This window comes from Kordia sp., assembly GCF_022447245.1.
In the GTDB taxonomy this organism is placed as follows: Bacteria; Bacteroidota; Bacteroidia; order Flavobacteriales; family Flavobacteriaceae; genus Kordia.
The window spans coordinates 1-115,343 of the sequence record NZ_JAKVBC010000006.1 but is presented as its reverse complement, the minus strand read 5'-3'; the positions used below and the strand labels follow the sequence as shown (position 1 = coordinate 115,343).

105 protein-coding genes, 3 pseudogenes and 1 riboswitch (1 of these 109 running past the window's edge) are annotated in these 115,343 nt (G+C 33.5%); of the genes and pseudogenes, 44 read left to right on the top strand and 64 right to left on the bottom strand.

The window, feature by feature from the left end:
- The 3 genes from MK119_RS06065 to bshC form a co-directional block, all read right to left on the bottom strand.
- A protein-coding gene (locus MK119_RS06065; protein WP_290671860.1) for a LysM peptidoglycan-binding domain-containing protein crosses the window boundary here: on the bottom strand, positions 1–827 show its 5' portion. Its footprint begins 1,090 nt before the window's first position; only the first 827 of its 1,917 coding nucleotides appear in the window; the start codon lies at positions 825–827; its stop codon lies beyond the left edge, outside the window.
- 16 nt (positions 828–843) lie between these two features.
- Positions 844–2,379: a glutamine-hydrolyzing GMP synthase gene (gene guaA / locus MK119_RS06060; RefSeq protein ID WP_290671859.1), complete on the bottom strand. Its 1,536-nt coding sequence runs from the start codon at positions 2,377–2,379 to the stop codon at positions 844–846.
- Between the two features lie 89 nt (positions 2,380–2,468).
- Positions 2,469–4,076, bottom strand: coding sequence for a bacillithiol biosynthesis cysteine-adding enzyme BshC (gene bshC / locus MK119_RS06055; RefSeq protein ID WP_290671858.1), 1,608 nt, complete (start codon positions 4,074–4,076; stop codon positions 2,469–2,471).
- A 132-nt stretch (positions 4,077–4,208) separates the two neighbouring features.
- Between bshC and MK119_RS06050 the strand changes: the two genes are divergently transcribed.
- The gene (locus MK119_RS06050; protein ID WP_290671857.1) at positions 4,209–6,686 is read left to right on the top strand and encodes a M14 family metallopeptidase; all 2,478 of its coding nucleotides are present in this window, start codon (positions 4,209–4,211) and stop codon (positions 6,684–6,686) included.
- Positions 6,687–7,000: 314 nt separating this feature from the next.
- On the opposite strand, the gene rimO is transcribed toward MK119_RS06050, so the two are convergent.
- On the bottom strand, positions 7,001–8,302 hold the full coding sequence (gene rimO / locus MK119_RS06045) for a 30S ribosomal protein S12 methylthiotransferase RimO (protein ID WP_290671855.1): 1,302 nt from the start codon (positions 8,300–8,302) through the stop codon (positions 7,001–7,003).
- Between the two features lie 80 nt (positions 8,303–8,382).
- Here rimO and MK119_RS06040 point away from each other — a divergent pair, with 80 nt between their 5' ends.
- Positions 8,383–9,474, top strand: a complete 1,092-nt coding sequence (locus MK119_RS06040) for a serine hydrolase (protein WP_290671853.1) — start codon at positions 8,383–8,385, stop codon at positions 9,472–9,474.
- Positions 9,475–9,495: 21 nt separating this feature from the next.
- On the opposite strand, the gene MK119_RS06035 is transcribed toward MK119_RS06040, so the two are convergent.
- The 13 genes from MK119_RS06035 to MK119_RS05975 form a co-directional block, all read right to left on the bottom strand.
- Positions 9,496–10,215: an IS982 family transposase gene (locus MK119_RS06035; protein WP_290671954.1), complete on the bottom strand. Its 720-nt coding sequence runs from the start codon at positions 10,213–10,215 to the stop codon at positions 9,496–9,498.
- A 180-nt stretch (positions 10,216–10,395) separates the two neighbouring features.
- A complete protein-coding gene (gene moeB, locus MK119_RS06030) occupies positions 10,396–11,457 on the bottom strand; it encodes a molybdopterin-synthase adenylyltransferase MoeB (protein WP_290671851.1) in 1,062 nt (353 codons plus the stop codon).
- A 7-nt stretch (positions 11,458–11,464) separates the two neighbouring features.
- Positions 11,465–12,577, bottom strand: a complete 1,113-nt coding sequence (gene thiH / locus MK119_RS06025; RefSeq protein WP_290671849.1) for a 2-iminoacetate synthase ThiH — start codon at positions 12,575–12,577, stop codon at positions 11,465–11,467.
- A gap of 4 nt (positions 12,578–12,581) precedes the next feature.
- Positions 12,582–13,355 carry a thiazole synthase gene (locus MK119_RS06020; protein ID WP_290671847.1) on the bottom strand — a complete coding sequence of 258 codons (774 nt, stop codon included), beginning with the start codon at positions 13,353–13,355 and terminating at the stop codon, positions 12,582–12,584.
- Between the two features lie 4 nt (positions 13,356–13,359).
- On the bottom strand, positions 13,360–14,010 hold the full coding sequence (gene thiE / locus MK119_RS06015; protein WP_290671845.1) for a thiamine phosphate synthase: 651 nt from the start codon (positions 14,008–14,010) through the stop codon (positions 13,360–13,362).
- Position 14,011: 1 nt separating this feature from the next.
- Complete coding sequence (locus tag MK119_RS06010; RefSeq protein ID WP_290671843.1) at positions 14,012–14,764, bottom strand: hydroxymethylpyrimidine/phosphomethylpyrimidine kinase; 753 nt, start codon at positions 14,762–14,764, stop codon at positions 14,012–14,014.
- Positions 14,761–15,372: a thiamine phosphate synthase gene (locus MK119_RS06005; protein WP_290671841.1), complete on the bottom strand. Its 612-nt coding sequence runs from the start codon at positions 15,370–15,372 to the stop codon at positions 14,761–14,763. Before MK119_RS06005 ends, MK119_RS06010 begins: the two co-directional genes overlap by 4 nt.
- A complete protein-coding gene (gene thiC, locus MK119_RS06000; RefSeq protein WP_290671839.1) occupies positions 15,372–17,231 on the bottom strand; it encodes a phosphomethylpyrimidine synthase ThiC in 1,860 nt (619 codons plus the stop codon). Before thiC ends, MK119_RS06005 begins: the two co-directional genes overlap by 1 nt.
- Before the next feature lie 15 nt (positions 17,232–17,246).
- Positions 17,247–17,450 (bottom strand): sulfur carrier protein ThiS, encoded by a 204-nt coding sequence (gene thiS / locus MK119_RS05995; protein ID WP_290671837.1) that lies wholly within the window; start codon positions 17,448–17,450, stop codon positions 17,247–17,249.
- 89 nt (positions 17,451–17,539) lie between these two features.
- Positions 17,540–17,635: riboswitch (TPP riboswitch) on the bottom strand.
- A gap of 339 nt (positions 17,636–17,974) precedes the next feature.
- Positions 17,975–19,069 carry a heparan-alpha-glucosaminide N-acetyltransferase domain-containing protein gene (locus MK119_RS05990; RefSeq protein WP_290671835.1) on the bottom strand — a complete coding sequence of 365 codons (1,095 nt, stop codon included), beginning with the start codon at positions 19,067–19,069 and terminating at the stop codon, positions 17,975–17,977.
- 15 nt (positions 19,070–19,084) lie between these two features.
- On the bottom strand, positions 19,085–20,404 hold the full coding sequence (locus MK119_RS05985) for a sugar MFS transporter (protein ID WP_290671833.1): 1,320 nt from the start codon (positions 20,402–20,404) through the stop codon (positions 19,085–19,087).
- Between the two features lie 20 nt (positions 20,405–20,424).
- Entirely contained in the window at positions 20,425–21,147 is a 723-nt protein-coding gene (locus MK119_RS05980; protein WP_290671832.1) for a LytTR family DNA-binding domain-containing protein, read from the bottom strand.
- Positions 21,144–22,196, bottom strand: coding sequence for a histidine kinase (locus tag MK119_RS05975; RefSeq protein WP_290671830.1), 1,053 nt, complete (start codon positions 22,194–22,196; stop codon positions 21,144–21,146). Before MK119_RS05975 ends, MK119_RS05980 begins: the two co-directional genes overlap by 4 nt.
- 221 nt (positions 22,197–22,417) lie before the next feature.
- Between MK119_RS05975 and MK119_RS05970 the strand changes: the two genes are divergently transcribed.
- The 16 genes from MK119_RS05970 to MK119_RS05895 all read left to right on the top strand — a co-directional run bounded on the left by MK119_RS05970 (position 22,418) and on the right by MK119_RS05895 (position 44,675).
- Positions 22,418–25,501: a SusC/RagA family TonB-linked outer membrane protein gene (locus MK119_RS05970; protein WP_290671828.1), complete on the top strand. Its 3,084-nt coding sequence runs from the start codon at positions 22,418–22,420 to the stop codon at positions 25,499–25,501.
- A gap of 4 nt (positions 25,502–25,505) precedes the next feature.
- The gene (locus MK119_RS05965; RefSeq protein WP_290671826.1) at positions 25,506–27,086 is read left to right on the top strand and encodes a RagB/SusD family nutrient uptake outer membrane protein; all 1,581 of its coding nucleotides are present in this window, start codon (positions 25,506–25,508) and stop codon (positions 27,084–27,086) included.
- Between the two features lie 110 nt (positions 27,087–27,196).
- Complete coding sequence (gene nagB / locus MK119_RS05960) at positions 27,197–29,128, top strand: glucosamine-6-phosphate deaminase (protein ID WP_290671824.1); 1,932 nt, start codon at positions 27,197–27,199, stop codon at positions 29,126–29,128.
- Between the two features lie 2 nt (positions 29,129–29,130).
- Positions 29,131–29,565, top strand: coding sequence for a hypothetical protein (locus MK119_RS05955; RefSeq protein ID WP_290671822.1), 435 nt, complete (start codon positions 29,131–29,133; stop codon positions 29,563–29,565).
- Positions 29,562–31,610: a family 20 glycosylhydrolase gene (locus MK119_RS05950; protein ID WP_290671820.1), complete on the top strand. Its 2,049-nt coding sequence runs from the start codon at positions 29,562–29,564 to the stop codon at positions 31,608–31,610. Before MK119_RS05955 ends, MK119_RS05950 begins: the two co-directional genes overlap by 4 nt.
- Before the next feature lie 52 nt (positions 31,611–31,662).
- The gene (locus tag MK119_RS05945) at positions 31,663–32,235 is read left to right on the top strand and encodes a LacI family DNA-binding transcriptional regulator (RefSeq protein WP_290671818.1); all 573 of its coding nucleotides are present in this window, start codon (positions 31,663–31,665) and stop codon (positions 32,233–32,235) included.
- 11 nt (positions 32,236–32,246) lie between these two features.
- Positions 32,247–32,558 (top strand): hypothetical protein, encoded by a 312-nt coding sequence (locus MK119_RS05940; RefSeq protein WP_290671816.1) that lies wholly within the window; start codon positions 32,247–32,249, stop codon positions 32,556–32,558.
- Positions 32,559–32,569: 11 nt separating this feature from the next.
- Complete coding sequence (locus MK119_RS05935; RefSeq protein ID WP_290671815.1) at positions 32,570–32,923, top strand: hypothetical protein; 354 nt, start codon at positions 32,570–32,572, stop codon at positions 32,921–32,923.
- 63 nt (positions 32,924–32,986) lie between these two features.
- Positions 32,987–33,436: a hypothetical protein gene (locus tag MK119_RS05930; protein ID WP_290671814.1), complete on the top strand. Its 450-nt coding sequence runs from the start codon at positions 32,987–32,989 to the stop codon at positions 33,434–33,436.
- Between the two features lie 66 nt (positions 33,437–33,502).
- Positions 33,503–34,735, top strand: a complete 1,233-nt coding sequence (locus MK119_RS05925) for a T9SS type A sorting domain-containing protein (RefSeq protein ID WP_290671812.1) — start codon at positions 33,503–33,505, stop codon at positions 34,733–34,735.
- A 75-nt stretch (positions 34,736–34,810) separates the two neighbouring features.
- Positions 34,811–36,169, top strand: coding sequence for a Gfo/Idh/MocA family oxidoreductase (locus MK119_RS05920; RefSeq protein WP_290671810.1), 1,359 nt, complete (start codon positions 34,811–34,813; stop codon positions 36,167–36,169).
- Positions 36,169–37,254 carry a galactokinase family protein gene (locus MK119_RS05915; protein ID WP_290671808.1) on the top strand — a complete coding sequence of 362 codons (1,086 nt, stop codon included), beginning with the start codon at positions 36,169–36,171 and terminating at the stop codon, positions 37,252–37,254. Before MK119_RS05920 ends, MK119_RS05915 begins: the two co-directional genes overlap by 1 nt.
- A 7-nt stretch (positions 37,255–37,261) precedes the next feature.
- Positions 37,262–38,140 (top strand): sugar phosphate nucleotidyltransferase, encoded by an 879-nt coding sequence (locus tag MK119_RS05910; protein ID WP_290671806.1) that lies wholly within the window; start codon positions 37,262–37,264, stop codon positions 38,138–38,140.
- Between the two features lie 10 nt (positions 38,141–38,150).
- On the top strand, positions 38,151–41,417 hold the full coding sequence (locus MK119_RS05905) for a VCBS repeat-containing protein (RefSeq protein ID WP_290671804.1): 3,267 nt from the start codon (positions 38,151–38,153) through the stop codon (positions 41,415–41,417).
- A 208-nt stretch (positions 41,418–41,625) separates the two neighbouring features.
- Positions 41,626–42,837 (top strand): GTP-binding protein, encoded by a 1,212-nt coding sequence (locus MK119_RS05900; RefSeq protein ID WP_290671802.1) that lies wholly within the window; start codon positions 41,626–41,628, stop codon positions 42,835–42,837.
- A gap of 161 nt (positions 42,838–42,998) precedes the next feature.
- Complete coding sequence (locus tag MK119_RS05895; protein ID WP_290671800.1) at positions 42,999–44,675, top strand: alkaline phosphatase PhoX; 1,677 nt, start codon at positions 42,999–43,001, stop codon at positions 44,673–44,675.
- Positions 44,676–44,778: 103 nt separating this feature from the next.
- Here MK119_RS05895 and MK119_RS05890 read toward each other — a convergent pair whose 3' ends face one another.
- From MK119_RS05890 to MK119_RS05840, 11 genes are all read right to left on the bottom strand, one after another.
- Entirely contained in the window at positions 44,779–45,600 is an 822-nt protein-coding gene (locus MK119_RS05890; RefSeq protein ID WP_290671799.1) for a hypothetical protein, read from the bottom strand.
- A 27-nt stretch (positions 45,601–45,627) separates the two neighbouring features.
- The gene (locus MK119_RS05885; RefSeq protein WP_290671797.1) at positions 45,628–46,608 is read right to left on the bottom strand and encodes a DUF5829 family protein; all 981 of its coding nucleotides are present in this window, start codon (positions 46,606–46,608) and stop codon (positions 45,628–45,630) included.
- Positions 46,609–46,628: 20 nt separating this feature from the next.
- Positions 46,629–47,291, bottom strand: coding sequence for a GTP cyclohydrolase I FolE (gene folE / locus MK119_RS05880; RefSeq protein WP_290671795.1), 663 nt, complete (start codon positions 47,289–47,291; stop codon positions 46,629–46,631).
- 252 nt (positions 47,292–47,543) lie between these two features.
- Positions 47,544–48,818: an argininosuccinate lyase gene (gene argH / locus MK119_RS05875; protein ID WP_290671793.1), complete on the bottom strand. Its 1,275-nt coding sequence runs from the start codon at positions 48,816–48,818 to the stop codon at positions 47,544–47,546.
- Between the two features lie 68 nt (positions 48,819–48,886).
- Complete coding sequence (locus MK119_RS05870; RefSeq protein WP_290671791.1) at positions 48,887–49,951, bottom strand: M20 family metallo-hydrolase; 1,065 nt, start codon at positions 49,949–49,951, stop codon at positions 48,887–48,889.
- Positions 49,948–50,724 carry an acetylglutamate kinase gene (gene argB / locus MK119_RS05865; RefSeq protein ID WP_290671789.1) on the bottom strand — a complete coding sequence of 259 codons (777 nt, stop codon included), beginning with the start codon at positions 50,722–50,724 and terminating at the stop codon, positions 49,948–49,950. Before argB ends, MK119_RS05870 begins: the two co-directional genes overlap by 4 nt.
- Positions 50,721–51,662 carry an acetylornithine carbamoyltransferase gene (locus MK119_RS05860; protein ID WP_290671787.1) on the bottom strand — a complete coding sequence of 314 codons (942 nt, stop codon included), beginning with the start codon at positions 51,660–51,662 and terminating at the stop codon, positions 50,721–50,723. Before MK119_RS05860 ends, argB begins: the two co-directional genes overlap by 4 nt.
- A complete protein-coding gene (locus tag MK119_RS05855; protein WP_290671785.1) occupies positions 51,659–52,786 on the bottom strand; it encodes an aminotransferase class III-fold pyridoxal phosphate-dependent enzyme in 1,128 nt (375 codons plus the stop codon). The genes MK119_RS05860 and MK119_RS05855 overlap by 4 nt, the downstream gene beginning before the upstream one ends.
- Before the next feature lie 12 nt (positions 52,787–52,798).
- Positions 52,799–53,776 (bottom strand): N-acetyl-gamma-glutamyl-phosphate reductase, encoded by a 978-nt coding sequence (argC, locus tag MK119_RS05850; RefSeq protein WP_290671783.1) that lies wholly within the window; start codon positions 53,774–53,776, stop codon positions 52,799–52,801.
- Entirely contained in the window at positions 53,773–54,969 is a 1,197-nt protein-coding gene (locus tag MK119_RS05845) for an argininosuccinate synthase domain-containing protein (RefSeq protein WP_290671776.1), read from the bottom strand. The genes argC and MK119_RS05845 overlap by 4 nt, the downstream gene beginning before the upstream one ends.
- On the bottom strand, positions 54,966–55,583 hold the full coding sequence (locus MK119_RS05840; RefSeq protein ID WP_290671774.1) for a GNAT family N-acetyltransferase: 618 nt from the start codon (positions 55,581–55,583) through the stop codon (positions 54,966–54,968). Before MK119_RS05840 ends, MK119_RS05845 begins: the two co-directional genes overlap by 4 nt.
- 687 nt (positions 55,584–56,270) lie before the next feature.
- Here MK119_RS05840 and MK119_RS05835 point away from each other — a divergent pair.
- From MK119_RS05835 to MK119_RS05825, 3 genes are all read left to right on the top strand, one after another.
- Positions 56,271–58,940 carry a TonB-dependent receptor gene (locus MK119_RS05835; protein ID WP_290671772.1) on the top strand — a complete coding sequence of 890 codons (2,670 nt, stop codon included), beginning with the start codon at positions 56,271–56,273 and terminating at the stop codon, positions 58,938–58,940.
- A 420-nt stretch (positions 58,941–59,360) separates the two neighbouring features.
- Positions 59,361–59,663: a hypothetical protein gene (locus tag MK119_RS05830; RefSeq protein ID WP_290671770.1), complete on the top strand. Its 303-nt coding sequence runs from the start codon at positions 59,361–59,363 to the stop codon at positions 59,661–59,663.
- A complete protein-coding gene (locus tag MK119_RS05825) occupies positions 59,663–61,717 on the top strand; it encodes a PepSY-associated TM helix domain-containing protein (protein ID WP_290671768.1) in 2,055 nt (684 codons plus the stop codon). Before MK119_RS05830 ends, MK119_RS05825 begins: the two co-directional genes overlap by 1 nt.
- Positions 61,718–61,817: 100 nt before the next feature.
- Here the strand turns inward: MK119_RS05825 and MK119_RS05820 are convergent.
- The 7 genes and pseudogenes from MK119_RS05820 to MK119_RS05790 form a co-directional block, all read right to left on the bottom strand.
- Positions 61,818–62,162 (bottom strand): annotated as a pseudogene (locus MK119_RS05820) (DUF4249 family protein); the annotation flags it as partial.
- Positions 62,163–62,398: 236 nt separating this feature from the next.
- Positions 62,399–62,647 carry a hypothetical protein gene (locus MK119_RS05815; RefSeq protein ID WP_290671766.1) on the bottom strand — a complete coding sequence of 83 codons (249 nt, stop codon included), beginning with the start codon at positions 62,645–62,647 and terminating at the stop codon, positions 62,399–62,401.
- A 3-nt stretch (positions 62,648–62,650) separates the two neighbouring features.
- Complete coding sequence (locus MK119_RS05810; RefSeq protein WP_290671764.1) at positions 62,651–62,857, bottom strand: hypothetical protein; 207 nt, start codon at positions 62,855–62,857, stop codon at positions 62,651–62,653.
- 282 nt (positions 62,858–63,139) lie between these two features.
- Positions 63,140–63,625, bottom strand: coding sequence for a TonB-dependent receptor (locus tag MK119_RS05805; RefSeq protein WP_290671762.1), 486 nt, complete (start codon positions 63,623–63,625; stop codon positions 63,140–63,142).
- A gap of 27 nt (positions 63,626–63,652) precedes the next feature.
- Positions 63,653–63,847 carry a hypothetical protein gene (locus MK119_RS05800; protein ID WP_290671760.1) on the bottom strand — a complete coding sequence of 65 codons (195 nt, stop codon included), beginning with the start codon at positions 63,845–63,847 and terminating at the stop codon, positions 63,653–63,655.
- Between the two features lie 364 nt (positions 63,848–64,211).
- Positions 64,212–64,562 (bottom strand): hypothetical protein, encoded by a 351-nt coding sequence (locus tag MK119_RS05795; protein ID WP_290671758.1) that lies wholly within the window; start codon positions 64,560–64,562, stop codon positions 64,212–64,214.
- Positions 64,563–64,851: 289 nt separating this feature from the next.
- A complete protein-coding gene (locus tag MK119_RS05790) occupies positions 64,852–65,208 on the bottom strand; it encodes a hypothetical protein (protein WP_290671757.1) in 357 nt (118 codons plus the stop codon).
- A 394-nt stretch (positions 65,209–65,602) separates the two neighbouring features.
- Here MK119_RS05790 and MK119_RS05785 point away from each other — a divergent pair, with 394 nt between their 5' ends.
- Complete coding sequence (locus tag MK119_RS05785; RefSeq protein ID WP_290671952.1) at positions 65,603–65,869, top strand: gliding motility-associated C-terminal domain-containing protein; 267 nt, start codon at positions 65,603–65,605, stop codon at positions 65,867–65,869.
- Positions 65,870–65,878: 9 nt separating this feature from the next.
- Here the strand turns inward: MK119_RS05785 and MK119_RS05780 are convergent, their stop codons facing one another.
- The 6 genes from MK119_RS05780 to MK119_RS05755 form a co-directional block, all read right to left on the bottom strand.
- Positions 65,879–66,496 (bottom strand): hypothetical protein, encoded by a 618-nt coding sequence (locus MK119_RS05780; RefSeq protein WP_290671756.1) that lies wholly within the window; start codon positions 66,494–66,496, stop codon positions 65,879–65,881.
- Complete coding sequence (locus MK119_RS05775) at positions 66,471–67,544, bottom strand: fatty acid desaturase (RefSeq protein WP_290671754.1); 1,074 nt, start codon at positions 67,542–67,544, stop codon at positions 66,471–66,473. The genes MK119_RS05780 and MK119_RS05775 overlap by 26 nt, the downstream gene beginning before the upstream one ends.
- Positions 67,541–68,749 (bottom strand): aminotransferase class I/II-fold pyridoxal phosphate-dependent enzyme, encoded by a 1,209-nt coding sequence (locus tag MK119_RS05770; RefSeq protein WP_290671752.1) that lies wholly within the window; start codon positions 68,747–68,749, stop codon positions 67,541–67,543. Before MK119_RS05770 ends, MK119_RS05775 begins: the two co-directional genes overlap by 4 nt.
- Before the next feature lie 165 nt (positions 68,750–68,914).
- Positions 68,915–69,886 (bottom strand): bestrophin family ion channel, encoded by a 972-nt coding sequence (locus MK119_RS05765; RefSeq protein WP_290671950.1) that lies wholly within the window; start codon positions 69,884–69,886, stop codon positions 68,915–68,917.
- A gap of 27 nt (positions 69,887–69,913) precedes the next feature.
- Positions 69,914–70,561, bottom strand: coding sequence for a peroxiredoxin-like family protein (locus MK119_RS05760; RefSeq protein ID WP_290671750.1), 648 nt, complete (start codon positions 70,559–70,561; stop codon positions 69,914–69,916).
- 3 nt (positions 70,562–70,564) lie between these two features.
- Positions 70,565–71,158 (bottom strand): NAD(P)H-dependent oxidoreductase, encoded by a 594-nt coding sequence (locus tag MK119_RS05755; protein WP_290671748.1) that lies wholly within the window; start codon positions 71,156–71,158, stop codon positions 70,565–70,567.
- 113 nt (positions 71,159–71,271) lie between these two features.
- Here MK119_RS05755 and MK119_RS05750 point away from each other — a divergent pair, with 113 nt between their 5' ends.
- On the top strand, positions 71,272–71,631 hold the full coding sequence (locus MK119_RS05750; protein WP_290671747.1) for a helix-turn-helix domain-containing protein: 360 nt from the start codon (positions 71,272–71,274) through the stop codon (positions 71,629–71,631).
- Positions 71,632–71,796: 165 nt separating this feature from the next.
- Here MK119_RS05750 and MK119_RS05745 read toward each other — a convergent pair whose 3' ends face one another.
- Both MK119_RS05745 and MK119_RS05740 read right to left on the bottom strand, forming a co-directional pair.
- Positions 71,797–74,925, bottom strand: coding sequence for a TonB-dependent receptor (locus MK119_RS05745; RefSeq protein ID WP_290671746.1), 3,129 nt, complete (start codon positions 74,923–74,925; stop codon positions 71,797–71,799).
- Between the two features lie 212 nt (positions 74,926–75,137).
- Positions 75,138–76,304 (bottom strand): FecR family protein, encoded by a 1,167-nt coding sequence (locus MK119_RS05740; RefSeq protein ID WP_290671745.1) that lies wholly within the window; start codon positions 76,302–76,304, stop codon positions 75,138–75,140.
- A 116-nt stretch (positions 76,305–76,420) separates the two neighbouring features.
- Between MK119_RS05740 and MK119_RS05735 the strand changes: the two genes are divergently transcribed.
- A complete protein-coding gene (locus MK119_RS05735) occupies positions 76,421–76,972 on the top strand; it encodes an RNA polymerase sigma-70 factor (protein WP_290671744.1) in 552 nt (183 codons plus the stop codon).
- A gap of 40 nt (positions 76,973–77,012) precedes the next feature.
- Here the strand turns inward: MK119_RS05735 and MK119_RS05730 are convergent, their stop codons facing one another.
- The 5 genes and pseudogenes from MK119_RS05730 to MK119_RS05710 all read right to left on the bottom strand — a co-directional run bounded on the left by MK119_RS05730 (position 77,013) and on the right by MK119_RS05710 (position 84,802).
- Positions 77,013–79,130 carry a phage tail tip lysozyme gene (locus MK119_RS05730; RefSeq protein WP_290671743.1) on the bottom strand — a complete coding sequence of 706 codons (2,118 nt, stop codon included), beginning with the start codon at positions 79,128–79,130 and terminating at the stop codon, positions 77,013–77,015.
- A 173-nt stretch (positions 79,131–79,303) separates the two neighbouring features.
- Positions 79,304–79,702 carry a hypothetical protein gene (locus tag MK119_RS05725; RefSeq protein ID WP_290671742.1) on the bottom strand — a complete coding sequence of 133 codons (399 nt, stop codon included), beginning with the start codon at positions 79,700–79,702 and terminating at the stop codon, positions 79,304–79,306.
- Positions 79,703–79,872: 170 nt separating this feature from the next.
- Positions 79,873–82,485: pseudogene (locus tag MK119_RS05720) on the bottom strand (pyruvate formate lyase family protein).
- A gap of 159 nt (positions 82,486–82,644) precedes the next feature.
- Positions 82,645–82,923 carry a hypothetical protein gene (locus MK119_RS05715; protein WP_290671740.1) on the bottom strand — a complete coding sequence of 93 codons (279 nt, stop codon included), beginning with the start codon at positions 82,921–82,923 and terminating at the stop codon, positions 82,645–82,647.
- 247 nt (positions 82,924–83,170) lie between these two features.
- A complete protein-coding gene (locus tag MK119_RS05710) occupies positions 83,171–84,802 on the bottom strand; it encodes an alkaline phosphatase family protein (RefSeq protein WP_290671738.1) in 1,632 nt (543 codons plus the stop codon).
- A 315-nt stretch (positions 84,803–85,117) separates the two neighbouring features.
- On the opposite strand from MK119_RS05710, the gene MK119_RS05705 reads away from it, so the two are divergent.
- The 5 genes and pseudogenes from MK119_RS05705 (at position 85,118) to MK119_RS05685 (ending at position 88,917) form a co-directional block, all read left to right on the top strand.
- The gene (locus MK119_RS05705; protein ID WP_290671736.1) at positions 85,118–85,309 is read left to right on the top strand and encodes a hypothetical protein; all 192 of its coding nucleotides are present in this window, start codon (positions 85,118–85,120) and stop codon (positions 85,307–85,309) included.
- 653 nt (positions 85,310–85,962) lie between these two features.
- A pseudogene (locus MK119_RS05700) lies at positions 85,963–86,715 on the top strand (S8 family serine peptidase).
- A gap of 26 nt (positions 86,716–86,741) precedes the next feature.
- Complete coding sequence (locus tag MK119_RS05695) at positions 86,742–87,659, top strand: hypothetical protein (protein WP_290671732.1); 918 nt, start codon at positions 86,742–86,744, stop codon at positions 87,657–87,659.
- Positions 87,660–88,064: a hypothetical protein gene (locus MK119_RS05690; RefSeq protein ID WP_290671730.1), complete on the top strand. Its 405-nt coding sequence runs from the start codon at positions 87,660–87,662 to the stop codon at positions 88,062–88,064.
- 256 nt (positions 88,065–88,320) lie between these two features.
- Positions 88,321–88,917 carry a hypothetical protein gene (locus tag MK119_RS05685; RefSeq protein ID WP_290671728.1) on the top strand — a complete coding sequence of 199 codons (597 nt, stop codon included), beginning with the start codon at positions 88,321–88,323 and terminating at the stop codon, positions 88,915–88,917.
- An 11-nt stretch (positions 88,918–88,928) separates the two neighbouring features.
- Here the strand turns inward: MK119_RS05685 and MK119_RS05680 are convergent, their stop codons facing one another.
- Positions 88,929–89,408 carry a hypothetical protein gene (locus MK119_RS05680; protein ID WP_290671726.1) on the bottom strand — a complete coding sequence of 160 codons (480 nt, stop codon included), beginning with the start codon at positions 89,406–89,408 and terminating at the stop codon, positions 88,929–88,931.
- Positions 89,409–90,554, bottom strand: coding sequence for an FAD-dependent monooxygenase (locus tag MK119_RS05675; RefSeq protein ID WP_290671724.1), 1,146 nt, complete (start codon positions 90,552–90,554; stop codon positions 89,409–89,411). It lies immediately after the preceding gene.
- Between the two features lie 72 nt (positions 90,555–90,626).
- Here MK119_RS05675 and MK119_RS05670 point away from each other — a divergent pair, with 72 nt between their 5' ends.
- The 4 genes from MK119_RS05670 (at position 90,627) to MK119_RS05655 (ending at position 92,116) form a co-directional block, all read left to right on the top strand.
- Positions 90,627–91,262 carry a TetR/AcrR family transcriptional regulator gene (locus MK119_RS05670; protein ID WP_290671722.1) on the top strand — a complete coding sequence of 212 codons (636 nt, stop codon included), beginning with the start codon at positions 90,627–90,629 and terminating at the stop codon, positions 91,260–91,262.
- A complete protein-coding gene (locus MK119_RS05665) occupies positions 91,255–91,530 on the top strand; it encodes a hypothetical protein (protein WP_290671720.1) in 276 nt (91 codons plus the stop codon). The genes MK119_RS05670 and MK119_RS05665 overlap by 8 nt, the downstream gene beginning before the upstream one ends.
- A 116-nt stretch (positions 91,531–91,646) precedes the next feature.
- Entirely contained in the window at positions 91,647–91,889 is a 243-nt protein-coding gene (locus MK119_RS05660; protein WP_290671718.1) for a hypothetical protein, read from the top strand.
- Positions 91,832–92,116 (top strand): hypothetical protein, encoded by a 285-nt coding sequence (locus MK119_RS05655; protein ID WP_290671716.1) that lies wholly within the window; start codon positions 91,832–91,834, stop codon positions 92,114–92,116. The genes MK119_RS05660 and MK119_RS05655 overlap by 58 nt, the downstream gene beginning before the upstream one ends.
- A 144-nt stretch (positions 92,117–92,260) precedes the next feature.
- Here MK119_RS05655 and MK119_RS05650 read toward each other — a convergent pair whose 3' ends face one another.
- From MK119_RS05650 to MK119_RS05640, 3 genes are all read right to left on the bottom strand, one after another.
- Positions 92,261–92,386: a hypothetical protein gene (locus tag MK119_RS05650; protein WP_290671714.1), complete on the bottom strand. Its 126-nt coding sequence runs from the start codon at positions 92,384–92,386 to the stop codon at positions 92,261–92,263.
- A 271-nt stretch (positions 92,387–92,657) separates the two neighbouring features.
- A complete protein-coding gene (locus tag MK119_RS05645) occupies positions 92,658–92,894 on the bottom strand; it encodes a hypothetical protein (protein ID WP_290671712.1) in 237 nt (78 codons plus the stop codon).
- A gap of 100 nt (positions 92,895–92,994) precedes the next feature.
- Positions 92,995–94,704 carry a helix-turn-helix domain-containing protein gene (locus MK119_RS05640; protein ID WP_290671710.1) on the bottom strand — a complete coding sequence of 570 codons (1,710 nt, stop codon included), beginning with the start codon at positions 94,702–94,704 and terminating at the stop codon, positions 92,995–92,997.
- 317 nt (positions 94,705–95,021) lie between these two features.
- On the opposite strand from MK119_RS05640, the gene MK119_RS05635 reads away from it, so the two are divergent.
- The 8 genes from MK119_RS05635 (at position 95,022) to acs (ending at position 102,930) form a co-directional block, all read left to right on the top strand.
- Positions 95,022–95,216, top strand: coding sequence for a hypothetical protein (locus MK119_RS05635; protein WP_290671708.1), 195 nt, complete (start codon positions 95,022–95,024; stop codon positions 95,214–95,216).
- Positions 95,217–95,499: 283 nt separating this feature from the next.
- A complete protein-coding gene (locus tag MK119_RS05630; RefSeq protein WP_290671706.1) occupies positions 95,500–95,676 on the top strand; it encodes a hypothetical protein in 177 nt (58 codons plus the stop codon).
- 203 nt (positions 95,677–95,879) lie between these two features.
- Entirely contained in the window at positions 95,880–96,875 is a 996-nt protein-coding gene (gwsG, locus tag MK119_RS05625; RefSeq protein WP_290671704.1) for a grasp-with-spasm system ATP-grasp peptide maturase, read from the top strand.
- A complete protein-coding gene (locus MK119_RS05620; protein ID WP_290671702.1) occupies positions 96,853–97,080 on the top strand; it encodes a hypothetical protein in 228 nt (75 codons plus the stop codon). Before gwsG ends, MK119_RS05620 begins: the two co-directional genes overlap by 23 nt.
- Positions 96,995–98,098, top strand: a complete 1,104-nt coding sequence (gwsS, locus tag MK119_RS05615; protein ID WP_366512774.1) for a grasp-with-spasm system SPASM domain peptide maturase — start codon at positions 96,995–96,997, stop codon at positions 98,096–98,098. The genes MK119_RS05620 and gwsS overlap by 86 nt, the downstream gene beginning before the upstream one ends.
- A gap of 691 nt (positions 98,099–98,789) precedes the next feature.
- Positions 98,790–99,050 (top strand): DUF4212 domain-containing protein, encoded by a 261-nt coding sequence (locus MK119_RS05610; protein ID WP_290671698.1) that lies wholly within the window; start codon positions 98,790–98,792, stop codon positions 99,048–99,050.
- 27 nt (positions 99,051–99,077) lie between these two features.
- Entirely contained in the window at positions 99,078–100,850 is a 1,773-nt protein-coding gene (locus MK119_RS05605; protein WP_290671696.1) for a sodium:solute symporter family protein, read from the top strand.
- Between the two features lie 172 nt (positions 100,851–101,022).
- A complete protein-coding gene (gene acs, locus MK119_RS05600; protein WP_290671694.1) occupies positions 101,023–102,930 on the top strand; it encodes an acetate--CoA ligase in 1,908 nt (635 codons plus the stop codon).
- Between the two features lie 74 nt (positions 102,931–103,004).
- Here the strand turns inward: acs and MK119_RS05595 are convergent, their stop codons facing one another.
- The 8 genes from MK119_RS05595 to MK119_RS05560 all read right to left on the bottom strand — a co-directional run bounded on the left by MK119_RS05595 (position 103,005) and on the right by MK119_RS05560 (position 109,908).
- Complete coding sequence (locus MK119_RS05595; RefSeq protein WP_290671692.1) at positions 103,005–103,403, bottom strand: heme-binding protein; 399 nt, start codon at positions 103,401–103,403, stop codon at positions 103,005–103,007.
- A gap of 117 nt (positions 103,404–103,520) precedes the next feature.
- Positions 103,521–104,360, bottom strand: a complete 840-nt coding sequence (locus tag MK119_RS05590) for a helix-turn-helix domain-containing protein (RefSeq protein ID WP_290671690.1) — start codon at positions 104,358–104,360, stop codon at positions 103,521–103,523.
- An 83-nt stretch (positions 104,361–104,443) separates the two neighbouring features.
- Entirely contained in the window at positions 104,444–104,893 is a 450-nt protein-coding gene (locus MK119_RS05585; protein ID WP_290671688.1) for a GNAT family N-acetyltransferase, read from the bottom strand.
- On the bottom strand, positions 104,890–105,375 hold the full coding sequence (locus MK119_RS05580; protein ID WP_290671686.1) for a hypothetical protein: 486 nt from the start codon (positions 105,373–105,375) through the stop codon (positions 104,890–104,892). Before MK119_RS05580 ends, MK119_RS05585 begins: the two co-directional genes overlap by 4 nt.
- A gap of 234 nt (positions 105,376–105,609) precedes the next feature.
- A complete protein-coding gene (locus MK119_RS05575; protein ID WP_290671684.1) occupies positions 105,610–106,992 on the bottom strand; it encodes an exonuclease domain-containing protein in 1,383 nt (460 codons plus the stop codon).
- Positions 106,993–106,997: 5 nt separating this feature from the next.
- The gene (locus MK119_RS05570; RefSeq protein ID WP_290671682.1) at positions 106,998–107,762 is read right to left on the bottom strand and encodes a LexA family transcriptional regulator; all 765 of its coding nucleotides are present in this window, start codon (positions 107,760–107,762) and stop codon (positions 106,998–107,000) included.
- A 257-nt stretch (positions 107,763–108,019) separates the two neighbouring features.
- On the bottom strand, positions 108,020–108,436 hold the full coding sequence (locus MK119_RS05565; RefSeq protein WP_290671680.1) for a lysozyme inhibitor LprI family protein: 417 nt from the start codon (positions 108,434–108,436) through the stop codon (positions 108,020–108,022).
- 119 nt (positions 108,437–108,555) lie between these two features.
- The gene (locus MK119_RS05560; protein WP_290671678.1) at positions 108,556–109,908 is read right to left on the bottom strand and encodes a DEAD/DEAH box helicase; all 1,353 of its coding nucleotides are present in this window, start codon (positions 109,906–109,908) and stop codon (positions 108,556–108,558) included.
- Between the two features lie 222 nt (positions 109,909–110,130).
- Here MK119_RS05560 and MK119_RS05555 point away from each other — a divergent pair, with 222 nt between their 5' ends.
- Complete coding sequence (locus tag MK119_RS05555; RefSeq protein WP_290671676.1) at positions 110,131–110,472, top strand: hypothetical protein; 342 nt, start codon at positions 110,131–110,133, stop codon at positions 110,470–110,472.
- 7 nt (positions 110,473–110,479) lie between these two features.
- Complete coding sequence (locus MK119_RS05550) at positions 110,480–112,021, top strand: peptidoglycan-binding domain-containing protein (protein WP_290671674.1); 1,542 nt, start codon at positions 110,480–110,482, stop codon at positions 112,019–112,021.
- Here the strand turns inward: MK119_RS05550 and MK119_RS05545 are convergent.
- Together MK119_RS05545 and MK119_RS05540 are read right to left on the bottom strand one after the other, a co-directional pair.
- The gene (locus tag MK119_RS05545) at positions 112,011–112,349 is read right to left on the bottom strand and encodes a hypothetical protein (protein ID WP_290671672.1); all 339 of its coding nucleotides are present in this window, start codon (positions 112,347–112,349) and stop codon (positions 112,011–112,013) included. The genes MK119_RS05550 and MK119_RS05545 overlap by 11 nt on opposite strands.
- Positions 112,350–112,684: 335 nt before the next feature.
- Entirely contained in the window at positions 112,685–113,923 is a 1,239-nt protein-coding gene (locus MK119_RS05540) for an SH3 domain-containing protein (protein ID WP_290671670.1), read from the bottom strand.
- A gap of 490 nt (positions 113,924–114,413) precedes the next feature.
- Here MK119_RS05540 and MK119_RS05535 point away from each other — a divergent pair, with 490 nt between their 5' ends.
- Complete coding sequence (locus MK119_RS05535; protein ID WP_290671667.1) at positions 114,414–114,584, top strand: hypothetical protein; 171 nt, start codon at positions 114,414–114,416, stop codon at positions 114,582–114,584.
- An 87-nt stretch (positions 114,585–114,671) separates the two neighbouring features.
- Here the strand turns inward: MK119_RS05535 and MK119_RS05530 are convergent, their stop codons facing one another.
- Positions 114,672–115,289 carry a hypothetical protein gene (locus tag MK119_RS05530; RefSeq protein WP_290671665.1) on the bottom strand — a complete coding sequence of 206 codons (618 nt, stop codon included), beginning with the start codon at positions 115,287–115,289 and terminating at the stop codon, positions 114,672–114,674.
- Positions 115,290–115,343 lie beyond the last annotated feature (54 nt).

Genomic DNA, 115,343 nt, shown 5'->3' with positions numbered 1-115,343 from the left:
AACTTATCTACCACAACAGCATCTACTACTTCGAGTGTTTCTGTTTTTTCGACAGGCAGTTTTAATACCATTCCTGCTTTTAAACCATCTTTTAACGCTGGATTCAAGTGAATCAATTCATCTTGAGAAACACCAAATTTTCGTGTAAGCGTATACATTGTCTGCTTTGGTTTTACATCGTAAAACACATATTTTTCTGTACTTACTACTTGAGGTTTTTCAGAACGAAGCGGCAATTTGATTTCTTGCCCAATTTGCAAACCATCTTTGATTTCTGGGTTGATCGCTTCTAATTCCTCAATGGTAAGTCCATAACTATGTGCAATTCCCCACTTAGTTTCCTTAGCTTTTACCGTGTAGATTTCATAAGAAGGTTCTTTTGTTGTTTCCTCTTCTTTCGATTCTTCGGTTTCTTTTACCTCAACTGGTTTATTTTTAAACTTTGGAATTGCTATACGATCTCCTTTTTTCAGACCTTCTTTCGCTACTTTTTCATTGTATTTAAGAATGTCTTCTTGCGTAACGCCATATTTTTTTGCAATTCCAAATAATGTTTCTTTGCGTCGTACTTTATGATTTGTAAATGTTACCGCTACATCTGAAGTAGTTGTAATAGATTCGGAAGGAATAATAAGCATACTATTTTTGCGTACGCCTCTTCGTGCTTCAGGATTTAATTTGATAATATCATCCGGGCTAATATTGTATCGTTCGGCAATACTTTCCACCGTTTCTCCTCTAGATACTTTATGATTTTTATACTGTTGCGCAGTTGCTACACAACTTGTCATCAGTACCATTAAAAAAAATCCTAAAAACTTCTTCATTCTTTATGCTAATTAATTATTCCCATTCTATAGTGGCTGGCGGTTTTGAGCTGATGTCATATACTACTCTATTAACGCCTTTTACTTTATTTATTATATCGTTTGATACTTTTTGCAAAAATTTATATGGTAAATCTACCCAATCAGCAGTCATACCATCTGTACTTTCTACGGCGCGTAATACTACTACTTTTTCATACGTTCGCTCATCACCCATGACTCCTACTGAGTTTACAGGTAATAAGATAGCTCCTGCTTGCCATACTTTATCATACAAATCCCATTCACGTAATCCGTTAATAAACACGGCGTCAACTTCCTGTAAGATACGAACTTTTTCGGCAGTAATGTCTCCCAATATTCTGATTGCCAATCCTGGTCCTGGAAATGGATGACGACCTAATAATTGTTTGTCCATTCCCATAGAAGCTCCAACTCTTCGAACCTCATCTTTAAACAATGCTTTTAAAGGCTCTACGATGTTCAATTTCATAAAATCTGGCAAACCTCCTACATTGTGATGGCTTTTTATGGTAGCACTTGGTCCACCTGTAGCACTTACACTTTCAATGACATCTGGATAAATAGTTCCTTGTGCCAACCACGTTACGTCTTGTATTTGTGCTGCTTCATCATCAAACACTTCAATAAATACGCGACCAATTGCCTTACGTTTCTTCTCAGGATCGCTCTCTCCTGCAAGCGTATCCAAAAAGCGTGCCGAAGCGTCTACACCTTTTACGTTGAGTCCCATACCTTCGTATTGTTGCAATACGCTCGAGAACTCATCTTTTCGAAGTAAACCATTGTTTACAAAGATGCAGTACAAGTTTTCACCAATAGCTTTGTGCAATAACATTGCTGCTACACTTGAATCTACGCCGCCAGATAATCCTAAGACAACTTTATCATTTCCAAGTTGCGCTTTTAAGTCAGCTACTGTTTCATCTACAAATGCGTTTGGTGTCCAATCTGGTTTTACTTCTGCAATGTTTACTAAGAAATTTTCTAGCAATTGTTTCCCATCTGTTGAGTGATATACTTCTGGATGAAATTGGATTGCAAAGGTAGTTTCACCTTCTATTTTGTAGGCAGCATTTTCTACATCGTGCGTACTTGCCAATAGTTTTGCGTTTGTTGGTAATTTTTTGATTGTATCACTATGACTCATCCATACTTGACTTCCTGAAGAACTGCCTGCTAAAAACGGTTCATTTTCTTGTACAAAACTCAGATTTGCACGTCCGTATTCACGTGTGTTTGATTCTGCTACTTGTCCGCCAGAAAAATGCGCTAAATATTGCGCACCGTAACAAACACCTAGCAATGGTTTTACGCCTCGAATGCCATTTAAATCTGGATGAAAAGCATCTTCAGACCTTACAGACATTGGGCTTCCTGAAAGAATCACAGCTTTGTAATCGTCTAAGTTAGTTGGAATTTTGTTGAATGGATGAATCTCGGAATAGATGTTCAGTTCTCGAACTCTACGCGCAATTAGTTGTGTGTATTGCGATCCGAAGTCTAATATTAATACCTTGTCGTGTTGCATGCGCAAAAGTACTATTTAGATTTCAAATTTCAAGAAATTCAAAAAAGATTTTTTTACAGGATATTCACAATGTTTTGTCCTGTGATTTTTTAAAGTTCCAATACCAAAAATTCTCCTTGTAAAGGTTGTAAATGTTTTACTAATGTTGGAATTAATGTTTCACCATATTCTAAGTATAGTTCAGAAAAGTTCAGCCTTCTTTCTTGTAGTGAATTGTTTGGAAATAATGCTTCTCGCAATTTCTCACTCCTAGACACTTTGTCTTTCAACACTATTTTTTGCGCTTTTAGTAACCGTTTTTCTAGATGTTGTAAACCTTTGAGTTGCTTTTTTTCTTGTGCTGCTACTGCTCCAACAAACGACTTATCTGTATGATCTGCCAATTCGTATAAGTGTTTGAATTGTTGTTGTAAATGTTCTTTTTGAGTTGAGAAATCAATGTCTATCTCACTTAGTTCTTTTACTTTTTGAGCAGCAAAAGCATCTTTTTTCAAGAACATGTCGCGATTGGAAATATTCAATTTTGCCATCTTTTCAGATTGCTTATCTGTTTTTATAACTACAGAGTTTCGCAACAGCAACATTGGAAATGTTACATTAACAGCTTCAAAATAAGATTTTAATTCTAGCCAATATGCTAATTCTCCGCCTCCACCAATGTAACAAAGGTTTGGCAAAATGATTTCTTGATATAATGGGCGTAATAGTGCATTTGGTGAGAAACGTTCTGGATGTTTGTGAACCTCCTGTTTTATTTGCTCCGAGTTCCATCTCACGGAAGTGTTATTTACCGTAAATACACCATCAGTTTCAATGATACGTTCGCGGATTCCGTCGTTTATATAGAATAGATTTATTTCCCTTGGATTGACTTGAATTTTATATAAATTATTAGCTTCCGTTAATTTTTGAGCAGTTTTTAGTACTTCTTTGTGTGCTGTTTGCTGAAACAATTCATTTTCTAAAAAAGGAACAAAAAGTTGTTTTAATGCAGCATCGTTTCCATCAACAATGACCAATCCGTAAGACTTAAACAACTCGTTAGCAATGTAACGTGTAGCATCGGTTAGATTTCTGTGTTTTACATATCCGTCTTCAAAGAGTGCTTGTAAGTATTTAGCGTTGTTGCTGTTTCCTAGTTCTTTAGCGAATACTTCCAATACTTCTGCTAATCCTTTTGTAGATAATTCTCCTACTGCACCACTTGCTTCCCGATCCCAACGTATTTTTTTGCCTTTATAATTGAAAAAGCAGATTTCTTCAAAATCATGATCTTCCGAAGCCATCCAATAGATAGGTACGAAATCATAGTTAGGATATTTCTCTTTTAAGGTTGTTGTTAAATTAATGGTAGAAATAATTTTATATAAAAAGTACAAGGGTCCTGTAAAAAGATTCAACTGATGTCCCGTTGTAACCGTCAATGCATTTTCAGTAGCTAGTTTTTCAATATTCTCCAAGGTTTTTTTAGGAGCCGATACATTTTTGTATTGTGCTTGTATCGCTTTTGATAAAACAGCTCTTTGTGAAGCATCTGTTAAATTAGATTGTTGTTTTTCCAGAATTTGTGCTTCAAAGTTTTCCAATTTCGGAAAGCGACTGTAAAATGCTTGTAATACTGGGGCTTCATCTAAGTAATCACACATTAACGGAGAAAAATATCCAGTTTCTTGGTACGAAATACATTCAGTTGGCATAGTTGGTCATGAGGATTTTAAAGTTGCAAAGATAAAGCTATTTGAAATGGAATTTTCTCAAAATTTCGTTAAGATATTCTTTTTTAAAATTATATTAGTTAGCTTTGATGTCTATCTAACTTATCATTTGTAATGAGACGACATATTTTTACTTTACTTTCATTTTTTATTATTTCAACTTCATTTTTTGCGCAAAATATTCAATCGCCTGACGAGTTTTTAGGCTATGAGTTGGGAACACGCTTTACGAACCATTATCGTGTGGTGGATTATTATCAATATTTAGCAAAAGCTTCTAATATGGTTCAATTGGAAGAATATGGTAAAACTAATGAACATCGTTTGTTACAAGTAGCCTACGTTTCTTCTCCTGAAAATTTAGAAAATTTAGAAAGCATTCGAAGTAATCATATAGCAAATACTAAAATTAGCTCTTCTGAAAATACTGCCGATAAAGCAATTGTTTGGTTGAGTTATAATGTGCATGGAAATGAATCTTCTGGAACAGAAGCTTCTATGAAAACAATTTACGAACTGATTACTTCCAAAAAAGCTTGGTTGCAAAATACGGTTGTGATTATGGATCCGTGTATCAATCCAGATGGACGTGATCGATATGTGAATTGGTACAATCAAGTAGCTAGTTTTCCGTATAATTCAAATCAGAAAGCCAAAGAACATGATGAACCGTGGCCAGGTGGAAGACCGAATCATTATTTGTTTGATTTGAATAGAGATTGGGCTTGGGCAACACAAGTAGAAACACGTCAACGCTTAAAAGTGTATAACAAATGGTTACCACATATTCATGTAGATTTTCATGAGCAAGGCATTAACGAACCGTATTATTTTGCACCAGCTGCAGAACCTTTCCATGAAGTGATTACTGATTGGCAACGTGATTTTCAGACGCAAATAGGAAAAAATCATGCAGGTTATTTTGATAAAGAAGGCTGGTTGTATTTTACCCGTGAGCGTTTTGATTTGTTTTATCCAAGTTATGGAGATACATATCCAACGTTCAACGGAGCTATTGGAATGACGTATGAGCAAGCTGGGCATGGACGTGCTGGTTTAGGAATTATTAATGATGAAGGTGATTTGTTGACCTTGAAAGATCGTATTGCACATCATCACACAACAGGATTATCTACCGTAGAAATTTCTTCTAAGAATGCTGATAAGCTAAATTCAGAGTTCAAAAAATATTTTAGTAATAAAGACTTCACTTATAAAAGCTATGTATTAGAAGGAAATAAATATCGTATTAAAAAGTTAATGAGGCTTTTGGATAGACATGAAATTCAATATGATTTGACTAGTAACACTGTAAAAGGTTTTGACTATCAAAGTGGACAACAAACTTCAAGAAAGGTAAAAAATGCATTATTAGTAAGCACCAATCAAGCAAAAGCCAATATGGTAAAAGTATTGTTTGAACCTAAAGCCAAATTGAGTGATTCGGTTACTTATGACATTACTGCGTGGAGTATTCCATATGCGTACGGATTGAACACTATTGCTTCTAAAACCATTGTTCCTTACGATAAAATTACTGGTTTTGATATTCCACTAAATGTTCCGCAAAAAACAAATGCGGTTGCCTATGTAACTGATTGGAAAAATGTTGCAGATGCTGCATTTTTAGGGCAACTACTACAAGCTGGAGTTCGCGTACGATTTGCAGAGAAGACTTTTACAGTTAATGGAAAAACGTTTGATCGTGGTTCTTTGATTATCACCAAAGGCGATAATAAAAATGTAGCGAATTTTCATGATACTGTTTTTGATATCGCGATTGAGAATTATATCCAATTATCAAGTATAACTTCAGGATTTGCAGATAGCGGTGTCGATTTAGGTTCACCAGATATTAAGGAAATTAAAATGCCAAAGATTGCAGTGATTTCTGGAGAAGCAACAAGTTCCTTAGCTTTTGGGGAGCTTTGGTACTTTTTTGAACAAGAGTTAAAGTTTCCTGTAACGAATATTAATTCTGATAGTTTTTCTTCTGGCACACTAAATTCATTTAATATTTTGATTTTACCTGATGGAAGTTACAGAGATATCTTCGATAGTAAACAATTGAAAACCTTGAAAAACTGGATTTCTCGAGGCGGAAAAGTAATTGCTATGAAAGGTGCATTGCGAACTTTTGATGGAAAAGAAGGGTTTGGAATTTCTAGAAAACAACCTGAAGACAATGGTGGTAAAAATGAAATCATTTCGTATGCAAAAAGCGAACGCCAAAATATTTCTAACTATATCACAGGTGCTATTTTTAAAACAAAAGTAGACACTACGCATCCGCTAGCTTTTGGTTATGATGATTCTTATTTTACATTGAAGTTAGGTAGCGATGCGTATGATTATTTAAAAGGTGGTTATACGGTTGCATACTCGGAAGATAACAAAGTAGTTTCTGGTTTTGCAGGTTATAAAGCTGTGAAAAATATTAAAAACACCTTAGTTTTTGGAGAACATAGAATTGGAAATGGAAGTATGATTTATATGGTAGACAATCCAATGTTTCGTGCTTTTTGGGAAAATGGAAAGCTGTTTTTTGCCAACGCTGTTTTTATGGTGAATAATAATTCGTTTGAACTGTAGCTTCGACTACACTCATCTAATTTATTTGGATACGCTTTCGCTTTTGGATCGCTGACGTTGTTAGGTATTATTAGATCGCTATCGCTCTAAAACTCCTGAACGCTTCGCTTTTAGATTTTTCAATCAAACTAATTCTTAAGCTTATTAACGCTTCAGCATATATTTTTTGATTCGTAGATTTGTTTGTTTGAAATTTATGCGATTTAGCAATAAGTTTCTAATTTAAGGAGAAACAGACTACTTCGTCATAAACTCTTGGTAATGACGTATCAATTACTTTTACATTAAAATTTTAGCATTTGGCGTTTTGAGTTCTAAACAGGTTCTCCGTACAAATCAAAATCAGCGGCATCTGTGATTTTAACGTCTACAAATTCACCTTGTTTTACGTAGAATTTTGAAGCATCAATTAAGACTTCATTGTCTACATCTGGAGAATCAAATTCGGTACGACCAACGAAATAGTTTCCTTCTTTACGATCAATGATACACTTAAAAGTTTGTCCAATTTTCTCTTGATTCAATTCCCATGAAATTTGCGACTGAATTTCCATAATTTCATTCGCGCGTTGTTGCTTTACTTCTTCTGGAACATCGTCTTCTAAAGTGTATGCATGCGTGTTTTCTTCGTGTGAATAGGTAAAGCATCCTAAACGTTCGAAACGCATTTCTTCAACCCAGTTTTTAAGTGTTTGGAAATGCTCTTCCGTTTCTCCTGGATATCCAACAATCAGTGTCGTACGAATAGTCATTTCTGGAACTGCAGCTCTAAATTCTTTCAACAATTTTGTTGTCTTCGCTTGATTCGTTCCACGGCGCATAGATTTTAAGATATCATCTGCAATGTGTTGTAATGGAATATCTAGATAGTTACAGATTTTTGGTTCTTCTTTCATAACTTCTAGTACGTCCATTGGGAAACCTGCAGGAAACGCGTAATGCAAACGAATCCATTCAATGCCTTCTACTTTTACCAAGGCACGTAATAATTCGGCTAGGTTTCGCTTTTTATATAAATCTAATCCGTAATAGGTTAAATCTTGTGCAATTAAAATGAGTTCTTTAACTCCTTTTGCTGCTAATTTTTCTGCTTCAGTAACCAATTCTTCAATTGGTGTAGATTTGTGTTTTCCTCTCATTAAAGGAATCGCACAAAAAGAACACGGACGATCGCAACCTTCTGCAATTTTAAGATATGCATAGTTTTTTGGTGTTGTTGTAATTCGTTCACCAATTAACTCATGTTTATAATCTGCTCCAAGAGCTTTCAATAATTGTGGTAATTGTGTCGTTCCAAAATATTGGTCTACATCTGGAATTTCAGCTTCTAAGTCTGGCTTATAACGCTCACTCAAACAACCCGTCACAAAGACTTTATCAACTTCTCCATCTTCTTTCTTTTGAACATAGTCTAAAATCGTATTTACACTTTCTTCTTTGGCATTATTGATGAATCCGCAGGTGTTGATTACCACAATATTTCCTTCTTCCTCATGTGCTACTTCTTTGCCATTTGCCTTTAGTTGTCCCATCAAAACTTCAGAATCGTATACATTCTTAGAACATCCAAGTGTAACTACATTGATCTTATTTTTCTTTAACGTCTTTGTTCTCATATCAAAAAAATCAGTGGACAAAGATACAATCTAATTTAAACCTTTGGTATTTTTATGAGTCTTAAATGAAAATCTAAAAGATGAATCGTCCACTTTTTTTTGCTACACTCTTTTTTTTAGTACTTTTTTTAAACTGTTCTTCGGAAGCTGTCGACGAAATTCTAGAAGAAGAAAGACCTACTATTGTTGATGACTCTCTGTATTTTCCTCCTCTAAATTCGAGTACTTGGGAAACGAAAGCCATTGCAGAATTAAATTGGAACACAGATCAATTACAACCACTTTTAACTTATCTTGAAGAAAAAAACACCAAAAGCTTTGTCATTTTACACAAAGGAAAAATAGTAGTTGAAAATTATTTTGATGAACATACAGAATCATCACCTTGGTATTGGGCTAGCGCAGGAAAAACATTGACAACCGCAGTTGCAGGAATTGCACAAGAAGAAAATCTTCTAAACCTCAACGATAGAGTTTCAGATTATATTGGCAACAATTGGACAAGTGCCGCCTTAGAAAAAGAGAATTTAATCACTTGCCAAAATCTATTGTCTATGACTTCTGGTTTGGATGATGGTTTAGGAAGTGGCATTTCGCCAAGCGATTTAGAATATCTTTCCGATGCTGGTTCACGTTGGGCATATCATGGTGTTTTTTTAAAAATGCAAGATGTTATTGCCGCTGCAAGCAATCAATCTTGGGATAGCTATTTTGAAACGAAACTAAAAAATAGAATCGGAATGACTGGCGCGTGGATTCAAACGGACAATGCAAATGTATATTGGAGTACAACGCGAAGCATGGCACGTTTTGGTTTATTAATTGCTGCGAATGGCACATGGAATGATGAGCAAATTATTCCAGAAAGTTTTTTGAATGAAGCTACCTCTACTTCTCAAAACATTAATGAAGCCTATGGTTATTTATGGTGGCTCAATGGAAAAACGAGTTATCGTTTGCCACAAACGCAATTGGAGTTTAGCGGTGAACTCGTTCCAAATGCACCACAAGATATGTACTGTGCTTTAGGAAAAAATGATCAGAAAATTTATATCGTTCCAAGTAAAAACTTAGTGATTATCCGAATGGGAAATGCTGCTGACAACGCCAATTTTGCACTTTCTGACTTTGATAATGTCCTTTGGGAAAAGATTAATCTGTTGATAAACTAGTTAACCCAAGTTTCCTATAAATTAGATTACATTTTTGATTTGAAATGCCATTACAAATAGGATGAGTTTAATAATGAATCCTTTTGCAGTAACAGCATTTATATGTCTAGGCATAAGGCCAGTAATTTGACTAATAAATGTTTCAATTATTTTTCTCATAGCTTCTTTGATGTAAGCTTTAAAGGGTTCATCCTTTCTTTTTGAGTTTTTCTCTCTAGCGATTTGTAAATGAACTTGTTCTGTCTCTTTAAATAGGTCTTCAAGCTCATAATCAGTATAGCCACTATCTCCATATAGTGAGCTCTCTGCTTGTAAATCATGATACATTCGTTGTGATATTTGTGAGTCATGTTCTTTGCCTTCTACAAAATACATTTCTACAGGAATCCCTTCTTTAGTGGTAATCAATTGCACTTTAAATCCATAAAAGTACTCCCGTTTTGAAGCATTATAAGCTCTATATTCTTCTCCTTTGACTAATTTACAACGCTTAATGCGCATGTTATGACATACTTTTACAGGAAATGAGTCTTTAATATATTCCATTTCACAATGGATATATTTGAAGATCCTACCAATACTAAAGAAAATACTCAACAATAATTCTTTGAGTTTATGTAAACGTTTGGTAAATCCACTTTTATTGAGGATTTTGTCAAATATATGACTCCACATATAAGAAAGTGCTGTAGTTTGATTCCCTGCAAAAAACATAGCAGAAACTATAGCTACAGTGAGCAGTTGACTATCGCTACATTTTCTATTGTTATGTTCTTGATGTTACATTTGTTTTAAAATATCATCTATAGTACAGTATATCTATATAACTTTGTCTTGGTGCATCTTGAGTGATTTTTTTGTCTTGCTATTTCAAAAATATCAAAACTTAATTTGCTCCGTTTTTTTTTTGGGAAACTCGGGTTAATTATTTATATAGCTTAAGGATAAACTCAAAAGTTGTTTGCTAAAGCCTGATTCCCTTAAAAACTCAATCGCAACAACACTACGCAAACCAGTTTCACAATAAACAACCAAATCTTTATTTTGCGGTATTTCATGAGCCCTAAATGCTAATTCTCCAAGAGGAATATGTTGTCCGCCAATATGGTGTTCTGTTCGTTCCCAAGTCTCTCGAACATCTAACAAATTATAGTGTTGTAAATTCTTTTCTAAAGTGGCGAGTGTTATTTTTTTAGAATGCTTTGGGATTCCGCAAAAGGCTTCATAATCTTCAGAAAGTTCTGTAATTGTAATAGTATTGTTTTTTTTCAAATTCAATACCAATTGTTGAGAATTCAATGCATTGTAGGTAAGTAGTTTTCCTGATAAGACCGTTCCGATTTCACAGATAATTTTTAATACTTCATTGGCTTGAAAACATCCAATAATTCCAGGTAAAATACCCAAAACGCCTATGTCAGAACAGTTAGGAACTTCATTAGATTTTGGAGGTTTAGGAAATAAACAACGATCGGTTGGACCATTTTTGTAATTAAAAACACTTACATGTCCTTCAAACTTAAATATAGAACCGAAAACGACAGGTTTATTAGCTAAAATTGCTGCATCATTGATTAGATAGCGAGTAGTGAAATTGTCACTTCCGTCAACAATAATATCATATTTATTGAAGAGATCAATTGCATTTTCGTGCGACAAACGTTTAGCATACGTAGTAAAATTTACTAAGGGATTTAATCGTTGCAAACGTTTAGCGGCTGCGTCCGTTTTTAAAATTCCAAGATCATCGTACGTATATAGAATTTGACGTTGCAAATTACTTTTGTCAACAATATCATCGTCAATAATTCCAATAGTTCCAACACCAGCGGCAGTTAAATACTGAAGTACAGGACAACCCAAACCACCTGCACCAATTACTAAAACACGAGCTTTTTTTAGTTTTAATTGTCCTTCAATTCCGATATCATTTAAAATCAGATGACGATTGTAATGTTGTTGTTCTTCCTGAGTTAGTTCCATTGTATTTTTACTGCCAATTATTTGCCCAATCTTTCCAAACGACTTCCAAACCTTGATTTTTTAACATCTGTGTTATTTCCTCTGTAGAGCGTTCGTCCGATATTTCAAATTGTTCCAAAGATTGTTGCTCAACTGCATAACCACCAGGATTTGTTTTAGATTCAGCACTGATAGAAGTAATGCCTAAATTGACAATATTATCTCTGAAAACTTCACTTTCTCTGGTGGAAATTGATAATTCAACATCTTCATCCAACAATCTATAAGCACAAATTAGCTGAACTAAGTCTGCATCTGTCATTTCTACTTTTGGCTCTAAGCCTCCTGAGTGTGGACGAAGTCTTGGAAATGAAATTGAGTACTTAGTTTTCCAATACGTTTTCTGTAAATACTTTAAATGCAATGCCGTAAAAAAACTGTCAACTCTCCAGTCTTCCAAACCAAATAAAGCGCCTAATCCTATTTTATGAATCCCAGCTTTTCCCAGTCGATCAGGAGTTTCCAATCGATAATCAAAATTAGATTTTTTCCCTTTTGGATGATGCTTTTTATATTCGTTTCTGTGATAGGTTTCTTGATAAACTAAAACCGCGTATAATCCATTTTCAATCAATAATTCATATTCATCTTGATCGAGTGGTTGAACTTCTATCGTTATATTAGAAAAATGAGAACGAATAAGTTGTATGGCGTTGTTGATATACGGAACACCAACCGTTTTATTAGCTTCTCCAGTAACTAAAAGAATGTGATCATAACCTTTCGACTTTATGAATGCAACTTCTTTTAAAATCTCGCTATCCGTTAAAGTTCTGCGTGGAATTTTATTCGTCAAACTAAAACCACAATACGTACAAATATTTTGACATTCATTACTCAAATACATTGGAGCATACATTTGTATGGTATTACCAAAACGTTTTTTAGTGAGTTGTCTACTGAGTTGTGCCATTTCTTCTAAATACGGTTTAGCTGCAGGAGAAACCAATGCTTTAAAATCTTCTAAAGTACATTTGGAGCTTCTCAAAGCTTGTTCAACGTCCGCAGTAGTTTTGTTTAAAATACTGGTAAGTGTTGTGTCCCAATCATATGTATCAAATATGTCTTTGAATGTACTCATGATGTTAGTTCAAAAATGAGGTTAAAGGACTACTAGCTTCCGCTTTTTTATGGACTATTGGTGCTAGTTTTGCTTCATAGGCGATTCTTCCAGCTTCTACAGTTAGTTTAAATGCTTTCGCCATTTCTACAGGATGTTGAGAAACAGCAATAGCAGTATTTACTAAAACCGCATCAGCTCCTAATTCCATAGCATGTGCAGCGTGACTGGGACTACCAATTCCTGCATCCACAATAACAGGAACATTGCTCTGATCAATAATAATTTCTAGAAACTCTAAAGTTTTCAATCCCTTGTTGCTACCAATTGGAGCGCCTAATGGCATTACGCATTGTGTACCGACTTCTTCCAAGCGTTTGCATAAAACAGGATCGGCATGAATATATGGCATCACTACAAATCCTAACTTTACCAATTCTTCCGCAGCCTTTAATGTTTCTATTGGATCAGGTAATAAATATCTAGGATCGGGATGAATTTCTAATTTAATCCAATTCGTTTTTAAAGCTTCTCTAGATAATTGTGCCGCAAAAACCGCTTCTTTTGCATTTCGGACACCAGAAGTATTTGGTAATAAATTGATTTTAGGATGTTGTAAGTGCGTTAAAATGTCATCTTGCTCGTTTTGTACATCAACTCTTTTTAATGCAACAGTAATTAATTCACTTTCAGAAGCTAATAGCGCTTCTTTCATTAACTGGGAAGAGCTAAATTTTCCAGTTCCTGTGAACAATCGAGAGTTGAATTCTTTGCCTGCTATGTTAAGTATGCTTGCCATGCTATTATTTTTCATTAGGTACTTTCCAAACTTGTTCGTTGGTTGAAGGACCTCCGAGTAGTTTATTAAATTTTGAGATGTTATTGAAATCGTTGGTAATCGCTCCAGAAACTGCAATTCCATGAATGCCCGTTATCATTAGAGGTTCCGTGTCGTTTACTGTAATTCCACCAATAGCGATAATTGGGATTGTTGTTTTTAAAGCTTCTATGATGGTTAAGTAGGCATTTTTACCTAGCACAGGACTTAGATTTTCTTTCGTGCTGGTAAAGCGAAACGGACCTAAACCAATATAATCTACTTGTTTTTTTATGAGTGCTTCACAATCTTGAAAAGTATTGGCTGTTCCACCTATAATTTGCCAAGAAGCCAGTTCTCTCCTTACTTTTAGTGGACAAGCGTCATTTTTTCCCAAATGCACTCCATCAGCTTTTATAGCGATTGCTATTTTGTAATGATCATTGATGATGAGTCGCGTTTGAAAATAATCTGTAATGTCTTTTGCTTTTTGAGCAGTTTCAAGTGCTACTACTTCATCTAAATTTTTGAGACGTAATTGCACCCAATCGGCGCCTGCAATACATGCACGTCGTATATGTTCCAAATGTGCTTCGGGAGTTGCTCCTTGAGATATATAATGTAGTTTTGAGATCATGTTAATTCTTTGAATGATATCCTAATAAGGTTGAATTTGAGCTTAAAAAACGTTCTGTGTAACGCTTTCCTCCATAACAAGCTTTTAAGAGTGGAAATCCTAAAGCTAAATAGCTTGTAATTGCGGATGATAATACACAGCCGCTACCATGTTTTTCTGTACAATTAGATGATTTTGGATTCAGGTTAAATTGTTTTCCTTCAAGAGTGAAAAGTGTATCTTGTCCAACGTTATCAGTTTTATGTCCGCCTTTTAAGAATAGATTGGTTTTAGATGAAATATACTGAATGGCCTGCTCGATATTTTTATCAGAATACAACTGCTTTATTTCATCATAATTTGGTGTAAGCAGATAGATTTTGTCCAAAATTTGATCAAAAAAAGCTTCATCTGTAGAATGAAATGTAAAATTAGAGCTTGATCGTAAAACGGGATCCAATATAATTTTAATATCCGGACTTAATTTTAATAATCGATCTATAATTTTTGATAAAACTTGCCAATCTTCAACAATTCCTATTTTTACATACGCAATGTCAAATCGTTTAAAAAGTAGTGATATTTGTTCAAGAATCACTTCAATAGGTGTCCAGTAACAACTATGAAATTCAATATCATCTTGAATCGTATTCGCAGTACAAACAGCCAAACCATAGCATTTTAAGGCTTCAAATGTTTTAATATCTGAAGTGAATCCAGCTCCGTTTGATGGATCAAATCCAGCAATGGTTACTATGTGAGGTCTTTTTTTCATTTTATTTCACCTTGCGAATAAGTATCGTAATGCTGTTTTATATGTTGAAAGCTTTCCATAAGATCAATTGTATTCCACACGCCGCCTAAAACACCAATTCCAGTATATCCTAATTTAAAGGTGTCTGCTGTGGTTTGTGTGTTGATTCCTCCCATACCCACAATTTTTTTATCAATATGACTTACATCAAAACCTCTTCCTTCATATCCTTTTTTAGAAATAGAAGAAAAAACAGGACTCAATAAGTGATAATCAAAATCTACTTGGCAAGAAGCCAATACCTCAGGTTCGTGGAAAGAACTGCTAACTATGAAGTTGTTAATTTTAAAACGATTCACATATTTTTTTAAATCATTGCCTAAATCTAACCGAGGTTGTTCTTGAATATGTATTCCTTTCAAATTGAATTCTTCACATAAATGATGATATTCGTGAAGCATGATTCGATTGTAAAACTGAGCTTCTATTTGTTGTAATAAAGAACGATATGCTTCTTCTTTAAAACTCGGTTTACGTAAATGCAAAACTTCTAAACCAGCATTGAATAGTTGGTTTAAAAGCTTTGCTTCATTGGTGATTTCTTGTTCTGATGTAAGTACAATAAACATTACAGATATACTTCGCTTCCTTTTTCTTTAAATTCCTTTGATTTTTCCTCCATTCCTTTAGCGAGCACTTCATCTTCTTTGATTTCATTCTCAGCAGCAAAATCACGTACTTCTTGAGAAATCTTCATAGAACAGAATTTTGGGCCACACATGGAGCAGAAGTGTGCAATTTTTGCGCCTTCAGCAGGTAACGTTTCATCGTGATATTCACGTGCTAATTCAGGGTCTAGTCCAAGGTTAAATTGATCTTCCCAACGGAATTCAAAACGTGCTTTACTCAAAGCATCATCTCTATGTTGCGCTCCGGGATGTCCTTTTGCCAAATCGGCTGCATGTGCAGCTAATTTATAGGTAACAACTCCTGTACGCACATCATGTTTATTAGGTAAACCTAAATGTTCTTTTGGTGTTACATAGCAAAGCATAGCTGTACCATACCAGCCAATCATGGCTGCTCCAATTCCGGATGTAATGTGGTCGTAACCTGGCGCAATATCTGTTGTTAATGGTCCTAAAGTATAAAAAGGAGCTTCGCCGCAAGCTTCTAACTGTTTGTCCATATTTGCTTTGATCATGTGCATTGGCACATGTCCTGGTCCTTCAATAAAAGTCTGAACATCATGTTTCCAAGCAATCTTAGTCAATTCTCCTAAAGTTTCAAGCTCGGCAAATTGAGCTTCATCGTTAGCATCTGCAATACATCCTGGACGCAATCCATCTCCTAAAGAAAACGCTACATCATAAGCTTTCATAATTTCACAGATTTCTTCAAAATGTGTATATAAAAAGCTTTCTTTATGATGTGCTAAACACCATTTTGCCATGATAGATCCACCACGGGAAACAATTCCTGTAATTCGTTTTGCGGTCATAGGAACATAACGTAAACGAACACCTGCGTGAATAGTAAAATAATCTACACCTTGCTCGGCTTGTTCGATTAAGGTATCACGGAAAATTTCCCATGTTAAATCTTCTGCAATACCATTCACTTTTTCTAAAGCTTGATAAATTGGCACTGTTCCTATGGGAACTGGTGAATTACGAATAATCCATTCTCTAGTTTCATGAATGTTTTTACCCGTAGATAAATCCATGATGTTATCAGCTCCCCAACGACATGCCCAAACGGCTTTTTCTACTTCTTCTTCAATGGAAGAAGTGGTGGCTGAATTTCCAATATTCGCATTAATCTTCACAAGAAAATTTCTTCCTAAAATCATAGGTTCTGCTTCCGGATGATTGATATTAGAAGGAATTACAGCACGCCCTCTGGCGACTTCTTCTCTGACAAATTCAGGAGTGATTTTAGCAGGAATACTAGCTCCAAAATCTTGCCCTGGATGTTGTTTAGATAAACGTGTCATTTCATCAATACGTTGGTTTTCACGAATTGCTACGTATTCCATTTCTGGAGTGATGATGCCTTGCTTGGCATAATACATTTGCGAAACATTTTTCCCTTTTTTAGCTCTTTTCGGTTTGTGTTTTAAATTGAATCGCAAATGATCTAAGCTAGAATCGTTGAGTCGTTCATTGCAGTATTCAGAAGAAAAAGAATCTAATTCTTTAACATCTCCACGGTCTAAAATCCACTGTTCTCTTATGCGTTCAATTCCATTATGCACATTTATTTCTTTGTTTGGATCAGTGTACGGACCAGAAGTATCGTATACAGTTACAGGTTCGTTTGGCGTACGTTTTTTGGTCATGGAATCTACCGTGTCACTTAATGTTATTTCACGCATAGCGACATTAATATTCGGGTGAATTTTTCCCGGAACATAAATCTTTTTAGAGTTAGGGAATGGATGCCTTGTAACTCCGTCTTGCTTTGGTGCAGTATCTTTTTTCTTCATAATAAAATAAAAGCTTTAACCTCCTTGAGTTGCAGTAATAATTAAAATATCATCTCCTTGATGCAATTTTTGAGCATCCCAGTTTTCTTGAGCAATAATATTTTGATTAATGGCCACGGCAATACCTTGGGTAGTAATGTTTAGTCTTACTAGCATCTCTTTAAGGCTAGAGTTTTCTGTGGTTTGGTGTTGTTTTTGGTTTATGTTTACAGTAATCATTTTTATTAAAATATGATAATGAACAGATTGATATATCAATCATGTATATAACGTAAACAATAAAGTAGTAGAAATATAAAATTGCAGTAGTGTATACCGTGACTTTTCCCTCCGTTGGTATTAACCAAATCAGGTTCTAAGGATATGTCTCAAACTAGAAATTCTAGCTACTCCTAAAGTTTACGATGCAAATATAGTGAATTTATAAGTATACATGCTAAACTTTTAATTCGCTCAAGTAGCTTTATAATTTAAATATTTTTAATTTAAAAATTAAACCAATAGGAAATACTATGATTATTGAGTTTAGTTATGATAATGGTATATATGGTAAAGAAAAAGCAGAAAATATACCTCCGAATTTTTTAAAAACAATCAAGTATTTTATCAAAAAAACGATTGAAAGTAAGCACTAAAAATAGTAAGAAACAAAGGTTTAAACATTTAAATCTAGTGAATGGACTCAACATCAAAGTGTTCAGTATTTACTGAGTTTTTTGCTAGGTTACTTGCGATATTTTAAATTAAACTTTAATAATAATTTTCTTTTTGAATAAAATATACCCAAGAAGTATATAAAACAATACAACAGCTAGCGCATAAAGCAGTGAAGACATTTGATCACTCAAAAAAGAATGAACAAATAAGTTATTGTAAAGCGATGAGTGTATATTGTCATTTTCTCCAACTTTAGTCAAATAAAATACTTTAGAGATAAAACTGGACAAGAAATAAATGGTAATTGCGTTGGTACCAACATATTTAAAAACGGCTCCAAATTTTAAATGTAGTACGTCAGTTATAAAATAAATTATTGATAAAGTTAAAACTGCCCAGCCACAAGTAACTAACACAAAACTGCTAGTCCACAACGCTTTGTTTATAGGAAACCAATAGCTAAAAATATATCCGATTGCAAGCAGACCTATCGCGATTAAGAAAAGTAACGCTTCTTTTCGATGTAGATAACTCATCAATATTTTACCAATTAAAATACCTAATACACAAGTTATGATAGAAGGAATAGTACTCAAAATACCTTCAGGGTCATAATCTGGTTTCCATGTGTGTTGTCCCAACAGACTAAGATCTATATAATTTACCCAATTATTTGGAGCTCTGTCAAAAGTTGGTAGGGTTCCATCAGAAAAAGGGAAGAACCCTAAAAAACTCCAATAAACCACTAAAGTAACTATTGATACACCTAGGAGTGTTTTCCAATTGCAATGCAGGTATAATATGGCAGAAATACAAAACACAATCCCAATACGTTGTAAAACACCTGGTATTCGCATGGTTTCCAAATCTGTGATGAATGGTAAATACGGTACAAATAGGTTGAGAAATAATCCCAACCCAATAAGTTTTAAACTCCGAATAAAAATCTTTTTATAGGTTAATACCGTTTTAGGTTTGTTTTTATAGGCAAATGCTATAGAAATTCCGACAATGAATAAAAAGAAAGGAAATATCAGATCAGTTGGTGTTAAGCCATGCCATTCTGCATGTAATAACGGAGGATACACATGTGACCAAGTCCCGGGAGTATTGACCAGAATCATTGCTACTACAGTAATTCCTCTTAAAATATCAACGGAAGCAATTCTTTCTTTTCTCATATGACAAATGCATTACTATTTTTTAAGTCCCACTTTATGTCCCCAAAAAGCATAGTATAAAATAATCACATAACACGGCAATAATATCCAATATCCATAAGATGCTGCTTCGGCTGTAGCTACTATTTCTTCAACTCCGTCAGTGATCAAATATTCTTTTTTACTATCTACTAATGCTCCATACAAAGGAGGCAACACAGCGCCACCAGAAATTCCCATAATTAGCAAAGCGGAAGCTGTTTTTGTAAATTCCCCTAATCCTGTTAAGGCTAAAGGCCAAACTGCTGGCCATACCAACGCATTGGCAAATCCTAAAGCAGCTACGAAAAGGACAGAAGTAAACCCGCTCATAAATACTATGGCTATTGAAAGTGCAATTCCTAAAAATGCACTTGCTTTTAAGGCAAAAGCCTGACTTATATATTTTGGAATTAAAAAGACACCTAAAGCATAAGTAAATACCATTGCCATAAGTGTCAGCAATGTAAAGAATTTTGCCTGATCGGCAGGAATATCTAATGCAATTCCATAGGCAATAATGGTATCACCAGCAATGACTTCCACACCTACATATACAAACAATGCTAAAACACCTAACCACAAATGTGGAAACTGAAAAATACTGGTTTTTGACTTTTCGCCATCTTTTGGTTCTTCTAAAGGAGCTGCTTCTACATTTGGCAAAGGCGCTTTTCTAATTAAAACACCTAAAATAACAAGTACAATTGCCATGATAATATATGGCATCACAACACCATCTGCAGTACTATTTAATAATTGATCTTTTTCTACCTCACTAATGGTGGTTAATTTTTCTTTTACATCATCTATACCTGTTAATAAAATAGCTCCAAAAATAACAGAACCCAAAGCGCCTGCTACTTTATTGGCAATTCCCATAATAGCAATTCGTTTGGCTCCGCTTTCTATAGGTCCTAATATAGTGATGTAAGGGTTAGAAGCAGTTTGTAATAAAGTCATACCGATTCCTTGAATAAAAATAGCGACTAAAAACATCCAATAGGTTCTTGCATTTGCTGCTGGAATAAAAATTAAAGCACCAACTGCCATAATTAATAAACCTAATGACATGCCTCCTTTAAAACCTATTTTTTTAATAATATTAGAAGCCGGAAGTGCCATGACAACAAAAGAAATATACGAAGCTGAAGCTACTAAATATGATTGAGAGTCGGTTAGCTCGTTAATGGTTTTCATATAAGGAATTAGCGCGCCATTAATCCAGGTAACAAACCCAAAAACAAAGAATAAACCTGCGATGATTACAATAGGAACTAATGTTGACTTTTTTGGTGTATCGGAAGTTGTAGACATTTTATAATATTGGAGATTAGTTAATTTTTAGTATCGTCATTAATATTGAAAATGCGTTGTTTGGTGATTTTAAGATAGTTTCTGCCAATAGGTATTTTTTTGTTTAAAATTTCAACTGTATTCCCCTCTAAAGCGGTTATCTTGTTGATCGATATTGTATAAGATCGGTGTATTCTTAAGAAGCTAGATTGCGGTAATTCTTCTGTAATGGCAGAAAGCGATTTATGTACTACATAGTCGCCAATAGTCGTATTTACTTTGATATAATCTTTTAGACTTTCTATGAATAAAATATCACTGAAATTTACTTTGACCAATTTCTTGTTGACTTTCAAAAAAATGTGTGGTTCTTGTTGTAATCCTACATCTGAAGTAACATTATTCATGTACACTTGTTGATATATTTTATTGATCGTTTTTAAAAAGCGATCAAAAGGAATAGGTTTTACCAAATAATCCAACACATTCAGTTCAAAGCTTTTTACAGCATATTCTCTGTAAGCAGTTGTAATAACTATGAGTGGTTTGTAGCTTAAGTTTTCTATAAACTTAAAACCTGTCATTTGTGGCATATTGATATCTAAAAAGATCACATCAATTTTTTCCTGTTCTAAAATCGGATATGCCTTTAGCGGATTGTTAAAGGTGGCTATGACTTCAACATGATCAAAATTCTTTAAATGATTTTCGATAACCTGAATCGCCAAATGTTCATCATCTATTATAACGCACTTAATTTTCATAGTACTGGAATCTTTAAAAATAAATTGTATGTGTTATCTTCTACATGAGTCTCTAAAACAAAATCATTGTCATATAACAACGTTAATCTTCTTTCGGAATTCATAATTCCTATTCCGTGATTTTCTTCTTCTTTGGTATCAGCATTAAAATTGTTCACGAGCTTAAATTCTAAGTGATTTTTCTTTGTAATTTCAAAACTGATATCAATATTGATTTTATCAACTCCTTTTAATCCGTGTTTAAAACAATTTTCTACAAATGATAAAAATAGTAACGGAGGAATTTCAACATCATCAATATTTCCTGTAATATTCATATTGGATTCTATACGATCATTGAATCTCATTTTTTCAATATCTATATAATTATTAATATGATTTATCTCTTTTAATAATCCAACTTTTGATCCTTTGACTTCATATAAAGCATACTGCATCATGTCAGATAATTTCAAAATTACACGCGGTGTATCTTCCGATTTATTAATAGCCAAGGCATATAAACTATTGAGCGTATTAAAGAAAAAATGTGGTTGAATTTGAGATTTTAAAAGATTCAATTCTGTTCGCATTTGTACTTCTTTCAATCGCTCTGTTCTTTTTCGCTCAAAAATCCAATCGGTCGTTAATTTTAAAGTAGTTACTAATGCTACATCATAAATTCCAATCATAAAAACAACTATAATATGATTAAAAGAATATGCTTTTTGAGGTGTATCAGATTCTGGCCAAACATTTTCGTTAATCAATGCATAAATCAACTCAGTTCGTATGATGTAAAAAATACTCAGTGTCAGAAAAAAATAAAATATATAGCTTGCGTACTTTTTATTTAAAATAAACTTTGGGAATAAAAAATAAATATTGACATATACCAGCACAGCTCCTATAGATACTGTTAATAAATTTGATTTTAAAGAATACCAATAATCCTGATAATAGCTTCCCCATCTTATAAAATTAAGTGTAAAATAACCTAGCCAAAAAGCAATATGATACTTTCTTGGTATGGTATGATTGGAACTTTCTTTAAAGACAGATGTGAGCACGTTTTTGAAAAATTTTGATAATGAATCCTTGATTTTATATGACAATTTTAATGATATAATAATTAATTAACAATAAATTTGATTATTCTTTATTTTGAGAAAATCGTTAGTCTTTAATTCGTTGTCGTCTATATGTAAAATGATGTTGTTTATATATTTTTTTTCCAAATTATTTTTGTTTGAAATACTTTGGGGTCATTAAATTGTAAATAACCAACATTATGAAACAAAATTTACGAGTGTTATTTTTGTTTTCTTTTTTTCTACTGTCTGTGCAATATTCTTTTGCTCAGGAAAAGGAGATTACTGGTACAGTAACTTCCAAATCAGATGGTATGCCGCTCCCTGGAGCTAATATATCAGTTGAAGGAACTACAAAAGGAGCACAAACAGATTTCGATGGAAAATACTCTATCAAAGCATCTCCTGGAGATGTACTTACATTTTCTTTTATTGGAATGACTACAAAGCAAGTAATTGTTGCGAATTCAAATGTCATTAACGTAGAACTTGAAGATAACCAAGAAGCATTAGATGCTGTAATTGTTACTGCACTTGGTATCAAGAAGGAAAGAAAAACACTAACGTATGCCGCACAAGATGTGAAAGGAGATGATTTAACTCGCGTGAAGCAAGTAAATCCTATTAATAGTTTATCTGGAAAAACTGCTGGATTGGCAATTACCAGAAGCTCATCAGGAGCAGGTGGATCTACGAAAGTTGTGTTAAGAGGTAATTCTTCTACCACTAATAACGATCCTTTATATGTAATTGATGGTGTGCCAATGCTTAATAATGGTAATGGTGCGCAGCCTGGAGGAGATATTTTTGGTAGCCAAATTGGTAACAGAGATGGAGGAGACATTACTTCACTTATCAACCCTGATGATGTAGAAAGTATTTCTGTGTTAAAAGGAGCTTCTGCAGCTGCTTTATATGGTAGTCAAGGTGCCAATGGTGTAATTCTTATTACAACTAAAACTGGAAAAGAAGGTAAGATCAATGTAAATTTTAGTTCAACCTTAACTATTGATGATGTTGTTTCATTGCCAGAATTACAAACTGAATATCAGTCGTTATCAGTAGGAGAACCAATTGCAGAAAACGGAAGAGTTACCGATCCTAAATCTTGGGGGCCAAGAGCAGGAGGTTTGTCAAATACAGTTGATGACTTTTTTGAAACAGGTGTAACTTCTATTAATGCTATTTCTATAAGTGCAGGAAACAAAAAAGCACAAACGTATTTTTCATTTGCCAACACCAATGCAGGTGGAGTAATGCCAGGAAATAGGTTGAATAGAAATGTATTGAATCTAAGAGAGACAGCAAGTTTCCTAAATGACAAAATACAGGTTTCTGCAAACATAAACCTATCTGATCAAAGAATATGGAATAGACCTACAAACGGATTATATTCTAATCCATTAACTGGTTTGTATCTCAATCCAGTAGGAATAGATTTGAATGCATACAAACAATTTGAGTATTTTAATAATGCAACAAATATGATGGATCAATATGCAACTTCTTTTGATGAAAATATTCAGCAAAACCCATATTGGTTAATTCATCGTAATCCAAGTAAAGATATTGCACAAAGAGTGTTAGCAAGTGTAAGTGTAAAATATCAAATAAGCGATAACTTCTCACTGCAATCAAGAGGGAGTTTTGATAAGTCATTCTTTACGTTTGACAAAAGAATGTACGCAGGAAGTGATTTAACGTTTGTGCCAGACACAGGAAGATACATTCTTGAAAAAACAGAAAACACTCAGCAATATGTTGACTTAATAGGAAGCTATACAAAACAATTCTCAGAAGATTTTGATTTTGGTGTTACTTTCGGAACAAGTCTTACTAAATATTCTATCGGTGACAGAGTAACTTTAGATTCAGGTACAAACGGAGGTTTACGTTTTCCTAACGAATTTACTATTGCTAACTTTGTACAAACCAACAATATCTCGCAAAGTGTAACCAACAGAGAAGTACAATCTGTTTTTGGTACAGCCAATCTTGGTTATAAAGGTATGTTATACTTAGATGTCACAGGAAGAACAGACTGGTCTTCAACTTTAGTGAACACGGCATCTAGTTCTTTCTTTTATCCTTCTGTCGGACTTACAGGTATTTTATCAAACATGTTTGAAATGCCAGAATATATCTCTTTCGCAAAAATTAGAGCATCATATGCAGAAGTTGGTAAAGACATTCCTGCGTATGCAACAGTTCCTTTAAGAACTATTAGCAATACAGGTTCTGCTGACCAAGCAACATTTGCACCTAGAGAAGGAGAAACCTTAGAGCCAGAAAATCAAAAGTCGTTCGAAATTGGAACAGAGTGGAGATTCTTTGGAAATAGATTAGGAATCGATTTTACATACTATAGTTCTACTACAGAAAATCAAATATTCTTTATCGCTGCACAACCAAATATTCAAGGATATACCCAAAATATTGTAAATGCAGGTGAAATCACAAATAAAGGTATTGAATTGATTGTGAATGCAAAACCGTATGTAAGTGACAACTTCAACTGGAATACAACCTTAAACTATGCGTCCAACAAAAACGAAGTAGTTTCTGTACATCCATCATTGGATAATGGAGAGGCTATTATCACTGCTCCAGGGGTAAATGGATATGGATATTCATTAATTGCTGGAGAAGAATTCGGAAGCATCCGTGCGCGTTCTGTGGTTAGAAATGCTGCTGGATTACCTGTAGTGACTGACGATGGAAGTGGAAACTTAACCATTGAAGCTACCGACTTCGAAACAGTAGCACAAGCACAACCAGATTTTACTTTAGGATGGAGCAATACATTTACTTATAAAGATTTTACCTTAAACTTTTTAATTGACGGAAAATTTGGAGGAGATGTAGTAAGTGTTACTGAAGCTGTAAATGATTTCTATGGAGTATCGCAAGCAACTGCCGATGCAAGAAACAACAATGGCGGAATGATCAATGTTGTAGATACTAACGGAAACCAACTTCAAATGACTGCGCAAGATTATTACACAAAAACAGGTGGTAGAGCAGGTTTATTAGGAGAATATGTATACGATGCAACCAATGTTAGCTTACGAGAATTATCGATAGGATACAAAGTGCCAATAAAAAGCGAATTCTTTGAATCCGTTAGCTTATCCGTAATTGCAAACAATCTTTTCTTTATATACAAAGATGCTCCATTTGATCCAAATATTGCTTCAAGTACAGGAATAGGATTACAAGGTGTTGATATATATGGTCAACCTTCTACACGAAGCATAGGTTTAAACATTAATGTAAATTTCTAAGAAAATGAAGAAAATAGTTATAAAATACTCGCTTGCCATTTTAGCGGTAATGAGTTTATCAAACTGTACGGATGACTTTCAAGACATCAATACAGATCCAAATGGGATAACTGAAGAAAGTCTAACCCAAATGAACAATAATGTAGGGAATGAATTTCAGCCTATGTTCCTAAATGTATTTAACGCAACTCCAGCTTGGAACTATCAATTACAACAAGGTCTTATTGGAGATGTGTATTCAGGATACATGACACCACCAACGCCTTTTGCTGGAAATGTAAACAATATGACCTATTCGCTTGTTGACGGATGGAATGGTTTCCCATGGGCAGATGCCTATCAAAATGTAATGCCACAAGCATTGAATATTAAAAATGCTGTAGCCTTGTCTGGAGATGACAACGCTATCAAATTTGTGCATTTAGCAAACATTATCAAAGTAACAGCAATGCATCGTGTGTCTGATATATACGGCCCAATACGTTATACAAAGTTTGATGATTTTGCAACCACAGGAGAATATGACGCTCAAGATGTAGCTTATCAAGCATTTTTTGATGATTTAGGTGCTGCAATCGATGGTTTAGAAGCTTTTACAGCAGATGTTCAATTTGTTCCTTTTGACAAATCAACCTTAGCGGGAGATATTTCAAAATGGAGACAATTTGCAAACAGCATACGATTACGATTAGCAATCCGTATTTCAAAAATAAACCCAACACTTGCCAAAACACAAGGAGAATTAGCTTTAGCTAGTAATGCAGGTTTATTAGAAACTGAAGATATGGTTGTAAATACAGGTTTCCCTCATCCTATCACAGTAATTAGCGGTTCTTGGGGAGATATTAGAATGGGCGCAGAGATGGAATCTATTCTAACAGGATATAATGATGGAAGAATAGAAAAATACTTCAATCCTTCTGTAGATGAATCTCTTGCAGGAGATTACAAAGGAATCCGTATGGGTATTGATATTGAATCAAAAGCACAGTACTTAGATCATGCATCTATTGGTAGTGTTATCAATGGTGAAACTATCACTTGGATGACCGCTGCTGAGGTACATTTCTTAAAAGCAGAAGCAGCTTTAAGAGGTTGGGCAGGAGCTGGTACAGCACAAGCTAACTATGAAGCTGGTGTTACAGCATCGTTTACACAACATGGAGTTTCAGGAATTTCAGACTATTTAGCAGACAATACAAGCACACCTAATGATTTTGTAGATGCATTATTCCCTGTAAATGATATAGCGTATGGAAGCGATGTAAAAATAGCTTACAATGCAGGAGGAACCAATGAAGAACAACTAGAACAAATCATTACGCAAAAATGGATTGCAATGTTCCCTGACGGACAAGAAGCTTGGAGTGAATTCAGACGTACAGGTTATCCAAGAATTTACCCTGTAGTTGTAAATAACAGCGGTGGAACTATTGATACAAACATTCAAATCAGAAGAATCAATTTCGTAGAAAACGAACGCAATACCAACAGTGCTAACGTAGAAGTTGCTGTAGGATTGTTAGGCGGTCCTGATAATGGTGGAACACGCTTATGGTGGGACACTGGAGGACCTAACTTTTAAAAATAACGCTCTCATATTTCAAGTTTAATTAGTTTATTCAGCGGGGACTTAGGTTCTGAGTCCCCGTTGTCTTACCCTACAAATTAATATAAAAAGGAAACATAATACCAATGGAAGTCGATTTTGCAGATTACAAAAACATTTCTTACACCAAAGCAGGGAAGTTTGAAGAAACACGTTTTGAAAAAGTACATAATGTCATTTTTGAAACTTCAAATGAAGCGTCTATTCTTGTTGCACAAGAAATTGCTTCTTTAATCAGAGAAAAAGAACTCTTAAACCTACCATGTGTTTTAGGGTTAGCTACAGGTTCTTCGCCTATCAAAGTATATGAAGAACTTGTAAGAATGCACCAAGAAGAAGGCTTAAGCTTTGCAAATGTAATTACATTCAATCTTGACGAATATTATCCTATGGATAGAAGTAATATTCAAAGTTATTATTACTTCATGCATGAACATCTGTTTAACCATGTCGATATTTTGCCAGAAAACATCAATATTCCAGACGGAAAAGTAAGTGCAGAAGATTTATATCAATACTGTATTGACTATGAACTCAAAATTAAAGATGTTGGTGGATTAGATTTTCAATTGTTAGGAATTGGAAGAACAGGACATATAGGATTTAATGAACCTGGTTCGCACTTAAACTCAGGAACGCGCATCATTACCTTAGACCATTTAACGCGTGTAGATGCTGCGCCTGCTTTTTTAGGAATTGACAATGTGCCAAGAAAAGCCATTACTATGGGAATTGGTACGGTGCTGAGCGCAAAAAGAATCATCCTATTGGCTTGGGGAATTAACAAAAGCGATATCATCAAACAAACCATAGAAGGTACTATCAGTGCTAACGTTCCAGCAACGTATTTACAACAGCATGAAAACACAACCTTCATCTTAGATAAAGAAGCCTCTTCTGAATTGACACGTGTCAAAACACCTTGGTTGGTAACTTCATGTGTATGGACTGAAGATTTAAAACTAAAAGCGGTGGTTTGGTTAAGTGAATTGCTTGAAAAACCTTTTCTAAAATTAACGGACAAAGACTATAACGACAATGGAATGTCAGGTCTATTAACGGAAGAAGGTTCTGCGTATGACATGAATATAAAAATGTTCAATAAGTTACAGCATACCATTACAGGTTGGCCAGGAGGAAAACCAAATGCAGACGATTCCAAAAGACCCGAACGTGCATTTCCTGCTAAAAAAAGAATCATCATTTTTAGTCCACATCCTGATGATGATGTAATTTCCATGGGCGGAACATTCGACCGTTTGGTAGAACAAGGACATGAGGTGCATATAGCATATCAAACCTCTGGAAATATTGCAGTATCTGATGAAGAAGCACTAAAATTTGCAGAAATCGCTAAAAACTTAGAGCCAAGTTCGTTAAATGTAAATGGAATTATCAACTTTTTAAACAACAAAAAAGATAATGACAGTGTAGATTCCTTAGATGTGCGAAAATTAAAAGGTTCAATCCGTAGAAGCGAATCATTAGCCGCAACGAGATACCTTGGATTAGAAGATAAGAATGTACATTTCTTAAACCTTCCATTTTATGAGACAGGAACCATTAAAAAAGGAAACCTAACTCAAAATGATATCCAAATTATGAAAGATATCATTGATGACATAAAACCACATCAAATATATGCTGCAGGCGATTTAGCCGATCCGCATGGAACGCATAAAGTATGTTTAGATGCACTCTTTATAACCTTAGAAGAACTAAAAAGCAATGATTACATGGACGATTGTTGGGTTTGGTTGTATCGCGGTGCATGGCACGAATGGGAATCATACGAAATAGAAATGGCAGTACCAATGAGTCCTGATCAAATACTAAAAAAACGACATGCAATCTTTTATCATCAATCGCAAAAAGATGGCGTGATGTTTCAAGGTGACGACTCCAGAGAATTTTGGGTAAGAGCCGAAGACCGAAATAGATTGACTGCTAAAAAATACAACGATTTAGGATTGGCAGATTATGCAGCTATTGAAGCCTTTAAACGCTATCATTTTTAAAAATGAAAAGAGGAATTACTCTTTTTACAATACTATTGGTTCTTTGCAATTGTACAAAAAAAGAAGCACTAGAAACCCGTATAGAAGGTACATGGAAAATGATAGCCGCCCAAACATTTGAAGGCGATAGTATCAAACATAAAGACTTAACAAATACAACGTTTATAAAAATTATCAATAAAAATCACTTTGCTTTTTTCAATCAAGAAAACAATAGCAATGCTAATTTTTACTGTGGTGCTGGCACCTATACTTTACAAGGAAAACACTATACCGAAACTTTGAATTTTACAGCGGTTGAAGCTATTAAAAATCATAGATTCTCTTTTACTGTTGAATTCAAGGGAGACACGTTGATTCAATCTGGATTTGAAAAGATAGAAGAAGCAGGGATTAACATACATATCACAGAAACATACATCAAACTAAAGAAATGAATAGAATTATTCTCATCATAATCATTGGACTTTTTAGTCAATTTGCAGCTTCTCAACATGCATTGTCAGAGAAGTATAACTTAATGCCTTGGCCACAAGAAATCCAAGAAAATAATTCTAAATTTAGCATCAATGAAGCACTTACAGTAGCCATTCTTGGAAACGATTCAAAAGGAAGAGTACAAAAAGCAACAACTAAATTTTTACGAAGATTAGCCGATAGAACAGGAGTCTTTATCAACACTGGTTTTCCTACTAAAAACAACACAGCTTCCATTAAAATTGATTTTCAAACAGTTTCAGATTTAACAATTAATCAAGACGAATCTTATAATTTAGACATAAAAAACAAGGAAGTTCTCATACAAGCAAAAACGGATGTTGGTGCTTTAAGAGCTTTAGAAACCTTATTACAATTAACGACATATTCAAATACTGAAAATTACTTTCCCGGAGTTACTATTCAAGATACGCCAAGATTTGTTTGGCGAGGTTTATTGATTGATGTAGCCAGACATTTTCAACCTGTCTCAGTTATAAAAAGAAATTTGGATGCGATGGCTGCTGTAAAACTCAATGTTTTTCATTGGCATTTAACCGACGATCAAGGATTCAGAGTTGAGTCTAACACGTATCCAAAATTACAAGAATTAGCTTCAGACGGATTGTATTATACACATGCACAAATAAAAGATGTGGTACAATATGCTTCAGATTTAGGAATCAGAGTCATCCCAGAATTTGATGTGCCAGGTCATGCTTCTGCTTTCTTATCTGCATATCCTGAACTGGGAAGTAAGGATAATTATACCTATAGTATCGAAAGATATGCAGGCGTTTTTGATCCTACGTTAAATCCAATAAAAGAAGAAACATATGTTTTTCTAGAAAAACTCTTTACTGAAATCGCTCCATTATTTCCTGATGAATACTTCCACATTGGTGGTGACGAAAACGAAGGAAAGCATTGGACAGAAAGCAAAGAAATTACAGCATTTAAGAAGAAGAACAATCTAAAAACGAACCATGATTTACAAACCTTTTTTAATATTCGACTGGAAAAAATATTGAAAAAACTAGACAAAAAGTTGATGGGTTGGGATGAAATCATGACGCCTACCATGCCCAAAACAGCTGTAATTCATTCGTGGAGAGGTACTCACGAAGGTTTAAAAAGTAGTACGCTTATTGAAGCTGCCAAAAAAGGATACAGCACGGTGCTTTCTAATGGATATTATATTGACCGAATGCTTTCTGTAAAACATCATTATACAGTAGATCCTATAGGTGATGCGGTATTGACAAAAGCAGAACGCAAACGAATCTTAGGAGCCGAAACTACCATGTGGAGCGAATTGGTAACGCCACTAACTATAGATTCTAGAATTTGGCCAAGAACTGCTGCCATTGCAGAACGTTATTGGTCTGCAAAAGAAGTAACAGATGTCGATAATATGCAGCGTAGACTTCAAAAAGTGAGTTTACAATTAGAAGAATTAGGAATCACACATATTCGTAATAAAGATGTCATTTTACGAAACATGACCAAAGGCAAAGACATCACTTCATTAATTACTTTATCAAACATTTGCGAACCTTTAAAAGTGTATTCTCGAAATAAAGGTGGAACAGAATACAAATCGTTTTCTCCATTTACATTATTTGCAGATGCTTGTGTTGCAGATGCCAAAGATGCTGTTGCTTTTAATAAAAATGTAACACAATATCTCAAGGATAAAAATAGTGACGCATCTTTTATAATTAATGAATATTTAGCGAAATGGACTGAAAATCATAAAGCATTCCAGAAAATTTCCAACAATTCAATACTACAGCCTTTAAAACCGCTATCTCAAAACCTAGCGGCTCTTTCTAAATCTTTGCAGACATCGCTTCAAAACAAAAAAATGACAAAGGAAGAATTTAGTCAATGTGAAAACTATATCAAACAACTCAAAGAACCATTTGCTGATACAGAAGTAGTAATCGTAGCTGCTTTGCAAAAACTCTTGCTGTATTGTGAAGCAAAGTATCTTGTTAAATAATAAAAAGATGTTCAACTCAAGTAAAAAACATACAAATGTTACACTAAAAGATATGGCAACAATCTTAGAGTTGTCCGTTTCTACCGTTTCAAAAGCGTTAAATGATAGTCCAGAAATCAGTGTTGCTACCAAAGAGAAAGTACATCAAGTAGCAAAATCTCTGAACTATAAACCCAATGTGATTGCTTCTGCATTGCGAAACAGAAGGAGTTTGATTTTAGGCGTGATTTTACCCGATTTAAAAGACACATTCTTTTTAGAGTCTTTAATAGGAATTACGGAAGAATCTTCTAAAAATGACTATAAAATAATGGTATATCAATCGTGTAACGACTACAAAAAAGAAATTGCATATACCAAATTATTATCGGAAAGTAATATTATTGATGGCTTGATATTTTCTTCTATAAAGCAAACTGAAACATCAAAAAAAGTAGCGCATATTAAAAGTGTTACGGAAAAAGGATTGCCTGTCGTATATATAAAAAACAATATCAAATTTTCTTCTGGTGAAGTCCAAAAAAACAATGCTTGTTCTCAAAAAGATGGGTTTAAAACTGGACAAAACTGTGTAAAAAAACTATTGAGGAAAATTGAAAACGAGCAACTAAACTTAAGTGCTTAAAACAATAAAAAGTGGACAGCGAAACCAACATATCATATACAAATCCGTATCACGAACTTATCAGAAAAACCACGTTTTCATCTTTAAAGCGGTATGACAAGTTTCTAAATTGGGTAAGTGGCGAATTCGATTTGTATTTACAAGATGAATCCAATGGATTGCATGTGTTCTTTCCAGAAGGAAAGTTTCACATTAAAAGTGATACGAAAAATGAAACTGCTGTAGTAGCTGAAATTCATTTAAAAAGCAAAGTGCTTCAAAAAGGCATTGATATGATTGAAGAAATCATGTCTGTGTACAATCTACTAGCAAAAAATTCTTAAACCTAAAAAAAATGGTATTAATAGCAGACAGCGGTTCTACAAAGTGCGATTGGATATTGTATGAAAACAAAGAAAAACAACCGTTACGAATCCGTACCAAAGGATTAAATCCTACCATATTATCAAAAAAAGCACTCCAAAAAATCATTACAGAAAATTCAAAACTAGCTGCATATAAAGATGAAGTTACATTTGTTTGTTTTTTTGGAGCAGGTTGTGGAACTGAGAAAAATCAAGGGAAAGTAGCGCATATTTTAAATACATTCTTTGCAAACGCTAAATCAATTGTAAGAGAAGATATTATGGCTGCTGTATGGGCAACAACCAACGAACCTGCGGTCGTGGGTTTTTTTGGAACAGGTTGAAATTGCTGCGATTTTTACGGAAAAAAAACACATACAAAAATTCCATCGCTAGGATATATTGTGATGGATGAAGGAAGTGGGAATTATTTCGGTAAAAAATTACTACAAGGCTATTACTATAAAAAAATGCCCGAAGAATTACGGTTATCTTTTGGAGCTGCTTTCAACTTAAAAGAGAAGAAAGTCATTGACAAATTGTACAAATCTGCGACACCAAATAAGTACTTAGCTGAATTTGCAAAATTCATGTTTGAAAATGAAGAACATCCATACATTGCCAAATTACTCGCCAAAGGCATGGAAAAATTTATAGAAAATCATATTCTACAATATCGAGATGAACTCAAAAAAGTCCCATTACATTTTGTAGGTTCTATTGCGTATCATGGAAGAGATTTTATAAACAATGAACTGGCTAAAAAAGGCTTGTTAGCAACCAGTTTTGTAAGAAGACCCATGGAAAATTTAATTCATCACTTGCGTGAAGATAATTTTCACGTAGAACTAAATTAATTTAAATTTTAAAGTCATAAGTAGGATAAAAGATTAGATAAGTGTTTTATTAGCAAAACAACCCAAATGACAAAAAAATTACTAGTATTACTTACGCTTATTCTATCTTCTTACATACTAATTGCACAAGACACTAAAAAGGTATTATTCTTAGGAAACAGTTATACGGCATCTAATAATTTGCCTTCAATGATAAGCAACATGGCGAATAGTACTGGAAATACACTTATTTATGACTCCAATACTCCTGGGGCTTATCGCTTAATGAATCATGCTTCCAATACCACAACGATGAATAAAATTAATGCAGACAATTGGGATTATGTCACTTTGCAAGCTCAGAGTCAGGAAACTTCATGGGGACAAGCGCAAATGGAAGCCGAATTATATCCGCATGCAGCAACGTTAATTAATGCTATACGTACAAATAATGCTTGTACATTACCTTTATTTTACATGACATGGGGACGAGAAAATGGCGATGTAAATAACTGTGCAACTATTCCATGGGTGTGTACGTACGAAGGTATGGATGACGCAATCAAAGCCACGTATATTTTGATGGCAGAACAAAACAATGCGCAAGTATCTCCTGTTGGAGCTGTTTGGCGTTATATACGTGCCAATCTGCCAAATGTTGATTTATATTCAGGAGATGGTTCTCATCCTTCTCTAGCTGGTTCGTATGCAGCAGCTTGTACATTTTACACCATGATTTACAAAAAAGATCCAACGCTTATTACTTGGAATTCTTCTTTGCCTACCACTACTGCTAATGCTATAAAAATGGCTGCTAAAACAGTTGTTTTTGACGACTTAAACGCTTGGAACTTTACAGCATATTTTGATCATACCACTAATAACAATGAAGTAACATTTACTTCTGATAATGAATATGAAAATCTAACATGGAACTTCGGAGATAACACAACTTCAACAGAAGAGAATCCAGTACATAATTATCAAGCAGTTGGTGATTATCCAGTTACGCTTACAGTCACAAAATGCGGAGAAGAACACACATATACCAGAACAATAAGTATAATTTCTTTAAGTGTTTCTGATACTACTATTAATACCGTTAAAATCTATCCAAATCCAGTGAAAAATGAAATTCACATTATAAGCGAAACACATCCATTAATCAACATCGAAATTTTTGATGTCAATGGAAAATTAGTACTTACAAAAAATAATAATCTAGAAGTAATAGCTGTAAACAAATTACGTGCAGGTGTATATTTTGTAAAGCTGTATGCTAAAAACAGTAATGAAACAAGGAAGTTTATAAAAGAGTAGTTTTTGTGTAACATTTCAAACTTCTCATTTAATTCCCTAGTTTTATAGACATCTTAACCAAACCAAAAAAAGAGAATGAAATCGAGAAGAAATTTCATAAAAAAAGTAGCCGCTGCTGGAGTAGGTATTTCTATGGTTCCCAATATTGCTTTTGGATCTGTACTAAATGCTGACAAACAAAAACTGAAACTAGCTTTTATAGGTGTAGGACTCAGAGGAACAAATCATCTAAATAACGCTTTACAACGCAAGGATATTGAAGTCACTGCTATCTGTGATATTGATCCAAAACGAATAGAAATAGCCTTAAAAAAGATTAATGAAGCTGGTTTTAAAAAACCGAAAGTCTTTGGCAAATCGGATTATGATTATAAAAATCTTTTAAACGTAAAAGAAGTAGATGCTGTCATCATATCAACACCCTGGTTATGGCATACCAGAATGGCCGTAGATGCTATGAAAGCCCGAAAATACACAGGTTTAGAAGTTTCGGCAGCCAATACCTTAGAAGAATGCTGGGATTTGGTAAATACACACGAAGCTACAGGAAGTCATTTAATGATTCTTGAAAATGTAAACTACCGTAGAGACGTCATGGCAGTACTGAATATGGTACGCCAAAATGTGTTTGGTGAATTGGTGCACTTTCGATGCGGTTACCAACATGATTTACGCTTTGTAAAACTAAATGATGGAAAAACACCGTATGGAAAAGGTGTTGAATTTGGAGAAAAAGGAATCTCAGAATCTAAATGGCGTACACAACATTCCGTGCTAAGAAATGGAGATGTATATCCTACACATGGTGTTGGACCAGTGGCAACGATGTGTGATATCAACAGAGGAAATCGTTTTGTATCCTTAACCTCAAACGCTACAAAAGCTATTGGACTTCATAATTACATTGTAAAACACGGCGGAGAAGATCATCCGAATGCCAAAGTAAAATTCAAGCAAGGTGATGTCATTACTACAACGATTGAAACGGCCAAAGGAGAAACGATTATTGTAACGCATGATTGTAATTTACCAAGACCGTATTCATTAGGATTTAGAGTGCAAGGTGCCAATGGTCTTTGGGAAGTAGATGGAAATAGAATCTATATAGAGGGAAAATCAGAACCACATCGTTGGGATGTTGCTGATGAATGGCTTAAAAAATATGATCATCCATTATGGCAAAAATATGGAGATTATGCAGCAGGTTCTGGCCATGGCGGAATGGACTTTTTTGTGTTAAATGCTTTTGTTGAATCTGCCAAAGAAAATATTGCCCCACCATTAGATGCATATGATGCAGCAGCGTGGAGTGCTATTACACCACTTTCGGAAGCTTCTATAGAAAACAATGGAGCTCCACAGGATTTTCCAGATTTTACACGAGGAATGTGGGTAAAACGAACGCCATACAATTGGATTAAAAATACATACTAATGAAGGAAATAGTATCACTAGCTCCTGGAAGAACTTGTCTTTTTGGCGATCATCAAGACTATTTAGGTTTACCAGTCATTGCATGTGCCATTGATAAATCCATACGATTAGTAGCAGTAGAAAACAATTCAGAATTTTTCAATATATCTAAACCAGATATTAATGAAAAAAGAATGCTGCAAATTGATGTGGTGACAGAAAATACAAATGTCATTGGAGATCACTTTTTGGCAGTTTTAAAAGTGTTACAAAAGTATGACTGTATTCCAAATAAAGGATTCGATATTACCATTACAGGAACAATTCCCATAAACGCGGGACTTTCGAGTTCTTCGGCAGTTGTCGTAGCTTGGACACAATTTTTGCTAGAAGCATTTGGATGTAATCAAAAAATAACCCAAGAATTTATTGCGCAAATAGCCTATGAAGCAGAAGTTGTTGAGCAAAAATCATCTGGTGGAAAAATGGATCAATATAGTATTAGTTTGGGTAATATTATCTACTTAGAAACGGACGAAAGCTCAGCTTATGAAACCATTCCTAAAAAACTACCTGGACTGATTATCGGAGAATCAGGCATTCCTAAAGACACTTTAGGTACACTAAAAGAGTTAAAAGAAAACGCGATACTATCCATTGAAAAAGTAAAAGAATTTGATGCCTATTTTGACATACGAAATGTTCAAAAAAGTAATTTAGAAACCTATGAAAATTATTTAGCCACAACATTACAGCCGTATTTCCGTGCCGCTGTTTTAAATTATTTGATTACGCAAAAAGCATTGGTTGAATTTCAAAAAGAAGTACTCAATTATAAAACAATAGGTGATTTGATGTATCAACATCATGAAATATTGAGAGACTTATTACACATTACGGTTCCAAGAATAGACAATATGGTTGATGCCGCTATGAATGCAGGAGCGTTGGGCACAAAAATAGTAGGATCTGGAAAAGGAGGAAGCATAGTAGCCATAGCTCCAGAAGGAAAAGAACAACAAATAATTGATAGCATCAAACAAGCAGGAGCTGTTGATGCGTATTTAGTATCTATTGATATAGGTGCCAGAATAGCATATAATTAGCAGAAACATGCATACAAACTTAATCATATTAGCAGGTGGCGCTTCTTCACGAATGAAAAAGCAAACTACAGGTAATAACTTAAGTGTGCAAGAAATTGCAGAAGCCAATCAACGCAGTAAAAGCCTTATCAGCCTAACTCCTGATGGAAGACCAATACTGGATTATTTGTTGTACAATGCAAAACAAGCTGGCTACAAAAACATCTATATAGTTGTTGGAAAACAAAGTGAACTGTTTAAAAAGTTCTATGGAAGTAAAGAAAAAAACAATGATTTTCATGGACTCAATGTTTCTTTTGCAACACAACATATTCCGAAAGAAAGAACCAAACCTTTTGGTACGGCTGATGCTGTATATCAAGCAGTGATGCAATATCCAGCATTGAATACTTATTCTTATACGGTTTGCAATAGTGACAATTTATATACTACTGAGGCATTTTTAGCTTTACGAAAAACGACGAGCGATCATGCTTTTATAGCATACAATAGAGATGCTTTGGAGTTTTCTACAAAACGAGTTGCACATTTTGCATTGGCTAAATTGAATCCTGAAAATCAATTAGTAGACATTATTGAAAAACCTGAATTGGCAGCAGTTGATGGTTATAAAGATGCTTCTGGCGTATTGCGAGTGAGTATGAATATCTTTAAATTCAAAGGTTCCACCTTTCTAAAATATCTCAAAAACTGTCCAATACATGTTACCAGAAACGAAAAAGAATTGCCGACGGCTTTGCTAAACATGATTAAAGAACATCCAAATACTGTTGTAGGCATTCCATTCTCGGAACATGTTCCTGATTTAACAGCAAAAGATGATATTGCCATTGTTAAAAATTACTTAGCCAAGCATTATAAAACTTTAGATTGGAACTTAGCATAAAACTTCTGAAATGAAATTTTTTAAACAACATAAAATCTTCTACGTATTACTTGTTCTTTTTGGTGTTGGTTGTGCCAAAAAAACACCAGAAAAAAGTGATACATTATTTAGTGTGATCGATAATGAACATACAAATATTCATTTCAAAAATGAAGTGCAAGAAAACCTCTATTTTAATTTCTTAAACTATTCTTATATCTACAATGGTGGCGGAATTGCTGTTGGCGATATTAACAATGACGGATTGGAAGATTTGTACTTTTCTTCGAATCAAGGAAGCAATGCGTTGTATTTGAATAAAGGCGATTTTAGGTTTGAAGACATTACAAAAAAAGCGGGAGTTTCTGATGAAAATGGTTGGACAACTGGTGTAAGTATGATTGATATAAATAATGATGGTTGGCTAGATATTTATGTATGCAAATCAGGATCATTAAAAAATCACAATCTTCGAAAGAACAAATTATTCATCAATCAAAAAGACAATACGTTTAAAGAAAGTGCAGCGGCTTATGGTTTAGATCATTTTGGATTTTCTACACAAGCTTATTTCTTCGATTATGATGCTGATGGAGATTTGGATATGTATTTGGTAAATCATCGTTTTGACTTTCAGAACAATACCAATATTGACCCGCGAATTCAGCAACGCAAAGAACCGTTCAATTCCGATCAACTATTTAGAAATGATGGAAAACGTTTTACAAATGTAACAAGAGCTGCAGGTGTTGAAAACAAAGCTTGGGGATTAAGCGCTTCTATTGGAGATTTTAACAATGATAATCTTCCAGATATATATGTGGCAAATGACTTTTTAGAACCTGATTTTTTATACATTAACCAAGGTGACGGGACTTTTAAAGACGAAATTCTAGAACGTTTCAAACACATTTCTGCCAATAGTATGGGATCGGATTTTGCAGATATCAATAACGATTTACAACCCGATTTGATTGTATTAGATATGCTCTCGGAAGATCATGTAAGAAGCAAAGAAAACATGGCTGCCATGAGTACAGAAAACTTTCAAGCAGTTGTAAAAGCAGGATATCATCATCAATACATGTCTAATATGTTGCAACTCAATAACGGAGATGGAACGTATAGTGAAATCGGGCAATTGTCAGGTATTGCCAAAACAGATTGGAGTTGGGCGCCTTTGATTGCCGATTTTGATAATGATGGATATAATGATGTGTTTGTAACCAATGGAATTGAGCACGATCTGTCCAATCAGGATTTTCGAAATAAAATGAAGACGAATATTCAAAATCGAAAAAAAGTATCCTTAGAAGAAGCAATCAATATGATGCCTTCAAATACGTTGAGCAATTATATTTTTCAAAATAATAAAGACTTAACGTTTGCGAATAAAACTAAAGATTGGGGATTTATAACAAAAATAAATTCTAGCGGCGCTGTGTATGTTGATTTGGATAACGATGGCGATTTAGATTTGGTAACCAATAATCAAGATGCAGAAGCGCAGGTGTACAAAAATTATTCTGAGGCAAACTCCATTACATTTTCATTTGTGGGAACTCCGCAAAACATCAATGGTATTGGAACTACAGTGCATGTATATGCAAACGGATTGCAACGATCCAAAACTTTGGAACTAAGTAGAGGTTATCAATCTTCGGTAACAAATACATTGCATTTTGGTTTAGGTGAACTTACAAAAGTTGATAGTGTAAAAGTATGGTGGCAAGACGGTAAAAAACAATTGCTTTCTAATGTTTCAGTTGACAAAAACATTGCGCTAAATTATAAGGATGCGACCCATGAAAATGGGCAACACTCAAAAGCTATGACTTTGTTTGAAACAATTGAACCAAAAGACTTAGGAATTTATTACGTTCAAAAGGAAAATGACTTTAACGATTTTGATTTGCAAGTATTGTTACCGCAAAAGCAATCTGAAAAAGGAAGACCTTTAGCTGTAGCTGATGTTAATAATGATGGTTTAGATGATTTCTTTGTGGGAAATGCAAAAGATGTTTCAGGAAAGTTATTCGTTCAAAAAAATGATGGAACATTTACGGAGAAAAGTCAAAAAACATTTGAAGCAGACAAAAATTTTGAAGATACAAATGCACAATTCATAGATGTTGATAACGATAAAGATTTGGATTTGTACATAACATCGGGAGGTTATGAACATCAGGAAAATAGTCCGCTTTTACAAGATCGTTTGTACATAAATGATGGAAATGGAAACTATACAAAATCCAATCGTTTGCCAAAACTTTACTCTAATACAAAGGCGATTGCAGCAGCAGATTATGACAATGATGGCGATATTGATATTTTTATTGGAGGAAGCACCAAGCATGGAAAATATCCGCTAGCAGAAACGTCATATATATTAAAAAATGATAACGGAACGTTTGTTAATACCAATGAAGAAATACTTTCTGAATTGCGACTTGTAAATGATGCTGTATTCTCGGATTATGATGCAGATGGCGATTTGGATTTGCTTCTCGTTGGTGAATGGATGCCAGTAACTATTTTTGAAAATACGAATGGGAAATTTAGTAAAAAGAACCTTTCCGAACTCAAAAACACGAGTGGTTGGTATCAATCTATTACAGCTAGTGATATGGACAACGATGGCGATCAAGATTATATCATAGGAAATTGGGGAACGAATAATAAATTTCATCCAACAGAAGAAAAACCATTACATATCTATGCTGGAAATTTTGATCAAAATGCTTCTTATGATATGGCGTTGAGTAAAGTTTCTAAAACAGGTGAGTTACTTCCAGTACGTGGAAAACAATGTTCTACTGAACAGACTCCAATTTTAAATAGTAAAATAAAAACCTATAAAGAGTTTGCTGCTTCTACATTATCTGAAATATATGGGCAAGAAAACTTAGCAAATGCAACACATTTTGAAGTGGAAAATTTTAAATCGTTTATGTTAAAAAATAATGGAGAAGGAAAATTTGACATTCAAATATTACCAAGTCATGCACAGTTTGGACCAACCTTAAGTAGTACCACTCACGATTTTAATAACGACGGTTATATGGATATTTTAGGTGTTGGAAATATCTATGATGCTGAGGTAGAAACTATTCGTTATGATGCTTCTAAAGGCTATTTATTATTAGGGAATGATAAAGGAGTCTATCAATATGTAAAAGATACTAGTTATTTCAATAATTCCGAAGCCAAAGCCATTCAGAAAATTACAATAAACGATAAAACTCATTTTATTATTTTGAATAAAAATGCCGAATTTAAACTTTTAAAACTTAATTAATGTGAGTTCAAGAAAAAAAACATTTGTCAATTCTATTTAACCAACAATTGGTATAATTTTTTAAAATCAAACCGCTTTCAAACTTGAAGGCGGTTTTTTATTGAAACTAAGCTGCAATAAAAAAATCTTTCATATTTTTGCAACCAAGTTGCATTAGTCGTATAAAACGGCATACCAAGAGAATTAGTGATAATAAAAAATTAGAAAAATGATCGATCAAAAACTTCCAGTAACTGTATTAAGTGGTTTTTTAGGAGCAGGAAAAACTACCTTACTCAACCATGTTCTTCATAATAAACAAGGATTGAAAGTAGCTGTCATTGTGAATGATATGAGTGAAGTAAATGTAGATGCAGAACTAGTTAAAAGTGAAAATACCTTGTCTCGTACTGAAGAAAAACTTGTAGAAATGAGCAATGGTTGTATTTGTTGTACACTACGAGAAGATTTGATGGTAGAAGTAGAGCGATTGGCAAAAGAGAATAAATTTGATTATTTATTGATTGAAAGTACTGGAATCAGTGAACCTATTCCAGTTGCGCAAACCTTTTCTTTTGTGGATGAAGCAAATGGTATCGATTTATCTCGTTTTAGTTATGTAGATACGATGGTTACTGTTGTGGATGCTTTTAACTTTTTTAAAGATTTTGGAAGTCCAGAAACCTTAATGGATAGAGATTTGACAGATATGGAAGGAGATTATCGAACCATCGTAAATTTGCTTACTGATCAAATTGAATTTGCCAATGTCATTATTCTGAATAAAACAGATTTAGTACAAAAAGAACACTTAGGAGTTTTACGTGCGATGATTCATAAATTAAACCCAACTGCTAAAATCATAGAATCTTCATTCAGTAAAATTGACCCAAAAGAAATACTTCATACTGGCTTATTTAACTTTGAAGAGGCGGAACAAAGTGCAGGATGGATTGAAGAATTGAACAAAGAAGAGCACACGCCAGAAACAGAAGAATATGGAATTAGTTCGTTTGTCTATCGAAGTAAAAAACCGTTTGATCCTGCTCGTTTTATGAAATATGCAGCGCAAAAATTTCCAAATACTATTATTAGAAGCAAAGGTTTGTTTTGGATAGCATCCAGACCAAATCAAGCTTTGATATGGGGCCAAGCAGGCGGTTCTTTACGAACTGATAATGCAGGCGTTTGGTGGGCTAGTATGCCTTTTGAAGAACGTTTCCAATATGGACCTTTTATTCATAATCAAAAAGAAATTGAAAGTGATTGGGATGTTACTTTTGGCGACCGAAAAAATGAAATTGTCTTTATAGGGAAAGATATGAATGAAGCCCTAATTAGATCTGATTTAAATTCTTGTTTATCAACCGATGAAGAGTTAGCAACTCAGCAATGGGAAAATGGATATCAGGATAATTGGCCTGTTCAGAGAATGAATTAAATTTGACCAAAAAAAATAAAAAGTTACAATATAGAATTAAGTAATTTTTCACCAAGATCAATTAAGATTAGTCACAAAATTTATTACTGATTTAAAAAAAGTTTTCGAAAAAATCTATTCTAGTCTGACATGTTTGAAAGAACATTACTTAAATTAAAAATATGGAATATAGTCGCAAAGAATTCATTTCCTTCTTAGGAAAAACTAGTTTAGGAGCTTTGGTTATGCCTCAATTTTTAATCAGTTGTGGTAATACGACTAAACCAGCTCCAGAATTTAAAGATACTTCAGAAGCTGTATTAAAAAAATTAAAAGATGTTGCTTTGGAAGCAATCCAACCCTCTCATAAAGATGATTTGTTGCTTGCTAATGGTTTAAATTATGACATTATAGCAAAGTATGGTGATGAAATTAGTAAAGAAGAAACTTTTGGAGATAACAATGACTTTACTTGTTTTATTCCCTTTGATGAAAAAAATCCAAAAGATGGATTGCTTTGGGTGAATCATGAATATATAAATCCACTTTTTGTTTCAGGATATAATTATAGAAAACCCAATGCACCAAAAACAAAGGAACAGGTAGATAAAGAAATGTATTGTGTCGGTGGTACTATAGTCCGAATAAAGGAAGAAAATGGAAAATGGAATGTAGTTAAAAATGATCCTCATAACAAAAGAATTACAGCACAAACGCCCATAAAGTTAAATTGGGATACTCCAATAGCAGGAAAAACAACCGTTATAGGAACAAATAGTAATTGTTCAGGAGGCATTACTCCTTGGAAGACATTTTTGACTTGCGAAGAAAATTATGATAACTGTTTTGGAGAAATCAAATATGATAAAAATAACAAGCCTTCAAGAGTAGCGAGTCGATATGGCTGGGAAAAGTATTATAATTACTCCCCTGAGCATTATGGTTGGGTTGTAGAAATTAATCCAATAGATGGTTCTGCACAAAAACATATAGCTTTAGGAAGATTTGCGCATGAATGTTGTACGCTTTACGAATTAGCAGACAAGCGTGTAGTTGCGTATAGTGGAGATGATAAAAATAATGAGTATTTGTATAAATTTATTTCCTCGAAGCCTAGTTCTTTGAAAGAGGGTACGCTGTATGTAGCAGATACTGAAAACGGAAAATGGTTAGCATTAGATTGGGAAAAACAGCCTTTATTAAAAACAGCCTTTAAAAATCAAACAGAAGTTTTAATAAGAGCTAGAGAAGCAGCAAAAATATTAGGCGCTACAGAATTGAATCGTCCAGAAGATATAGAAATAGATCCAGTGAGTGGAAATGTTTTTGTGTCTTTAACGAATAATAAATGGAAAAACGATTTTCATGGTTCTATTCTTAAAATTGAGGAAACTGGTGGAAAATATGATTCGTTAACATTCAAAGCTTCTACGTTTATAGCAGGAGGAGAAGAAAATGGATTTTCTTGCCCAGATAATTTGGCATTTGATATGTCTGGAAATTTGTGGATAACATCTGATATGTCAGGAAGTGCCATGAATAAAAAAGATAAACCGTATATGGCATTTAAAAATAATAGTTTATTCGTAATTCCAAGATACGGTAAAGACGCAGGGAAAGTAATTCGTGTAGCATCTGCACCAATAGATGCAGAATTGACAGGACCTTGGTTTTCGCCTGATGGAAAAACCTTATTTTTAAGTGTACAGCATCCTGGAGAACAAACAAAAGATAAAAAACATCCTACAAGCACATGGCCATTTGATCAAGACAATATTCCAAAATCTGCTATAGTTGCTATTCAAGGCGATTTAATCGAAAAAATGAATAAGCTACAACAAATAGAAAATGTAAACTAAGACATTATTTTTAATTTATTATCAGTTGTAAAATGAAAGCTTGTAGTTTGTCAAACTACAAGCTTTTCTTGTAAACATGGGATTCAGTTTTTTATAAACTCACTTATTTTGCAAGCGTAACAGTTCTAGTCACATTATTAAATGGTCCAGGAATTAATTTTCCATTTTCGTCCAGTAATTCCAATTGTATGGTAACTTTTCCCATTGGTAAACCTTTTACAATATGTGGAGCCCATTCTGTAATTATAAATGTTTCACCGTTAATGGTTGCTCTCACTTTATGACCAGTTTCAGAAAGTTTTGTATTCAAAACAAAAAAGTCTAATAATAAGTTTTCGGTATCTTTCCCTTTATAAGTTCCTTTTGGGCGACTGTAAATTAATGTTGGTGCGTTCATGTCTAAACCATATGTATCTTGTGGGTTTTCACCAACTTCTAATTTCTTAACAACTACAGAATTTTCATTCTTCACAGATTCATGATAAGAACGACTTAAAAAAGCAACTAAATGATGTACACCTTCTGGAATTTCTTTTTTGAAAGTAGGTGTATAATGTGCAGAGTATGGCTGATTGTTAAGTATAAAATGAATATGCTGTCCTTTGCCAGAATTTGCTAATAATGTAGCATTTGGTCCTTCAGTTTGCTTTCCAAGTTCATAGTTATTCATCGTAAAATTAAAATCTATTTCTCCTACATTGGTAATTTTAGTGTCAGCTGGCGCATCCATAGCTAAAACAGCATCAGCATACGTTGGAGAACCTTCTAACTTTTCAAGAGTTATTTTTATTTTTTCAGGCTCAGTCGTTTTTTTCTCTTCTGTTTTTTCTGCATCTTTTGTTGTTGTTTCTTTCTTTTCACCTTTACAGGAGATTATTACAACAACTAATAAAAGCATAGTTATAGATAATTGTAATGTTTTCATTTCTTGGAGTTTTATGGTTATTAATTTTTAATTGATAGTTTTATTTAAATTGTCAAAGTTCCACAGCGATTCTTTACCTTTATTTGTAATGGTTAGGTTTCCTAGTTGTATGACGCTATTATCCAGTGCATTTAATCTACACTGTATCTCTGTAATTCTACTATATTCAATAGTTTCTGAAGGACGAATACGTATAAGTACGTCGCCACTAGCAATTGTCAGAACTTTGTTTTCTACGTTTAATAAGTTGCATCCTAAATACCGCATTTCTTGTGCTATTCTATTATAATCATCAATAGTACAATCCATAGAAATCCTTTTTATATCTTTAAAAAGACATTCTTTTTTGTAGGATTTCTGTAAAAAAGCTTCTCGAGTATAACCTTGATGTTTTAACTGATGGAGACTGTCTAAAAAAGTAGGGTTGTAAAAGGCGTACCAAGTATTGAGATTTGTATTTTTACTAGGAGAATAAAAAGCTTTAAACCAAGTGATTTCATGTTGATCTAAAGGTACATCTACAGTTTCAGAAATGCTCAAATATGTAGTTTCATTTTTTTTTAATTTGGGTTTCACTCCTAAATGAAAATGTTCTCCTTTATTGTAAAGAGAAAAGCCAATACCGCTTTTTCCAACGGGTTCTTGATATTGATTATTAGGACCTAAAATTTCTATATAATGTTTGTGACCTCTTGCATAGCAAGATGCTGTCTTTTCGTCAATAGTTTCAAAATTAGGAAAGCCTTTGTCGATAGCAACATAGGTATCTTTAAAGAATGTATTTTGGGTTAATTTTGCATACGAAACACTATCCAACACAATGTATAAGTGATCAAAAAGTATTTGGGAAACATCAGCACCAAAAAAAGTATCTACTTTATCATAGTCTACAGTGATCGTTTTTGTTTTTTTTGATTTTTCACTGCATGAAAAGAAAAAAAATAGCCCTAGAATGAAACTGATTTTTTGTGCTGACAAATGATTTTTTATGTGTGCAATAGTTTTCAATTCAATTGTTTACAGTGATTTTAAAGAGTGGTTTTAGTAACAATATCTATAAATTCTTGTCGTTTTTTATCGTTTTCAAAAGAGCCTCCATATTCAAGAGTCGTCGTAAAGCTATTTTTATCTTTAATTCCTCTTGATGACACACACAAATGCTTTGCAACTACCATTACAATAACATCTTTGGTCTCTAGGACGCGTTTTAAATATTTAAGAATTTGCAATGATAATCGCTCTTGGACTTGAGGTCTGTGAGCATAATAATCAACCAAACGATTGATCTTAGAAAGTCCAATCACTCGTTTTTTGGGAACATACGCTACATGTACATTACCAACAATTGGTAAAAAATTGTGTTCACAAGCAGAATCAATAGTTATATTTTGCTCTACAAGCATTTTACCATATTCATATTTATTTTCAAAAGTGGAGAGCTTTGGCTTATTAGCAGGATTTAGGCCATAAAATAATTCTTTTACATACATTTTTGCAACACGATAGGGAGTTCCTGATAAACTATCATCCGTAAGATCGAGCCCTAACTCTTGCATGATTAATCCAAAATATTCCTCAATATTTTTAATCTTTTCATCGTCAGTTTTATCAAATGCATCTGGTCGTAAAGGTGTTTCTACACTTGAAGGAATATGATTGTCACCTAATAATTCTATTTGTTCCTTGTCCATCAAATTCTGTTTTAAATTACAAAATTAACGATAATTTATTAACGCAACATAGTTGCGTTAAATTTATTACAAGATTCTAAAAAATACTAGGATTAGTATGTATTTTGAGACGCATCTATATTTTTCTTTAAAAATCAATATAATTCGCAAAGTATAGTTATTGATGCTAACAATATTTTTATTGTTAGCATATAATCTAGCCATAAAGAAAGTTTATATAGAATAATAATAGAAAGTAAATTGACATCTTTTTTAAAACGAAAACTTTCTTCTAATATGATCTAAACTTAAATTATGAATACTTCCAATATGTGTATGTTTTTTTGAAATTTCTGCTGTATATGTCCCTTTTTCTACTTGCTTGCCTATTTTTTGATATGCTTCTCTAAAGGAAACTCCATCCATTACTAAATTATTGATGCTATCAACAGTAGAAAGATATTTGTATTTTTCTTCGTTGAAATCAATCTTTTTTACTTGAATTTGTTGAATGGAATGATTGAAAATTTCCAACACACTTTTTACATCTGTAAATGCCGAGATCATAGGTGCTTTTAACAATTGAAAATCTCTGTGATAACCGCTTGGTAAATTATTGGTAAGTAGTACCATTTCTGCATACAATGCTTGCACCTTATTGCATTTTCCTCGTACGAGTTCAAAAACATCAGGATTCTTTTTGTGTGGCATGATACTACTTCCTGTCGTCAAGGCATCTGGAAACGAAATGAAATCAAAATTCTGGCTCATATACAAGCAAATATCCATTGAAAATCGAGCTAAAGTGTTACTCAAACTTCCGAGTGCCATAGAAACGGTTCGTTCGCTTTTTCCTCTGCTCATCTGTGCAGCAACGACATTGTGTTTTAAAGTTTTAAAGCCTAATTCTTTAGTTGTAAACGCTCTATCAATTGGAAATGAACTTCCGTATCCTGCCGCAGAACCTAGTGGATTTTGATCAACAGTTTTTAAAGCAGCTTGTAATACATACACATCATCAATTAACAATTCTGCATACGCAGAAAACCACAGGCCAAACGAAGAAGGCATAGCAACTTGCAAATGTGTATAACCTGGCAACAATGATTCTTTATGTGTTTCTGCCAATTGCAAAAGTGTCTCAAATAATACCTGTGTCTGCTCCAGAATGAAGTTGATATTGTCCTTATAAAATAATTGCAAAGCCACCAACACCTGATCATTCCTAGAACGCGCTGTATGAATCTTTTTTCCAACATCACCATACGCTTTTGTAAGTTCGTATTCAATTTTAGAATGTACATCTTCAAATTGTGCTTCTATAACGAACGTGTGATTGTGTATTTGATCTAATAAGGTTTCCAATCCTTCCGTAAGTTGCTTTAATTCTTCAACAGTAATGATATTTATTTTATGTAACATTTTAGCATGAGCCAAGGAAGCCAATACATCATATTTTGCAATATGCATGTCAATTTCTCTATCATTCCCAACCGTAAATGTTTCTATCTTCTTATCGATGCTAATTCCTTTATCCCAAAGTTTCATCTGTTTTCTCTTTTGTTATTCCTTTATGTCACATCGAGCGCAGTCGAGATGCATACAGGAATATATTTTTATAATATTTTCTCTAATAATTCAATGTAAATTTCAATGCCTTCTTCTATTTCTTTTAAATAGATAAATTCGTCGGCTGTGTGCGAACGTGTACTGTCGCCAGGACCTAATTTTAACGAAGGACAGGACAAAACTGCTTGATCGGATAGCGTAGGAGAACCATACGTTTTTCTACCCAAGGTAATACCAGCTTGAACCAATGCGTGTTCCTTTGGAATAGAGGAGGAGTTTAATCGTAGACTTCTCGGAATGATTTCAGAACAAGGCGCTTCTTTTTGTAAAATTTCAACAACCTCTTTGTTGGTGTATGCATCATTGACACGTACGTCGATGACCAAATTTACATTGGCAGGAACAGCATTGTGTTGTTTTCCTGCATTGATCTGTGTAACGGTCATTTTTACATCACCCAAAACCGAAGACGATTTCTTAAAGGTGAATTCCTGAAACCATTGTAAAACCTCAATGGTGTTATAAATAGCATTGTCTGTATTTGGATGTGCAGCATGACTTGGCGTTCCAGTAACGGTAGCATCAAACACTAACAACCCTTTTTCAGCGATGGCTAATTGCATCAATGTAGGTTCGCCGACAATGGCAACATCAATTTTTGGAATAATGGATAACATACTATTCAAACCATTTTCGCAGCTGCTTTCTTCTTCTGCGGAAGCAACTATCAGGAGATTGTAGTGTAAGTTTGGTTGTTTATAAAAGTACGTGAATGTTGCGATCAATGAAACCAAGCAACCGCCAGCATCATTACTTCCCAAACCATACAATTTTCCATCTTCTTCAATGGCTTCAAACGGATTTTTGGTATAACCATTATTTGGTTTTACGGTGTCGTGATGCGAATTTAATAGCAATGTTGGTTTGCATTCATCAAAATGTAAATTTGTTGCCCAAATATTATTTTTTGTTCTTTTAAAAGGAATCTCATGTTCTTGAAACCAATTTTCTATATGTATTGCTGTATCTCCTTCTTCTGAAGAAAATGATGGTGTTTCAATGAGCTTTTTAAGCAATATAATTGCTCTATATGTTAATTCTGTGTGATTCATTTTTGAATTGTTGTGTGTTTTAGTTTTTTATGTAAAAGAATTGCAGATTTCCCAATGTGAACTTTCGCTACTTTATGATGAATTGCATGAAAACAATTGGTGAGTTTTGGCAACATTCCATCCGAAATGACCTTTTTTTCTAGTAATGATGGATAGTTTTCGGAATCAATAGTTTCTATTACAGACTCGTCATCATGAACATCTTTCAGTACGCCATTTTTTTCAAAACAATAATATAATTCAGTATTGTATTCATTCGCGAAAGCTATAGCCAATTCAGAAGCAACAGTATCTGCGTTCGTATTTAACAATTGCCCATTTTCGTCATGTGTAATGGCACAAAATATAGGCGTGATATTTTGATCGAGTAGTAGTTGTAGGGTATCGATATTTACTTTTTGGATATCGCCCACAAAACCATAATCAATAGTGGTTATTGGGCGTTTTTTAGCTATAATACTATTGCCATCAGCACCTGAAAACCCAATAGCATTTGTGTTTTTTGTTTGTAGTTTGGCAACAATTGTCTTGTTGATTTTTCCAGCATAAACCATTGTAATGATGTCTAAAGTATCTGCATTTGTAATTCGTCTACCATTGTTCATTTGGACTTCAACATGCATTTGTTGTGCGAGTTCTGTAGCTGATTTTCCGCCACCATGCACTAAGATTTTTGGCGAAGCTAACTTTGCAAAGTCATCTAAAAATAGATCTAAAGCAGCTTCATTATTAATGATATGCCCGCCGATTTTCACAATTTTTACTGTTTTCATGTCTGCAAGTTTTCTAAAATTTTCTTCAATACAATTTGTGCCGAAAACACTCTGTTATGTGCTTGCTGAATTACTACAGAATTCTCACTATCCAATACGGCATCTTCTACGATAACATTTCTTCGTACGGGTAAACAATGCATGAACTTTCCTGTGTTTAACTTTTTCTTGGTGAGCATCCAATCTTCCTCAACAGGTGAAACTTTACCATAATCTGTATAACTGCTCCAATTTTTTACATATACAAAATCAGCATTTTGTAAAGCTTCTTCTTGATTGTAATTAATCGGAACATTTTTAGTGATGTCTTCGCTTAATTCATATCCTCTCGGATGTGTAATACTAAAATTGATATCTAACTCTTGCATCATGGTTACAAACGAATTTGCCACAGCTTGTGGTAAGGCTTTTGGATGAGGTGCCCATGACAATACGACTTTAGGTTTCGATTTTATTTTCAATTCTTCAATTGTAATGGCATCTGCTAAAGCTTGTAACGGATGCATAGTAGCACTTTCCATATTGACAATTGGGACAGACGCATAGTTGATAAAACTGTTTAGTATCCATTCGGAAATATCTTTTTCTTTGTCTTGTAAACTTGGAAAAGCTCTAATAGCAATGATATCTGCGTATTGTGAAATGACTTGCGCCGCTTCTTTGACATGTTCAGAAGCATTCAAATTCATGATGACACCTTCTTCAAATTCTAAATTCCAAGCGTCATTTACGTTTAAAATCATGACATTCATTCCTAAGTTTTTAGCTGCTTTTTCTGTGCTTAAACGGGTTCGTAAACTTGCATTGAAAAAGAGCATAACCAATGTTTTGTTATTTCCTAAATGAGTATGAGCAAATGGATTTTCTTTTAACGCAATTGCTTCTTGAATCGCATTCGAGATATTTTCTATGTCGTAAATTGTTGTGTATTGTTTCATGCTATTAATTTTTGTAATGCTTCAAAAAACATATTGATGTGTTGTTTCGTAATGGTTAATGGTGGAAGTATTCGCAATACATTCGGATTGGCGGCACTTCCCGTAAAAATGTGATGCTTATGAATTAAGGTTTTCCGGATTTCGGAAACAGGGAAATCAAATTCCAAGCCTAGCATTAATCCTCTTCCTTTTGTGTTTTTAATTTTTGATATTTTGGAAGCTTCCGCTAGAAAGTACTCAGAAATTGCTGTAGCATTTTGCATTAAACCTTGTGTTTCTATCACCTCTAAAACAGCTAATGAAGCACTGCAAGCTAAATGATTTCCGCCAAATGTTGTGCCCAATAAGCCATGAGAAGCTTTAATTTTTGGGTGAATCAAAATACCACCAATTGGAAAACCATTACCCATACCTTTTGCCATTGAAATTATATCTGGCGTAATAAGATGTTTTTGAAACGAAAAGAAATCACCTGTTCTACCAAAACCAGCTTGAACTTCATCCGCAATCAACAGTGTGTTATATTGTTTGCATAGAATGTCGAGTCCTTGGTAAAATGCGGTGGTACTTTCATCCAAGCCGCCAACACCTTGAATACATTCAATAATGACGGCACAAGTTTTATCTTGCTTCAATACATTTTCGACAGTTTCTAAATCTCCCAAATCGACAAAATCTACTTTTTGTTGTGCATTTATAGGAGCTACAATTCTTGTGTTATCTGTAGCTGCAACTGCTGCTGAAGTTCTTCCATGAAACGCTTTTTTAAAAGCCAAGACGTTTGTTTTTTGTGTGTGAAAAGATGCAAGTTTTAGCGCATTTTCATTGGCTTCAGCACCAGAATTACACAAAAACAGTTCATAGCCTTCACAGTTTGACAAACTTGTTAATTTGTAAGCTAACTTTTCTTGAAGTGGATTTTGAATCGAATTACTATAAAACCCAATTTTCCGTAACTGATTTGAAATAGCTGTTACGTATGTTGGATGTGAATGTCCAATAGAAATCACAGCATGTCCACCGTACAAATCAAGATATTTTGTATTGTTTTGATCGTATACATATACATCTTTTGCAGTAACGGGTGTGATATTGAATAATGGATATACGTTGAATAAACTCATGATATTTTGTTGTTAAAAAAAGGTAGCTTTTAGTTGTAATCCTTCAGCTTCTTCAAAACCAAACATCAGATTCATATTTTGAATTGCCTGACCAGAAGCACCTTTTAATAGATTGTCAATACTACTTGTGATTAATAATTTGTTTTCGTGTTTGTGTAGGTGTAAGAGGCATTTATTGGTATTCACTACTTGTTTTAAATGCACTTGATGGTCACTCACAAAAGTAAATGCGGTATCTTTGTAGAAACTATTGTACAGTATTTCGGCTTCTTCTAAACTACCTTCAAATGTTGTATATAATGTTGCAAAAATACCTCTACTAAAGTTTCCTCTATTTGGCATAAAGTGAATTTCAGCATCAAAACCGTTTTGTAATTGTTGCATGGTTTGATGAATTTCACCTAAATGCTGATGTGTAAAAGGTTTGTAATAGGAAAAGTTATTATCTCTCCACGTAAAATGTGTTGTTTTTGATAACGAAGTTCCTGCACCAGTAGCGCCAGTTACTGCATTAATATGGACATCATTATGTAACAATCCATGCTGTGCTAATGGAAGCAATGCCAATTGTAAAGCTGTCGCAAAGCAACCCGGATTGGCTATGTTTTGTGCTTTTTGTATCGCTTCTTTTTGCAATTCTGGCAATCCGTAGACAAAAGATAAATTGTCAAATTCTTGATCATTTTTCAATCTAAAATCATTACTCAGATCAATAATTTTAGTTTTTGCTGAGAATTTGTTTTCTGTTAAAAATGCTTTCGAATTTCCATGCCCTAAACACAAAAACACCAAATCAACTTTTGCATTGATTGTATCTGTAAACGACATGTTTGTAGTACCAATCAAATCTTGATGTACAAAGCTGATCTTATTTCCTGCATTGGAAGTGCTGTATACAAAATTGATATTGACTTTGCTATGATGCACTAATAACCTAATAAGTTCTCCTGCAGTATAACCAGCGCCTCCTATAATTCCGACCTCTATCATGCTTCTGAGTTTATGTGTTGATATATTTTGTTTTGATTGCCCAAGATTTTGATGAAACCTTTGGCTTCGTTAGCTGTCCAACCAGAGTTTATTTCTCCGTAACTTCCAAACTTGGCATTCATTAAGTCATGCCTCGATTGAATTCCGTCTAGAGTGAAATGATATGGTTTTAACGTAATGAAAACATCTCCAGAGACCTTTGTTTGACTACTTTTTAGGTAGCTTTCAATATCACGCATTACAGGATCTAGGTATTGCCCTTCATGCAAATGCATTCCATAAAAGTTAGAGAGATATTCTTTGTGTTGCAGTTGCCATTTGGTCAATGTATGTTTCTCCAATAAATGATGTGCTTTAATACAAATAATCGCTGCAGCCGCTTCAAATCCAACCCTCCCTTTAATACCAACGATTGTATCACCCACATGAATATCTCTTCCAATTGCAAAAGCAGAAGCGAGTTTATTTAAGATTTCAATATTGATTTCTGGAGCATTTTGTTTTCCATTTACGGCAACCAATTCTCCTTGTAAAAAACTAAGTTGCACGTTTTCTTCTGTTTGTTTTTGCAGTTGTGATGGATATGCTTCTTCTGGTAATGATTTATTAGAAGTCAAGGTTTCGTCACCGCCAACACTGGTTCCCCAAAGCCCTTTGTTAATGGAATATTTTGCTTTCTCCCAAGACAAATCCACACCATTTGCTTGTAAATATTGAATTTCTTCTTCACGAGTCAATTTTTGATCTCTAATTGGCGTAATGATTTCAATATCTGGAGCTAAAGTTTGAAAAATCATATCAAAACGTACTTGATCGTTTCCTGCACCGGTACTTCCATGAGCAATATATTTAGCATCAATACTTTTTGCGTATTCAATAATTTCGATGGCTTGTACGATACGTTCAGCACTTACGGAAAGCGGATACGTATTGTTTTTTAAGACATTTCCGAACACTAAATATTTCACTACCTTTTCATAGAAGGTTTTAACAGCATCAATATTTTTATAAGTTGAAACGCCCATTTTGTAAGCATTTTCTTCTATTGTGTTAATTTCGTTTTGAGTAAAACCACCTGTGTTTACACTTACTGCATGGACTTCAAAATTTTTCTCTTTGGTGAGATGTATGGCGCAATATGACGTATCTAAACCGCCACTATAGGCAAGGACTAATTTCTTTGTAGTCTTCATTTTTTATCTTTTTTTAGAAATAAGGTTTGTTTGATACTTTTCAATCTTTTAAAAACCTTCTCTTTTACTTTCGTTTTTTGTTTTGCTTCGTTAGAATTTGGATCGTACAACATGCCTGTACACAAGCACATTTTTTGATTTGTACGTTTTAATACATCAAAGTTTTTGCAGGTTTGGCAACCATTCCAAAAGGATTGATCTTCGGTAAGTTCTGAAAATGTAACTGGCTTATAACCCAATTCACTATTGAGTTTCATCACGGCTAATCCTGTGGTGATACTAAATACTTTTGCATTGGGAAATTTGGTTCTAGAGTGTTCAAAAATTTTCTTCTTGATTTGTTTGGCAATGCCTTTTCCTCTGTAGTCAGGATGTACAATCAGTCCAGAGTTTGCGACAAATTTTCCGTGACTCCAAGCTTCGATATAGCAAAAGCCTACAAATTTTTCGCCATCTAATGCAATGACAGCATTTCCTTTCTCCATCTTTGAGATCACGTATGCTGGCTTTCGCTTTGCAATTCCTGTTCCTCTTACTTGAGCAGCTTGTAAAATAGTTTCACAAATAGTTTCAGCGTAAACGCGATGTGAATTGTTTGCAATGACAATTTCCATGGTGTTTTAGTAAAAAATGATTAAAATGTTGATTTGATGTATCTGGAAAAAAGAACCGGACTCGCCTAAGTTCCCAAAATAGAAGTGCACCCTTACGGGCGGCGAATAAAATAGCGGCGTACGGGAAGATTGTTATTTGTTAAAATAACGCAACTTTGATAAAATGCTATGGATATAAAATGATTCAAGAAATGATAAATAAAACAATGTAAATACTAAAGTGTTACTAGCTAGTAGAATTAGCAGCGGCGGCGTCGGAAGCGAACCTCGGGTAATATTGTGTATGTTTTATTTTGTGCAATCATTACTGCAAACCTACAAATTATAGTTTTACACTACACGTGCAGGTATCTTTTTTTAGTAAGTTTTGTGAATATGTTAATAAATAACCCTTAAAAATAGGATTATGAAAATTATTTAGGTTTTTGAGTAGAGATACATCATTAAAAATCTGTCTAGTAGAAAAAGATAAACTCTTATTGACTCATCCTGGAAAGAGAGTCTTTTTTAAAAGTAAAGTAAGATTTAAGTTTTTTTAGTTAAAAAACCTTCATATATAGTGCGTTACTAATTTGAATTTACCTTCTTAATACTCTTTATTTAAATTTAATCTAAATAAACTTTGTTATTAAAGTTTTGTGAAATATTTTTGTTGAAAATTATAATATTTATTTAATCTAAATTAAAATGAAAATTGTATTCGCAACATTAATGCTATTTTTTATCTCAGCAGGTGCTCTGGCTCAGAATGAGTCTATTCAAGGTCGAATTATTGATAATAATAATACTCCGTTAGCCGGTGTAAATGTGTATTTGAAAGAAAGTCAAAAAGGGACACAAACAGACTTTGATGGAAAATTCGAAATTGAAAATGTAGTAGGAGCGAAGGTTTTAGTAATCTCTTATGTTGGTTACAAAACCAAAGAAATATCTGTAACTGCACCAGTAAATCTTTCAGATATTATTTTGTATGAAGGAAATGAGCTTTTACAAGCTGTTACTTTAGATTCACGAAAGAATAAGTTTTCGAGAAAAAAGACGGCTTATGTATCTAAACTTCCTTTAAAAGATATAGAAAATACACAAGTGTATACGACTATAACATCAGATTTGTTAGAATCTCAAGTCGTAACAGACTTGGATGAAGCTATGGCAAACGCTACTGGTGTTTATAAATTATGGGAAGCTACTGGTAGATCTCCAGGGAATGGAACTGCGTTTTTCTCAACACGTGGTTTTAGCGTACAACCAAGATTAATTGATGGTGTAGCAGGAGTTACATTTAGTGCCATTGATCCTTCGTACATTGAGCGTATCGAAGTTATAAAAGGACCATCAGCTACCTTATTTGGAAGTACAGAAACTTCTTTAGGTGGTTTGATTAACATTGTAACTAAAAAGCCATACCAAGGAACAGGAGGAACCGCTTCTTATACAGCTGGATCTTTTGGTTTACATAGAATTTCAGCAGATTATAACACAGAATTAGGATCGGGTAATAATACTTTCTTTAGAGTGAACGCATCATACTTGACAGAAGATAGTTTCCAAGATGCAGGTTTTAGAGATACATATTTTATAGCACCATCGCTTTCATACAGAGTGAATAATAGGCTTAATATTTCCGCAGGAATAGAGTTTACACAAACAAGGCAAACCAATCCATCGATGTTATTCTTACGTAGAGGATTACCCTTAGTTTCTACGAATGTTGATGAGCTAAATGTTGATCCAAATAAATCGTTTACTTCTGATGACGTGTATTTAGATAACTTAACATTTAATGCAAGAGCTATTGCAGACTATAAAATCTCAGATAATTGGACATCACAAACAATCTTCTCTAGTAGTTATGCAGAAACAGACGGATATTACCAATACCAATTTGATGGTGGTTCTATCGGAATTTTACAATTACAACAGATTTACCAAATTCCAGAATTGCAACCAATTTTACCAGCTATTCAGCCTGTAATTGATCCATTAATCAATCCAATGCTAGCTGAATCACAAGCGTTATTACAAAGAGACTCTTTTACACGTGTATACAGCCAAAGAGATGCAAATGAGACACGTATCAATTTACAACAAAACTTTACGGGAGATTTTAAAATTGGAGATGTACGTAACAGAGTAGTTTTGGGTGTAGATTATATTCATAATAAGAGAAAGAATAGAAATAAAAACGGTAATCCAGTATTAACTTCAACCTCTAATTTTCCACAATTATTAGGGTTTTTTAACAGCATTCCTGGTTTAGAGCCAGTAGGAGCTTTTATTGAAAACAGTTTCTCTGCTTTCCCATATTTTGATGCTTTTTTATCAGCTGATGGACAAGTAATACCAACTACATTTACTCCTAATGCAACATATTCGCCAAGTAGAGCAGAATTAGATGCAGTTTTTAATCAACTAGAACCGTTTAGAGGTACTTTAAAATCACAAACTATTGCAGCATATGCTTCTAATGTAATCAACGTAACTCCAGAGTTAACAGTGAATGTTGGATTGCGTTTAGATCATTTTATACAAGATGGAAGTGAGGTTGTAGCTGAAGATGATTATACGAAAACTACATTCTCGCCAACAGCTGGAATCTTATACCAACCATTTAAGAATAAATTATCTGTATTTGCTAATTATCAAACAGGTTTTGTAAACGTAAATCCAATTGTAAATCCTGACGGAACTATTGATGTTTTTGAACCACAAAAAGCACGGCAATTTGAAGGTGGAGTAAAAACAAACCTTTTACAAGGAAAATTGAATTTTGGCGTGAGTTACTATCATATCACAGTAGATGATTTTACAACTTCTGATCCAACAGTGCCATTATTTCCAAGAACTATTGATATTGCTCAAGTCGTAAGTCAAGGACTAGAGTTTGAGTTAAATGCTAATCCTTTTGAAGGATTAAATGTAAGAGCTTCATATTCATTTAATGATATGGAATATACTGATGTTTTCAGTACAAAAGCATTATATCAAACAACAGGACAATCTGGAAGAGACTTGACTGAGTTTGAAGGAAGAAGACCAGAATCAGCAGGTCCAGAATCATTATATAACTTCTGGGCAGATTATAAATTTCCAGAGGAAAGTTTTGCTAAAAACTTTGGAGTTGGAGTTGGTTTTAATGGAGCATCAGAAAACTTAACAGTAAATAATGCTATCACGGGAACATTTACACTACCAAGTTATACCATTTATAATGCAAGCTTGTATTATGATGCCGATAAATTTAGAATAGGACTGAAAGTTAACAACTTTACAGACGAAGTATATTACACAGGATGGACAACTGTAAACGCACAACCATCAAGAGCTTTCTTAGGAACAATTTCCTATAAGTTCTAAGTATTTATTTGAATTAGTCACACATTATCAACCAACCAAGTAGCTCTAAACATTTTGTGTTTGGAGTTACTTGGTTTATAAAAATAACGATGATTACTAGTATTATTTTTTTAATGACACTTGGCTGCTTTTTTTGGCTTAATACTTCTAAAAAAGCAATGTTAAACACAAATACTGTGCTGGAACAATGGTTTCAATCTCATCTGAAATTATCAAAGATTATAGGAAGTGTTTTATATGTGATAGCATTATTCTTATGTACACGTTATCTTGGCAATACATCAGGACTTCTTTTTTGGCTAATTTCTCTGATGACACTCTTGAGTTTGGTAATCATGATCAATCCTATAAAACTTATTAATTACAAGTATTTATTTGTTGCTTTTATCATTTCACTAACAGTAGAATTAATTACAATTTATGCCAGCTAATCCTAAGTATTTAAATAAATCACCTTGGCATCAATTTGCTAAAATTACTGCAGGTGTTATAGGAGGTTATATTATTACAGCTTTGATACACCTATGTTTACCATTGTTTTTACCATACCCTAAAGAAGTTTTAATCACTTCTATTTTTACAGTTTTTATGGTTTGGTGTTTATTTCTCATTATTCCATTTTTATTTACAAATGGCTGGAAGGCTTGGACTTTATATCTCATCATCATTGTCATACTACACATAATATATCATTATGGTAACCAACACAATCCATTTTTATAATGACTAAGCGAAATTACAATGTTTTCTTTAATACGCACACAGTAAGTGGTATCGTCATAAGTGTTGCGCTGTACATCATTTTTTTTGCGGGAGCTTTTGCTTTGTTTAAAGATGAAATAAAAGTATGGGAAGATGCGACACCGATAAGTCACATAGAAAAACAACATATTGATTTTGATGGCATTTTACAGAAACTCAATGAAGACTACGATTTAAGAAGTAGAGATGTTCAACTGAGATTTGGTGTTGAAAGTGATGAAATCTCAGTCTTTATGAGTGCTCAAAAAGACACATTGGCTGAAACTGTAGATGATCATAGTACATTTTTATATCTCGATACTAAAACATTAGAAACAAAATCCTATGAAGAACAATACAGTTTAGGAGAGTTTTTATATAGATTGCACTTTTTTCAACAAATACCTATTATAGGAATCTATTTAGCAGGTTTTGTTGCGTTATTTTTCTTATTCGCCATTGTTACGGGTATTATAGTGCATTGGAAAAAAATCATTCCAAATTTTTATCATTTTAATCCTAAATCAACGCTTAAACGTGTTTGGACAGATTCACATACTGCACTTGGAGTAATAGGGTTACCATATCAATTTATGTTTGCAGTCACAGGCGCTTATTTTGGGTTGTCTATTTTGGTATTACTTCCTGCAAATTTCTTATACGGCGGTGATCAAGATAAATTGATAGCGGATATGCGCCCAGATGTAAAAAGCTACGAATGGATAGCACCTTCAAACGAAAAAATGCCATGCTTAAATACGTATGTAATAGAGAACACAAAAAAATGGGATAACTATACCGTAACTCGTGCTTTTATCAAAAATTATGGTGGAACTAATATGAAGTATGTTCTTTTAGGAGAATTGCATGCTAAGGAGCGTTTTATTGGTCTTGGGCGAATAATTTATAATCCTTACACAAGTGAAATTGAAGACATCAAAAAACCTGGTGAGTTTAACTATTTAGAAGATTCACAGCGATTGATGGGACGCTTGCATTTTGCTAATTATGGAGGCGTTTCTATGAAAATTAGCTATTTTATTTTGGCTTTTATCACCTGTTTTGTCATCCTAACAGGAGTACTTATTTGGATAGAAGCACGAAATAAAAAGAGTATGACATTTCGCCAAAGACTCCATACAGCAAAAGTTGGACATATATACTTAGCTATCTGTTTAACAATGTTTCCAGTAACAGCTTTGTCATTTTTGTTTGTAAAATTCACAAACGGATATTTTGTAGACAAGCAGACAGCTATATATACTTTTTTCTTTATCGTTTGGTTGGCTTTTATTCTATTCTTCCGATACAAGCGCAATAATTATGTCACTAATAGAACCAATCTATTATTAGGTTCAATTTTTGGTTTTTTGATTCCTATTACAAATGGAATATTGCATAATAACTGGATTTGGAATACTTATAAAAATCATCAGATAGAAATTTTTACGATTGATATTCTTTGGATATTCTTGTCCATTATTGGCTTGTTGGTGTACATTAAAATAAAACCAAATATTCAAGAAAAAAGTGCTTTCACAAAATATCCTATCGATTATAGAAATCGAAAAAAACTACTGGCTGAAGAAGCTAAAAAATTGAACAAAAATTTATTAGAAACAGAAAACATTGAAGATAAAAATCACATACCTATGAGAACAAAAATTGTCATCCTTTGGATACTTCTTGGAATTGGCTGGATTATCCATCACATGTATGGATTGTTTAACATTTACTACAATGAAACCCTAGTAATGGAAGGAGCTACAGGAGAAGCTCCATTTTTTCATCATATATATAGAATTCTCTTTGAAGGCTTATGTCTATTTTTTGGATTATTAACGATTGAAGTTTCTAAAAAATGGTTTAAAATAACATCACTCATTTGGGCAAGTATTGCAGGTTTATACAATGTATATCATTTTGTAACAGCTCTTATTTTTGAAGGCGGAAATATCTCAGAAATATTTATGCTATTGCTCATGGTGATCACTAGTATTTTCCTAATTAAAAATTTAAATAATTGGAGAAAATAATTTTTTCATATCAGAATTAAAATGGGAAAAGCCATATCAAAATTGATATGGCTTTTCCTTTCTAAAAAATACACTTAATTAACACTGAGAAATCTTTATTTTAATTGATTATATAGGATGTCTGATCTACTTCACTCAATCTAAAATACCCTAAAACTTCTTCATCAGGATTGTTTGGATTGATACAATTTCCTTTTAATTGTACAGGTGTTGTTGCAAAAAGTCCAGCGTCATCATTTTGGAGAATTATTATGCTTATGTAATTATAAAAACGTTCTGAAATTCCATACAATTTTATGTCTACAGTTTCGCCTGTAACTAAATTTTCATTGTCATATTCAATAAAATTTTCGTTTCCATCGGTAAACTCATCACTAAGTTCCGCAAGGGTTCGTAAAGGCAAATTGGAAGGAATGAATTCGCCTAAATAATAATTATTAATATCTTCAGGATCATAAAAAAAATCTTGATCTGTATTTCTCTTTCATCCAAATCACCTTCTATATCTTGTTCTATCGAATTAATATTAGAAACAGGTATTAACCTTTCTGTTGCTATTTAGGTTTGCCCATTGTATTGAATTTCTAAAGAATATTCTTGATTTAATTGCGGGACAAAATTAGTCGTAACATAATTACCATTATTCTGATCTTGAAAAATGAATTCCATTCCGTCATCTTCTTAGGTTACAATTACGGAAGCTCCTGTAACAGAAACATCAAGATTGCTATCAAAATACGCAGTAGACTCACTTAGCTTAATGGTTTGTGTTTGTCCCGAAGTACCTTTCTCCCAATTTATGAGAGCCTCTATCAACAATCTGCTACCAGCATTCGGAACATCAACATCCACCGTGTCTGTACACGAAATTAAAAAACTAAGTTTTACAAGAATTACACTTGTGCTGTTATATATTTTTGTCTTTTTCATGAGTTAAAATTTAAAGTTGTAGGTTACTGAAGGAATAATGCCAAAAATAGCAGTACGTGTAGCTTTGTTTATACCTGTATCTGTATTTTGTCCATAAGATATGGAAGCAGTATTTCTTCTATTGAAAAGATTGTAAATGCTAAAAACCCATTCACCTTTCCAGTTACGATTGTTATTTTTTCTGGGTGTTAAAGTTGCCGAAATATCCAATCTGTGATAGGCAGGTAATTGATCTGCATTTCAAGTAGAGTAGATGGCGATGGACAATTCATTGAATTGAAACTGTCCGTTTGGATACGTAACAGGATGTCCAGTTTGAAACATCATATTAGCGCCAAATCGCCATTTTTCATTCAGTTTGTAACTTCCCGTAAATGAAATATCGTGTGTTTTGGCTCAAGGAGTATTGTGCCATTTTCCATTGTTAAGTCCTATACCGCCAATTGCAACGCTAGGCGAACGTTGTTCTGATTTAGAAAGTGTATACGAAAGCTAACCTGTAAAATCGCCTGTGTTTTTGCGAAGTAAGAATTCTAGTCCGTACGCTCTAGATTCTCCGATCAAAATCTCTGTTTCAATCGTATTTTGTGCCACAAGTTCAGCACCATTAATATAATCAACTCGATTGTCTATGGTTTTATAATACGCTTCTGCTTCAATAGAAAACATATTATTCTTGAAGTTTCTAAAATACCCAACCACATATTGATCGGCTATTTGTGGTTTTAAAAACTTCCCACTTGGTGCCCAAACATCTAAAGGTGTAGCAGATGTTGTATTGGAAATTAAATGTAGATATTGTGCCATGCGATTGTAACTTGCCTTTACAGAAGATTTCTCGTTCAGTTGATAAGACAATGCTAATCGTGGTTCAAAATTATCAAAAGATGCAATACTTTTACCTTTGCCATATGTCGTTTTTCCAATGGGATTTGCACGCTCATAAATATCTAAATCTACATTGTAAATTACAGGCAAATTATTGGCATAATCGTTCAGTATCTACTATACTAAGCGATTAAAATAGCTATAGCGAATACCATATTGAGCCGTTAGTTTTTCAGAAATTTTATATTCTAAACCTGCATAAATTCCAACTTCAAAAGCAAATTTATCATCTAATTTCCTTGAATTAATTACTGAAGTAGTATCAAGTAGATTTAATTGTTCTGGATTGAAATTGTAACGAATTCCACTCACACCAAAAGCAAATTTTAGTTTATCATTTAAATAATAACCTACATCATAACGAATGTTGTAATTGTAAATGTCTGATTTATAGTCAACACCTTTCGTGTTAATTTCAAGGTTGTAGTTATAACAACTATAAATTAGTTAGAGATTCGCAAATAGTTTAATGTTAAAAATATGGTTCCAGCGCAAGTTTCCTGAAAGATTTACGTAAGAATTTGTAAAGAAATTAGAAAGCTTCTTCGATAATATAGTTTTTCCTTTCTGGAGTTAAAGAAGAGCAATTATTTGAAACCATACTAGAAAATAGAAACCGCACAAACAGAAGATGTTTGTGCGGCTTTTGTATGTGATAAAGTTATTTAATGTTGAATTAGTTTTTTGCTTTTAGGAAAGGTCCTGCAATTGCCATAATAGCACCAATTAAACAAACCCACAATCCGATACCTGCAGAACCCAATCCGATATTAGAGGCGTCAATTATATATTTAAGATCAAGACCTAAGGTTATAATAGCTACAATTACGGCTATTATATTACTCCATTTTTGTCTTAAATAAGAACTTAGTGCTACAATAATACCAAATGCAATAAAAGCATAAGCAGTTGAATTCATAGCAAGTGCATCCCAAAAGCTTATCGAAATAGGTCCTATAGTAACTGAAGGTAAAAAAACAGAAATAAGGATTAAAATTCCTCCAATAACTCCAATAAATTTTTTCATAATAGTTTGATTTGAATTAGTTAGTTTTGATTAATTGATTGTGATTTTGTAGAGATGCTGGGTTACATCTTTTAAGGCTATTATTAATTGAGGAGATATTTTTTATTTGTAAGTTTTTTGATCTTTACGAATAATGTTTACAATTTATGTTTTTTATTTAAGAATTTGTGATTTTTTTTGATCAAAAGTCAATATTTTTTCCTTGTGTATAGTAGGTTTAAAATAATGATAGGTATAAAAAAAATCCACTCATACGAATGGATTTTTATATTTAATGAAGTAATATATATTAACTAGCAACTTTTTTATCTTTTATAAAAGCCCCTACAATTCCCATAATTCCTCCAATTGCAGCAATCCATAATCCAATACCTGTAGAAGCTCCTTGACCACTAGCATCTGAAATCCAAATAAAGTCAATAACAAGTGCCAAAATCGCAAAGATGACAGCAACTATTTTACTCCATTTTCTTCCAAGATATGAGCATGCGGCAACAATAGCTCCAAAAGCCATAAATACAAGTACAGCTCCTTTTGAAGGCGCGCCTTGCCATAAACTAACAGAAATAGGTCCTACAGTAATGGAAGGTAAGAAAACAGAAATTAGGATTAATACTCCTCCAATAACTCCGATAAATTTTTTCATAATTGATTTTACTTTATGTTATTGTAGAGATATACCAACAGCAAGAAAAACGTAACCTCTTTTTTTGCTTTTTTTTTGAGAAAAGTTAATTTTTATTGGAGTGACGCCAATATGTTAGAAAGGGTTGTAATGGATTCTTGTTTTATTTGTTTCTTTTGAAGGTTTTCAGGAAGTTGAATGCATTGTACAGGCAATTGATTTGCTTGTTTTTTATGTAAAGAGAGTCGCATATGTACTTTTTACGCAAACTTTTTAAAATAATACGCAACTTTTTTAAAATTAACCATCTGCATACAAAACCTGATTATGAAATTACCACTTACCACACTACTTTTACTTACTTTTTCATTCACACTCGCACAAGGCGAAGCCAATATTTGGTACTTTGGGAGAAATGCAGGTTTGGATTTTTGAAAATTGCACCATTTCACAAGGAATTTCTCCAAATGGTGATGGACTCAATGATACTTTTGATATTTCTTGGATGAGTGCAACAAGCGTGAAAATTTTTAATAGAAACAGAATTGAAGTATATCAAGCTCGTAATTATAAAAACGAATGGGGCGGACAAGATAAAAACGGAAATATTGTACAGACAGGAACCTATTTTTATATGATTACGGATGAAGATCAAGAAATGCGCAATGGTGGATATATGTAAAAGGGTAAATTATATATTGTAAAATGTATGTTTATCTAATGTCTTTTTATCTGCAAAAAAATAAATGGTTTCCTCGCCATTTTTGAGTTTTTTGTACACATCAAAACCTACATGTTTGTAAAAACGAATCAAACGAATATCAGATGTTTCAAAGAGAATAGGCAACTTACGTTCTTTTGAAAGTCTAAAAAGCATTTTGTTAATTTCGTTCAAACCTTCCAAACTCCCATAACCTTCTTCTTGTGCAATGAACCAGACATAGATATAATTGACAACTTTTAATTTGTGCTTTTTGATCTCTTTTTCATTATGTAATACCTTTTTAATATTTGCTAACGGAATGCCTTTTACTACCTTAAGATATCTCCAAAAATCACCAAAGCTTTTTTTTAGTTTTTGATGTTCGTAAAACAACACAATCGTTTTTTTATTTTCAGCAACATACACACCGTTGTTACGCAATGCTACTTTAAAACAATAATTAATTGCATTAAAAACGTTTTTTGAAAAGCTTTTTTTACCCTTGTTAAATAGTAATGCCATTCTTGGGTTTTTCAAGAACCGATTTCTGATGAGTTGTATGTTTTGCAATTGTTCTTCTTTAGATAGTTGTTGCTTGCTCTCCATTGTTTTTTAAAAGATTAAAATGTGATTGATACGCCTGAAAAACACTATTTTCCTGATGATATGGTACGTTGTATTTTTTTGCTAATTGTTGAATGATAGGTGTAATATTTGGATAGTGAATGTGCGAAACTTTTGGAAACAAATGATGCGCCACATGATGATTAAAACCGCCAAGTAACCAGGTTGTCAACTGACAATTGGTAGCAAAATCGGTCGTTGTAATTAGTTGATGATGCGACCACGAATACGGCATTTTACCATCGTTGTTTGGAGTTACAAAAACAGCATGTTCGGAAACATGCGATGGTACCAATGCTAATGTTAAAAAATAACTTGCTGCAATATGTAAAATAAAATGTCCAAATAACACTTGGGTAATAGTGAATGATGTAAAAAGAATTGGTAATACTATAAAAACAGAGATATACACCATTTTAAAAACAGTCAGTTTGACATATTCCTTTTTCGGAATCTTTTTCAAGAATGAATTCTTAGCAAAAAAATCTGTAAAATCACGAATATAAATCCAGTTGATCGTATAAAAAGCATACAAAAAAGGAACATAGATATATTGAAATTTATGATACGATTTGTGTGTGGCTTTTGGTAAAATCTTGACGATTTTTGTTTGTGTCAAATCAGGATCTTTTCCGTGGGTATTTGGAAATGTATGATGTCCAAATTGATGTCGTTTTTGCCAAGTGTATGAATTTGCTCCAATCAAATCAAGCTGAATTTTAAAATACGAATTCACCCAACTCTTGGAATGTGCTATGCCATGAATAGCATCATGCGCCACATTGATCGCCAAAATGATTCCTAAAACTCCAAGAATACCAAAAAGTAAAAACACAAGGTAACTTTGGTGAACAAAAAACACAAGGAAGTATGCAATCAAAAATAATGTTTTTATAAGTATATATTTTGCTACAAGACCTGTGTTTCCATATTTAGAAAACGCATTTGTTTCAAAATAACATTGTACTTCTTGACAAAGTTCTTTGTGAAAGAAATCTGACTCTTTTGGAAATGTTACTTTTGCTTTCATACCATCAGTTTTTGAAAAACCATATCATACGCTTCTAAGGTATATTGTACATCTTCTTTGGTATGCAAACATGTTGGTGTCAATCTGAAAATAACTACGCCTTTTGGAACAACAGGATAAATAATCACAGAACAATACACACCAAAATTGTGAACGAGTTCTCTTTGAAGATGAAAAACCTCCTCCATTTTTATGTTAAAATAAACAGGCGTAATATGACTGTCCACATGTTTTACTAATAAATTGCGTTCTTGTAAACCATGTTGAAGTTGATTTGTAACAGCGAATAATTTTTCTCTACGATTGTCCGCTTTTTGTATAATTTTTAAACGTTCATTCAAACCATATACAATTGGCATTGGCAATGATTTTGAAAACATTTGTGAACGAAGATTGTATTTAAAGTAATTGATTACTTCTTTCTTGCCCGCAATGATAGCGCCAAACGAAGCCATTGATTTTGTAAAGGTTGTAAAGTATAAATCTACTTTATCTTCTAAGTTGTGTTCACATACAGTGCCACTTCCATTTGGACCCAATACTCCAAAACCATGTGCGTCATCCACCAAAAGTCTAAAATCGTATTCTTTTTTTAGATCGCAAATTTCTTTCAATTTTCCTTGTGCGCCCGACATGCTAAAAATGCCTTCAGTGATGACTAGAATGCCACCGTTCGTTTTTTGTATAAGTTCTTGTGCAATCTGTATTTGTTCAGTTAGACTATGAATGTCGTTATGTTTGTAGATTAACTTTTTTCCGCGATGCAATCGAATGCCATCGATAGTACAGGCATGACATTGCTCATCGGAAATCACGATATCATTTGGAGACAATAAAGCATCAACAAGAGAAACCATTCCTTGATATCCAAAATTGAGTAGCAAGGCTTTTTCCATTTTGACGAACTCAGCCATGTTATGCTCAAATTCATCATGTAAAACCGTATCGCCTGTCATCATTCTGGAACCCATTGGATAGGTAATTCCCCATTTTTTTTGAGCAAAAGTATCGATCTCGTCAATTTCTTTTGAGCCTGCGAGCCCTAAATAATTATTATAACTCCAACAAATAAGTTCTTTATTTTTAAAGAAAATATGGTTGGAAATTTTTCCTTCAAATTTCGGAAAAGCAAAGTCACCTTCTATGATGTCTTGCAATGCTCCAATTGGTCCGTTGTGATTTTGTATTCTTTCAAAAATATCCATGGTAATGTCTTTTTTAATGTAATGACATAAATGTACATGGATAGTATTTAGCGGATGTCTAGAATCCTCATTCAGTCAGAAAATAGGACAAATCAATACAATAATAAAAACCTGTAACATGGATTTTGTTACAGGTTTTTATATAGCATATAATAAATGATCTTTTTACATTTGAATACCATTTTGTTCTGCGATCGGATCAGGGATTTCATTAACATCATCTTCAATCATTTGTCTAATGTCAATTTCAATGCCACGTGCCATTGTCGTTACAGGAACATCATTGGCAATTCCTTCAAATGGATTTTCTGAAACTTCACCAATGCGTTCCATCGTATGAAAAATCCAAGAAATGATCACACTAAACGGAATGGTGAACCAAACAAAATTTGGCCCAATGAATTCAATGATATAATGAAAATTACCTTCAGGATGCAATTCCCAAGTTTCTGTCAATGCTACAATTTCATTTCCAATTTCATCAAACTCATGCATCATTCCGAAAGGTAACAACAAGACAAAAATCCAAATAAAGAATCTATTTAAAGTAGCAAATTGTCTAGGATAAGGAAAGTTTTTTATGCGTTCCGCTTTCCCTTGTAGTGTAAAAAACTCTACCATCATTTGCTCCATTTCTAAAAAAGAAAACTCCCAAATATGACCGCTCTCTTTTAATGAACGAAGTTGCTTAGATTGTAAGTTGATACACGCTGCTTGCTTGTTTTTTTTGCTTAAAATATATTGTTTTTCTTCTTCAGTGACGTAACCATCCAACTCTTCTGATAAAGTATATATACGTTCATTGATTTGAATACCATCCATGTATTCCTTATCAGATTTGTTGCTTCGAGAAAGTTCCCAAGGTTTTGGTGCACGTAAGGCATAACGCAATGAAGTCATCCACGCTACATGACGCATGATCAACTGTTTTTTGATTTTGAACAATTCTTCTTTGGAATACTTTTCTTTTGCATGTTCATTTTTAATAAAATCATTCACCATAATCGCAAAAGAGCGAGAAGCATTTACAATTCCGCCCCAAATTTTTCGAGCTTCCCATAGGCGACCGTACAAGGCATTATTTTTAAACGAAATGATAAATGAGCATGATGTAAGGTGTAAGAGTTTAAAGTGTATTCGGATGTCTCTTTACAAGATATGTAATTAAATCGATTTTAAAACGTTGATGAGTTCGTCTGGATTTGGTCTATTAGTGTAATCCGCTTTAGCTTCTGCATAACGTACAATTCCTTTTTGATCAATCAAATAACGAGCAGGCATTGGTAATGTCCAACTGTCTTCTCCGTTATAAGTAGGCAAATTGATTTTAAATTGATCGTTGTATAAAGATTTTAACGGATCAGCCATTGTCCAACGTAAACCAAATGCAGCAGCAATTTCATTTCCTTTATCCGATAACAAATCAAAAGGCAAGCGTTGGCGTTCTACAATTTCTGCATTATACTTAGCAATTTGCGGAGAAATGCTTAGCAAGGTCGCATTACTTTCTTCCAATACACTCAGATGTCGTTTTAAATTGCTCAAATCTAAATTGCAATATGGACACCAAACCCCACGATAAAACGTAAGGATCATTGGTCCTTTTTTGAGCACATCTTGACTGTTTATCAGATTTTCATTTTGATCTGGTAAACGAAAGTCAGGTGCTTTTTTGCCTACTTTTAGAATTGTATTTTCAATTCCTGTTTCTTGCAAGACCTTTGTAGCATGGTGCATGATCTGAATTGCTTCTTGTGGCAATCCGCTCTCAATTTTCTGTTTGAGATTGACTAATCGTTTTTCAAAAGTCATGACTTAAGCATTTAGAATATGATCCGAGATATGCGCATCAAATCGTGTAAAATCATCTTCAATCGTTGGATTTTTCATCACGTCATACGCTGCGAATGTTGGTAAGGCTTCCATGCCAAAAAACTTAAAATTTAAGTGTGTAGGTAAGAATAAATCATCTACACTTTTGCCTGCAAAAAACCATTGATCCTCATTATTGAAAGCGTCTTTTGGCGCATTGAAAGTTAATGATAGCATGTATTTTTTTCCTTGTAAGGTTCCGCCAGTTCCATATTGTTTGGTAGCATCTTGTCTTGATCGTCCATCGCCAGCACACAATCTGCCATCCATTCCAAAACTATATACATAATCTTGATACTTCTTAAAACTCCAAGGTGTCGCCATCCAGTTCACGGGCATTTGAAGTATGATTACATCGGCCCATAGATGCTTTGCAACTTCTTCTTCGATGTTGAAATCGTCTTTCATTGTTGTTGTTTTGATGTCGAATTCTTCTTTAGGAAGTATATTTTCAATTCGTTCTACAAAACTTTTATTCAATGCTCCTTTTGAGAATTCGTATTCCTCGTGACCATTAATAATGAATATGTTTTTCATGTTTTTTTATGATTTGATAATTTTTTAAAAGTTTCACAAAGATACTTTTAATAGTTTATTTTCGAGACTATTGAGGGTTTTTTGCATAAATTTGTGGTTACAAAAACGTAACCATGGCACGAAAAGTTATTGATAATCCGAATCATTGCAGTTTGGTACATGCAATGAATATTATAGGAGGAAAGTGGAAACCTATTATTATTTACATATTGGCAAATGGAAATTTACGCTTTGGAAAACTTCTCATTTTTATTCCAACGATTTCAAAAAAAGTATTGACAGAACAATTGCGAGAATTGGAAGAAGATGGTATCATTAATCGGGAACGTTTTGCCGAAACTCCGCCACGTGTAGAATATTCTTTGACTGAAGTCGGGGAAGCATTGTTACCCATTTTACGCCAACTTAGCGAATGGACTGCAGCTAGTTTTGAAGACGTTGAATTTGAAGCGTGTAAGATTGTAGACGTATAATTAAGTCTGAAACACCATCATTTTTTATCAATTCAAAACTTATATTAAAACGATTTGGAAAAAGAAACAGTAGAGCTATGTTAACATAGCTCTACTTAGAATTAATTCTCACTTAAAAAACTAAATCAAATATAATAATTAAACATGTTGTGTGGATATAGTATTTTATAATGACAGTTTTAATCTAGCAAACAAAAATCTACCAGAATATCCAAATTGGGAGGTTCTTCTAGAAAAAACAAATTGATCTCCTGATGAGCCGCCTTCTCTATTTTCGTCAGGATACACATCAAGCAAATTATTTGCTCCTATGGTTATTGCAAAATTGTCATTAAAATTTTTAGTGACTGAGAGGTCAGTAACAATTTTTCCGCTATAAATGGCATCAGGACTTACCTCAGTACCAGCTACTCTAGGGTCACCGTTAAAATCATCAGGATCTGTTACTTCACCAAAATATACGTTTCGCAATAAAAAATCCCATGAATTCATTGATAATAAATGTGATAAATTAAGTTTTGTTCTAGGCTGGGCTAAAGTCAAAAAGGCTTCTTCTTGACCATCAAAAAATGAACCACTCAACCCTGCATTTTCAATAAGTTGTGGAACAAAGACTCTATCTACTGTAGTTTCCGTGAAAGTCGCTGCTAAATTGTTTTTTAAAGTTGTGTTTTCTCCAAAGTTTTTTTTGTGAATTAAGACAATATCGAGACCTTTAGATTTCGTATCTATTGCGTTTACAAAAAATCGAGCGCTTGTTGCTCCTGCAGCTTCAAATATTGCTGTTAACTCAGGATTTCCACCATTTCCGAAGCTTCCACTATATACAATTCTATCATCTATATTAATTAAGTATCCATCAATTGTTGCAGTGAAATCTCCAAATTTGGCAGTGAATCCCATGCTTAAGCTACTAGATGTTTCTTCTTTTAATTTATCGATTCCAATTAAAGACGCAGCTCTACTATCGTTTGTGAATGTACCTTGCTCAAAAGGAACATTGTCTACAAAAACCGTACTAGTTCTGCTAAAAAATTGTTGGTGTAAAGATGGAGCTCTGAATCCAGTACTGTTGGCAGCTCTGATTGAAAATTTATCTGATAACTTATACCTCGTAGCCAATTTATAATTAAATGTACTTCCAAAATCTGAATAATCTTCATATCGTCCCGCAAGACTTACTAGCCATTTTTCAGATACATCTGCTTCAATATCTGCATAAAAAGAAAGGTTGTTTCTATATTTGGAGATTGCATTTCCAGGATCAAAGCCTCTATAAACTTGAGCGCCTCCTCCTAATGCTGCTCCTGTAAAGTTATTGGTAACTAAAAGATCGTCAGGCGTTGCGCTATTAACTGGATTTCCGTTTATATCATAGCTAGTGTAAGATGCTTCCTCTCCAGCTATAATACCATATCTTTCTACTTTAAATTCTGCACCTAAAGCAATATTAAGTCCATTAAAAATACTTTCGTTAAATTTACTAACATCAAGGTTTGTTGTGTTTTGCATAAAATCAAAACCACCAGCATCAAAGCTTCGAGGTGTAGAAACACCCAAAGTTCCATTACTAGAATTGCCTACAGTGATCCCAAAGGTGTTTCTTCCGTATGTATTTGAAAAATCGATATTCCAACCACTATCACTTTTACTTTTTATACCTACTGAAGCTGATTTGTCTAAAATATCAGAACCTATATTCGGTAAAAAACCATTTGGAAATGCAGGTGTGTTAGCTCTACCATCTCCTTGCGCTGGACGTCTATAAAAGCCAGAAGCTAACCCTTTTCTATAGCTAATACCTCCAAAAGCATAAATTTCAGTTTCTTCAGATAATGGAATAGATAGATTGGAAAAGAATTTTCCTTCTCTTAATTTTGACGTTCCAACTTTAAATCTAAAATCTTTTCTTGTTAAGCCTCTTGCTGCCAATTCTTGCTCATCTGCATCAAAGTTCAATAAATCTCTTAATGTATCTATATCTGCTTGTTGAGTCACATCTAAAGCAGCTATTTGTGCGGCTACTGTTGGATCAAGGTAATTAATACCAGCTGCAGCATTTTGATAATCTGCGAGTGTCATATTTGCAACGACACCTCCATTTGCAGCAAAAACTCTTTCGGCGCCATGAAAACCTCTAAAAATATCGCCAGCATAATCTTTATTTCTCAGCGCAGGTTCTCGGGTAGATAAGGTTCCTGAAAAACTTAGATAACCACCATTTTCTCCAATAGGTATTCCATAATAGGCGTCTAATTGAAATTTTTCTCCATCTGATCCGCCTTCAAATTGATTGCTATTTTTACTGAAATTAGCTCCAGCTGTCAGATTCAAATCTAATTCACCTGTACTTTTTTTAAGAACTATATTTATAACTCCAGCTATTGCGTCTGATCCATATTGAGCTGCGGCCCCATCTCTTAGTACTTCTATACGTTGTATGGCTGCTGTAGGAATAGAATTCATATCTGTACCTACGCTTCCAGCCCCAACAGTACCATTTACATTTATTAATGAGGTAGTGTGCCTTCTTTTTCCATTGATAAGCACTAACACTTGATCAGGACCTAAACCTCTTAATGATGCAGGATCGATATGGTCTGTGCCATCAGATACAGTTTGAGATTGAGAAGTAAATGAAGGGGCAACATAGTTGAGTATTTCGTTTATTGATAGTTGAGCGCCTATGGATGTAATTCCTGCCATATCAATAACATCGACTGCTACAGGAGTATCTACTGCTGTACGACTTGGGTTTCTTGAACCAACAATAAGAACATTGTCTAATTGTGCTGCATCTTCTTTTAGAATAACTTCTGCAAATGTTTTACCTTCAAAATCTATTTCTTGGGGAGCATATCCTAAAAGGGAAATTACAACGATGGTGTTGTCGTCAGGTATATTTAATGTAAAATTACCATCAAAATCAGTGAGCGTACCAATAGTAGTTCCTTTTACAACAACATTTACCGTGGGCAAAGGATTCCCTTGTTCATCTTTTACAATTCCTTTTATTTCTTTATTTAATTTAATTTTCGATTCTACTTGTACTTTTCGTTGCGTTAAAACGATTTGATTATCATTAATTTTATAATCAAAATTAGAAATTGCAGCGAGTTTTTTTAGTACTAAATTTAGTGTTTCATTCTGAACAGAAAGACTCACTTTTTTAGAATCATCTATTTCATTGGTATTATAAAAGAACTTAAATCCAGACTGTGATTTTATTTCTTTTAATACTGTTTTTAGTTTTACATCATTGTATTTGAAGGTTATGTCATTTTGCGATGACATAGAATTCGCAAAAATTTGACACATAAAAACAAAAGTTAAAATAAAGCTTAATTTCATTTTTAAGTTTTTAAATTTCCTATATGATTCCGATTCCTTTGAGAAATAACAAGAGTTCAAAGATTTTTTCATAATTTTGGATGTGTTTTGGTCGTTAATATTTAGGTTAATGATCAATATAAAATAAGGGGAACGCTGCAACGTTTCCCTTTTTTTTATTTTGTAATAATTATTTTATTTCCATGGATTGTGTAATTAAAAGTTGTACTTAGGGATATGGTTTCTAATATGGTTTCTATGGTTTCATTTTCAAATTCACCCGTATAAATTTCATTGTTTAATTTATGTACTTTATTCGTGATACTTATATCGTATTTACGTTCTAATTTTTTTAAGATTTCATGAAACTTTAAATTGTTTATGATCAGTTTATTATTAATCCAACTTGTGTAAATTTCGGTATTGACTTCTACCTTAGATAAATGGCGGTCAACTTTACTGTATTTGGCTTGAAAATTAGGGCGTAATTGCATTTTTGTTTCTTGTGATGTATTTGAAAATACGTTTACACTACCTTCCACTAACGTTGTAGAAACAGCCGCTTCATTAGCATAAGAAGACACATTGAATTGTGTTCCTAAAACCTCTACATTAATATCTTTAGTGTGTACGATAAAAGACTTATCCTTATTTTTTGTTACATCAAAATATGCTTCACCATCTAAGTAAACAGTTCTATTGTTTGTTTGCTGAGTGAAGTTTTGAGGGAATTTAAAACGAGTTCCAGCATTTAGCCACACAGTTGTTCCATCAGACAATTCCAATTTGAATATTTTACCATTTGGAATATAAATTTCGTTATAAACAAGTTCTTTAGTTTTCAAATCATTTTTAAAACGTAGACCTTTATCACTATTATTTGCAATTATGTTTCCACTAGCATCTTTAAGGTCTTCATCTGAATTGGAAGTAATTACCCTTTTAGAACCATCAGCAAGTTTTATAGTAATATAAGTACCAGAATTATTATCTGTAGAAACATCGGTATTGGTTTTTACAATGGTTTCCAAATTAGCAGTGCTAGAGTTATCAAATAAAAAGTAACCTAGACTTATCAAAATAATTAAAACCGCAGCGTATTTATAAAATGTAGATAGTTTAAATACTTTACTGTCTTTGGTAGTTATTGAACTTTTGAATTTTTTGAAAGCTGCATCTGTATCAAATGCATTATGGATATTCTTTTGATATTCTTTATAAGTATCTGAAAATATTTTTAAGTTTTCGTCATTACTTAAAACCCACTCTTCCAACTTTCTTTTTTCGGTAGAAGAAATATTATTTTCTGCAAGTTTTTTAATTAAAGCTTTATAATTTGTCATTTACTATTTTTTATAAACGCTTGATAGAGTGGTTTTGTTTATAAGATGTATTTTTAACAAAAAACCCCTACTTATATTTATATTTTTTATTAATTTGTTAAAGTTTTCTCATAAAAATGACAGATTTTGAGCTACTTAATGAATTGAAAGAAGGCAAGGAAAATGCTTTTAAAATTTTATTTTCTGAATATTATCAATGGTTGTGCAATTATGTTTTTAAACTAAGTGGCGATTATCAATTATCGGAAGATTTAGTTCAAGATGTAATTTCTAAACTATGGGAAAATCGTAAAAGGATAGAAGTTACTACATCGATTAAAAATTATCTTTTTAAAGCTTGTCATAATCAGTTTTTGCAACATGTTAGAAAAGAAAAAACAAAATCAGATTTTTTAGATTCGTTAAGATGGAATGTGCTATATGAAACGTATAGTACTGAAAACGATGAAGCTTATCAAACAAAATTAAATCACCTGAATACACTTATTAATCAATTGCCTCCAAGGTGTAAAGAAGTTTTTATCAAAGCTAAATTTGAAAGAAAAAAATATAAAGAGATAGCGGACGATTTAAATATTTCTATAAAAACAGTGGAAGCTCAAATGTCTAAAGCGCTGAGCTTCTTAAAAGAAAAAAATAATTTGCGCAACTCTAACTCTGGTATTTAATATAGTACACTTTTTATTGCGACTCTTCAAAATTTAAAGATTATTCTTCTGTATTTGCTTGCGATTCATTATACACACGTAAAGCTCTATTTGAATTGTTTCGCCTATGCCCAAAGGAAGTTTGTACTTGCGAATTAGATCTAGGTAGTTTTGATCCTCCAGATAAAATTGATCCTGGAATTTCAAAATTATAAATAACCTCATCACTTGCATCATTTACTGAAACATCATTGGCAGTAATTACATTATAGACAGAAGTATATGAGCCCATTAATTCCGTAACCAAATAATCAACCTGTGCTTCCATATTGAATATTATATTTTCTCCATCTTCACGGCCTCTAAAACGATGTTCAAATAAACCTTCTCGTCTATTTGCACTGGTCCATTGTGCCAAACCAATTCCAGGTTTTCTAGGTCCAGTTTGTCCACTAAAACTTCTATTCATAATTTGGGTTGGTGTAAAATCTCTAGTGGATCCAGAAAAATTCTTCGCTCGCATTGGCGTTGCTATATTACTACCTTCAATTCTATTTGGTAAAACACCTGATTCACTATATAAGTTTCCAACCAAACCAGCGGCTCCATTTACAGGAAAGTTATAGTTGTCAATCAGAAGTCGCATCACATATACCATACGATCATTTACCGTTGTAGCTTCCCAAGTTGTGAGTCGCTCTGGTTGTACAGCACTAACTAAGCCTAACATATGTTGTGAACGCTGCAGTTTGGATTGTTGATCCGCACTCAGACTAGCAGGAGCAGTAGCTAATAATGAAGTTATTCTAGCCAAAATTCTGGCTCCAGCTTCTTGACCTTGTAAAAGTGAAATATCTCTATTAACTGAGTGTTGCATGAAATCTAATGCTAAATCAAAAGCACCGTTACCAACAGCATTGAAAATTTCTAAAATAAGTTGCTCGTTTGCTACTGCATTTCGAGTTGCTTTTACCATTAATCCAATTCCTCTAGAAAGGGCACTCGTATTTGTAGCTAAAAAGTCTTGTGCTTGTTGTTGTAAATCTGCAGGTGTCGTATTCGTAATAAGTTGAGGCAATTCATCTAGTAAATGATTCCAAGAAGTATCAAATATTCCTGCCAGGTTTCTAATAATTAGCGGATGCAAAATACCTTCATTTGTTGTTGTGTCAACTCGTATTGGTAACGGAAAACGCATGCCAATTTTCCAGTTAGTCATTGCAGGCGGAACTGCTGCTGGCGGTATGGCTAATCTGTATCGATTGAATACTAACAATCCTTTCGCCAATTCATCAGCGGTTAATGGAGTTGTAATATTTGGCGTTGTTGAACCTTCTGGAGTAACTGGTGTTGCTGTATTCCAAAGTGGTAATAATACAGTTCCAATCTGACTTATTTTTGTTGTGGGACCAATGATTAAAAATATATCTTGATTTTGACTAGGTGGACCTACTTTCGTGGATAGCATGGAACTTGTCATTACGATTTGTCCTCCTAAGGTTGGCACTGCATCAATAGTTGCTTGTGTTTGTGTTGTATTCGGAGTACTGGTTGCAGCACTTGGATCTGGATCTCTTTGTACTGTTTGGGTATTATTTTTTTGCTGTACTACATGTGTCAGTTCGTGAGCTAATAATCGTTTTCCACTTGTAGAATTTGGACTATATCGATTGCTGTTAAAATAGATATTATTACCATTTGTAAATGCTTTTGCGCCAATGTTTTTACTCATTTGTATAGCATTGCTATCGGTGTGAATTCGCACATTGTTGAAGTTTCTTCCAAAACCAAATTCCATTTCTTTTTTTACAGATTTTGTCATTGGAAGACCACCACCTTTGGATATGTTTAATGAGGTTGCGAAAGCAGCAGAAGTCGAAGTTGTATTTCTGTTGTTTGTTGATTTTAATTGAACTCGACTTATGGTTGAAGTGTTTCCTGATGTTACTTTTTGTTGAATTTTAGTGCTTGGGGAATTACTTTTCTTTACAATTTTATCTGCCATTGCATCTGCTTCTTTTTCATACTTGTCATTGGGTTGTCCAACACTTAATTTAGCTTGAATAAAAAGAGATTCTTGAGACGTACCTGATCTAGTATTTGCCTTTTTTGGCCTAATGAATGATTGTTGATGTTGTTTCTTTGGCTGAGTTTTTTTAGTAACTGATGAAGCTTTCATTAGAAAATCATTTTAGCAGGTTACACTATCTTATAAAGATACGCTCAAAATCAATCAATATAGTAAGGTTTGCACCTTTTGTGTTTGGGGATAAACCCCTTTTTTACCATGCAATTTTTCGAATAAAAAAAGCCCAACATATATTTATTGAGCTTTTACTTTTAAATAGAAAATTATTTTTTTGATTTTTTCTCTGGTATGAAAAACGGTCTTCTTTCGTGTTGCTTTTGATGTTCTGGAAACATGGCGGCAAAATACTCTGTCCATCCACCCATTCGAACTCTGACTAGTTCAAAGCGTTCTGGCTCTTGGGCTGCCATCTGATAAGTGTCAGGATCTGCTACGGTAATAGTGATGAGGTTTGAACCAACTTTTCCTTTTGAATATTCTGTGATGAATTTCACCATATCCTTTAGAGGGAAATCTTCTTTTACATTCAAATCTACTGGAGAAGCATTTGAAATTTTGTGATAAATCTCTTTACTATCCCAACTATTCATGGCTTTATAAATTTCTCTATACGTACCTGGAATTGGTTGTGTCGAATCTTCGTGCTGTGGGATGGCATCCAAATCTTGCGGAACAGGTGTTGGACTAAAGTCTGATGGATATGGCTGACCATTTCTACGACCATCAGCAGAGGCTCCACTACCGGCTCCATCACCAACATAGCCTTCAAATGTTCCGACACCTGGACATAGGTGTAATTTCCATTTTCTGTTTGGAGTTGAATAGTTTTTCTCTAATTTTCTAAGGTTTCTTTTAATGGACTTGGCGGGTTGTTTAAGGTATCCATTGCCATATCACACATTTTTCTGGATAGCCAAGTTCCTATTTCATCTACTTCGAGATGTCCGTTACCAAACTTAGGCAAGTTCAATGCTATTTGACGCCATTGTTTATATTGCTTAGCAGTGACATCAATTCGTGTTTGTCCTTCTAAAGTACTTTGTGAAGGTTCTTGCATATCATATCCCCAATCGTTTTGTAAACAATCAAGCATTTCTGGTAGCGTACAAACTGCACTTTCTATATCTTACACCATTTTTTTAATCGCATATAGTGAATCTATTGTTGTAGCCAAACCGACAAACATTGGTGCAATGGTATGGTATTTTGCGCCTCCATTCGTTAAATCTCTTCCAGATTCAACACAACCTTCAATCATGGTAGAAAGCATCGGACTTGGACATATTTTCCATAGGTTTCCATAATTTTCTAATGTGCCATTAAAGAATTGGACCGTAAACTACTCAAGATGTTGTAAGAAAATAGATTTGAATTCTTTAAATGTTCTAATATCTTTTGCATGCGGAGATCGCCAAGAAGTTTTCCAACCATTCAAATAAATTGGTCCAGCCATGCTATATTTTGCACCTTGATTCATGGTACATTCAAAAGCATCAAAAGGTGTAATATTACTGAAACAGAATTCAGTTTGCCCTGCAATCATAGTCTCATAACAACCATCACAAGCAAAATCTCTAGCATCTTCAATTGGGAATCCTGTAAATTTATTTAAACCTTTAATCATTCTATCTTCTTGGAATAAAATTGGATGTGCTCCGCCACTTAATAAGGCTTTCCCAGCTTCGGTTAAGAGTTCTTTATCCATGCCTTTATAAATTCTTAAAGACAAGCAAGGTGCATTTAGCGGAAGTCTTCTGGAGGCTTTTAATGCCATTAGTGTAATTGGATTTGCGCCAGGTTCTCCTTTTTTGCCTTTGGTTGGTAAATATCCACCAACAGTTACTTGTTGTACCCATTGGTTGATTCCGCCACCTTGAGGGAAATTCCCACCGATATAGGAAACTGCCGTTGTTCCATAGCTTACATGATCGGTTGCGTAATGGCGATTGTGCAATGCTTTTTCACCTAACTTTATCCAGAATGCTTCAATAATTTCTTGTGCTGCTTCTTCAGAAATAGTATCGTTTTCATAGAAGTCAATTAATAATTGATCTAATCGTCCTACAGCCACAGGGTTTCCTGTTAAATGGAAACAAGCATGCATGGTAAAAACGAGCTGTACTGCTTCAATAAAGCTATCCGGTTTTTTAGTCATTAATTTTTTAGCTCTAGCAGCAATTTCTTTTAGGTTTTTACGCTCTTCAGGATTGTGCTTTTTGTCTTTAGCCATTTGTGTAGCCATGTTTGCATAATTGCTCAGCCATCCTTGAACACCTTCTAGTGCCAAACGAGAAGAAGTATAGAATGTGAGTTGCTCTCCTGTTGCGTTTTTCTCATGTGTTGTTACTTCTTTGATCATTCCTCCTAAACCGATAGCCAACATTTTTTTATGGTTTGGCACCACATGTCCCATTGCGGAAGATTCATCCAGCATTAGCGAAAAGGCATATTGTTTTTCATCATCACGTAAATTTGGCATGATTTCTTTCCCGCGTCCTAGCGAAAGTTCAGGCATGATTCCGAATAAAATATCCATCGGATCTATTCGAAATTGATCTGCTTGCCAAGCATACATTTTTGGAGTCTGTGGATAATGCGGATTTGTATTGACCAAGCTTAAACTTTTTTTAATTGCCATTCCTTTTCTAATAGGAATCGGAGCTTGCATTACCCATTTTTCATCAGGCTTAAGGAAGTTTTTTAAATGCGGTACTTCTGGAATATTACGAACTTGATACCAATGACTTCTCCATAAACTAAAAATATTTCCTATGAGGTGTAATATACGTTGTGACGGTGGATCAGGATAACGATCTGTTCCCATTACCGTTAAATAGTCATTTGAATTATAAAACATCCAACCGTTTTTACTTCTTATTTTCCAATGCGGATCTACATGGAAATCACTTTTTTCTAAACCGTGTTGTGAACCTAGTTCCATAACATTTGGCAGATAAAAATAACCGCCTGAAATACCTTGTACATTATTTAATAGATGATCTGGGGCAGAACCATGCCCATCACCAGCCATACTACGCATGATTTTCTCCATGGAGGCAGTTTCGTTAGCGTAGGCTACAAAATAAATTCCTTGTTCTCTGCCAGCTCCTGTAACTGAATGACCAAAAGGAAGTGCCTGTCTAACTAATTTTAAATTTTCACGTTGATTGTTGTAAACTCTCGCACGTTGAATATGACTTCGTTTGTTATCATCAGGAATAATAACACCTTCCGAATTACGACTAATAACATCTGATTTTTGATCTGTATTTAAGCGTGAGAAGAAATCCCATTTCACATTGAAGCGTTGCGTAAATGCCCAACTACTTCCAGCATACGGAGTATCTTCATCTCGTATAATTGATCCTACTACTTGAGCAGGATCGAAAGGACTTGTAATACCATCATAAAAATGATGATCTAATACTTTTCTGTCCTTGCGCATTTTTCCATGCGTTTCAGAAAGGTTTTTAATAAATGGTTCTAAGAATTCGAGTGTTATTATTTTGAGCCGTTCACAATTTTTGAAATCCTCATATTTTAAATACAAAAATAAATCGCCTTGTGTATCTCTGAAGTAATCGGATTCTTTTAGAATGGTATTTCATTTTGGTCCTCCGGGAGGTGTTTTTCCAGTCCATTTTCTCCAAATTCTAGCTGAAAATCCAGCAACAATTCTAGATACTACTTCCATTTCTTCTGCGATTCTTGTTAATTCGCGAATGGCAAATAAAACTTCTTCTCTGGCATTTTTACCAGCTCTATTAAACTCAATAGTTAAGAATATTCCATTGGATGGCATACACATTAAACCTGGTTGTGCAAGATGATATATTTGTGAGATTCGATCATCTAAAACGGGTGTTTTTTTTGGGTTTTTCATTTGGTTGGTTATAAGTTACTTTTGAATAAATTATATTTTTTTGCTTTACAGTAGATAAGAAAAATCTAACTGCTAATTTCTTTATTAGTCAATAAAGCTTAAAAGACACACATTGTTTATCTAAGATCATTTACAATATCTATAAACGCCTTTCTAGTATTAATCAATTTGGAAGTTTTTATTTAAAAAGCCCAGCACAAATATTGCTGAGCTTTTCAAATGAATTTTCTATCGAATGGATTTCTTATTAGCCTTGATGAATGTAAGCATTGGCTTCTTCATCAGAATGGAACTCAGGAGTTGTGTTTTGTGTTCCAGTATCTCTGTTGATTTTATCAGTAATTGCATCTGCTTGTGCTCTTACAATTTGCGATGCGTGATTAGGGATTTTTACAGAAGCATCTGCCACTGGTGGTTCAATTCCTTCAAGCGGATTATCTTTTCGTGGTTTTTCTCTTGTAAGAACATCTAGGACGTCTGAAGCTGCTTTGTCTCGTTCAGTTAAGTGTGGCAAGTCAAATAAATTTTCTATCGTTTTTAATAGTGACGTATGATCTAGCGGTACATCGCCTTTAGTTCTGTAAACCGTTCCAGCTTCAATCCAAGGAGAAATTAATACGCATGGAACACGTACACCAAAGCGATCAAATTTGAATCCGTTTTTGTTCTGTGTTGATGGACTTGGCGGCGTTGCTCCATAAGGTGGCGTGATATGATCATAGCAACCTCCATGTTCATCATAATTAATCACTAAAAGTGTGTCTTCCCAATATTTTGATTCTCGTACAGTATTGTATATGTCTAACATATATTTTTCACCAGCAGCGACATCATAGTTTGGATGTTGGCTATTTCCATAGCTTCCCCAAGAAGGTTCTAAAAATACATAATCAGGAAGTTTTGCTCCATTCTCTCCTTTTAAAACCAATTTAAAATCGTCATAACTTCCACAAAAACAATTTGGAGGCGTAGGATTATCAGCAACATCTTGACAAAAGCTATACGTGTAAGGTTTTTGTAGTTTATCAGCAAAAATTCCCCAACTGTGCTTGTGATCAGAAAGGTTTTTAAAGATACTTTTCGCACTATATGACTTTATTTCATCATACAAATGACCTTCTGAAGTAGCCATGTGCATAAATGCTCTATTTGGGAGTGTTTCTGAAGGAACCGAACAGTAATAGTGATCGCACACCGCAAAGCCTTTTGCCAAACCTGATAAAATAGGTAAAGTATCTGGCGTATACATACCCATAATGTCATTAGGTTCCGTTCCAGGAAATTTACTTACGATTTCAATACCAGATGTTGGTGGTTCGTGATGTTGATACCAGTTTTTGTAGCTATCATTTTTATAATCTTTGGAATGATCATAGTTTTTGTCATATACTTTTTTGGGAGCAGTACTTTTAGAATCTGTTGTGCTACTTGTAGTTTTCTTTGAAGGATGATATGGTGGATCACCAAAGTATTTATTGCCTATTTTATTTTCAAAATCACGTACAAAACCTTGATTTGGAGCAATTCCAGGCTGATAAGGAGGATTTAAGCTACCGAATAACTGAAAATTGGTATTCATATAACCTTCTCCTGGATCCATTTTTGGCATATAGTACGCGTACTTATCATTTTTATCAATAGCAAAAACTTTATGCGCATTTCCTTCATTGTCAGGATTGGTCTCGTTTCCTGTCAATCCTGAATAGTAATGTCCAAGTGGAGAAACATTAATTTTCTTCTTGTCTGTATTTTTATTTTTATAACTATCGTTGTATAAAAAACCTAACATGTGATCAAAGGAGCGATTTTCAAACATCACCACAATCACATGTTTAATTTTCTTTTTTTGGGAATCTTTTTCCTGTTTGGAGGTTTGCATAGTTTGTAGTTTTGAAGGGTTTAGTACCTTAATTTATGAGATAATGCTGTGGAATCCAAACAGAAACATGAAAACAAGTAATTTCCTGTAGGAATGTTATTTAAATTTTTAAAGATTCAAGAATGTAATACAAGAAAAAACCTTTGAATCATTTATTCACTCATGAATAGCTGCCATTTACAACATTTTTTTTTCCATTGATGTATTTTTTATTGAATTACTATGATTTTATTTTTCAAAACCTGCCAGGATAGTTACAATAAATGTTTTTTAATAAAAGAAAAGTCTCAAAAAGTAGCAAGTTTAAAAAACTTTTTGGAGTCATATTATTATAATGTGATTGGAGTTGCTGCAAGTTACCAAGAAGTTTTATTACTATATAATAGATTACCCATATATATTATCATTATAGATATGTATATTGATGGAAAACCAGATGGAATAGCTTTTATTGAAAATCAGGATTTTTATGGACGTGCAAAGTTGACAAAACCTTTTGCTGTGTAATACAAACCTTTTAATGAAATAGAAATACTCTATGCGTTAGAAAATATTTTAGAAAAAATCCAATTACAATCATTAACAGTTGTAAATGAGGATCAGGATTTCATAATCAATAAGAAAAATTTATTCATCAAAAAGAGAAATGTGTTACATAGAGTACTACAAAAAAACATACTGTATGTAGAAGTAGAAAATTGATACTGTAATATTATTACAGAGAAAGAAAAATTTGTCGTACTTATTTCATTGGGCAAAATCAAAGAGTTTTAGATATGACTACATTTATGCAAAATACATTGTAATATATTATCATTAACCTTGCAAAAGAGCAAATTATACCCAAAGACAATTTAGTCATTCTTAGTGGAAATCATAGTGTAACTTTAGGTGTGAAATATAAAAAGATACTTAAGGAATTGACTATTTTAAGATAATACATTCATCAATAATTCAATATTGCTTATTAGAATCCTTAGTGGAGACTTTACAACAAATTAGTGTGTATTCACAACATGAAAACGACACATTAACTTCATATTTTTTAATTACCGTTTATTTCATTTATAGTTTTATATATGAAAATTACCAGGAGTAAAGGTGTGAAAATATACTTTCTGAGTTAAGAATTTAAACTAAAAAATGAACAACAAGCAAACATAATTGAAATATTACCCGGAATTGATAAGCTTTGGAAGATAACTAAAGGAAATCCTAAGATAAAAATTGCAGTATTAGATGGTACAGTTGATCTACAACATCCAGCCTTACGTGAAGCTAATATTAAATTACTAGATACATACATGCACAAAAAAGTGAATTCTACTCATGGCACATTTGTAAGTAGTTTGATTTTTGCAAATCACGATAGCGGAATTTTGGGAATTGCTCCAAATTGCTCATGATTGGTAAAAAGTATTTATCAAGAAGATGAAAACGCAAATTTACTAAGTAGTTCACAATCCGATATCGAACAAGGAATTCGCAGTGCGTTAGCACAAAATGCAGATATAATTAACATAAGTGGAGGAGAAAGGCTACACAGTAAAAATCTAATTATTGCCTCTTTAGCGAGTGTTTTGGAAGAATGCGAAAAGAAAGGAGTATTGGTGATTGCTGCTACAGGAAATGAAGGAGAAGATGGTATACATGTGCCTGCAAATTATCCAACGGTTTTAGCTGTAGGTTCTATAAAACAAGATGGGAAAGCTTCTAACTTTAGCAATTGGAGTACACTCACTGCGGAACAAGGATTGGTTGCACCTGGCGAAGATATTGTAGGATCAACAACTGGTACTAACAACCAGAAAGCTATTGCAAATGGAACGAGCTTTTCAACAGCTTTGGTAAGTGGAATTGCTGGACTTTTGGCAAGCATACAAATACAGTTAGAAAGAAAAAAGACCTCTTAGCAATTCGATAAATCTTATTGGAAAGTGTGACGCCTTGTACGATTAATGAAAATATTAATTGTGATCCAATTATGGTAGGACGCTTACATATAGCCTATGCTGTTGATAAAATATTGAAAGCACCTTGGGTCAGTCCTGCTGTACGCCCAAAAAATAATACATCAATCAATCCTTATAATTTTTTAACTCTAAATAATACAAACATGGAAAACGAAACAGAAGTAACGTCTTTAGGGACAATGAATGAACAACCGCCTGATGCAGTAATGCTACAAGAAATATCAGCTCCAATGGAAGAAGTAACACCAGCAGCGGCACCTTTGGCTGTATCAACAGTAACTCCTTCTGAAGTTAGAGAATCATCTTGTGAATGGTCCTCTAATGTAACTCCTTCTAATGCAGAGACAACTTTTAACCCTGCAATTAATCCTGGAGGTTACCCTACTTTTAGAAATACTCAATTAATCGATGCTATTGGACAACCATCGTATGATTTTGGTACACGAAATAACTTAGACACATTTACTGCCTTAATGAAAACATGGTATGAAAATCTTCCAAAGGTTACAAATTCAAATGGAAGCGAAGAACCTGGCGCATTGGCTAAAGAGTTAACAGATTCTACACATGATCATAAGTCTATGGCAGCATTTTTATTGTATACGGATGCTTTAGGAAATCGAGAGAACATCTTAATGACAAGCCAGTTAATTTGGTTGTTAAACGTCAATGCTACTCCTATGTATGCCATAAGTCCTCAATTAGTAACTTTTAGTGATCCAATTTATTTAACAATGGCTACTTTTTTGCGCGACAATGTAGGAATTGACTGTAACATTTATGTGAACTATACAAGAAAGTTTAGTGCTGGAACTGTGAAGCCAGGAACTGCGTTGCCAAAAGGTCTTTTTGTAGACAATAAAGGTAAAGATGATGTAATGTGAATGGTATTACCAGTTTATATTTCAGGTAAATCAAAATTAATTAATCAAAACTATGTAGAATCAGTCACACCTGTTGCTTATGGGTTAAAGGATTGGACCTTGAAAGCATTATTGAAATCAATGGGAATTAAAGAACCTAAACTAAAAGAACAGCTGATTTCTATTTTAAATCGATTGTATGTAACCACATTAAACAGAGGGAAATCGCCAGACTATAAGCTTTCGTCAAGTAGCAAAAACGTAGATCAATATAAGTCTATTGGAGGACAATCAACTTCTGCAATTCAAACCTTAACGTTAACAGCAAGATCACAATCTGCTACACTTGCGTTGGTAATTGTTGGAGCAAACAAACCAGTTCCTGTATTTTTAAATACGAAGAAAGACGACTTACCTCCAATTTGACAGACATTAGATAATGCTGTTTTTGAAGCAGGAAACACATACCAAGAATCAAAAAACTTTTTTGGGCAAACTATCTACATCGTAAACTTATCTTTAACAGAAGATGCTACTTTTGATACAAGACTTCAATAGTAAAATCAAGGTAAAATACCATCCAATAAAAATTGGATGGTATTGTTTTTAAGTATATGTGTTTTAGGCTCTTTTAAAATCTTATTAGAACAACAACAACTATCAAATAAATCAGGTTACAAAGTTGGCATATCAAGACTATGGGAAGATGTACCTAAACGTGTCTGTTCCTGTTATATGGTCATTTAAAGCAAGTAACAATTACAAACAAGAACTATCTATATTTTCTTCTACTTGGGATACTTTGCTAGTAGCACAATCCGGAACTTCAATTCTCTACTCGTTTTGGAGAGATACATCTTTTGGATTTCAACAGGTGATAAATTTAAATGAAGAAAGAAATAAACCTTTAGAAATAGGTTTATTTTCTCCACAAAAAAAGGCAGATACAACTATAGTTACATCAGGAACAGTTCATTTACAACAATACCAATCGTTTGATTATTTTGTGAAAGAGTACGCCACGGTTCGTTTGACGAGTAAGAGTGACCAAAGTGAACTTTTATATTGCATGTTTGGTTTACACTCTGTAGTTGCAGTAGCGCTAAATACTTCCAAAGAAGTCATTCCGCCTTCATACGAAGGCATCAAAAACATTGAGATTGTAAACAGTAATCAATATGAAATTAGAAATAAATGGGGAGCAATTAAAATATTTGTTGTGTACCTTCACATTGTAGATGGAAGCAGTGTAAAAGTTGCCTTTTCCAGGATAATGTAGTGTAGGCAACACTACTTAAGGACTTTGCTCAAAATTTTAACCCACAAACTCCATGAAGTAGTTTTTTTAGTATTTATACATTGATTTTCTACTTTGTCAAAGGCATCTTCTAACAAAGCATCATGTAACCATCGAATCGCAAAAATCCACAAAAAAGTTCCAAATCCTTGTGTCTTCATAGAAATTGTATGTTTTATTACACTTGTATTTTCGTCTATCTCGGTAATCTGAAAAGTATGCGTTCCTACAAAGCCTTTTGGTTTTAAAAACTCAAACATTGCATAACCGTCAGCATCATATTCAAGCACTTTATAGCGCACAGGACCGTGTCCACCTTCAGCACCTATGATAAGTCCGTTTTTAAAACGCATGGAAGGCCATTTTTCTTTTGGCCAAATACGATCTTCTTTTTTAGAAAGTGTTGCAAACAAAGGAAGAAGTGTTGCTTTGGAAACTTCAATTTTTCGAATATGAATATTGAGTACGTTCATTTATGCGGGAGTTTTTTGAAGTTGAAATAATTTCTCTAACTGTATTCTATTCAATTTTTGAGGAAAAATTTGAAGCAAACCATTTCTTAAAAACGTTGCTACAGGATGTTTCCAATGTGATATTTTACCAATATGCCAACTCTGTTTCACTACTTTGTGAGCAGTAGCTTTACGTTGTTTTTGGTACTTACGAAAAGCTTCTTCTGTAGTATCACACTCTTTCAAACAATTTGCAATGACTAAGGCGTCTTCGATTGCCTGACAAGCACCTTGTCCCATATTTGGAGTTGTAGCATGTGCCGCATCACCAATCAAACAAGCAAATTCATCATGCCAACTAGAAATGGGTTGTAAATCTTCAATGACTGTCTCGTGAATATTTTGCGATGGAGTAGTAGTTATAATTTCTTGTACAATAGAAGCATAACTTGAAAAATACGATGACAAATCTTCTGTAGAAAACTCATCTTTGTGCTGTGTAAATGATTTTACAGCATACCAATACATTTGATTTTCATGAAGCTGAACAAATGCAAAACGATCGCCATTTCCCCAAGCTTCATTCAACTCATTTTGATATGTTTTGGGCAATGTAAAATTCGCAACACCACGCCAACAAACCTGTTTCATAGAACGGAGTTTGCTATTAGGGAAAAGCACGTTTCGAACGTTGGAATAAATACCATCTGCAGCTAATATGATGGAAGACTTTATTTGTTGACCATTTTGAAATTGCAATGTATATCCATCAATTTCTTTAGTTAAGCTATCTAAAGTATGATGTAAATGAATCTCAGTCGTTTTTAAATTTTGGAGTAGTATTTCTTGGAGTTTTCCTCTATGAATAGAAATGCTTTGCAAATTATATGTATGCTTAAAATATTGTAAATCTATCTTCGAGAATGCGTTCAAGTTTTTATCCGTAATATTCATGGAGTATAACGGATTGGCATTTAAAATCAATTGAACATCAATACCTAAATTTTGATACACTTTCATAGCATTGCTAGCTAACATAATGCCAGCTCCCATAGGTTTTATAGTTTTGGCTTGTTCATATATAACTACTTGAAATCCTTTTTGTTCTAAGGCGAGTGCAGTTGTTAAACCTCCAATTCCTGCACCTATAATTGTAATTGTTTTCATAATGCAACATGTAAATAGTACAAGTGTACTAATACAAAAATAGTACATTTGTACTAATTGGAATTATTTTTAATGAAAAAAACCAAAGAAAAAATTTTAGAAACTGCGTTACAACTCTTCAATGCACAGGGAATTTCCAAAGTATCGCTGCGTACCATCGCAAATGATATGAACATTAGTTTAGGAAATTTAACCTATCATTTTAAAAAACGTGACGATATTGTAGTGTCTTTATATCTTGAATTGGTAGCCAAGATGGATGCAATGACACTTCAAAATGTTAGTAAGGACAATCTATTAGAAAGCTTTTTCAAAATCTCTGATCTCATTGCGGAAAATTTTTATGAATATCGTTTTATCATGCTCGATTTTGTGCACATCACTCGAAATTATTCGCAAATACAAACACATTACAGAGAACTCATCAAAATAAGAGAACAGCAATTTAAACTATTAATGTCTGAATTGATAAGACTCGATTTAATACGAGAAGAAATCATAGAAGATGAATATGTTTACTTATTTAAAGAGCTCAAAATTTTAAACGACTTTTGGCTTCCATCACTTTCTTTAGAAAACGATGTTATTACACAAGAAGAAATTTCAAAACATGCTCTATTGCTCAAAACAAAAATATTTCCGTACTTAACAAAAAAAGGGAGAACTGCATTTCAACAAATGAATATAAGCACAAAAAAACATGAGTGAAAGAGAACTAATTCCAGCACATATACTTGATAGAAAAGGACCAAGAAGTTTAAAAGATTTGAATCCTGAAGTAGTTGAATACCTAAACAAAGGTTTGGTAGAAACAAAGAACTTAATGGAATGGTTGGCGACAGATCAATTGGGATTATTAAAAATTACATTGGGATCTCTTGATAAATTAGCTTGGTATGACGATTTTGAAGTAGCGGTTAATGCACAAAAAAGCCAACAGCCAATAGCAACACAAAAGTCATTGGGAAAACTTTAGGTTTATAAACTTCTAATGAAGAAATATATGACAACCTAAAAAGAGGTACTTCAGATTTAGTACGTTGTTGGGCATGTTGGGCACAAAGTACACATCAAGATTCAGTTCCTGACTTATTGGAAGCGATGAAACCGTATGCAGCTGATTCACATTTTGGTCTGCGCGAAGTTGTCATTTTTGCCACAAAAGAACGTATGATTACTGATTTAGACACTTCCCTAGAATTGTTAACGAGATGGACTACCAGTAGTGATGAAAATGTACGTCGATTTGCTGTAGAATCTATGCGATCAATTGGTGCTTGGACAAAAAAACACCAACCTTTCAAGAAAATCCATCAAAAGCATTACCAATACTAAGTTCACTAAAATCAGATACTTCAAAATGTGTGCGTGATGCCGTTGGAAATTGGTTGAATGATGCTAGCAAGTCACAACAAAATTGGGTTTCGTCACTTTGTGCACAATGGCAAAAAGGAATCCGATTCCAAAGAAACGGCATATATCATCAAAAGAGGCATGCGAACTATTTTGAAAAAGTAGAAGCTTTACTTTTCAATATGGCACATATAATAAGAAAAGTTTAAAACTATTTCAAAATACTCAAAACATACTCAACGCTTTTTAATAATTTATAGACATAATGAGTTAAAAAAGCAGGATTTTATTCAGTTATTGTCGGAAGACTTTTTCCTCCAACCACGACTGTCCTAAGATGATTATAATTTACATTAACAAAATGCCCAGGAGTCATCGAATGGTTTATCCTTAATAGGTTTATTGCCTCCTTGAATTGCCTCTAAATTAAAAACAGACTTCTTGTTTAGAATTAAAGATTTAAGCTTTCTTTTTTTCATGATTAAATGATTTTGAAATTAATAATTTATCAAATAAAGAATATTAAATAGTGAAAATAAAAAAAGACAACCCTTGATTATCGAATTGAGGGTATAAAGAAGGTATAAAACAACAGTACTATGAAAAATAAGGAAAAAAAGAAAAGCGACACGAGGTTTTTTTGTAAGTCGCTGTATATCAGTAATTATTAAAATTGGGAGTATTGAAAAACTATACTTTTCAATACTCCAAAACAATACTCCAGTTAAATCTATTTTAGAATAAAAATTATCAGCCACATTCATAAGTTTCGGCAAAATCTCCTAGTGTTTTTGTTCCAAGGTTTGTTGTTTGACAGGTAGTGTAATTAGGATCCTCGGTAAATTTAGGCGGGCATGTGAAAGTGTCTGGCAAACAATTATAAATTACAGTTTCTTGATATCTACCTGGCTCGTTATTTCCACCTAAAATCATGCTCAAATTATTAATTTTAGCGATTTTTATTTTTTTAAACTTTAAATTTTTCATAATGCGAATTATTTGTTTAGTTATCGAAAACAAGATGGGAAATCTTTTTAAATCCTGCTAATTTTTTAATTGATGTTTTATAAAATATCAAATTTGCATGTTACTGATTTTTAACACTTTTAATATAATGTGACGGGAGTATTTTGGTTTGTGCCTTAAAAGCTTTAGAGAACGTTTCTTGACGTTTAAAACCAAATTCTTCAGCAATGGCTTTGATAGTATACGCTCTTAATTTTGGGTCATTCTTTAAGCGAATCAGTGCTGCGTTTATTCGCAATTCGGTAAGGTAAGATTTAAACGATTTTTCTTTATAGGTATTAATCACATTTGATAAATAAGACGTATTGGTTTTTAACTTTTTGGCAACAAAGGCTAAAGTGCAATCTTGTCGTAAATAATATTCTTTTTCCTCAAACGTTTTTAAGCCTTCTAAAATTTCCAATACACTTTCATCTGTAATTATAGATGCAGTAGTCTTTAACGATTGTGGTTCTGTTTTAACTTGCTCTAAGGTATCTATAGTTTGTAAAAGTTCTTGAAAACGTTTTTTAGCCTGCTGTTGTTTTTTCCTATATAAAAAGAAAAATAACAGCAACGATAAAACCAAAATCGCAGAGGTGCTATACCAAAATGTAGCAAGACTTTTTTGTTCTTGTCCATAATCATCCAAAGATGCTATTTTTTTTCTTAAAGGAACAACATCATGTTCTTCATGGATCTTATTATTGATGTCTACATTAATTTTATCATTTTTTTCATCTAATTTGATAGATAATTCTTGATACTCTATACTTTTTTCATTATTGCCTAATGAAGAATAACAAATTGCAAGACCCTGATAAACTTCTTCCATCTCTGGAAAAATAAAATCTTCTTCAGATGTGATTTTTTCTATTTTTTTATAATACTTTATTACACTATCACATTCTTTCAATTCTCGATAATTTTTGCCCAGATATAAATATGATGTTGTTAATGATAGTCGATCACCAGATTCTAAAATGGTGTGAATTAAAGAATTTATATGATTAATACTGGCATTATATTTTCCCTGCAAAAAACTGATAATGAACTTATTAGAAGAGTTGTAAATATATAAATCTTGAAATTTATTAATGGAGTTTTTTTGTAATGCTTGATTAACATATAATTCAGCATTTTTATAATCTTGCATTCTTTGATATGTATCTGTAAGAAGGCTAAGACTTTTAATTTCTAAACGTTCTAAATCACTACTTTTTTGCTGACGAATTAATTCTAAATTTTCAATAAATATTTGTATTGCTTCTTTTAGATCTTTAGTTTGTTTTTTTAGATAGCCCATCTTATGATTTATACTTATAATATCATTAATATTGCCCATACTATTCGCAATATTTTTCGCTGATAAATATTTATCAAAAGCATTTTCATAATCTCCCTTTAGCGAAAAAATATCTCCTTTTAGAGCGATGTTTTTTAAGATTAAAGAGTCACTATTTATTTTTTTTGCTATAGAAAGCGAGTTTTCTACATATTTAAAAGCATTATCATTATCATTTAATGATTGAGCTATAAAAGCTTTTCTATATAAGGCTTCCCCAATTTTTTTATCATCTTTAGTAACTTGAACTTTTGCGTAAAGTTTATCTGCATATATTTTAGCTTTTTTAGGGTTGTTATATCTATACTTCAAATACAACGAATCTAAATCTTCATATGATTTATGCGCTAAAGAATCTGACTGTGCATACAGTATTGAAAAATTACAAAAGAGTATAAAAAATAAAATTCTTTTAAGAATATAAGGAGATAATTGTCTATTAGGCATAAAATAATATTATTGAAATTATCTAAAAATATAATGAGAAGTTCCATTCCATTGAAGAAGAAAATCATCTAAAAATATTAATTAGCATTTAAACAGTTTTGTAAACATACAAAAATGAGGAAACATACATGTAATGTTTTATAAAAACACAATTGATCTTTTATAAAACACCAATTACATTCCTTTGTTTACCAACACTAACACACTTTCTTTGAGTCAATAATTCATTTAAAAAATAGTAGCATTTGGAAAAGGGATGCCGAAAACTTTCCGGAAGATTAGATAAATAGAGTAGGTAAATATTAAAATCAAAATATATGAAAACTTCATTGTTTAAAAAAGAAATCACAAAGAAAGAAGCTGGTAAAATAACAGGTGGTGTTGATACTCCAACTAGTGGTGAAATGGCCACCATTGGAATGAGAAAAACACTTCGTTATGTAGTTCCTTGGGGTGGCGTAAGAGACGACCACTCTGCTTCTGACACTGAACCTTTTACTGATAACATATAGTTCTCTATAAAGTAACTAATAAGGAGGGTATATTTTTTACGCTCCTTATCATTTTTCTGTTTTTGATAGATTCAATAGTATATATAGCAAAGATTTGTAAATCGTGGGTAATTGAACATTTATTTCATCTCAAACTACCTAATCTAGTATATGTTTAGAATACTTTCAATTATTAAAATTTAAAAGCATAGAAAACCAAAATACTAACAATTTGGAAAAGGGATGCCGAAAACTTTCCAAAGAGATTACATCAACAGAGTAGGTAAACTTAAACGTAAAATTCATGAAAACTTCATTATTCACAAAAAAAGAAATCACAAAGAAAGAAGCTGGTAACATAATAGGAGGTGTCAGAAGTTCTAGAACTGGAGGAACCCATATTTCAACACTTGATTATGTAAATGGGGTATTAATTAATGATTATCTATCAGACGATGATACTTCTGGCAGTGTAATGTAATTTTCTACAAGCAACTAATAAGGAGGTGCATTTTTTTACTCTCCTTATGTTTTTCTGTTATGATTAATTCAATGATGCTAGCAAATGAAATTGCATATCATTAAAAAAAACAGTAATTATCCCTCGAATCAAATAATATTCGATGCTATATCAAAAATAATTATGGTTAGAGGTTTTAGAAACTTCATTTAAATTCTTAAAATATGATATTAATAATTAGTAAGTCTGAAATGGAAGACACAACCAATCAAGTTATGGATTGGCTTGATACATTTAACGGAGATTATTATAGACTCAATGGTGAAGATTTCATGAATAAGGCAGATATTATCAATGGGCAGATACAGTTTGAAAGTTTCAACTCCGAAGCTATAACCGTTATTTGGAATCGTAGATGGTCTTCCCGAGGACTAATTAATTTTGAAAATGAAGAATATTATGATGCTCTGGGAGCCAAAAATTCAAGCACACTATTAAGATCACTTAGACAAGAAAATGGAATTTTGAGGTCATTCTTACATTCAAAACTAAATAGTAAAGTTTGGACTACTCGTCCAGAAAAAACATCGGCAAACAAAATAAAGAATTTAGAAATCGCAAAGTCGTGTAATTTATCGGTTCCAGAATACATTATAACCTCTAACAAGTATAAACTAAGTCAATTTGCAAAAAAGCATGAAAGAATTATATGTAAACCTATTTCTGAAACACCTTTTTTTTCGAGTTCAATTGAAAATGATATTGTGGAGACGCTAATTCTGTACACAAAAAGTTTTACTGCTAATCAAATAGAAGAGGAAATTGAAGACACTTTCTTCAAATCACTGTTTCAACAACAAATTATTAAAGAATTTGAAATTCGAGTTTTTTATTTAAACGACACCTGTTATTCCATGGCTATCTTTTCACAAAATGACAAGCAAACTCAAGTAGATTTTAGAAATTATAATGATGCAAAACCAAATAGAACAGTGCCATTTATCCTTCCAAAGGAAGTTGAAGAAAATGTAAAAAAATTCTGTAGAAAAGCTGAGTATAACATAGGTTCTTTGGATCTCATAAAATCAACCGATGGCAAGTATTACTTCTTAGAGATAAACCCTGTTGGTCAATTTGGGATGGTATCGTATCCATGCAATTATAATTTAGAAAAAAAACTTGCAAAATACTTAATAGATGAAAACAAAAAAGTTAAATAAAAAAGGAGCGCTAAAGGAATCAATTGAACACCTAGAAAATCAGTTGCCGCTGTTTTTTAAAAATCCAGAAATTAAAGAACAATCAGCAAAAATAGATGTTTCAAATTTTCTCGGTTTAGATGAATTTCCAGTTTACAATTCAAAACGTTCTGCTTGTCGACCATGCTATAAACCAATTTCAAAAATACATTTCATCAATGAATAAATCCAATTACATACGTCTTTTTGCTAATTGCATTCCTGTGAAAGGAGCAAAAAATGTAATCGTTTGCGATATACAACGTAGTACATATTTTGAAATAGATATGGTGCTTCATGATATTCTTGTAGCACATTCCAACAAAACAATTGAAGAAATAATCGAGTTCTATGGCAAAGAATATGAAGATGAAATTCTCAATCAATTAGATCAACTTCAAAAAGAAGAACTTGTGCATCTTACGACTGAGAATCATTTGTTTCCTAAATTAGATCTTACTTGGGAGACTCCTTCTGTGATTACAAATATGATTATTGAATATGGCGATTATTTTCAAGAAAAAGAAACAGAAATAGTAAATGACCTTATTAAATTAGGCGTACAATATCTCGAATTGAGATTCTATGTAGATGTAAGTAATGAAACATTACAAAACATACTTCAATCAATACAAAAAACTAAAATTGTTGGAATTTATTTAGTACTTCAAAACTTTCCATATGAAGACATTGATAAGTTTTTAATAGAAAACCAAAGAGTAATGAGCATCTTACTGTCAAATGCGACAGACGCAGAAGATGAACGTTATAAAGATTATAATAAGATATCAGTAGTTAAACATAAAATAGTAAATAATAAAAACTGTGGAATTATTTGTCAAAATTCATTTCAAGTAAATCTGGATTTGTTTACGGAAAGTCAACAATTTAACTCCTGTTTAAATAAAAAGCTGTCCATAATCGAAAATGGAGACATAAAAAATTGCCCTTCGATACCTGAAGCTTTAGGGAATATTAAAGAAACTACCCTAACCGAAATATTTGATTCTAAAGAAGAAGATGTAAACAAATATTGGAATATTACAAAAGATCAGATTGAAGTATGTAAAGACTGTGAATTTCGTTATATCTGTACCGACTGTAGAGCTTTTAGAGAAAGTGATAATATTTACTCCAAGCCTCTCAAATGCAACTATAACCCTTACAATGGTAAATGGGAAGACAACTTAAGAGGAAGTAAGTAGTGAACTTAAGTTCGCTTGCTTATAACTTGGGTTCGCTTATTTGTAAATATTTGATTATCTATTTTTAGAATTTATTGGTTTTTGTTTAAATTTTTTTTGAGTATTGTTTTGTAAAAAAATCTAAAATTATAATCAATAGTCTTTCAGTGTTTTAAGCTAAAGTAAATTAAATTTGAATAGACGAACTAAATGAAAGCGAACCTAAGTTCGCTAAAAAAATTATTCAGGACCACCACTTCCGTCTTGGATGGAAAGTTTTTTATCGCCTCCGTATATAACTTGAGGATTTTCAATTTTGAATTTTTCTAATTTCTCTAACATAATAATCGATTTAAAAATTAATAATGAATCAACATACAGAAAAAATAGAATAGCGGAAGAAAGCCCAGAAATTAATGTTTGAACAGTAGTTGTAAAGAGTAAGGAACAAAAAAGTTAACTAAAGTTCGCTTAATAGATCAAATTCCTGTTAAACCTTCTTCAACAATAAATCCTCCGATAACGAAAGCGTCTTTTCATATTTAAAAAGAAATTGACTTTGATTCAAGTAAAGTAAATATACAGTAGTATGTGGGACGAATAAAGCTACTGGTAGAAAAAGTAGTTGTAAATTAAAATCAATATGTATATTAGTAAGCGTAATTCAAAATAAGGACTTCAAATCTTGATTTACTTATAAAACCAACCAACCATGAGCGACAAACTAAAACGAGCGAAAGCTTACTGGAAAGAAAATCTGAGATACTTACTCATCTTATTATCCATCTGGTTTGTGGTCTCGTATGGCTGCGGAATTTTATTCAGTGAAGAACTCAATCAATTCAGGCTTGGCGGATTCAAACTAGGCTTTTGGTTTGCGCAACAAGGATCTATCTACGTATTTGTGATTCTCATCTTTGTATATGTGCGATTGATGAACAAATTAGACAAAAAATACGGTTTCGACGAGTAACCCTAACTAAACTTAAAAACAAACATTATGAGTGTACAAACGTGGACTTGGATCTTAGTAGGAGTTACTTTTGCATTATATTTTGGAATCGCTATTTGGGCGCGCGCAGGTTCAACAAAAGAATTTTATGTAGCTGGCGGAGGCGTTTCTCCTTTAGCAAACGGTATGGCAACTGCAGCCGATTGGATGAGTGCAGCATCGTTTATAAGTATGGCAGGACTGATCTCTTTTGCAGGATATGACGGTTCTGTATTTTTGATGGGATGGACTGGCGGATATGTATTATTAGCACTGCTCTTAGCACCGTATTTGCGGAAATTTGGAAAATTTACTGTCCCCGATTTTATTGGAGATCGCTATTATTCAAACACTGCCAGAACCGTAGCAGTTATCTGTGCCTTAATTGTATCTTTTACCTATGTAGCAGGACAAATGCGCGGTGTGGGAATTGTATTTTCACAATTCTTACAAGTAGATATAAATCTCGGAGTCATCATTGGAATGTCAGTAGTTTTAGTCTTTGCTTTTTTAGGTGGAATGAAAGGAATTACCTATACACAAGTGGCGCAATATTGTGTGCTAATCTTTGCCTTTATGGTACCAGCATTCTTTATCTCCATGCAAATGACAGGAAATATTATTCCGCAAATTGGAATGGGAGGAGAAATAGAAAGCGGAACGTATTTGCTTGATAAGCTCGATACATTACACACGGAACTCGGTTTTAATGAATATACCAGCGGAACCAAATCTACTTGGGACGTATTTGCCATTACTTTGGCGTTAATGGTAGGTACAGCAGGATTACCACATGTAATTGTACGTTTCTTTACCGTGCCAAAAGTAAAAGATGCACGTAAATCTGCTGGATTAGCATTATTATTTATTGCAATTTTATATACAACAGCACCAGCAATTGCAGTATTTTCCCGAACCAACTTAATTGAAACTGTAAGCAATAAAGAATATGAGCAAATTCCAGTATGGTTCAAAAACTGGGAAAATACAGGATTGATTGCGTGGTCAGATAAAAATGGCGATGGAAAAATTCAATATGTAGCAGGAGATGCATTGGTAGGAAAACCTAAATACATACATGCACGTGGTGCACATGGAGAACGTTTGGTGTCTAATGCAAATTCAGAAGCCAATGAATTATATGTGGATAAAGATATCATGGTTTTAGCAAATCCAGAAATTGCAAACTTGCCAAATTGGGTTATTGCACTAGTAGCTGCTGGTGGATTAGCAGCAGCATTATCTACTGCCGCAGGATTATTACTGGTAATCTCTACATCGATTTCTCATGATTTAATCAAAAAGCAATTAAAGCCGAATATTTCAGAAAAAGGAGAATTATTAGCGGCACGTATCTCAATTATAGTAGCAATCATCATTGCAGGATTGTTTGGAATATATCCACCAGGATTTGTCGCCGCCGTCGTCGCCTTGGCATTTGGTTTGGCGGCAGCATCATTTTTTCCAGCGATTATCTTAGGAATTTTTGACAAACGGATGAATAAGCAAGGCGCTGTAGCAGGAATGATTGTTGGAATTACGTTAATGCTGATCTATATGATTGTCTATAAAACGGGATTATGGATGGTCTTTGATCCATTACCAAAAAGCGAATGGTGGTTTGGAACATCGCCAGAAGGTTTTGGAACCATTGCAATGCTCGTAAATGTTGTCGTTTCCATTGTCGTTTCTAGACTTACAGCTGCGCCACCAAAAGAAGTACAAGACTTGGTAGAAAATATTAGAATTCCTTCTGGAGCAGGAGAAGCTTCCAGTCATTAATCAGATATCATAAAAGAAAGAAGAATGTTATAGAATTCATTTTAGGATTGAAAGTGGAAAAAATCTTCGTAATTTAATCCGCAATTTTAAAAACAAGAATAACTCGTCATAAAATTTATAAAATAGAACATACAATTAAAACAACAAACCTTCAAAATTACACAAACCAACCATGAGTAATTATCATATAAAACACTTAGAAGAATACTATCAAGTATATCGAAAATCAGTTCAAAATCCAGAAGTTTTTTGGGAAGAAATTGCCGAAGAACATTTTATGTGGCGTAAAAAGTGGGACAATGTACTAAGTTGGGACTTTACAAAGCCAGAAGTGAAATGGTTTGAAGGCGCAAAGTTAAATATTACAGAAAACTGTATTGATCGTCATTTACATATTCGTGGCGATAAAACAGCGATTATTTTTGAACCGAACAATCCAGAAGAAGAAGCACAACATATTTCCTATCATGAATTGCATGAAAAGGTATGTCGTTTTGCCAATGTATTAAAAGAACAAGGAATTCAAAAAGGCGATCGTGTGTGTATTTATTTACCTATGATTCCAGAATTAGCAATTTCAGTACTTGCCTGTGCTCGTATTGGAGCAATTCACTCTGTGGTATTCGCAGGATTTTCTTCTACAGCATTAGCTACTAGAATCAATGATGCTACGTGTAAAATGGTCATTACAAGTGATGGTTCCTATCGTGGAGCAAAAACTATCGATTTGAAAGGAATTGTAGATGAAGCTTTGACGGATTGCCCTTGTGTAGAGAGTGTATTGGTAGCTAAAAGAATTAACACAGACATTCATATGGAACAAGGGCGCGATCATTGGTTGCAACCTTTACTTGATGAAGCTTATATAGATTGTGTGCCTGAAATCATGAACGCAGAAGATCCATTATTTATACTCTACACTTCAGGTTCTACAGGAAAACCTAAAGGAATGGTTCACACCACAGGAGGTTATATGGTGTACACTGCATATACCTTTAAAAATGTATTCCAATATAAAGAAGAAGATGTGTATTGGTGTACAGCGGATATCGGTTGGATTACAGGGCATAGCTATATTGTATATGGACCTTTATGTAATGGAGCAACGACTGTCATGTTTGAAGGTGTGCCAAGTTATCCTGATTTTGGACGTTTTTGGGAAATTGTAGAAAAACACAAAGTCAATCAATTTTATACAGCGCCAACGGCTATCCGCGCCTTGGCAAAAGAAGGTGTAGAACATCTAGAAAAACATGATTTATCTTCAATAAAAGTATTAGGAACTGTTGGAGAGCCAATCAATGAAGAAGCTTGGCATTGGTATGACGATAATGTTGGAAAGCGAAAAGCGCCAATTGTAGATACATGGTGGCAAACTGAAACAGGAGGAATGATGATTACACCAATTCCGTATGCAACACCAACAAAACCAACCTATGCAACCTTACCATTTATAGGAATTCAACCTGCGTTGATGGACGAAAACGGTAAAGAAATCAAAGGAAATCAAGTAGATGGACGACTGTGTATTAAGTTTCCATGGCCGAGTATGGCACGAACCATTTGGGGAAATCATCAACGATACAAAGACACGTATTTCTCTGCTTATGAAAACAAATATTTTACAGGCGATGGCGCTTTGCGCGATGAAGTAGGTTACTACAGAATTACGGGTAGAGTAGATGATGTCATTATTGTTTCGGGACATAACCTAGGAACAGCTCCAATAGAAGATGCTATCAACGAACATCCAGCAGTGGCAGAATCTGCAATTGTAGGGTTTCCGCATGACGTTAAAGGAAATGCTTTATACGGCTATGTAACCTTAAAAGAAACAGGAGAAGGAAGAAATCATGATAATTTGCGTAAAGAAATCAACCAAATCATCACAGAACAAATTGGACCAATTGCTAAACTAGATAAAATACAATTTACGAGCGGTTTGCCGAAAACACGTTCAGGGAAAATCATGCGTCGTATTTTACGAAAAATTGCTGGAAAAGATACCAGTAATTTAGGTGATACAAGTACCTTATTGAATCCTGAAGTTGTACAAGACATTATGGACAACGCTTTATAAAATAACGATCTTAATAATTGAAAAATCCCGCTACCTGGCGGGATTTTTTGATACAAAAAATGTTTTTTGTATTGTTATATAGCTAAAGCACCTGCTTCTGCAACAATATGATCATTTTCAACAGAACTACCGCTTACACCAATAGCTCCAATAATTTCACCTGCTGCATTTTTAATAGGTACGCCGCCAGGAAATGTAATCAATCCATTATTAGAATGTTCAATATTGTAAAGTGAACCACCTGGTTGTGATAACTCTCCAATAACGCCTGTATTCATATCAAAATAACGTGCGGTTTTTGCTTTTTTGATAGAGATGTCTAACGATCCTAACCAAGCGCCATCCATACGTCCAAAAGCAACTAAATTTGCTCCTGCATCCACTACAGCAATATTCATCTTTGTATCTATTTCGATAGATTTTTCTTTTGCTACTGCGATAATTTTTTCTGCTTGTTTTAATGTAATATTCATAAACCTTTATTTTTTTAATTCATATTTAGACTGCAAAATAACAGACGAAAGTCCATTTTCAGATTACCAAAAAAGGTCAATGATTTATGAAAAAAGGTCAAAATTTATAATAGAGAGTTATTGAGAGATTTTGCTTGGACTAATTCCGAATTTGTTTTTAAACGCAATACTGAAATTAGAAAGGTTATTATATCCAAAATCGAAGTAAATATCAGAGGGTTTACTATCTCCTTGTATCAACATTTCTTTTGCTTTTTGAAGACGTTTGTCTTGCAACCATTTCCCTGGAGACACCTTGTATTCTTTGATAAAATGACGCTTGAAAGTTGATAAACTCATATTGCATAAAAAAGCAATTTCTTCTAGTTTGAGATTGGAATGTATTTTACGTTCAACGATATCTTTAAAAGAGGAACTTTCTTCAACAATTAAAGATTGTAAGTAAAGTGTAAACGTATTTCCATATTTATTGATAAGATAGAGTAGAAGCTCTTCAAACTTTACAGAAAGTAAGTTTTCCTTAAAAATTGCTGGCGCTTCGTGAATCGTGGCTAACGAATTTAGATACGAAGTAATATACGCGTCATTGCGAATTACAAAATACGGAACTTCATCTTTTAAAACCGCTGTGGTTTCTGTATGTTTTTCTAAAAATTCTTTGAGTATCTTTTCAGAAAAAAACAAAAGCTTACAATAATACACGGCTTCAGTATCTAACAACTCAGTCCATAACCAATTTCCTTTTTTCAGTAGTAAAGATTGTTCTTTGTTAACGGCAATAGCATTTCCTGCAAAATGAACTTGTTTCTTTCCCACTTGTAAAAAGCTAAACATATTCATACCTAAATTGACTTTACTTTTTACGACATCACTCGTCATTTTAAAATCATAGACAAACACATCAGGTTTCTGTTTGGTGTCTGTAAGATAAATTTCGGGTATATTTTCTGTTGGCATGACGATTTGGCTTGTGATGAACACTAGTGCTTACGAAGTTCTTATTTATTTTTTAGGAAGACTAATTTTTTACAGAAATAGTTCTAGATGTTACGTTCAAATTTTACTTTTCGAACGCCGTGATCAGTGTCCCATTGTTTCACTTCTTTGAAACCAAATTTCTTGTATAAGGTTGTTGCAGGATCATTAGCTACACCAGTTTCAACCATAAACACATTGGAATCAAAAGTATCGAAAACAAATTCTAGTAATTGAGAAGCAATTCCTTGTCGGAAGAATTTAGGAGCAACTACCAAACTTTTAATGTAGGTACGTTCTGTATTATGATCAATTTCAACAACTCCTGCAAGTTCATTGTTTGTAAGGTATCCAAAAAATTGAGTTTTACTATTGATAAAATCTTCTAGCTGTCTTTTTAGCGGAGGAAAATCAATAGCTTTTAATAATTTGGCTTCTACAGCATACGAAACTTGAAAAACAGAACGAATTTCTGCTGCGGTTTCATTGTTAGTCTGTTGCAGTTTTTTGATCATTTGTTGTTTAAATATTTTTCGATTTTAGGATTAAATTTACCGCTTATTGATTTTTTGATTAATAAAAATTTCAAAATTTGAATGATGATTTTTTTCAAATTTTTAGGTTTGACAAATAAATCTTCCCAGTACAACTTTTTTGGATAAATTACTTTGTCAGTAATACCATTCTCATGTTCTTCCCATGAGAATTTTTCCCATTCAATTTCTCTTAAACTTTTTAAATCTAACTTTTTCTCAAATTTTTTGATTGGTTCTTTGCCAAATTCATAACAACTAAATTGTCGAAATTTTCCTTTTGTATCTATTATTGTAATCATCAATATTTCGTCATCCATTGCTAATCTTGGAGATAGCGCTATCAATCTTATTTCATCGAATTTAAGCTTAAAACTTTTAGTTATACATGGATAAGTAATCTCTCCAATTGACCATTTATTGAATTCGATTTCTTCTCCATTTATTTTTAAACCTTTCTCCATTAATTGATATTTTTTTCTTGCTTATTGTGAACCTTCATATATGAATTGAAGTATCCTAATGATTATGATTTTACATCAAGATAACTACTTTTTATTTTAAAGTATTCCTAGGACTTTTTGGGGTTTTTATAAAGATAATTTATCGTTTCTTTTTCTCCATTTTAATTCATCATAAAATATTTTTTTAGATATAACTTTTAAGTCAAAATAAGATATTTTTTTCACATGAATCTATCAACTCACTCCAAAAACCACACTAGCCTGCAACTTCGCATTTACCAAAACCTTACGCAAAATACGTTGCACATCTATATTGTCTTTTTGTTTGATTAAGTGATGTTCAAGTTCATCGGTATGACTGATTTGTAAATCATTATCAATAAAACCATACCCAAGATACAAACCGTTTTTGACAATGATAAAGGCTTCTTCATGTATGTTTCTTCCTTTTTGTTTGATTACGATGTTTTGTGAAGACTCTTTGCAGTAATCAACGGCTTGTTGTACACGATGGTTGTAGTTCTCTACAGTTTCTTCATTTTTACAAATTCCTTGGCAGGATTGAATCATAAAGTGTGAACATTCTTGAACGTTTTCTTGTAAATGACAGTATTTTGGACACAATTCAAACTGCATACACAAACGTTCCATATAGGTTCTAGCATCGCGAATATTATAGAAAATAAGCAGAGGATCTTGAATTACTTTGGCATCGTTAATGGCTAAATGTCGAACACCACGACGATCTGCATATTCAAAAATAGCAAAGCGTTTTGGTATGCGTTTGGAAGCCACATTGTATCGCGGATAATGTTGCTTGATGGCAGCATCTTCCATGAGTAAAGCAACGAGTTCACTTCCAGATAATTCGTAATCAATATCGGCAGTTTCACGACATAAATCGAGTTCTTTTTTAGATTTGTTATAGAAGTGACTCAACACCCGTTTTTGAATGTTTTTTGCCTTTCCTACATAAATAATCTTCCCTTTTTTATTCTTGAAATAATAAATACCAGGCGATGTTGGCAAATCGTCAAAAATCTTACTGGGCAAATGTGGCGGTAAAGTAGCTTCTTTGGATTCTTTTGTTAAGAATTGTTTAAAGGTTGCTTCGGCATCTTCTTTCGTTAATAGCAATTGAAATAAAACAACTGTTGCAGCGGCATCGCCACGTGCTCTATGACGATCGGAAATATGAATGCTAAGCGATTTACACAGTTTCCCCAAACTATATGATCGCAATCCTGGAATTAATGCGCGCGATAAACGAACCGTACAGAGTTTCTTCCGACGAAAGTCAATATCTATAGCTTTAAATTCATTGCGAATAACGTTGTAGTCAAAATTGACATTATGTGCCACAAAAATGCTGTCTTTGGTAATGTTTAATACATCTTGGGCAATTTCGGCAAATGTTGGAGCGTCAGCAACCATCGCGTTGTCAATTCCTGTCAACGCTGTAATATGTGTCGGAATGAGTGCATTCGGATTTACCAAAGAAGTAAACTCATCCACAATGGTTTCTCCATCAAATTTAAAGATGGAAATCTCCGTAATTTTATTACTACGTCCCGTTGTTTCAACGTCAATGATCGTATAAATTTGGTGTTGAGACATAATTTCTACATTCGTTGAATAGCTTCCAGTTCTACTTGTAATTCGCGAAACATTGCCATAATACTACTAAGTTTCAGCTCTTTTTCATCATATTCTTGCGTATTAATGCAACAAGTAAATTCCCAAAGCTCCAATACATCTTCGTTCTGTACCGTGAAAGGTTCGTATGCTTTGTTATCACTGGTCAATAATAAACCTTGCCCTGTAAAATGTCTAGAAACGCGTTTGTACACCAAACCATCATTTTTTGTCAAAACAATATAGGTGCGTCCATCTTTGACATCATTGATATCGTCTACAAACTTTGCTACGATATACGAACCATCTTTTACTGGCAACATAGAATCACCTTTAATCGGAAAAGCACGATGCGTTCCTGTCGGTAAAAAAGGCAACTTTATTTTCTGTAATTGTTCAATATATTCAGGGTCGGCATAACCTGCTAAATAACCAGCAGAGGCTTGTGTTGGAATAATTTCGATTAATTCTTCATCATTTTCATCTACCGTGATCGGAAATAGTAAACGCTGATTTCCCACTTGCATAAACGAACTGTCTTTGGCTTGTGTTAGATCGTTTTTGACTAAAATGTCTATTGGTAGTTTAAAAAAATCAGACAAGTCAATTAAACGATCAATTGGCGGTTCAGATCTTCCTTCTTCATACGAACCAACCATAGAGCGTGACCAGCCTAAAGCTTCAGCAAAACGTTCTTGGGAAAGTCCTTTGAGCGTTCGCATATGCTTGATGTTTTTTTGAATATTTCGCATAACGTTTGGGTTTAAAATCTACGTTACTACAAATATAGGTAATCAATGCTACAAATAAAAGCACATTATTGAAACTACAGATTTATGATTTGAAGATCACTCCTTTTTAGACTTTTTTTAATGCGTCATTACAAGTGTAACGCGGTCATCTTTTTATCATATATTATGCTATAGTATGTAAGTATGAGTTTGGCAAGTTTCTTTGAAACTCTCGCAAAGACATTTTTTATTGTAGTTTTTATAGGAATATCAAAAGATCATTCTTCCTGCAATAACTCAAGAAAACTTAGTAAATACAGGGTGCGTTCACGAAATTGTTGCTTTTCATGTGTTGCAACTGCCACCATTGTCACTGTGCCACCTTCGTATAGTTTGTGATAAAACGCTTTGTAATATGCTAAGTCTTCTTTTTGAAACTTGACCCAGTGGGTTTGTGAGTCGAATAGTAAATTTACTGCCGTGTTTTTTGAGTTTGCTTTTAATTGTAGCAACACTTCGTTCATTAGTTTTTCCCAAGCAGCTAAGGCTTCTTTTTCGCACTCTACACTACCTTTTGTTGTTGGTGTGGTGTTTTCAACACATTTTCGATTTTCTTGATCGATGATTGCAGCGGTTTGTTGACCAAAGCAGAAATTGGTCAGTAGCATTGCAAAAAAGAGAACGATTTTTTTCATATCTATAAGATAGTGATTTTTAATAAAACAATTGGTTGATTATAGCATGTGTCAATTTGAAAATTAACAAGGCAATCATTAATTTAGTATATTTTCCAATTGATATGTTAACAGATCAATCAACGACGTTTCTTCTTATTTCTACGATTGTAATTTTTATCGCCTCTTGTTTTTGGTTTTTTGTATTTTTTTGCGATTTCTCTTCGATACGAACCACCTTGGTTAGTTTTCTTGTTTTTATCTTTCTTTTCGTGAAAGCCTGCAGCTAAACCTTCTGTTTTGGAAGGATTGTTATGTTCGCGAATGCGCGTTTGTTCTTCTGGTGCTAATTCCGATGAAATGACAACTTCTTCAGGAAATTCAAGTTTTGGAATTTCATACTGCATTAAACTTTCGATAGCTTCTTTGAATTCTTTTTCTTTTTCCGTGTAGAATAAAATAGCGTTTCCTTTGGCTTGTGCTCTACCAGCTCTACCAATGCGATGCATATAGTTTTCTGGATAGTTTGGCGTATTAAAATTGAATACGTGTGTAATCATATCCAAATCCAAACCACGCGCCATGACATCGGTTGCCACTAAAATTCTGTTTTCTCCAGCATTAAAGTTTTCAATAGAACGAATTCTGTAATTCTGAGTTTTATTAGAGTGAATTACTGCGACGTCTTCTCCAAAATCGCGTTGTAATGATTCAAACAATCTGTCTGCCAAACGTTTGTTGGTAATAAAGATTAAAACTTTACTGTAGGTTTCTGCATCTTTTAATAAGTGTGTTAGCAGATTGACTTTCGTATAAAAGTTTTGAACGGCATAACAAGTTTGCGAAATATTGTCTAGTGGCGTTCCGCTTACCGCAATAGAAATGGTATGTGGCGAAACAAAGAAATCATCAATCAAAACTTTTACATCATCCGTCATGGTTGCCGAAAACATAATGTTTTGACGTTGTTCGGGAAGTAATTCAAAGATATTGGTAATTTGATAACGAAATCCTAAATCCAACATTACATCTACCTCATCAATGACTAACTTTTTGATCGCCTTTAGTTGTAATGCTCTGCTCAATACCAAATCGTACAAACGACCAGGTGTAGCTACAATGATATCAGCGCCTTGTTTTAAGTTTTGCGCCTGTGTATTCATATTTACACCACCATACACGCCCACAATTCGCACATTGATATATTTGGCAAATAACTCAATTTGTTCTACCACCTGAATCACCAATTCGCGTGTTGGTACCAAGACTAAAGTTCGTGGATTGACTTGCTTTGAGAATTTCAAATCGCGCAACAGCGGCAACATGTAGGCAAATGTTTTTCCTGTTCCTGTTTGTGCAATTCCCACTACATCTTTTCCAGAACGAATCACAGAAAATGATTGCTCTTGAATGGGCGTTGGCGTTGTAAAGCCTAAATCTTCAATTGCATAATGCAACTGTTTCGATAAGTCAAAATCCTGAAACGTAGACATAACCGTGTAAATTTTGCGCAAATGTAGTGTATTTCATTTCGTTAACACTAATAATATCAATGTTATGTGCCTTACACTGTATAAAAGTTCCGTTTTACGCTTATTCATTTATTGCTGTCTTTGCAGTTTTTTCTTTGTGTGGGCGCTGATTTTTTTGCTATCTTTTCAAAATTAAGTAATGAAATTACAAATAGAAATACACATTAACATTAATTTAAACACATGGGACTTAAACAAGCATTAAAAAAATTGAATGATGCCATTGAAGATGTATCATCATTACACGTACAAACCTTTACGGGCGATTTGACATTGAGTATTAATAACGATCAAGGATATAAAGATATACGAACTGAAATTGAGAAAGAAAAGAATAAAAAAGATGGTTCTATTATTTTAGTTGCTGAAACTTTAGCACAGTTTGATGGCGACTCGTATAACTTCGTAAAGAAAGATTTAGATGATATTCCTGAGATTACTTTAGAAGTACATAAAAATGCTGTAAAAGCAGGAATTGAAACACGTATTGGCTTATTAGGATTATTTAAAAGCACATTTAACTAATGGCTAAATGAGCGGATTTCCAGCATATACATTGCCCAAAGTTTCTGGTTCAGAAGTGCATCAGTTAGGGCAATTTGAAGACATTCTTGAAGGTGTGAAAAAGCAAGGTTTTGTCAATTCTGTTCCAGAAAACAAAACAGAAGCATTTGATGTGCAAAATCAAAAAATACGCTTGCAAACCATAGCTTCAAGATTGTATCTTTTGGGATATCTAAGAAGAAGAATAAAACCGCGACGTATTCATAAAAAAATTGATGATATACAAGAAGCGGTTTTAAAATTTCAACGTGATGCTGGCTTAACTCAAGATAGTTGGGTAGGCGATGAAACTTGGTATGCGCTAGATGAATTGGTGAGTTTTGAATCTGAACTCAGTACCACAAAATGGTTTGAAAATGGACAAGTAAAACCGTCTGTTAAAAGCGCAGTGCATCGCGCTATTCAATTACGACTTTGGTGTTTGGGTTTGTACTCAAGAAAACCACGTCCAAAATCAGATCCTTTATCTAGAAAAGCACTACAGAAATTCAATCGTATTCTACATATATTTTTGATACGAAAGAAACGTTTTGTGGCAGACTTTAACTATGAAACACTTCAATTACTTTTTGATCAAGAAGCGTTAACCTATGCCATAGCCAAACGCTCAAAACCTACTAGCGGATCTTTCTTTTTACGATTATCAACCGATAAAACGCAGAGAGAAATTGATAGAGCTTTGTCCAAAACATTTATGGTGAATTGTGTCAAGATTGAATTGTGGCTTTTAGGGTATGAAGTGTCCATTGATGGGCGCGATAATTTTAAATATAATGAAGGCGGCGAATTATGGGAAGCAATTTCGTTGTATTACAGACAGTTTGAAGGGAAAAGTATTACGGTTGCGGATAAGCTAGCACTAAAAATTACACAACAACTTTTTTTAGGAATCGGGAAAGCACTTCGAGATGATGAAAATGATACTGCTTTTAATGCGGATGATGCAAGTGAAGAAATTGCCAAAGAAATAATTGTTCCTGAAAATGTTCAAAAGACGACAAGCAATATCAGGCAAGCATGGGAGTTTGTCAAAGAGAAAGGCATGCGCTTATGGGACGGATTGAAACGTGTATGGCGCTGGATTAAAAAGATTGGAAGAAAAGTAGTTTCGTTCATTAAAAACAATCTGTTTAAAGGTTTTTATCGCTTTGTGTCTAAAGCATTTAAAATTGTTGGTAAAGGTATTGTGGAAGTTGTAAAATCAATTGATGTATATCTTCGAGGCGGGATGGTAAGTAATGGAATGTTTTTTAAATTTTCGAAAGATATGGACACTTCCATTTATGTATCTAAATCGATTAGCCCTGAAGATGCAGCTGCTGGCGCATTGAAATTACAAAAACAATCAAAGGCATTTAGTATTGGTTGTAAAATGATTGGATTTGCATTTTATATTTTTAAAAACCTTTCCCTCGGTTTATTGGGTTGGGCAAAAATTCTCTATTCCTTATTGAAAAGTTATAAAGATTTACGTGTTTTATATCAAGATTTAAAATTTATTACGCAGTAAGTTCCACATACGAAGACGTTCCGCCAGACTGATCTCCGTTCAACCAGTTCCAGTCAAAGTTTAAAAGTAATTTCCCATCATCAGACAATGAAATTACACCTTTAGAAGCTCCAGCTTTTAACTCACCATTTTTAGTAATGGATTGAAATAAAAGTTCAATACGATTTTCGGCAACCTGTTTTCCTACTACAAAACCTTCTCGAATTTCTCCACCTTTGTACGTTCCAGTAATCGTTGTCCCTTCTTGGAAATACTGAAAAATGGTTTTGTTTGAGGAAAGTCCGTGTTTGTTTTCAGTTGTGATGAATTTTTTATTGTGTAGTGTCAAAAGTCACGCTGTTAGTTTTGTTCAAAAATATACATAAAAACTTAAAATAATAGCTGTATATGAAAATGTAGTCATTAGGGTACCTGGCATGAATTTTACAAATCCTCCTAAATCTAAAAATATAAAATAGCTTAAATCAGCCAACCCGCCCACAAGTGCTGCTAAGAATATGTTACTTTTATTGCCTTTCAAAATGTCAAAGGCACTTATATAGGAGACAATTCCTATTCAAAATAAATTAAAACCATGTTGTTCAATAGTGACATTAGTTGTATCAATATAATTCATTCATAAAGTATTTGAATCTATATTGAAAGTAATTATTTTACAGAAGTTTAGCAACCGCAGCCACCAAAAATGTTTATGTTCGTATCTACGGAACCATCTTTGGAAGCCAAATGCATGGTTCCAGTGTATTGTGGTCCGCCACCATCATCTTGTCCGTCTTTTGTTAACGAAAACTTTAAATCGTATTGATTGTTGTAATAATGTCTGAAATGATCACCTCTTTTATAATCTGGATTTTCTGGTTTTTTACTTTTTAGTGTTACGTATTTCCCGTTGATTTTAATGATAGCTTTTGCTTTAGGCGCATCTTCATAAGTTCCCATAATAAGTAAAGTATCATAATCTTTTGGATGTGTTCGGAAGGAACAGCTACAACCATCTTTAAATTCGTCAGGTAAACTATTGATACTTGTAATGACTTGCATAGGTCTTGCAAAAGCTGTTTTTTTATCTAAGGCACTTTCTTCTAAAGTTGGAGCGCTTTCTTCTGTAGTTGCTGCAGTTTCTTGCAAAGTACTTTCTTTCCATTCACCATTTACCATTTCTGGTTTAGCGTTCAGTTGCATAAAGTGTTTCTTGATGTTTTGAGAACGTGTGTATTCTTTCTTTTTCACATAATCTTTTACAGTTTCGGTAAGCTCCATTTTTGGACTTGAGTCACCCATTTCAACTGTATAACTAAATTTGCGTTCTTTTTGAAGATTTCTTTTGGCGTCCATCAGTTTAAACGTACAATAATATCCGTATTCGCCAACTTCAGTTCGTTCAATTTCTATAATTTGATTGTCTTTTAGATAGCTGTAATTTACAGTTTCAGCATCGCCTCCTTCACTTTTGGTAATGCCTAAATCGGTCCAAGAAGAAATATCAAACTTACCAAAATGTGCAAAGTCAAATTTTTTCTTGGTAATAATTCCATTTCCTTTTTGACCGTCTTTTTTCTGTACTGCGCCACCATAAACCCAGCCTTCTTTGTTGTCTTTAGTGGTTACTTTCATCCAGTAATCGTCATACGCAACACCGCGAAGAACAATAATTTCTTTGGTGTCTGATTTGGTTCCTGTAAATTCTAAAGGATCAGCTGAAGTATAGGTTCCTACTACTTTTCCTTTCGTGTTTGCTGCGTCACGCACATTGATATTTTCAACCCAAGCATAATACGTATTGTCGACTTTAGGTGTTTCTTCAGCTTTTTCGACTTCTTTGACTGTAGTTTCGGGAGTTGTTTTTGCTTTTTCTTTAGAGTCACTTCCACAAGAAAATAACAATAATACGATACAAAACATATACAGTTTTGAGGTAAAAGAATACATTTTCATTTGATTGCTAGTTGGTTAAAATTGTGTCTCAATTTAAGAAATAATAGAAGACTTTAAAAAAGTTCTTTATGTAAAAAGGTTTACTTCAAAAAAGAAAACATTCGCTACATAAAAACTTCCATTCACTCATTTTTTTTTTAAACTATACAATCAATCAATTTTGATAAGGTAAAGCTTAGTCATAAAATTCTATTCTAAAAGTAAGTTTAGTAATCTATAGTTTTACTTTTAGAAGCAATTAATAACACTGATATTGCTATAGGTACTTCAGCAAAACCTATTCCGATTGATAGCTTTATTTCTATAAATTATGCAGATTTTTTTGAGTTTTTTAGTGGTGAAACTATCGATTTTCAATTGGTTTCAGATACTGATTCAGAAGCTTTAGAATTGATATTGGTAAGTCGCCATTTTTATGGCGATTTCATCAAATTCATCTTAGTGATACGCTCACAATTTGGGATCGACTTTTTCCACATATTCTGAGTTAGAAAAATCAGAAATTATATATGGTATTGATACATTTATGGGTGAAGAAAAATCTTCAAAGTTTATCAATCTACTCAAAAGACCTTTTGACAACTTTGTGCATCATACAGTGCCAACTGCAACCGAAAATACAGTTTAAGCGGTAATAAGATAGTAACTTGTAATAATCAAAAAAAGCACTGGTAAGAAATTTGCTGACTAGCGTTTCAACTATTGCGATGTACAATTATTTTTTATATGTAATAGTTTTTCCAATCATGTTAATCGTTTTAATGCCTTCCTCAGTAGGGTTGCCGTAAGTATCTATAGAATCTTGGAAAGCTAGCAATCGAACCTTTCCATCTTTCATAGGAATTTCATAAAAATCTTGTCTAAGTCGCTCGCCCATTAAATTCACATTAATTCGTTTTCCAAATAATTCTCTTCCGCCAAGTTTAATAGATTTTTTTTCTACTTTGCAATTTTGCCTTCCGTAACGGTTTGTAATTTCAGAAACAAACGAATCTAAACTACCAGATTGAGCAATTTCAAAATACATGATTACTACATTGTTCCCATCAAACATCCAGTTTTTATATCCGATGTCTTCATCATATTCAAAACCAAAATTTGACGGATAATCAAAAGCAATAGCTCCATTATTAAAACTACGAGAATCCGCAATTTTTACAGAAACCGATGTGCCATTTTGTCTAACAGTTTCTCCTTCTGAGACTGTATGTTTTTTGCCATTGATAGTTACAATCAAACCAGCCTTTGGTTCTTTAGAAGCGTCTCTTTGTGCTTGGGCAAAAAATAAGTTTCCAGCCAAAAATAAGGAAACTAAAGTAAATAAAGATTTCATATGGTTTTAATTAAGTTAGATGTAAACCTACGATTTTCTTTTCCAATTTCAAAC

Coding starts and splice junctions, on each gene's coding strand:
- guaA (WP_290671859.1), bottom strand. CDS start 2,379: ATGCAACACGACAAGGTATTAATATTAGACTTCGGATCGCAATACACA.
- bshC (WP_290671858.1), bottom strand. CDS start 4,076: ATGCCAACTGAATGTATTTCGTACCAAGAAACTGGATATTTTTCTCCG.
- MK119_RS06050 (WP_290671857.1), top strand. CDS start 4,209: ATGAGACGACATATTTTTACTTTACTTTCATTTTTTATTATTTCAACT.
- rimO (WP_290671855.1), bottom strand. CDS start 8,302: ATGAGAACAAAGACGTTAAAGAAAAATAAGATCAATGTAGTTACACTT.
- MK119_RS06040 (WP_290671853.1), top strand. CDS start 8,383: ATGAATCGTCCACTTTTTTTTGCTACACTCTTTTTTTTAGTACTTTTT.
- moeB (WP_290671851.1), bottom strand. CDS start 11,457: ATGGAACTAACTCAGGAAGAACAACAACATTACAATCGTCATCTGATT.
- thiH (WP_290671849.1), bottom strand. CDS start 12,577: ATGAGTACATTCAAAGACATATTTGATACATATGATTGGGACACAACA.
- MK119_RS06020 (WP_290671847.1), bottom strand. CDS start 13,355: ATGGCAAGCATACTTAACATAGCAGGCAAAGAATTCAACTCTCGATTG.
- thiE (WP_290671845.1), bottom strand. CDS start 14,010: ATGATCTCAAAACTACATTATATATCTCAAGGAGCAACTCCCGAAGCA.
- MK119_RS06010 (WP_290671843.1), bottom strand. CDS start 14,764: ATGAAAAAAAGACCTCACATAGTAACCATTGCTGGATTTGATCCATCA.
- MK119_RS06005 (WP_290671841.1), bottom strand. CDS start 15,372: ATGTTTATTGTACTTACATCAGAACAAGAAATCACCAATGAAGCAAAG.
- thiC (WP_290671839.1), bottom strand. CDS start 17,231: ATGAAGAAAAAAGATACTGCACCAAAGCAAGACGGAGTTACAAGGCAT.
- thiS (WP_290671837.1), bottom strand. CDS start 17,450: ATGATTACTGTAAACATAAACCAAAAACAACACCAAACCACAGAAAAC.
- MK119_RS05990 (WP_290671835.1), bottom strand. CDS start 19,069: ATGAGAAAAGAAAGAATTGCTTCCGTTGATATTTTAAGAGGAATTACT.
- MK119_RS05985 (WP_290671833.1), bottom strand. CDS start 20,404: ATGTCTACAACTTCCGATACACCAAAAAAGTCAACATTAGTTCCTATT.
- MK119_RS05980 (WP_290671832.1), bottom strand. CDS start 21,147: ATGAAAATTAAGTGCGTTATAATAGATGATGAACATTTGGCGATTCAG.
- MK119_RS05970 (WP_290671828.1), top strand. CDS start 22,418: ATGAAACAAAATTTACGAGTGTTATTTTTGTTTTCTTTTTTTCTACTG.
- MK119_RS05965 (WP_290671826.1), top strand. CDS start 25,506: ATGAAGAAAATAGTTATAAAATACTCGCTTGCCATTTTAGCGGTAATG.
- nagB (WP_290671824.1), top strand. CDS start 27,197: ATGGAAGTCGATTTTGCAGATTACAAAAACATTTCTTACACCAAAGCA.
- MK119_RS05955 (WP_290671822.1), top strand. CDS start 29,131: ATGAAAAGAGGAATTACTCTTTTTACAATACTATTGGTTCTTTGCAAT.
- MK119_RS05950 (WP_290671820.1), top strand. CDS start 29,562: ATGAATAGAATTATTCTCATCATAATCATTGGACTTTTTAGTCAATTT.
- MK119_RS05945 (WP_290671818.1), top strand. CDS start 31,663: ATGGCAACAATCTTAGAGTTGTCCGTTTCTACCGTTTCAAAAGCGTTA.
- MK119_RS05935 (WP_290671815.1), top strand. CDS start 32,570: ATGGTATTAATAGCAGACAGCGGTTCTACAAAGTGCGATTGGATATTG.
- MK119_RS05930 (WP_290671814.1), top strand. CDS start 32,987: ATGGATGAAGGAAGTGGGAATTATTTCGGTAAAAAATTACTACAAGGC.
- MK119_RS05925 (WP_290671812.1), top strand. CDS start 33,503: ATGACAAAAAAATTACTAGTATTACTTACGCTTATTCTATCTTCTTAC.
- MK119_RS05920 (WP_290671810.1), top strand. CDS start 34,811: ATGAAATCGAGAAGAAATTTCATAAAAAAAGTAGCCGCTGCTGGAGTA.
- MK119_RS05915 (WP_290671808.1), top strand. CDS start 36,169: ATGAAGGAAATAGTATCACTAGCTCCTGGAAGAACTTGTCTTTTTGGC.
- MK119_RS05910 (WP_290671806.1), top strand. CDS start 37,262: ATGCATACAAACTTAATCATATTAGCAGGTGGCGCTTCTTCACGAATG.
- MK119_RS05905 (WP_290671804.1), top strand. CDS start 38,151: ATGAAATTTTTTAAACAACATAAAATCTTCTACGTATTACTTGTTCTT.
- MK119_RS05900 (WP_290671802.1), top strand. CDS start 41,626: ATGATCGATCAAAAACTTCCAGTAACTGTATTAAGTGGTTTTTTAGGA.
- MK119_RS05895 (WP_290671800.1), top strand. CDS start 42,999: ATGGAATATAGTCGCAAAGAATTCATTTCCTTCTTAGGAAAAACTAGT.
- MK119_RS05890 (WP_290671799.1), bottom strand. CDS start 45,600: ATGAAAACATTACAATTATCTATAACTATGCTTTTATTAGTTGTTGTA.
- folE (WP_290671795.1), bottom strand. CDS start 47,291: ATGGACAAGGAACAAATAGAATTATTAGGTGACAATCATATTCCTTCA.
- argH (WP_290671793.1), bottom strand. CDS start 48,818: ATGAAACTTTGGGATAAAGGAATTAGCATCGATAAGAAGATAGAAACA.
- MK119_RS05870 (WP_290671791.1), bottom strand. CDS start 49,951: ATGAATCACACAGAATTAACATATAGAGCAATTATATTGCTTAAAAAG.
- argB (WP_290671789.1), bottom strand. CDS start 50,724: ATGAAAACAGTAAAAATTGTGAAAATCGGCGGGCATATCATTAATAAT.
- MK119_RS05860 (WP_290671787.1), bottom strand. CDS start 51,662: ATGAAACAATACACAACAATTTACGACATAGAAAATATCTCGAATGCG.
- MK119_RS05855 (WP_290671785.1), bottom strand. CDS start 52,786: ATGAGTTTATTCAACGTATATCCATTATTCAATATCACACCCGTTACT.
- argC (WP_290671783.1), bottom strand. CDS start 53,776: ATGATAGAGGTCGGAATTATAGGAGGCGCTGGTTATACTGCAGGAGAA.
- MK119_RS05845 (WP_290671776.1), bottom strand. CDS start 54,969: ATGAAGACTACAAAGAAATTAGTCCTTGCCTATAGTGGCGGTTTAGAT.
- MK119_RS05840 (WP_290671774.1), bottom strand. CDS start 55,583: ATGGAAATTGTCATTGCAAACAATTCACATCGCGTTTACGCTGAAACT.
- MK119_RS05835 (WP_290671772.1), top strand. CDS start 56,271: ATGAAAATTGTATTCGCAACATTAATGCTATTTTTTATCTCAGCAGGT.
- MK119_RS05830 (WP_290671770.1), top strand. CDS start 59,361: ATGCCAGCTAATCCTAAGTATTTAAATAAATCACCTTGGCATCAATTT.
- MK119_RS05825 (WP_290671768.1), top strand. CDS start 59,663: ATGACTAAGCGAAATTACAATGTTTTCTTTAATACGCACACAGTAAGT.
- MK119_RS05815 (WP_290671766.1), bottom strand. CDS start 62,647: ATGAAAAAGACAAAAATATATAACAGCACAAGTGTAATTCTTGTAAAA.
- MK119_RS05795 (WP_290671758.1), bottom strand. CDS start 64,562: ATGAAAAAATTTATTGGAGTTATTGGAGGAATTTTAATCCTTATTTCT.
- MK119_RS05790 (WP_290671757.1), bottom strand. CDS start 65,208: ATGAAAAAATTTATCGGAGTTATTGGAGGAGTATTAATCCTAATTTCT.
- MK119_RS05785 (WP_290671952.1), top strand. CDS start 65,603: ATGCAGGTTTGGATTTTTGAAAATTGCACCATTTCACAAGGAATTTCT.
- MK119_RS05780 (WP_290671756.1), bottom strand. CDS start 66,496: ATGGAGAGCAAGCAACAACTATCTAAAGAAGAACAATTGCAAAACATA.
- MK119_RS05775 (WP_290671754.1), bottom strand. CDS start 67,544: ATGAAAGCAAAAGTAACATTTCCAAAAGAGTCAGATTTCTTTCACAAA.
- MK119_RS05770 (WP_290671752.1), bottom strand. CDS start 68,749: ATGGATATTTTTGAAAGAATACAAAATCACAACGGACCAATTGGAGCA.
- MK119_RS05760 (WP_290671750.1), bottom strand. CDS start 70,561: ATGACTTTTGAAAAACGATTAGTCAATCTCAAACAGAAAATTGAGAGC.
- MK119_RS05755 (WP_290671748.1), bottom strand. CDS start 71,158: ATGAAAAACATATTCATTATTAATGGTCACGAGGAATACGAATTCTCA.
- MK119_RS05750 (WP_290671747.1), top strand. CDS start 71,272: ATGGCACGAAAAGTTATTGATAATCCGAATCATTGCAGTTTGGTACAT.
- MK119_RS05745 (WP_290671746.1), bottom strand. CDS start 74,925: ATGTCATCGCAAAATGACATAACCTTCAAATACAATGATGTAAAACTA.
- MK119_RS05740 (WP_290671745.1), bottom strand. CDS start 76,304: ATGACAAATTATAAAGCTTTAATTAAAAAACTTGCAGAAAATAATATT.
- MK119_RS05735 (WP_290671744.1), top strand. CDS start 76,421: ATGACAGATTTTGAGCTACTTAATGAATTGAAAGAAGGCAAGGAAAAT.
- MK119_RS05730 (WP_290671743.1), bottom strand. CDS start 79,130: ATGAAAGCTTCATCAGTTACTAAAAAAACTCAGCCAAAGAAACAACAT.
- MK119_RS05715 (WP_290671740.1), bottom strand. CDS start 82,923: ATGAAAAACCCAAAAAAAACACCCGTTTTAGATGATCGAATCTCACAA.
- MK119_RS05710 (WP_290671738.1), bottom strand. CDS start 84,802: ATGCAAACCTCCAAACAGGAAAAAGATTCCCAAAAAAAGAAAATTAAA.
- MK119_RS05690 (WP_290671730.1), top strand. CDS start 87,660: ATGGTATTACCAGTTTATATTTCAGGTAAATCAAAATTAATTAATCAA.
- MK119_RS05680 (WP_290671726.1), bottom strand. CDS start 89,408: ATGAACGTACTCAATATTCATATTCGAAAAATTGAAGTTTCCAAAGCA.
- MK119_RS05675 (WP_290671724.1), bottom strand. CDS start 90,554: ATGAAAACAATTACAATTATAGGTGCAGGAATTGGAGGTTTAACAACT.
- MK119_RS05670 (WP_290671722.1), top strand. CDS start 90,627: ATGAAAAAAACCAAAGAAAAAATTTTAGAAACTGCGTTACAACTCTTC.
- MK119_RS05665 (WP_290671720.1), top strand. CDS start 91,255: ATGAGTGAAAGAGAACTAATTCCAGCACATATACTTGATAGAAAAGGA.
- MK119_RS05650 (WP_290671714.1), bottom strand. CDS start 92,386: ATGAAAAAAAGAAAGCTTAAATCTTTAATTCTAAACAAGAAGTCTGTT.
- MK119_RS05645 (WP_290671712.1), bottom strand. CDS start 92,894: ATGAAAAATTTAAAGTTTAAAAAAATAAAAATCGCTAAAATTAATAAT.
- MK119_RS05640 (WP_290671710.1), bottom strand. CDS start 94,704: ATGCCTAATAGACAATTATCTCCTTATATTCTTAAAAGAATTTTATTT.
- MK119_RS05635 (WP_290671708.1), top strand. CDS start 95,022: ATGAAAACTTCATTGTTTAAAAAAGAAATCACAAAGAAAGAAGCTGGT.
- MK119_RS05630 (WP_290671706.1), top strand. CDS start 95,500: ATGAAAACTTCATTATTCACAAAAAAAGAAATCACAAAGAAAGAAGCT.
- gwsG (WP_290671704.1), top strand. CDS start 95,880: ATGATATTAATAATTAGTAAGTCTGAAATGGAAGACACAACCAATCAA.
- MK119_RS05620 (WP_290671702.1), top strand. CDS start 96,853: ATGAAAACAAAAAAGTTAAATAAAAAAGGAGCGCTAAAGGAATCAATT.
- gwsS (WP_366512774.1), top strand. CDS start 96,995: ATGAATTTCCAGTTTACAATTCAAAACGTTCTGCTTGTCGACCATGCT.
- MK119_RS05610 (WP_290671698.1), top strand. CDS start 98,790: ATGAGCGACAAACTAAAACGAGCGAAAGCTTACTGGAAAGAAAATCTG.
- MK119_RS05605 (WP_290671696.1), top strand. CDS start 99,078: ATGAGTGTACAAACGTGGACTTGGATCTTAGTAGGAGTTACTTTTGCA.
- acs (WP_290671694.1), top strand. CDS start 101,023: ATGAGTAATTATCATATAAAACACTTAGAAGAATACTATCAAGTATAT.
- MK119_RS05595 (WP_290671692.1), bottom strand. CDS start 103,403: ATGAATATTACATTAAAACAAGCAGAAAAAATTATCGCAGTAGCAAAA.
- MK119_RS05590 (WP_290671690.1), bottom strand. CDS start 104,360: ATGCCAACAGAAAATATACCCGAAATTTATCTTACAGACACCAAACAG.
- MK119_RS05585 (WP_290671688.1), bottom strand. CDS start 104,893: ATGATCAAAAAACTGCAACAGACTAACAATGAAACCGCAGCAGAAATT.
- MK119_RS05580 (WP_290671686.1), bottom strand. CDS start 105,375: ATGGAGAAAGGTTTAAAAATAAATGGAGAAGAAATCGAATTCAATAAA.
- MK119_RS05575 (WP_290671684.1), bottom strand. CDS start 106,992: ATGTCTCAACACCAAATTTATACGATCATTGACGTTGAAACAACGGGA.
- MK119_RS05570 (WP_290671682.1), bottom strand. CDS start 107,762: ATGCGAAATATTCAAAAAAACATCAAGCATATGCGAACGCTCAAAGGA.
- MK119_RS05565 (WP_290671680.1), bottom strand. CDS start 108,436: ATGAAAAAAATCGTTCTCTTTTTTGCAATGCTACTGACCAATTTCTGC.
- MK119_RS05560 (WP_290671678.1), bottom strand. CDS start 109,908: ATGTCTACGTTTCAGGATTTTGACTTATCGAAACAGTTGCATTATGCA.
- MK119_RS05555 (WP_290671676.1), top strand. CDS start 110,131: ATGGGACTTAAACAAGCATTAAAAAAATTGAATGATGCCATTGAAGAT.
- MK119_RS05550 (WP_290671674.1), top strand. CDS start 110,480: ATGAGCGGATTTCCAGCATATACATTGCCCAAAGTTTCTGGTTCAGAA.
- MK119_RS05540 (WP_290671670.1), bottom strand. CDS start 113,923: ATGTTTTGTATCGTATTATTGTTATTTTCTTGTGGAAGTGACTCTAAA.
- MK119_RS05530 (WP_290671665.1), bottom strand. CDS start 115,289: ATGAAATCTTTATTTACTTTAGTTTCCTTATTTTTGGCTGGAAACTTA.